Origin of the sequence: Martelella lutilitoris, from assembly GCF_005924265.1 — a bacterium.
Classification (GTDB): domain Bacteria; phylum Pseudomonadota; class Alphaproteobacteria; order Rhizobiales; family Rhizobiaceae; genus Martelella; species Martelella lutilitoris.
In genome coordinates, this window is sequence record NZ_VCLB01000006.1 from 167551 (window position 1) to 282340 (window position 114790).

The window sequence follows — 114790 nt, forward strand, 5'->3', positions numbered from 1 at the left end:
GTCTCCGCCCCCTCTCTCGGCGTGTGCAGCGCCATGCCGCCATAGACCACTAGCGCCTTTCGCCGTGTCATGGCCGTCTCCTTCCCTTCAATCGGGGCGCTATAGCCCAAGGCCGACGGCCGCCGTGCGATGGACGCCCTTCGGCACATAGCCAAGCGCATCCTCGCTCTTCAGCAGCCTCGCCGCCAGATGGATGACCGATAGCCACATCTCCGTGCCCTGCAGGCCCGCTTCCTGCCCGTCGGCAAAGGCAAAGCCCGCATCCGGCTGCCAGCGTTGCGGCGCGCGGGCGATGATTGCGCGGGCCACCGCCTCGGCCTCGGAACGGCGATGATCCGTCTGGGCAAGACAGGTCAGCAGCGGATGGATCGTGTCGAGCAGGTTGCAGGCCGTATAGGCCGGCCCGGAGAAGCCATCGTGATTGCGGTAATTGGCAAGCACGGAATTGATCGCGGCTTCGGGATGCGGCACCGGCAGGCCGAACTGCGCATAGGTGCCCCGCGTCAGCCGGTAGAAGCCGTTGACCGGCTGAAGCAGGCCTTGCGCCGCTGTCGGGGCGCCCCAGAGACCGGTCGCGCGGTCGACGTTAAGCGCCAGCCAGCCAAACAGCGTTTCGCGCGCCCGGCCGGTTTCGAAATAACGCGCGTTGAAATATAGCGCCGTGCCGATCGCATCGACGGCAGCGCCCGCACCCCAGGCATTCTCCCGCCAGGGCAGGCTTTCCAGCCAGGCACAGAGATCGGGCGCATCGAGCTCGACGGCTGCAATCCTGTGGTCCGGCCGGCTGCCGAGCACCTCCAGCGCATAACCGACAGAGAGCACGTTATAGAGCGCAATGCCATCCTCGCGTAAGGGAAGGCCCGGTTTTTGCGGCTGGCCGGGATCGGGAAAAAGGCCGGACTGCGGGTCCTGCACGGCTTTCAGCCTGGCAATCGCGGCATCGAGGTCCAGCCCCTCCGGCCTTTCGTCAAGCCCGGCGGCGATCTCGATCGCATCGCAGAGATGCCGCATGCCTGGACGCGCGGTTCCATCGGCCTCGCGCGAAACGTAGACGCCGTCGCGCAGGTTTGCCGAGAGGATCGCGCGCCATTCCGTCCTGATTTTCCCGCTAATGTCCCGGAGCGCGCCATCGACGTCGACGCCCACCTTCGCGCGTTTCTCGCCGCGCTTTCGGATCGGCTTTGCCGGCACGCCGCCGGCGATCATGTAGGGCGGAATATCGCGGGTCACGGTCGCGCCGGCGGCGATCACCGCGCCGCGCCCGATGCGCACCCCGTCAAGCACCACCACATTCGCCCCGATCCAGACATCGTCCTCGATGACGATGCCCCGGCTTTCATGCGGCTGGCGCGAGATCGGAATATCGGGATCCTCATAGCCATGATTGAAGCCCATGATCTGCGCATGCGAGGCAATGCGCACATGATCGCCGCAGGTGACTTTTCCGGCGAGGCAGGCATAGGCATTGACCGTGCAATCCGCGCCAATCTCGATATCGCCGCGCACAACGGCATAACCGGCAATGTAGGAGCTCGCTCCCAGACGAAGCTTGTCGGTAAAAACCGCCGCCTTTTCCGCGACATAGGCCGTCCCGTCGATCACCGCGCCGGCATTTTTGGCAAGCGCCGCGCAGCGCGCCCGGTGGGCCGGGGCATCGATATCCTCGGGCTGGCGCTCCCAGGTCAGGAATTGCAGCCGCGCCTCGTGCAGGCGTGCATCATCTTCGTTCTCAGGATCAGGGTTCATCCCGCCGCTCCGCACGTTCTTCTCAAGGGCCGCCGACCGGGCCGGTTAGGCCGGACCGACGCAGTATCGTGACTCCATAACGCGCGACAGGCCGGAGCGATACCCCGGCCTGTCATCGAAAAGGCGGACCGCGCCCGAAAGGGGACGGCTAATGATGATATTGCCGGACCAATCGCCGGCCATATGACGCGGCGCTCAGCGCTTCCTCTTGCCGTCGAGACTGAAGGCCCCGGGACCGGCAAAAACCATGTAGAGGAAAACGAAGCAGAACAGGATGGCCGCGTCGCCGCCGTTGAGCGCCGGGAAAAAGCTGTTGGGCGCGTGGAACATGAAATAGGCGACCGCCATCATGCCCGACAGCACGAAGGCCGAGATCCGGGTGTATAGCCCGACGATGATCAGCGCGCCGCCGACGATTTCGAGAATGCCGCCGAACCACAGCAGCGAGAACATTGGCGGATGCATGTCGGACACAGGAAAATGCAGGATTTTCTGGGTGCCGTGTTCAAGGAAGAGCAGGCCGGAAACGACCCTGAGGAGCGCCAGGAAATAGGGCGCCATCGGCTGCAGCATTTTATTCATTCTCTGTCTCCATACGGTCTTTTCAAGTGAACGGCGTCTACACAAGACCGCCTCGTCTGCCCGGCACAATAGCTGAAAATTCAGGGAGTGAAACATCTTCCGTAGTGAACAGTCAGTCGCCTGAACGCGCGGCATGGCAGGAGACGCGCCGTTTTCGACGCGCCGGCCAAAACCGTGGGCCGTGCGACATCGACGGATTGAAGTTCGCCATTTCCGCCCATATAGTCGCCCGACATTGAGGAGACCGGACACCGGCGCCGGACAAGGAGATCAAGACGATGAGCGAACCCAAAGAAACCAAGGGCGCCGGAGAAGACCTGCAGCAGCAGGCGCTTTTCTATCACCGCTATCCGCGGGCCGGTAAACTCGAAATCCAGGCGATCAAGCCGCTCGGCAACCAGCGCGACCTGGCGCTTGCCTATTCGCCCGGCGTCGGCGCACCCTGTATCGCCATCCATGACAATCCGTCCGATGCAGCCAAATACACATCGCGCAGCAATCTCGTCGCCGTCATCTCCAATGGCACCGCCGTGCTCGGCCTCGGCAATATCGGCCCGCTCGCCTCCAAGCCGGTGATGGAAGGCAAGGCCGTCCTGTTCAAGAAGTTTGCCGGCGTCGACGTCTTCGATATCGAGATCGACGCGCCGACCATTGACGCGATGGTCTCGACGATTTCCGCGCTGGAGCCCACATTCGGCGGCGTCAACCTTGAGGATATCAAGGCGCCGGAATGTTTCGAGGTCGAGCGCATCCTGCGCGAGAAGATGCAGATCCCGGTCTTCCACGACGACCAGCACGGCACCGCCATCATCGTCGCCGCCGCCATCCTGAACGGGCTTGAGCTTGCCGGCAAGTCGATCGAGAACGTCAAGATCGTCGCTTCCGGCGCGGGCGCCGCAGCGCTCGCCTGCCTTAACCTTCTGGTCTCGCTCGGTGCCAAACGGGAGAATATCTGGGTCTTCGATATCGACGGTCTCGTCTATCCGGGCCGCACCACCAATATGGATCAGTGGAAGGCCGTCTATGCGCAGGAAAGCGATGCCCATGCGCTTGCCGATCATATCGAGGGCACCGACGTTTTCCTCGGCCTTTCGGTCGCGGGCGCGCTGAAGCCGGCGCTTTTGAAGCAGATGGCCGAAAAGCCGATGATCATGGCGCTGGCCAATCCCGTGCCGGAGATCATGCCGGATCTCGCGCGCGCCGAGCGCGAAGACGCGATGATCTGCACCGGACGGTCGGATTTCCCCAACCAGGTCAACAACGTCCTCTGCTTCCCCTACATATTCCGCGGCGCACTGGACTGCGGCGCGCGGACCATCAACGAAGAGATGAAGATGGCCGCCGTCCGCGCAATCGCCGGGCTTGCCAAGGAGGAAGTCTGGGAGGTGCCGCATTCCTCCAGCGGCGAACCGCTGGTCTTCGGCCCGGACTACCTGATCCCCTCCCCCTTCGATCCGCGCCTTATCCTGCGCATCGCGCCGGCCGTGGCGAAGGCAGCCGCCGAAAGCGGCGTCGCCGAACGGCCGATCGAGGATTACGAAGCCTATTACGATCACCTCAACCGCTTCGCCTTCCGCTCCGGCCTTGTCATGAAGCCGGTCTTCGCCGCCGCCAAGGCAGCCGAGCCGAAACGCGTGATCTTCTCCGACGGCGAGGACGAGCGGGTGATGCGCGCCGCCCAGGTGCTGGTCGAGGAAGGCATTTCCCGCCCCATCCTGATCGGACGGCCGAACGTGCTCGAGACCCGCATGAAGCGCTACGGGCTCAGAATGCGGCCTCAGGAGGATTATGACATCATCAACCCGGAAAGCGATTCGCGCTTTCGGGAGTATGTCGAGGAGTATCTTGGCTTCGTAGCGCGCAAGGGCGTGACGCCGGACCGAGCCCGCACCATCGTGCGCACCAATACCACGGTTATCGGTGCGCTCGCCGTCAAGCGCGGCGATGCGGATGCGCTCCTTTGCGGCGTGGAAGGCCGTTTCGACCGCCATCTGCGCGATATCGGCAATATCATCGGCAAGCACGAGAACGTTCGTGACTTCTCCAGCCTGGGCCTGCTGATCTCCAACCGCGGCGCGACCTTCTTCGCCGACACCCATGTGACCTACTGCCCGACGCCCGAGGAGATCGCGGAAACGACGATCCAGTCGGCGCGCGCGGTCTCGCGTTTCGGGATGGCGGCCAAGGCAGCGCTTGTTTCCCACTCCAACTTCGGTTCGCGCGATTCGGAGAGTGCTGCGCGCATGCGCGAGGCGCTCGCCATCATCCGCGAACGCATGCCGGATCTGGAAGTCGACGGCGAAATGCACGGCGATACCGCCATTTCCGATGTACTGCGCAAGCGCGTGATGCCCAACAGCACACTCTCCGGCGAGGCAAACCTGTTGGTTTTCCCCTCGCTCGATGCCGCCCACATCACCATGACGGTGGTTCAGGGCATGCTGGATGCGTTGCATGTGGGCCCGATCCTGCTCGGCAGCGCCCTTCCCGCCCACATTCTTTCGCCATCGGTCACCTCGCGCGGGATCGTCAACATGGCGACGCTGGCCGTGGTCGAGGCCGATCTCGCGCAGGAAGAACGCCGCAACGCGGGCTGAATTCGTCTCGCGTTCGGCTGCACTTCAACCGACATGGTCGGGCGAAACATCGCCGTCGGCAAACCACCCTGCATCTTCCGGAGATGCTTGGTTTGAACAGGTTAGAGAGTCCTTTGTGCGCCCGAATGGACGCACGGCTCTCTAGCCGACCCCTGCTTCGACGGTCGCGTGAACTGGTTTGAATAGCGCCGCCTCGGCCGTGCCGGGCGGCGCTTCCATTCACGACGTTCCGCCATTGTCATGCGGGCTGTGGAGCCGGTGCGGCCTTTCCGCATGAACCGGAAACTGCGTCAAACGGCATCGCGCCCAGAATTACCCGTAAAAAGTGAGTCTTTCGCATTGACGCAACTCGACATCACCAGCGGTGTATGTATATTGCTATATAAGGTTGCAGAAAAACAGGGCAACTTCCTTTTCTTGTCTGATGGGTGCGCGGCAAGCCGCGATTCACTTATTAGATAAAAGAAAACAATAATAAAAACGAGTGGGATGAGGGTATGCGGCCACCTGCGGAAGATAAAATTGTTCAATTTATACGCGAACTTGACGCGGCCGCCGAAACTGAAACCCTTGCCAGACTTCTCGCAGAGATTGCATCCCACTTCGGCCTGATCCATTTCACCCTGATGGATGTGCCGAGACCGAAAGCGGCAATCATTCCGGCCCTTGTGCACTGTACCACGCTTCCGCGCCCGTTTATCGAATCCCATGATCACGTCGGTCTGTTGCGCTTCATTCCCGGTTCACCCACGCACCGGCGCGCCGGTGCGCCAATGCAATGGTCGCTTGCCGACATTGACAACCCCGATGACCTGAGCCGGACGGATTTCGCCCAGCGCATGCGCGCCTTGAGGATCACCATGGGGATCGTGTTCACCCTGGCTGCCGATGCCAACCACCAGACCGGGCTCCTGTTCTTTGGCGATCGCGAGCCGCTGGGCAGCAAGGAGGAATTCGCCCTTACCCGCATCGCCCGGCGCGCGCTCAGGCGTCACGGTGAACTGCGCGATCATCACGGCCAGCAGATCGGAAGCCTGTCGGCGCGCGAAAAGGAGGGGATCCGCTGGACGGCGGAGGGCAAGACCTCGCACGAAATAGGCGGCATTCTGGGTCTTTCGGACCATACGGTGAACGCCTATCTCGCCAACGCCATCCGCAAGATGGATTGCGTCAACCGGGCGCAACTCGTCGCCAAGGCGATCCGCTTCAACATCATCGACTGATGAAGTCGCGCGGCCAGATTCAAATCGCCGCCGCGGCCTCGCCTCTGGGACGCAGGCCCACTACCTGCGACCGGTCTTTTCCTTCCAGTGCTTGCGGCAATAGGAGACATAGCGGTCGTTGCCGCCGACCTCGATCTGCGGCCCGTCGAGCGCGACATTGCCCGCGTCGTCAAGCCGGACCACCATGGTCGCCTTGCGGCCGCAATGGCAGATCGTACGCACCTCGCGCGTTTCGTCCGCCAGTACAAACAACTCTCGTGAAGCTGGAAACAGCTCGCCGCGAAAATCGGATCGAAGGCCATAGGCCATGACCGGCAGGCCCAGTTCGTCCACGATCCGCGCAAGCTGCCAGACATGATCGGCGGTGGCGAAATGCGCCTCGTCGACAAACAGGCAGTCGATGACTTTCTCGCCATTCAGCTTCCCGGCCAGTTCGAAGAGATCGGTTTCCGGCCCGAAGGTTACGGCATCGGACTTCAGCCCGATACGGGACGAGACGACGCCCTTGCCGGCCCTGTCGTCGAGCTCTGCCAGCAGGATCACCGCATGCATGCCCCGTTCGCGGTAATTATAGGCCGCCTGCAGCAGCAGCGTTGATTTCCCCGCATTCATCGTCGCGAAATAATAGTGAAGCTTGGCCATGTTCCCGATCCTTCCGGCTTCCTTTTGCCGAAAACGACCGGCATCGATAAAGCGCAAAATTCCGCAAGTCACAGGAAAGAGGCAAGGCCGGACGTCGATGGCTGCGGCACGCGCGCCCTTGTCGCAACGCCCGGTTTGTGGAAGAGATCGCGCAGGCGCGTCGTCGCCCTTCTCACCATCCTCTGCTTCGAAAGTCCTTTTCATGAACAAGGCCCTCGAACTGCGAAATATAGACATTGTGTACGGCAAACGCCCGGGACGCGCGCTGCCGCTGATCGATGCCGGCCTTTCGCGCGACGAGATCCTGAAGAAAACCGGAAATCTCGTCGGCGTCAGCGATGCATCGCTTGTGGTCGGCGAGGGCGAGATCGTCGTCCTGATGGGGCTTTCGGGATCCGGCAAATCAACGCTTCTGCGCGCCGTCAACGGCCTGGCGCCGGTAACGCGCGGCGATGTGGAGGTCTATACGGAGCAAGGGCCGGTCAACCCCTATAAGGACGGCGGCCGCGCGCTTCGGGCCCTGCGAAACCGTTCGGTGGCCATGGTTTTCCAGCAATTCGCCCTGTTGCCATGGCGCAGCGTGGCCGAGAATGTCGGCTTCGGGCTGGAACTTGCCGGCATTGCGAAGAAGGAGAAACGCGAGCGGATCGAGGAGCAGCTGGCGCTTGTCGGCCTTGCGGAATGGGCCGACCAGCCCGTTGACGCGCTTTCCGGCGGTATGCAGCAGCGTGTGGGGCTGGCGCGCGCCCTTGCCACCGGCGCCCCGATATTGCTGATGGACGAACCGTTCTCCGCGCTTGACCCGCTCATCCGCGCTCATCTGCAGGATGAGTTGCTCTCGCTTCAGGAGCGGTTGAAGAAAACCATCCTGTTCGTCAGTCATGATCTCGATGAGGCCATCAAGCTCGGCAACCGGATCGCGATCATGCATGCAGGCAGGATCATCCAGACCGGAACGGCGCGCGAAATCGTCAGAAGGCCGGCAAGCAGCTATGTTGCCGACTTCGTTGCCCATGCCAACCGCTTCGCCTTCCTCACGGCCGAAGACATCATGCAGCCGGTGACCGATCGGGCCAGTCTTGATGTGCGGATTTCGGCAACCGTGAAGCCCGGTACATCCGCAGCCGTGCTGCTGCGTGCGCTTTGCGAGCGCCCCGGCACGATTGGCGTCATCGATCGCGGCCGGATTGCCGGAACCATCACCGAGCAGGACATGATGATCCATCTTGCCGCCGCCCGTCCGAACGAGACTGAAAAAGAAACGAACCGATGAAGAAAACCGTCCTGCGCGAAACGGATGAAACCGCGATAGCGCTTGCCCGCCGGCTCGTCCGCGAGGCTCCCTATGCCGCAATCGCCGTCAATGAACCGAAGACCGGATTTCCGCTCGCAAGCCGCGTTCTGCTGGCAACCGACATTGACGGCGCGCCGGCAATCCTGGTTTCCGGACTTTCGGTCCACACGCGGGCGATCGAAGCGGACAACCGCGTTTCTATCCTGACCGGAGAGCCGGCCAAGGGCGATCCGCTGGCCCATCCGCGCCTGACCACGCGCTGCCACGCGCGCCTTATCGAGCGGGGAAGCGAGAACCACTTTCGGTTGCGCCAGCGTTTTCTCAACCGTCATAAGAAAGCAAAAACTTACATTGACTTTCCCGATTTCAACCTGTTCCGGCTGGAGCCGGTCTCGGCCAACCTCAATGGCGGATTCGGAAAGGCCTATGCGATCGACGGCACGGATATCGTCCGACCCGACGCCTTGTCGGCGTACGGATGGTTCAAATCCGGCGACATAGAAAAGTATGCGGAAATCATGCTTCGAGAAGTCGAAAATCGAGACTTCACCTTTGTAGATATCGATCCTGAAGGTATATATTTCAGAAAGCTCCGAAATATAGCTTGGCATGAGTTTGATAAAGTCGTGACTAATCACGATGAAATGCTTGAAATTGTCCACGATCTTGCCGGCAAAATACCCAAAATTTAAGATTACTTTTTTATAAAAGCTTGTGTAAGTTTCTTTGTGAATACAAAACTTGTCTAGCGTCGATGTCCAGAAAAGGAAGCACGACCGTGAGAACAAACACACAAACGGACAAAACCGCTGTCGCAGCCTGTCTTCTCGCCGCCATGGCCAACCCGAAGCGCCTCCAGATATTATGCGTTCTGATCGAGAACGAGATGCCGGTCGGCGCGCTTGCCAACAGGGTAGGGTTGAGTCAGTCTGCGCTCTCGCAACACCTCTCGAAGTTGCGAGCGCAGAACCTGGTGGAGACCCGACGCGAGGCACAGACGATCTATTACAGCACCCATGCGGAGCCGGTGAAGAAGCTGCTCGATACGCTCGATGACATTTATGACCGGTCGGGCTGGCGCGATACGCTCGTCGGCTGAGATTGGGAACTCCGTCCGGATCGACGGCGGACACCGTTCCGGGCGCATTCTTTCGGGGATTGACCGTTCAGGCCGTTCGGCGACCGCGCCTCAATCCCTTTTCAAAGAAACGATCCGGCGCAGGCAAACGGCATTTCCGGCGCCCACGCCTTCCAGCTTGACGGCGCTCCATCCGCTGATAACGTGCTCCTCCGTATAATTCCAAAAAAGTATGACCCGGCAAACGGGTCGCTTTCTTCTGTGGAGCAGCTCATGTCCGACCGCGTCGCCCCCAACAACCTCGAAGCCTTCTGGATGCCGTTTACCGCGAACCGGCAATTCAAGAAGGCGCCACGCATGTTCGCCTCGGCCAAGGACATGTATTACAAGACGGTCGACGGTCGCACCGTACTCGACGGCACGGCCGGGCTCTGGTGCGTCAATGCCGGCCATTGCCGCCCGAAGATCACCGAGGCAATCCGCGCCCAGGCCGGCGAACTGGATTATGCCCCCGCCTTCCAGCTTGGCCACCCGAAAGCCTTCGAACTGGCCAACCGCCTGGTGGACCTCGCGCCTCAGGGCATGGGCCACGTTTTCTACACCAATTCCGGTTCAGAATCCGTCGACACCGCGCTGAAGATCGCGCTGGCCTACCACCGCGTGAAAGGCCAGGGCGAGCGCTTCCGCCTGATTGGCCGCGAGCGCGCCTATCACGGCATCAATTTCGGCGGCACCTCCGTCGGCGGCATCGTCTCGAACCGCAAGATGTTCGGCACGCTTTTGACCGGCGTCGACCACATTCCCCACACCCATCTGCCGGAGAAGAACGCTTTCACCAGGGGCCAACCCGAACACGGCGCCGACCTTGCCGACACGCTGGAGCGGATTGTCGCGCTGCATGATCCCTCCACCGTCGCCGCCGTGATCGTCGAACCCGTTGCCGGCTCCACCGGCGTCCTCATCCCGCCGAAGGGCTATCTCCAGCGGCTGCGCGAAATCTGCGACAAGCACGGCATCCTGCTGATTTTTGACGAGGTAATCACCGGCTTCGGGCGCATTGGCGCGCCGTTTGCCGCCGAATATTTCGGTGTCACGCCGGATATCATGACCACGGCCAAGGGACTGACCAACGGCGTCATCCCGATGGGCGCGGTTTTTGTCAGGGACGAAATCCATGACGCCTTCATGCATGGTCCGGAGCACATGATCGAGTTCATGCACGGCTATACCTATTCGGGCAACCCGATCGCGTCCGCCGCCGGCCTCGCGACGCTCGAGACCTATCAGGACGAGGGCCTGCTGACCCGGGCAAAGGAGCTTTCGCCCTATTGGGAAGAGCAGCTTCACAGCCTGAAGGACTGCCCGCATGTGATCGATATCCGCAATCTCGGTCTGATCGGCGCAATCGAACTGGAGCCGATCGCCGGCGAACCGACCAAGCGCGCCTTCTCCGCCTTCCTGAAGGCCTATGACGACGGTCTCCTGATCCGCACCACCGGAGACATCATCGCGCTGTCGCCGCCGCTGATCATCTCCAAGGCGGAGATCGACGAGTTGTTCGACAAGCTGCGCAAGGTGCTGATGAACAATATCTGAGCGGCTGATACCCGGCGGCCGCGTCGCTTCCGCCGGGTTCGACCTCCCGCCCCGAGCAACAGAACCATGGGACCCTGATCATGACCGACGCCGTCCGCATCGCAAACGAAGACCTTGCCGTCACCGTCTCGCCGCTGGGCGCCGAAACGCAATCGCTGAAAACCGCCGACGGGAGAGACTGGCTGTGGGACGGCGACCCGGAATTCTGGACCGGACGCGCGCCGATCCTGTTTCCGATCGTCGGCAAGGCGCCCGAGGACCGGGTGGAGATCGATGGCAAAACCTTTGCCATGAAACAGCACGGCTTTGCCCGAAAGAGCCTCTTCACGCTCGAAGAGCAGACGGCGACGCTCTGCCGCTTCGTCCTGACCGACACGCATGAAACACGCCAATCCTACCCTTTCGCCTTCCGCCTCGCGATCGAACATGTGCTGGAAGGAAAAACGCTCACCGTTTCGGCAACGGTCGAGAACAGGAATGAGCGACCGATGCCCTTCGGCTTCGGCTTCCACCCCGCCTTCTGCTGGCCGATGCCCGGCATGGACAAGGGCCACGTCCACCACATCTCCCTGGCGAACCGGAACGAACCGGCAATGATCCGGCTGCGCGACGGCCTTCTGGACCTGGCCCCTCTTCCCTCGCCCTTTTCGGAAGGAATCCTCGCGCTCGACCATGATTATTTCGAGGACGACGCTATGATCTTTCCGGAAGGCGCCGGCGACCGCCTCACCTTTAGCGCCGAAGACGGGCCCGCGCTCCATTTCGCCTTTGAGGGCCTTCCCAATCTGGCGCTCTGGACCAAGCCCGGCGCGCCCTATATCTGCGTCGAGCCCTGGCACGGAATGGCCGCGGCCAACGGCAAGGGGGGAGCCCTTGAGGCACGACCCTTTACCAAGATCCTGCCGCCGGGCGAAAGCACCTGCTTCTCGTGGTCGGTTGAAATAGACGCGTAGGGAAAACGGGCACGGATACTATCCACAGCCCACTCCAGGAACTATCGACGACACAAGATTCCCATTGCCGAAATCCTGACAATGCCTCATCGGTAGAGAAAATCGGATCGCTCAACCATGTGTAGCGATATTCTGTCGGCCCGCCGGACACCTGAGCGCGCCGCCGTTTTCGGGGATCTCCAGATGAAAAAATAGTAGCGGAATTTGTCGGCACGGCAGTTCTTGTTCTTTTCGGCTGCGGCGCGGCAGTGCTCGGCGGCGATTCGATCGGCCAGACGGGAATTGCGTTTGCCTTCGGCCTCGCAATCGTCGCCATGGCCTAGCGCATCGGCCCGAAAATCGGAATCGATTTTCGGAAAGCACGATGCGTAGATTCAATAGGTTAGAGCGTCCTTTGTGCGTCCAAATGGACGCACGTCGCTCTAGGGCATCGGCCCGGTCTCCGGCTGTCATGTCAATCCGGCCGTCGGTTTCGGCGTCTACATCAGCGGCCGCATGCCGGCGGGCGACGTGCTTCGCTACTGGGTCGCCCAGTTTGCAGGCGCGCTCGCAGGCGCAGCCATCCTCGCCGTCATCGCCGGCTCGACCGAAAACCGGGGACAGAATGGCTGTGGACCGGGCTATCTCGGCGAATATGCTTTGCCTGCCGCCCTCATCTTCGAAGTGGTTTTCACTGCGATATTCGTCGTCGTCATTCTCGGCTCGACGGGCAAGGCGGCAGCCGCCGGCTTTGCCGGTCTCGCCATCGGCCTGACCCTGACGGCGATCCACCTCGTCGGCATTCAGGTCACCGGCGTTTCGTCCAATCCCGCCCGAAGCTTTGGTCCCGCGCCGCTCGCCGGAGACCAGGCCCTCTCCCAGCTCTGGCTGTTCATCGTCGCCTCGCTGGCGGGCGGCCTGCTCGGCGCCCTCTTCTTCCGTTTCAAGCTGCTTGAAGACTGATCGGACGGACGCCGCCACATGCGGCGTCCGGCCCGGCTCTCTCAGAGGCGGGCACAAAATCCGTCAAACGCGCCGAGGTCGACATGGGCGCCGTTCAGGACGCCGGTCATGCCCGGAAGGTCGATGCTGTCGACATGCTCGAGCGCGATCTGCAACGGCACGGATTGCGGCGTGTCGGCGAAATTGTAGACGAAGAGCAGCGTCTTTCCGTTCTTCTGACGGGTAAATATCAGCACGTCGTCATTGTCGCTGTCCATGAAGGCGATATCGCCGTCAAACAACACGTCGTGTTCGGCGCGGAAGGACAGAACGGCGCGATAGTGATTGTAGACCGTGTCCGGCTCCGGCGCCTGTTCGAACACCGAAAGCGGCAGGTGCTCCGCCGGTACCGGCAGCCAGGGCTTGTCAGCCGTGGTGAAACCGGCATGCGGGGCGACATTGCTCCAGGGCATCGGGGTGCGGCAGCCGTCGCGCCCCTTGAAGGAGGGCCAGAAGCGGATGCCATAGGGGTCCTGCAGATCCTCGAAGGCGATTTCGGCCTGCGGCAGCCCCAGTTCCTCGCCCTGATAGAGGCAGATCGAACCGCGCAATGTCGCAAGCACGGAAATCGCGAGTCTCGCCACCGGCTCCCGCTCCGCTTCCGTTTTGGCAAAGCGCGAGACATGGCGATCGACATCGTGATTGGAGAATGCCCAGCACACCCAGCCATCCTTCACCGTCGCGAAGAAGTTCTCCACGCAATCGCGGATGTGGGCGGGCGAGAAATTCGGTCCGAGGAAATCGAACGTGTAGCACATATGCAGTTTGTCATTGCCGGAGGTATAGGCGGCAACAGTCTTCAAGGAACGCGCGCCGTCCCCCACTTCCCCCACCGATGAGCGACCGTCATACTCATCGAGCAGAGCCCGGAAGCGCTGCAGAAAGCCGATGTTCTCCGGCCGCGTCTTGTCGTAGATATGCTGCTGAAAGCCATACGGGTTGACATCGGGCGCGTCGAGACCGGCTGGACCAAGCTCGCCGTCGACCGCCGGATTGTCGCGCAGTTTCGCGTCACAGAAATAGTAGTTCACCGTGTCGAGACGGAAGCCATCGACGCCGAGATCGAGCCAGAAGCGCACCGTCTCGAGCAGGGCGTCCTGTACGGCTTCGCAATGGAAATTGAGGTCCGGCTGGCTGGCCAGGAAATTATGCATGTAATACTGCTTGCGCGTGCCGTCCCATTCCCAGGCCGGACCGCCGAAGATCGACAGCCAGTTGTTGGGCGCGGTCCCGTCGGGCTTTGCATCGGCCCAGACGAACCAGTCGGCCTTGTCATTCACCTTGCTCTTGCGGCTTTCCCTGAACCAGTCATGCTTGTCGGAGGTGTGTGAAAGCACCTGGTCGATGATGACCTTGAGGCCCAGCCGATGGGCCTCGGCCACAAGCGCCCGGAAATCATCGAGCGTGCCGAACATCGGATCGACATCGAGATAGTCGGAAACATCATAGCCCATGTCGGCCATCGGCGACTTGAAGAAGGGCGACAGCCAGATCGCGTCAACGCCGAGTTCGGCGACATAGGCCAGCCGGCGGGTGATGCCCGGCAGGTCACCGATCCCGTCGCCGGTCGTATCCTGGAACGAGCGCGGATAGATCTGATAGATGACGCCGCCGCGCCACCACGCGCCGTTTTCGCTTTTCCCGCCGGTCATTTGAAATCCCTTGTCTGAAATCGACTGAATACCGTTTTCCCAAGCCTATCGCTGCGTCTTCCTCAGGTAAATGGAGATCGCTGTTTATCCGCAGTTGGCGTCCGCGCGGAAATTGCAGTGTAATAAGACTGTAACATCGCTTGGATAACAGGGCCGAACTGGCGAGCATGCGCCCGCAGGAGAATCCGAAGTGGACAAAGACGCGCCCAAGAGACTGACCCTCGTGTCCGATGCCTGGCATCCGCAGGTCAACGGCGTGGTTCGCTCGATCGAGAACACCAACCACGAACTGGAGAAGATGGGCCTCACGGTGACGATGATCACGCCCGATCTTTTTCGCAGCATGCCGATGCCGACCTATCCGGAAATCCGGCTGGCGCTCGCGACATACGGGCAGGTTGCCCGAAGGATAGAGGAAAGCGCGCCGGAGTTCGTCCATATCGCCACCGAGGGGCCGCTCGGCTTCAAGGCGCGCCGCTATTGCCTGAAGAACGGCATGCGGTTTACCACCAGCTATCACACCCGCTTTCCCGAATATGTCGCCGCACGCCTGCCGATCCCGAAGGATATGCTCTACGGCATCGTCCGCCGGTTTCACAATTCCGGCAATGGCTGCATGGTGGCGACCGACAGTCTGGCGCTTGAACTGGAGACACGCGGCATCCACAACCTGATGCGCTGGAGCCGCGGCATCGACAATGCGCTGTTTCACCCCCGGCGGAAATCGGAAGCGCCATTCGGCGGCCTCAAGCGGCCGATCTTCCTCACCGTCGCCCGCGTCGCCGTGGAAAAGAACCTTCCCGCGCTGCTCGCGCTCGACCTGCCCGGCAGCATCGTCGTTGTCGGCGACGGGCCGGCGCGCAGGGCGCTTGAGGAAAAATACCCCAATGTGCACTTTGCCGGCATGTTGCAGGACGAGGCGCTGGCGAAAGCCTATGCGGAAGCGGATGTTTTCGTCTTCACGTCGAAGACCGACACCTTCGGCAACACGATCATCGAGGCGCTTTCGAGCGGCGTGCCCGTCGCGGCCTTCCCCGTGACCGGCCCGAGCGACATCCTCGGCGGCCATGAGCAGGCCGGCGCGCTCGACGACGATCTCAAGACGGCATGCCTGAGGGCGCTGGAATGCTCGCCGGAAAAGGCCCGCGATCTGGCGCTGACCTATACCTGGGAAGCGGCGGCCAGGCAGTTCTACGACAATATGGTCGCCGCCCACGAAAGCTGATCAGCGCTTCTTCTTGCGTTTGTGCTCGAAGGGGTTGTCGCCGGCGCGGAAGTGGATGCGGATCGGCACGCCCGGCATGTCGAAATCGGCGCGGAGCCCGTTGGTCAGGTAGCGGATATAGCTCTCCGGCACGGCATCCGGCCTGGTACAGGAAATCATGAAGCCCGGCGGGCGGGTCTTCACCTGCGTCATGTATTTCATCCTGAGGCGACGACCGGAAACGGCGGGCGGCGGATGGCTGACGGTCTGGCCGTCGAGCCAGCGGTTGAGCCGGGCCGTGGAAATCCTGCGGTTCCACACCTTGTCGGTATCGGCGACCGCCTGCATCAGCTTGTCGAGGCCGGTGCCCCGCTCGCCGGAAATCGGCACGGCGCGAATGCCGCGCGCCTGCGGCAAAAGCCGCTCGGTTTTTTCGCGCAGATCCGCCAGAACCTGCTGGCGGTCCTCGATCATGTCCCACTTATTGAAGGCGATCACCGCCGCCCTACCCTCGCGCAGCACGAGATCGACGATCTGCAGATCCTGCTTTTCAAACGGGATCGTCGCATCGAAGACGATCACCACGCATTCGGCAAAGCGTATGGCGCGCAGCGCATCGGATACGGACAGCTTTTCCAGCTTCTCCACCACCCTTGCCTTGCGGCGCATGCCGGCCGTGTCAAAAAGCTTGATGGCGCGGCCGCGCCATTCCCATTCCACCGAAATGGAATCGCGCGTGATGCCGGCTTCCGGGCCGGTCAGCAAGCGCTCCTCGCCGAGATAGCGGTTGATCAGCGTTGACTTGCCGGCATTCGGGCGACCGACGATTGCCACCCTGAGCGGTTTGCTGTCGTCATAGGGCGCCGCCTCTTCCGGGTTCTCGGCTTCCTCACGCGTCAGCATCACGTCGGTTTCGGCTTCCGTGCCGTCATCGGCCTTGCCGAAGGCGCGGTCCTCGCCGATCGCCTCGATGATCGCCTCGCGCAGATCGTTCATGCCCTGGCCGTGTTCGGCCGAAATCGGGCAAGGCTCGCCGAGCCCAAGCGTGAAGGCGTCATAAAAGCCGGCATCCGAGCCGCGCGCCTCTGCCTTGTTGGCAACCAGCACGACGGGCTTGCCGCGACGGCGCAGCAGTTCGGCAAGGGTCGTATCGGCGGGCGTCAGCCCGGCCTTTGCGTCAATCAGAAAGAGCGAAAGATCGGCCTCGTCGATCGCCGCTTCCGTCTGCGCGCGCATGCGCCCCGGAAGCGTGTCGGCGGCGGCCTCTTCCAGGCCAGCCGTGTCGATGATGGTGAAGCGGAGATCAAACAGCCGCGCATCGCCCGGCCGGCGGTCGCGGGTCACCCCCGGCGTGTCGTCGACGAGCGCCAGCTTCTGCCCGACCAGACGGTTGAACAGCGTGGACTTGCCGACATTCGGCCTTCCGACGATTGCGACCTTGAAACTCATCTATTCCTCTCGGGCCGGCTTAGCCGGCATCCTGGATTTCGCCGTTGGCGGTCATCACCTCGAGCAGAATCTGCGCGCGGTTCAGCACGTTGCGCGGCGCTTCCGGATCATTGGCGACGTCCTCGAACCATTCCTGGGCGCGGGCATAATCCTGATGGGCATAGGCGGAAAGACCGAGGATCTCGCGCGCGGAAAAACGGAACGGGTTGCCGTCATTGGCAAGTTCCTCCACTTCCGCCGACACCTGTTCATAGGTTCCGGTATCGACCAGCAGCCAGCCGGCGCGCAGCTTGGCAGCGTCGCGGATGGCTTCCGGCACGCTGCGGTCCTTGCCGATCGTGGAGAAGGCGGAGACGGCGGCGGCCGTATCGCCCGCTTCCGACAGAAGCGTCGCAGAGCGCAGTTCGGCGAGCACCGGATAGGACCCGTGGCCTTCGGACTCGAGTTCCGCCAGCGTCTTCTCGGCGGCATCAAGATCGCCGGCCTCGATCTGGTTCAGCGCGGTCAGGAAAACGTCGCCCGACTGGGCCGCCTCACGCGCCTGCCAGTACTCGTAACCACGCCAGCCGGCGGTTCCGACGACGAGCAGCACGGCAGCCGCAATGAGATAACGCCCGAAGCGCCGCCATGCGTCCTTCATCCTGTCGGAACGCAGCTCCTCATTGACCTCGCGGATAAAACTGTCGTCCTGATTTGCCATTCCGTCACTCCGGCACGAATTTCTTTCTCCAGTGCCGGGCCTTCTAGCCGTTTTTTCATCCCGTTGTAAGGGAAAAAGCCGCTCCCGGCGGGGGATATTGCGTCGGAGCGACTATTTTCACATGGCAAAGGAAACCGGAACCCCGATCAGCCAGACGTGGAGCTTCCAGATGAACAGCCCCCAGAGCGCGATCCCGACGACAAAGGCATAGGCATCATAGCGCGCGGAGACGAAGGGCTTGCGGCTGTAATTACCGGCTCGCTCGCGCTTCGCCAGCGAAATCCTCAGAATGACCGCCCAGACGAGCAGGCCGGCAAACAGGATGACGGAAGCCGCCTCGCCATTGGCCAGAAGGTGGGCAAAGGCCCAGATCTTCACCGACAGCACCATCGGATGCTTGGCCATGGTCGTGATCCGCCCCGGCGGGAAGAAGCTCGCGGCAAGACAGATCATCGCGATCAGCATCAGCAGAATGGTGATATGCGCCATCCAGAAGGGCGGCGTGTAAAGGATGATGCCCTGCTGGCGGGCCTGGCCGAAGGCCCAGATCATGAAAACGAGCGCGGCAAGGGCCGCGATCGAGAACACGCCCCTCCAGGCATTATCCCCCAGCCGATCGATCATCGCCTGGCGAAAGCCCGGAGCGAAGGTGTGAATGAGATGAATGCCGGTGAAAATCAGTACGGCAATGATGAGCATGACCATGGCGCTATTCCCCTTGAAGGCGCGAAGACATGCGCACAATAATCCCGAACCGCAAGGTTTTGAAGCCGCTCAATCGGGGTGCGTATCGGCCACGGTTCCGCCCGGCTCCTGATAGTCCTCGCGGTCGATTTCCGGCAGTTCCATGCCGAAGATCGCGGCTTCGAAGGCTTTCAGACGCTTGTAGATCGAGATCAGCTCGATAATCGTCGACCAGGACATCACGAGATACTGGAACGAGGAGGCAACCTGGCCGAAAGCCGTCACGATCTGCTGTACGAGACCGTAGGTCACCGCGCCGGCGACAATTGCCGGGACCAGAATGAAATAGCCGAAGATATTGTCGGCCTGGAGGTAGAGACTGCGGGCGAGATTGAAATAGGTGTAGTGCAGATAGAGCCGGAAATAGTTGCGGCGCACATTGGTGAAGAGCTCCTGCAGCGTCACCGGATCGGCCCGGTCCTCATGGTCCTCGCCATAGACGAGTTCCTTACGGTAGGCGGCCTCGACGCGCTGATTGCGGAACTCCAGCCCCGGCAGCTTGATGCCCACAACAACCAGCAAGATCGTGCCGAACAGCGACCAGAAGATCGCCGCGGTGAAAAGCGGAGCGGGAATCGCGCCGACGATCGGCAGTTCGGTGACATATTGCGACAGCGAGAACAGCACCGGCAGAAAGGCGATCAGGGTCATCACCGAATCGATCATCGAAACGCCGAGCCCCTCCATGATCGAGGCGAAGCGCATCGTGTCTTCCTGAACGCGCTGGGATGCGCCTTCGATATGACGGACGCGTTCCCACATGCCGGTGTAGTAGTCATTCATCGCCGTGCGCCAGCGGAAGATATAGTGGCTGATGAAGAAGCGCGAAACGATGAAAAGGGTGACGCTCAGAAAGGCGATCTGCAGGAAGATCAGCATCAGCGTATAAAAGTCGCCGACCGTTATGCCGCCTTCGCCCTGAAGTGCCGCCTGCAACGTATCCCCGAAAGGACGGCGCCAGTTGTTGATGGCAACCGAGATCTGCACCGAAAAATAGGTGACGAAGATGATCAGCTGCGACCCCCACACCGACCAGGGCTGCCATTTGCGATTATCGCCGACGATCCACCAGAAAACGCCGAAGATCACCGAGAACACGGCATAATAGAGGTAGAACCACAGGAAGTCGGGCGTTACGAAATGGGCAAGCCCGATCGGCTGCTCGCCTTCCGGATAGGGCGCGAAGCCTACGGCGACGCCAAGCTCGCGCACCACGCCGTACCAGCCGGCGATCGCGACCAGCGCCCATATCAGGGCGGAGGCGAAAAACAGTTTCGGTTTCGGAAAAAACGACTTAAACAAGGGGCTGGCCTTCCGGAAAGAACACAAACGAAGGAGACTCTGCCCATCTATGGCAAAAAACCGCCGAAAGAGAAATTAAACATTGTTCAGGTGGGCGTATCGGTTGTGCGCCTACAATCTGGATCGCGTCCTATTCGCCCTCGGGAAGCGTCAGGATCACCGGCCCGTTGCGGGTTGCCACCAGCGTGTGCTCGAACTGGACCGTCAGCGCCTTGGGGATCGAATAGAGCACCCACTCCCGGTCCTCCTCCTCCTCGGCAAACTCGCCGCCGAGCGAAAGAAACGGCTCGACCGTGAAGACATGCCCCTCGGCGATGCGGCGGCGCTCGCTCGGGTCCGGCCATGTGGAGAGCTCTGCGGGCTCCTCGTGCAGCGAGCGGCCGATGCCGTGGCTTGCGAGATTGCGGATCAGCGAATAGCGGTTCTTGCGGGCGAAATCGCCGATGGCATTGCCGATATCAGCGAAATCGCCGCCGGGCTTCACCTGGTTGATCCCGGTCCACATCGCCCGCTTGCCGTCGCGGCAGAGGCGCTTGATCTTCGACGTCACCGGCGGCACGGCGAAGGAGGCGCCGGTATCGGAGAAAAAGCCGTTCTTCTCGGCCGAAACATCGATATTGACGAGGTCGCCGGCGGCAATCACCCGGTCGCCCGGAATGCCGTGGGCGACCTCCTCATTGACGGAAATGCAGGTCGCTCCGGGAAACCGATAGGTCACTTCCGGCGCCGACTGCGCGCCATTGTCATCGAGAAACTTGCGGCCGATCTTGTCAAGTTCAAGCGTGGTAATGCCGGGCTCCAGCGCCTTCGACATGATATCGATTGCGCCCGCGCAGATGCGACCGATCTCCTTCAGGGCCTGAAGCTCTTCTTCTGTCGTGACAATCATCCAGGCCCTCTTTTCAAACTTCGAATTCTAAACCGGCTCGCCGTCGGCCAGCATTTCGCGCACCATCGGCGCGACCCTTTTGCCGAACAGCTCGATGGCATGCAAGACCTCGGCCTGCGGCACAAGCCCGACGGCAAACTGAATCATGAACCGGTCGAGACCGAAAATGCGCTGGTGGGCGACGATCTTCTTCGCCAGGTCCTCCGGTCCGCCGACGAACAACGCGCCTTCCGGTCCCACCGAGGCATCGAACTGCGCCCGGCTTTGCGGCCCCCAGCCGCGCTCGCGTCCGAGCCTGTCCATCACCGCCTTTTGCGGTTCGAAGAAGATGTCGGCGGCTTCCTCGGCCGTATCGGCGAGAAAACCGTGGACGGAAATGCCGCGCTTCAGCTTCGCCGGATCGTGGCCGGCCTGAAGCCCCGCCTGGCGGTGGATATCGAAGAGCGGCGCAAACCGGCGCGGCTGACCGCCGAGGATGGCGATGATCAGCGGCAGGCCGAGAAAGCCGGCACGCGCCATCGACTGCGGCGTGCCGCCGGCGGCGATCCAGACCGGCAGCGGATTCTGCACCGGACGCGGATAGACAGACTGATCGGCGAGCGGCGCGCGCGTATTGCCCGACCAGGTGACCTTCTCGTTTTCGCGGATATTCAACAGGAGATCGAGTTTTTCCGAAAACAGCTCGTCATAGGCTTCCAGCGGATAGCCGAAAAGCGGAAAGCTTTCGATGAAGGATCCACGCCCTGCCATGATTTCCGCCCGGCCCGAAGACAGCAAGTCGACGGAGGAAAACTGCTGGAACACGCGCACGGGATCATCCGACGACAGGATCGAGACCGCGCTCGTCAGCCGGATATTCTTGGTGACCGTGGCGGCGCCCGCCAGAACCGTTGCCGGCGAGGAAACAAGATAGTCGACGCGGTGATGCTCGCCGACGCCGAAGACATCGAGCCCGACATCGTCGGCCAGCCTGATCTCCTCCATCAGGTCCTTCATTCGGCGTTCGGCCTCGCGCCCGCGATCAATGCCGTCAGACGGATCGACATCGGCAAATGTGAAGACACCCAGTTCCATCGGTTTGTCCTTTCAAGTCAGAACCTGAATTGCGTTGGCCCTGATATGGAGCATTGCCTGCCGCAAGTCACGGGATCGAGCGTCGCCGCGCCTGAAACGCTGTGTTCACACCCTGCTCCGCGCTCCGGCGCCGGACGCCCATTTCTTGGCCCCGCCCGGCATGCAAGCAATTGCATGGCCTCTGGTTTGCGCATAACCTTTCAGGCGAATAGCGAACAACAACAAGAATCGGGAATGGCAGACATATCATGGCGCGTACAGTAGTGGTGACCGGCTCGACCAGCGGCATAGGCCTCGGCATCGCCGAAGGCTTCGCGAAGGCCGGAGACAATCTCGTCATCAACGGTTTCGGATCGGAAGAGGCGATCAATCAGGCCGTCGATCGCATCGGCAGTCTCGGCGAGGGATCGGTGATCTACCACCCCGCCGACATGACCAAGCCAGACGAGATCGCGGATCTGATCGCGACTGCCGACAAGACCTTCGGCGGGCTCGACGTGCTGGTCAACAATGCCGGCGTGCAGCATGTCAGCCCGATCGAGGATTTTCCGCCGGAAAAATGGGACCAGATCATCGCCATCAATCTGACAAGTTCCTTTCACACCATCCATCATGCGGTTCCGCTGATGAAGAAGGCGGGCCACGGCCGGATCATCAATCTGGTCTCCGCCCACGGGCTGGTCGCCTCGCCTTTCAAGTCCGCCTATGTGGCGGCGAAACACGGCATGATGGGGCTGACGAAGACGGTCGCGCTGGAACTGGCCCGTCACAGCATCACCGTCAACGCCATCTGCCCCGGTTATGTGCTGACGCCGCTCGTGGAAAAGCAGATCCCGGATACGGCGAAGGCGCGCGGGATGACGGAGGAACAGGTGAAAACCGACGTTCTTCTGGCCGCCCAGCCGACCAAGCAGTTCGTGACCGTCGAGCAGATCGCCGCCGCGGCGCTTTATCTAGCGAGCGACGCCGCCTGCCAGGTCACCGGTACGCATATTTCGATTGACGGCGGCTGGACCGCGCAATAACGCCGGCCTCCGGATCTTTCTGAAGGAATTTTGATGACGATACGGTTCATCCTCAACGACAGGGACGTGACGCGCGACAGGTTCTCGCCGTCGGAAACCCTGCTGGACTATCTGCGCATCGAACGACACCTGACCGGCTCCAAGGAAGGCTGTGCGGAGGGCGACTGCGGCGCCTGCACGGTGCTGGTGGGCAGGCTGACGCGCGGAAAGCTCGTCTATGAGACGGTCAATGCCTGCATCCGCTTTACCGCATCGCTGAATGCCACCCATGTCGTCACCGTCGAGCATCTGGCGGCGAAAGACGGCGCGCTCCATCCCGTCCAGCAGGCCATGGTCGACATGAACGGCTCGCAATGCGGTTTCTGCACGCCGGGTTTCGTCATGTCGCTTTACGCGCTGTGGATGGAAAACGAAAAACCGTCCCGACAGGCGATCGAGAAGGCATTGCAGGGCAATCTCTGTCGCTGCACCGGCTACGAGCCGATCATCAAGGCGGCGGAGAAGGCCTCCGCCATTCGACCGGATGCGGCCTTCGATGCGCTGGCGCGCGAGCGCGAGAGCGTGATGGCAACGCTTGCGGCCATGAAGACCGGCGAGACCATCACCATCGGCACCGAAAGCAAGCGCGGGATTATTCCCGGCTCCGCCGACGCCCTTGCCGGGGTGCTCGCCGAATATCGCGACGCGACCATCGTGGCGGGCTCGACCGATGTGGGTCTCTGGGTCACCAAGCAGATGCGCGATCTGAACCCGATGGTGTTCATCAACCATCTGGAAGAGCTGCAGACGATCACCGAGACGGAAAAGAGCTTCATCATCGGCGCAGGCGTCACCTATTCGGAAGCGTTCCCGGCACTGGCAGGCAAAATCCCGGCGCTTTCCCGGCTGATCGACCGCATCGGCGGCGAGCAGGTGCGCAATATGGGCACGATCGGCGGCAATGTCGCCAATGGGTCGCCGATCGGCGACACCCCGCCTGCCCTGATCGCTCTGGGCGCGACGCTGACGCTGCAATCGAAGGACGGCACGCGGTCCATCGCGCTTGAGGATTATTTCCGCGATTACGGCAAGCAGGACCGGCGACCGGGTGAGTTCGTGCTGTCGCTTACCGTTCCGAAGCCGGCAGAGGGCGCGCACTACGCGGTCTACAAGGTTTCCAAACGCCGCGAAGAGGATATTTCCGCCCTTTGCGGTGCCTTTTATCTTGAGCTTGGCGGTGACGGCACGGTCGACAAAATCCGCATCGCCTATGGCGGCATGGCCGGCATTCCCAAGCGCGCGGCCCATGTTGAGGCCGCCCTTTCCGGCAAGCCGTGGACGGCCGAGACCGTGGAAGCGGCGCGGCCCGCCTTTGAGAGCGACTACCAGCCGATGACCGATATGCGCGCCACGGCGGAATATCGTATGCTCGCGGCCAAGAACCTGCTCTCCCGCCTGCTGCTTGAAACCGGGGGCAGCCCGCAAGAACTCTCACGCTTCGAACGCGAGGAGGCTTAAGGTGGACAAGCAGACCAATGACGCGCTTTCCCTGAAGACCGAGATTTCGGGCGGCATGCACAAGCCTCGTGTTCACGATTCCGCCCACAAGCATGTGGCCGGCACCGCTGAATATATCGACGACATTCCCGAACCCGCAGGCCTTCTGCATGTCGGCCTCGGCCTTTCCGAGCGGCCGCATGCGCGCATTGCCGCGATGGACCTGTCGGCGGTGGCCGAAGCCCCCGGCGTCGTCGCCGTGCTGTCGGCGAAGGATGTGCCCGGCACCAATGACATTTCCTCGGGCGGCAATCACGACGAGCCGCTCTTTGCCAATGACGAGGTCGAGTATCACGGACAGATCATGTTCGCGGTGATCGCCGAGACCCGGCATCAGGCCCGCGCGGCGGCGCGGCTTGCGAAGATCACCTATGAGGACCTGCCCTTCTGGACCAATGTGCGCGACGCGATTGCCAATGACGCGCCCAATGTCATCACCCCGATGACGCTTCAGCGCGGCGATGCGAAGGCCGCGCTCGACAAGGCGCCCCGCAGGATCACCGGCGAGATGGAGATCGGCGGGCAGGAGCATTTCTATCTCGAAAGCCAGATCGCGCTCGCCATACCCGGCGAGGATGACGAGGTGGCCGTCTGGTCGTCCACACAGCATCCAAGCGAGATCCAGCATATCGTCGGCCATGTGCTCGATATTCCGTCCAACGCCGTCACCGTCTATCAGCGACGCATGGGCGGCGGCTTCGGCGGCAAGGAGACCCAGGGCAACGGCTTTGCCGCGATCGCGGCCCTTGCGGCCAAGAAGCTCAACCGCGCGATCAAGGTCCGCCCCGACCGCGACGAGGACATGGTGATCACCGGCAAGCGCCACGATTTCGTCGCCTATTACGATATCGGCTTTGACGATGACGGCGTGATCGAGGGCGTGGACACGACCTTTGCCGGGCGTTGCGGCTTTTCCTCCGACCTTTCAGGGCCGGTGACCGACCGCACGCTGTTTCACGCCGACAGTTCCTATTATTATCCGAACGTGCACATGGTCTCCCGACCCTTGAAGACGCATACCTGCTCGAACACCGCCTATCGCGGTTTCGGCGGGCCGCAGGGCATGCTGGCGGGCGAGCGCTTCATCGAGGAAATCGCCTATGCGCTGCAGAAAGACCCGCTCGATATCCGCAAAGCGAATTTCTACGGCCCCAACGGCTCCGGCCGGGATGTGACGCCCTATCACCAGACGGTGGAGGACAACATCATCCTGCGCGTGGTCGAGGAACTGGAGGCAAGCGCCGACTACCGCACCCGCCGCCAGGCGATCATCGATTTCAACGAGACGAGCCCGGTGATCAAGAAGGGCATTGCGCTGACGCCGGTGAAATTCGGCATCTCCTTCACCATGACCGCCTTCAACCAGGCCGGCGCGCTCGTCCATGTCTATCAGGACGGCTCGGTTCAGCTCAATCACGGCGGCACGGAGATGGGCCAGGGGCTTTACATCAAAGTCGCCCAGGTGGTCGCCGACGTCTTCCAGATCGACCTCGAACGGGTGAAGATCACCGCGACGACGACCGGCAAGGTGCCGAACACGTCTGCCACCGCCGCGTCCTCGGGCTCCGACCTCAACGGCATGGCTGCCTGGAACGGCGCGATGCAGATCCGCGACCGGCTGGTCGCCTTTGCCGCCGAACACTGGAATGTCGCGCCGGAGGAAATCGAATTCCTGCCGAACCGGGTGCGTATCGGAAAGGAAGAAATTCCTTTCCCCGACCTGATCAAGGCCGCCTATTTCGCCCGTATCCAGCTTTCGGCGGCGGGCTTCTACAAGACGCCGAAGATCCATTGGGACCGCGCGGCGGGCAAGGGCCGGCCTTTTTACTATTTCGCCTATGGCGCTGCCTGCACCGAGGTCTCGATCGATACGCTCACCGGCGAATATCTGTTCGACCGCACCGACATTCTCCACGATGCCGGGCGGTCGCTGAACCCGACCATCGATATCGGCCAGATCGAGGGCGGTTTCGTGCAGGGGCTCGGCTGGCTGACGACGGAGGAATTGTGGTGGGACGACAAGGGACGCCTTCGCACCCATGCGCCGTCCACCTACAAGATCCCGCTTGCCTCCGACCGGCCGAAGATCTTCAACGTCAAGCTCACCGATTTCTCCGAAAACCGCGAACCGACCATCGGCCGTTCCAAGGCCGTCGGCGAACCGCCCTTCATGCTGGCGATTTCGGCGCTGGAGGCAATCTCCATGGCCGTTGCCAGCGTCGCCGACTACCGCGTCTGCCCCAGGCTCGACGCACCGGCAACGCCCGAACGCGTGCTGATGGCGGTGGAGCGGATGAAGAAGGCGTGAGGCATGAGCGAGGTCGCGACATTCCGGCGTTTTTTCGAGGATCATCCGGCCGCCGTCATTGTCACGGTGGCCGAGATCAGGGGCTCGACGCCGCGCGAGGCAGGCGCGGTGATGGCCGTTTCAATTGACGCAACCTGCGGAACGATCGGCGGCGGCCAGCTCGAATATCTCGCGATCGATCATGCCCGGCGTCTGCTGAAGGGTCATGACGCGCCGCTGCGGCTCGACATTCCCCTCGGCCCCGAGATCGGCCAATGCTGCGGCGGGCGTACCATCCTCGCCTTTGAGGTCGCGGATGCCGGCACAGTCGATCGCCTGCTGAACGCGCTTGCGGAGGACGCGGCGTCAAACCCCTCGGTCTATATTTTCGGCGGCGGTCATGTCGGCATGGCGCTCGCGCAGGCGCTTGCTCCCCTGCCCTTCAACACGACTGTGATCGAAACCCGTCCGGAATTGGACGACCCGCTGCCGGGGACCGTCGAGCTCCGCCTGTCGCCAATGCCCGAGGCCGAGGTCGCGCGCATGCCTTCAGGCAGCGCCGCCGTCATCCTCACCCATGACCATGCGCTCGATTTTCTGATCGCGACGGAAGCGCTGAAACGCGACGATCTTTCCTATTGCGGCATGATCGGTTCGAAGACCAAGCGGGCGACGTTCCTGAATTTTGCGCGGAAGGAAGGCTTAAGCGAAACAGAGCTCTCGCGGCTGACCATGCCGATCGGCGCCGGGGTTGCCGACAAGCGCCCGGCCGTGATTGCCGCCTTGGTTGCAAGTGAACTTATCCACGTCATTTCTGCCGCAAAAGCAGGCAGGCTGCCCGCAGAACGAGCAAAGAACTGAAAAGGCTCAACTAATTTGTCTTCTTTGCGCTCCGGCACTTTTTTTTCGCGGCAAAATTTCGCATCATTCCCGCATCTGACGTTTGGGGGCACAATTTATGTTTGAACTGGCCATTTTCTGGGAATGGGCGCAATTTGCCGTGCGCTGGCTGCATGTCGTCACGGCCATCGCCTGGATCGGCTCATCCTTCTATTTCATCGCGCTGGACCTGGGGCTGATCGCGCGTCCCGGCATGCCGGAAGGGGTGAGCGGCGAGGAGTGGCAGGTCCACGGCGGCGGCTTCTACAACATCCAGAAATACATGGTCGCGCCCGAGCGCATGCCGGAGCATCTGGTGTGGTTCAAATGGGAATCCTACATGACATGGGTTTCCGGCTTCCTGATGCTGGTGCTGGTCTATTACGGCGGCGCCGACCTGTTCCTCGTCAATCGCTCCGTACTCGACGTCTCTGCCTGGGTCGCCATCCTGATCTCGCTGGCCTCGCTGTCGATCGGCTGGCTGTTCTACCACTATCTGTGCAAATCACCGCTCGGCAAACACACCGTCGGGCTGATGCTGCTGCTCTATGTGCTGCTGATCCTGATGGCCTGGGGCTATACCCATGTCTTCACCGGTCGCGCCGCCTTCCTGCATATGGGCGCCTTCACCGCGACGATCATGACGGCGAACGTCTTCTTCGTCATCATCCCGAACCAGAAGATCGTGGTCGCCGATCTGAAGGCCGGCAGGGTGCCGGACCCGAAGCTCGGCAAGGAAGCCAAGCAGCGCTCGACGCATAACAACTACCTGACGCTGCCCGTCATCTTCTTCATGCTGTCGAACCACTATCCACTGACCTTTGCCACCACCTTCAACTGGGTGATCGCCGCCCTTGTCTTCCTCATGGGCGTCACGATCCGGCACTATTTCAACACGATGCATGCCCGCAAAGGCCAGCCCAACTGGACATGGCTGCTGACGGCGATCATCTTCATCCTGATGATGTGGCTTTCGACATCGCCGAGAATGTTTACGGCAGAGGACCCGAACATGGCCGTCGCGCCCGCCTTCGAGAAGTTCGCGCAGGACCCGCATTTCGCATCGGCGAAGGAAATCGTCTCATCGCGCTGTTCCATGTGCCATGCGGCTGAGCCCGTCTGGGAGGGCATTCACCGCCCGCCGCTCAATGTCCGCTTCGAAACCGATGCGGAGATTGCATCGCGCGCCGGACAGATTTACCTGCAGGCAGCCCGCAGCCATGCCATGCCGCCCGGCAACGTCACCAGCATGACGGATGACGAACGGGCGAAACTGGTGGCCTGGTACAAATCCAGCACCAGCGGAAAGAAGGCTGAATGACCCCGCCACGCATCCTGAGAGGCCGGCTCCTGAGCTTCAATCGCCGGCCTCTGTCCATCTCGGACACCGAAAGCTATGTATACGAGGACGATGGCGGCCTGCTGATTTCAGAGGGCCGCATTTTGGCGTTTGGGCCTTTTGAGACCGTGCTGCTGGATGCGCCGGAAGACTGTGAAGTCGTCGACCACCGGCCGAACCTGATCCTGCCGGGCCTCATCGACACGCATCTTCACTTTCCGCAGATGCAGGTGATCGGCTCCTATGCCGCCAATCTTCTGGAATGGCTCAACACCTACACCTTCGTCGAGGAGCAGCGCTTCGCCGATCCCGCCCATGGCGCACGCATTGCCGTTTCCTTCTTCGACGAGATGATCCGCCAGGGCACGACCACGGCGGTCGCCTATTGCTCGGTGCACAAGGCCTCCGCCGACGCCTATTTCGCCGAAGCGTCGAAACGCAACATGCTGATGCTCGGCGGCAAGGTGCTGATGGACTGCAACGCGCCGGAAGCGCTGACCGATACGCCGCAATCGGCCTATGACGACACCAAGGCGGTGATTGCCGACTGGCATGGCAAGGCGCGCAACCACGTCGTCATCTCGCCGCGTTTCGCGCTGACTTCCTCGCACGAACAGATGGAAGTGACCGGCGCGCTGGCGCGAGAGTTTCCCGACCTACATATCCAGACCCATCTGTCCGAAAACACCGCAGAGATTGCGCGCGCGCTGGAACTCTATCCCGAAGCGCAGGACTATACGGACATCTATGCCCGCTATGACCTTTTGGGCGCAAAAACCCTTCTCGGCCATGCGATCCACCTTTCCGAACGGGAACGCGACGTGCTCAACGAGACCGGCGCGGTCGCCGTCCACTGCCCCACATCCAACCTCTTCCTCGGCTCGGGCCTGTTCCCCTTCAAGGATTACGAGACCCGAGACAAGCCCGTGCGCATTGCCGTTGCCACCGATATCGGCGGCGGCACCAACTATTCCATGCTGAAGACTATGGACGAGGCCTACAAGATCCAGCAATTGCGCGGCGAACGCCTCAACCCTCTCGAAAGCTTCTTCGCGATGACGCTGGGCAATGCCGAGGCGCTTTCGCTTTCCGAGCGGATCGGCACGCTTGCCCCTGACAGCGATGCCGATCTCGTGGTGCTCGACGCCCGCGCCACGCCCGCCATGGCGCTGAAGATGGACGCCATCACCACCCTTGTGGAAGAACTCTTCCTGTTGCAGACAATGGGGGACGACAGGGCGATAGCCGAAACCTATGTCGCGGGAAGTCCGGCGAAGTCCGCTTTGTAAGCGCGGCGTTCCAAAGATAGTTGGCAGAGATCAACGCGTATGTAAAAAGAACACTCCGATTTGACGCGGGAGGAGCTCATGTTTTCAGAGCCGTTAACCATTGCCGACCTGAAGAAGCGCGCGAAATGGCGCGTGCCGAAGATGTTTTACGACTATGCCGACAGCGGCGCATGGACGGAAAGCACCTACCGCGCCAATGAGACGGATTTCGCCAGGATCAACCTGCGCCAGCGCGTGCTGGTCGACATGACCGACCGCTCGCTGGAAACGACGATGATCGGCCGCAAGGTATCGATGCCGGTCGCGCTGGCCCCGACCGGGCTTTGCGGCATGCAGCATGCCGATGGCGAGATCCTGGCGGCACAGGCCGCGGAAGAGGCAGGCGTTCCCTTCACGCTGTCGACCATGAGCGTCTGCTCGATCGAGGATGTGGCAGAACACACGAATGAGCCTTTCTGGTTCCAGCTTTACGTGATGAAGGACCGCGGCTTCGTCGGCGATCTGATCGACCGGGCAAAGGCGGCCAAATGCGGCGCACTGGTGCTCACACTTGACCTGCAGATCCTCGGCCAGCGTCACAAGGACCTCGTCAACGGGCTTTCGACCCCGCCGAAATTCACGCCGAAACATGTCTGGCAGGTCGGCACGCGGCCCTTTTGGGCGCTGGAGATGCTTCAGACCAAGCGACGCACCTTCCGCAATATCGTCGGCCACGCGCCGGCCTCCTCCGACCTCTCCTCGCTTGCGGTCTGGACCGCCGAACAGTTCGACCCCAAGCTCTCCTGGGCCGATGTCGACTGGATCAAGGAACGCTGGGGCGGACCGCTGATCCTGAAGGGCGTGCTCGATGCCGAGGACGCGAAGATGGCGGCAAAGACCGGCGCGGATGCGATCATCGTTTCCAACCATGGCGGCCGCCAGCTTGACGGCGCGCGCTCCTCGATCTCGGTCCTGCCGGAAATCGTCGATGCGGTTCAGGGCGATATCGAAATCCACATGGATGGCGGCATCCGCTCCGGCCAGGACGTGCTGAAGGCCCGCGCGCTCGGCGCGAAGGGCACTTATATCGGCCGTCCCTATCTCTACGGCCTCGGCGCCATGGGCAAGAAAGGCGTCACCCGCGCCCTCGACATCATCCGCAAGGAGCTCGACGTGACCATGGCCCTTTGCGGCAAGCGCGATATCGAGGAGATTGATCGGGAGATTATCGCGAAGGTGGGGTTTTGAGACGAAAATGTTTCGGCGCGCAAAGAGATGCAACGCTTTTTCTGCGTCATCCTCGTGCTTGACACGAGGATCCAGGCGGACGCGCAAAACCTTAGCAACAATGCTCAGTGCTGAATAAACTGAGCAGAATGGATGCTCGGATCAAGTCCAAGCATGACACAAGAGGATGCGGCGAAACCTCCTTCTTCTCATCAACAAACGGCCGCGCAACAGCGCCTATTCGACCCGCCCCGTCGCGATCACACGCGCCCAGTCCTCATACCCTGCGTTTCGCGCCAGCGCGGCCATGCGGGATGTATCGTAACGGACCTGATGGAAAGTTGGCTGCCAGCCGGCGTTGGTCTTCTCGATGATGGCATAGCAGGCGAACGGGTGTGCCGTTTCCAGCTTGTGGTCGACAGGAATGTGATAGGTAAAACCGGGGCAGCCGACGGAGCCGGGATTGACGAGGATCCGGTCGCCGGAAAGCAACACCGAGCGGGCAATGTGGGAGTGGCCACACAGGATCAGCGGATAGGAAATGCCTTCCGCCAGCGCTTCGATTTCAGCCTGCTCCTTCAGCGCAAAATGGCCGGACGGCAGCAGTTCCTCGGTCCACATCACGTCGTCCTTTTGCGGCGTGGCGTGGCATAGATAGACCTCGCCTTCGACCACCAGCGCGCTCGGCATGTCGCGGATCCACTGCAGGTGTGCGGCGGAAAGCTGACGAAAGGCCGGGGCCTCCCAGTCGCCCATCTCGCTTTCCGGCCGATCGACCAGACAACGGTCATGATTGCCGCGCACCGTGGGCAATGACATCGGCAGAAGCCGGTCAGCCGTCTCGCCGGCAGCAAGCGGCGAGGACAGGCTGTCGCCAAGATTGACGATCGTATCGGGCCTATGGCGCTCGAGATCGGCCAGCACCGCCTCCAGCGCATCGATATTGCCATGGATGTCGGCGAGTGCTGCAATCTTCATGGGATCAACTTCCGCGATAGGTCGAAAAGGCGTGGGCGGACAGCAGCAGCGGCACGTGATAATGCGCCGTCACGTCGGCGATGGCGAAACGCAGCGGAATATCTTCCAGAAAGGCCGGTTCCGTCAGCGTCGCGCCGCTGCGCCTGAGATATTCGCCGGCGTGGAAGACCAGTTCATACTGCCCGACCTCCAGGTCATTCCCGGCAATGATCGGCCCGCCGTCAACGCGGCCGTCATCATTGGTATAGACCGTCTTGATGAAATCCCGCTTCTCGCCGTGCAGACGATAGAGATCGATCTTCATATCGGAAGCGGGCTGGCCGAGCGCGGTGTCGAGAACATGGGTGGTGAGGCCGGTCAAAGGTCAATCTCCTCGATGGTGAACAAGGCGGGATAGATATATTCCTCCAGATTGTCGCCGGGACCGCCCCGGTCGACAACCAGAAAATCGCTCGTTTCGCCAAGCGCCATCAGCGGGTGGTGCCAGACATTGGCGCGGTAATTGATCCCCTCACCATTCTCGGCGAGAAACACGCGCGGCTTGGCCGGCGTGCCGCCATGATCCTCGGCAACGACGACGAGGAAGGGCCGCGGCGAAAGCGGCGAAAAGCTCTGGCTGCCGAGCGGGTGCCGCTCCATCATGTCGACCTGATAGGGAAAGCGGCGCGGGCTTCCCCGGAAGATATTGATGATCACCTCGGCATCCGTGCCGAGCGCCTCACAGGTCGCCAGCGCATGGAAGCGCGTGGTCGTCCCGCCATTGATCGACTTCGCCCTCGCCGGATCGGGCGCGATCACCGTGCCAAAGGGCGCGAAGGCTTCCGGGGTCAGTTTCTCGACGGGCAGCCTGATGCTCATCTTATGCCTTCACTCCGTAAAGTCGCAGGCGGCTGATCCCGCCATCGGGGAAGATTGCCAGCCGGACATGCGTTATCGGACCGATATTGTTCACCGAAGCGCCGGAGAACTCATGGATATTGTCGGCCTGAAGCTTGGTCTGGTCCAGGATCGGCGCCCAGTTTTCCGAGGCCGCAAGCTCTTCCGGCGAGAACACGTCATTCTGCTCCGGCAGGTTGGCGCCGAGCAACATGCAGGTGTCGGGGAAATTGCCCTTGAAATGCGCGGTATCGACGACGATCCGGCGGATGATGCCCGGATGACCGAGCTTCAGGATCATCCAGTCATGGCCGGGACCGCGCCGGCGGGCGGTTTCCCAGCCGTCGCCCATGTTGACGCCGCGTCCGGGGGCAAGCGTGCGGTCGGGATGGCCGTAATGGGCATCCGACCAGTGCAGCGCATGGGTGCCGCCGAAGATATAGGCAAGATCGACCTCCTCGCCGTCGCCGACCTTGTCCCAGTTGAAATAGGCCGAGCCATAGGCGCGGAGCCGGGCGATGCCGCCATCTGGATAGATATGGACCCTCAGATGGGTAAAGACCTTCTGGCGGGTATCCTGGTCCATCTCGAAATAATGATGGCTGTCCGGTCCGAGATCGGATTGCGCCAGAACCTCCTGCCAGTCGGCGTTCTCGTCCGGGTCGCCGCTTTCCATGTAGCAGCCCTCGATGGAACATTGCGGCGGATAATTGCCGGTGAAGTGCGAGGTATCGACATCGAAGCCGCGAATACGGCCCGGCATGGCAAGGCGGACGATCGCCCAGTCATGGCCCGGCACGCGTTTTCTGCGGCTTTCCCAGCCATCCATCCATTTGCCGTGCTCGTCATATTCGCCGGGCAGGAAGACGGGCGAATCGTCCTTCAGCATGCGCGCCAGCGGCGCGAAGAACTGGTCGGTTGCGTAAATGGCGCGTGCGCCAAGCCGCGCCGAGGCAAGGTTGATCGCGCCCACGGCGAAATCGGGCAGGGCCACACTCGTTTCTTGTTCGGACATCAATTACTCCGCGAGAAGGGATTGCAGGCGGAACCCGGCGATCTTCTCGACCTGGTGACAGGCGGTAGCCAGCTCCTCCGCGGCGGAATTGTCGATCCGGCGTTTGAAGGCGGCGAGAATATCGTCCTTATTGAGCCCGCTGACTGCAATAATGAAAGGAAATTGGAATTTCTCTATATAGGCGGAATTGAGTCTCGTAAACTCCGCATGCTCTTCAGGGCTCAGCCGATCGAGCCCGGCGCCGGCCTGCTCGCGCTTGCTTTCCTCCGTCAACTCTCCCGAAACCGCGAGTTTCCCTGCAAGGTCCGGATGCTTGCGCAACACGCCGAGACGCTCCTCGTCGCTTGCCGCGCGAAACATCGTGCACAGCGCCTGATGCACGTCATCGGCCGTCAGAGGCTCTGACACAAGGCCCTGATCATAAGCGCGCTCGGCGATGAAGGGGGAATATTCGAAAACGCCGCCGAACCGGCTGACAAACTCTTCGCGTGCGATCATGGGGCGTCTTCCTTGGGCAAATGATGGTCGTACCAGTGGCGGGCAATATCGATGCGACGGGGTATCCACACCCTGTCATGGGTCTCGACATATTCGAGGAAGCGTCTCAGCGCCGCCGTCCGGCCCGGCTTGCCGACGAGACGGCAATGCAGGCCAACCGACATCATCTTCGGCGCACCCTGCCGGCCTTCCTCGTAAAGCGTGTCGAAGGCGTCCTTCAGATAGGCGTAGAACTGCTCGCCGGAATTGAAGCCCTGCGGCGTGGCAAAGCGCATGTCATTGTTGTCGAGCGTATAGGGAATGCGCAGGAAGGGCTTGCCGTCCGGCGTCTTCACCCAATAGGGCAAATCATCGGCATAGGTATCGGAGGAATAGAGAAAGCCGCCCTCTTCCATCACCAGATCGAGCGTGTTGACCGAGGGCTTGCCCTGGTAAAGCCCGTAGGGCCGCTCGCCCGTCAGTTCCGCGTGCAGCCGCACTGCCTCGCGGATATGGGCGCGCTCGGTCTCGATGTCGAAATCCTTGTATTCCAGCCAGCGCAGACCGTGGCTGGCGATCTCCCAACCCGCTTCCTTCATCGCGGCGACCGCTTCCGGATTGCGCTCCATGGCGCGCGTCACGCCGTAGACCGTGACCGGGATCTTCAACCCCGTAAACAGCCGGTAAAGCCGCCAGAAGCCGGCGCGCGCGCCGTATTCGTAAAGCGATTCCATGTTGAGATTGCGCTGGCCGGGCCAGGCGGCCGCGCCGACGATCTCCGACAAGAGGCTCTCCGACGCCGGATCGCCGTCGAGAATGCAGCTCTCGCCGCCTTCCTCGTAATTGATGACGAACTGCACCGCAATGCGGGCATCTCCGGGCCATTTCGGGTCTGGCGCATTGCGCCCATAGCCAATCAGTTCGCGCGGATACCCGCTCGTCTCAGCACTCATGCAAGCCTCATTTCCAGTATCGTCCGACGGTACTCCACCCACCCGGATACAGAAAGAGGAAAGGGATAAAAGTCACAGAAATCAAGTCTCTCAGGCGATCCGCCGGGCCGGAAGCGCGCCCATGGGATGGAGGGAGTGAACACAGAACGGCGCCCCCGGCTCCTCCTCGACGAAGAGGGCTATGTTCTCGAACTCCACGGGTTCGGCCAGGATCGGGCCGAAGAACTCCAGCGCCGCGCGTTCCATCCGTTCCATGTCGCGCGGCTGAAGCGGGCCTGTCAGCGGCATATGGAAGGCGAAGGCCGACATCACGTCCGGCTCCCCCCAGCGGTGGAGATTGGCAAACTGCACCGGCGACAAAGCGCCGGTATCGCGCCGCTCCAGCTCCGCCTCGCTCAGGGGTGCGCGGAACGGATCGAACTCGGACACCACGGCGGCGGCGAGCTCATCAAGCGCGGGCACGGCAATGGCGGGGGCAAAGGCCAGGCTGTCGCGCCGTCGCACGACCTTCAGTGGCGGCAGAAAGAATGGCTTCCAGCCCGTGGCGAACCGCATCAGCGCATTCAGCAGAAGCGCCTCGCTAGCGCCTTCGGCGAGATGAAACGGCGATTTCAGCATGCCCTGGAAGCCGTAGCGTCGCGGAAGCGCGGTGTGAAAGGCAATTTCCGACAGCGACATGCCGCCGATCATCGGCGGCTCGATCGACTGGCCGGAATAGGCATTGCGACCGATCCAGTTGGCCCCGACAATGCCGAGCGCCTCATGCGGCGCCGGGGTGAAGCTGATGGCATAACGTGGCTGGTCGGAGGGCATCGGGATCACGCGAAAATACAGATGAACATGACCTGCGATACGTGATTCCGATGACACTGATACGACGAGAATCCGGTTTTTACTGAACTAACCGTGTTTTTTATTGGCGCGCCGCAAGTAGATTTCGAGACTATAAATGTCCGGTAAGTCCTGCGCGGAAGGGGTGTTACCGCTGGCAAGGCCAATCGCATGGTCGGCGAGCCGGTTTGCGATGCCGAAACTCGTCTTGAAGCCGCCGCCAAGCGCAATCACGTCGGGCGCGCATTGCAGCGCCCCGATCATCGGTTCGCGATGGACGCCGCGCGGGCGTAGCCCCGCCCAGCGCTCGATGACCGGCGCATCGCGGAGCGCCGGGATGGCGGCGCGGGCGGCAGCGATCAACGCCTCGAGTTTGTCGTCTGTCGAACAAGGATCTCCGAAATCATCCTCCGACGTGGAGCCGATCGCGACCCGGCCGCCTGCATGGGCGATGACGTAAAGGCCGTTGTCGAAGAAGATCGGCAGAGCCGGATCGCAATCGGCGGCAAGCAGCGCCGCCTGTCCCTTGACCGGACGACCAAGCGGCTGACCTTGCGGCGCCCATAAAGGCTGCAGAAGCGAAAAGGCCCCGACGCCGGCCGAGACGATGGCCTTGCCGAAACCCATACATTCCCCGTCCGAAAGCACGATGCGATGCGCTTCGGCATCGATTGCGGCAACGTCTTCGCGGATGATCCGAACATGGCGGGCGGTCGCAAAAAAGGCCTTGAGGGCGGCAACGACGCCGCGCGGCGCGACATGGGCGGCGAGCGTTTCATGGACATAGGCGAGCGCTGCTTCGCGCCTTGACGGCCAGCCCGCATCCGGCGGCTCCTCGACCACGTTCCATTCGAAAGATTGATCACCGAACCGCCAGTTCCGCGCCGCTTCGTCCGCGCGAAGGCGCGCGGTCCGGACCTGCTGCTCCTGATAGAGCGGCATGACCCGGCCCGAGCGGCGATACCCTGTTTCCAGCCCCGTCTCCACCTCCAGCAGCCGGAGCTGATCCTCAAGCGCTGCCAGCGCCTCGAACTGGAACTGCTTCTTCTCGTCCCACTGGTCCGGCATATAGGCCATCAGGGCGCCGAGAAGCCCGTTGCTGGCGCCGCGGCCCGGTGCCTCACGGTCGACCAAGAGCGTATCCATGCCTGCTTTCTCGGCATGATAGGCCGCCCACAGCCCCATGATCCCGCCGCCGATGATCACGAGATCTGCGGATGTCTTTTGACGCACGGTCATATTCGTATTATCGCCATTCATCATGGGCGATGCGGACCACAAACACGACGCTGATGCAAGCAAAACCGGCGCGGAGACGCTGGCCTGGCACGAAAACGACATGCCGTTTTCGAATGCCTTCCAGGACCATTTCTATTCGAAGGCCGACGGACGGGCCGAGTGCAATCACGTCTTCATCGCCGCGAACCGCTTGACGGAACGATGGCAGGCGGGCGGAAACTTCGCCATAGGCGAACTCGGCTTCGGCACGGGGCTCAATTTCTGCGAAACCCTGCGCCAGTGGAAGCGCCTCCGCCCGGCGGCGGCGCGGCTTTGCTTCACCTCGTTCGAACGCTATCCGCTCAAGTCAGCCGCGATTGACCGCGCGCTTTCGCACTGGCCGGAGCTCGCGGAAGAACGGCGTGCGCTTGTCTCGCGCTGGCCGGACGAGCCCTCGGATAGGATCGAGATCGACTTCGATCCGCAGACGCGGCTTGTCGTCCATTGCAGCGACGCGCTCGCATCGCTCACCGCATCTGCCGAGCGCTTCGACGCCTGGTATCTCGACGGCTTTGCGCCATCGCGCAATCCCGACATGTGGTCTGCCGCGCTGATGCAGACCGTTTTCGGCCATACCACACCGGGCGGCACATTCGGCACCTACACGGCGGCGGGTTTCGTGCGCCGCAACCTCCAGGCAGCGGGTTTTTCGGTCACCCGCGCGCGCGGTTTTGCGAACAAACGGGAGATGCTTTGCGGCAGGCGGCCGGACGCGCCCTGATTTCCGCCAAACCAACTTGCCGCTTGACTTTTGCCAGACCAGGCCTCATGTACTGCCCAGGCTTTCCACCTGTTCGCATGCCGCGTGAGCATGCCCGCCAAGATGAACCTCAGCGGTTCGGGCAAGGTCAGGTCAAGCGCTTGATGAAAGACCGGGCTCCCACCCGGCGCGCGGAAGGCATTTTCCACCCATAAGATCCCACTTCACGCGGGGTTCTTGAAACCGAAATCACCGGCTTTGGCCATGTGGGCCAGGCTCAGGTGGCGTTTCGGCATGCCTTGAAAGGCGTAACTGATTTGACAGATTTTTCCACACTCGGCCTCTCCGCCCAGATCGTCTCCCGCATCGCCAAGGAAGGCTATGAAAAGCCGACCCCGATCCAGGAAAAGGCGATCCCGCTGGTGCTTGAGGGCCGTGATGTTATGGGCCTTGCCCAGACCGGCACCGGCAAGACGGCCGCCTTCGGCCTGCCGCTGATCGACATGCTGCTGCAGAACGGCAGGAAACCCGATCCGAAGACGGTAAAGACGCTGATCCTCGCCCCGACGCGCGAACTGGTGAACCAGATCGCCGAGAACCTGCGCATTTTCGCGCGCAAGACGCCGCTGAAGGTCAACATCGTCGTCGGCGGCGCGTCCATCAACCGCCAGCAGCACCAGCTTGCCGCCGGCACCGACATCCTGGTTGCCACGCCCGGTCGCCTGCTCGATCTTCTGGATCGCCGCGCGCTCCGGCTTGACGCCGTGCGTTTCCTCGTCCTCGACGAGGCCGACCAGATGCTCGACCTCGGCTTCATCCACGACCTGAAGAAAATTGCCTCGCTGGTCCCCGACCAGCGCCAGACCATGCTGTTTTCGGCCACCATGCCGAAATCGATCGCCGACCTGTCGAGCCGCTTTCTCAACAACCCGGAACGCGTCGAGGTTTCACCGCCCGGCAAGACCGCCGACAAGGTCGATCAGGCCGTGCATTTCGTTGCCGGCAAGGCCGACAAGGTCGAGCTTCTTCGGCAGGAACTGAGCAACAATCCGGAAGGCCGCGCCATTGTTTTCCTGCGCACCAAACACGGCGCGGAAAAGCTCATGAAGCACCTCGACAGCCGCGGCTTTGCCACGGCCTCGATCCACGGCAACAAGAGCCAAGGCCAGCGCGAGCGCGCGCTGAAGGCCTTCAAGACCGGCGAGATCAACGTGCTGGTGGCAACGGACGTGGCTGCGCGCGGCATCGACGTGCCCGGCGTGACCCATGTCTACAATTACGACCTGCCGGAAGTGGCGGACGCCTATGTCCACCGCATCGGCCGCACCGCGCGCGCCGGCAATGACGGCAAGGCGATCGCCTTCTGCACGCCCGAGGAATCGGGTCTCCTGCGTGATATCCAGCGCCTGACGGGCATCGAGATCGCGATTGCTTCCGGCGAACCGCATGCCCATGCCGACCGTCCGGCAAAGGGTCGCGGCGGCCGCGGTCGCGGCGGCAATGCCTCCGGCAAGCCGGCGCGTCGCGCCCGCCCCTCCGGCGGCAATGGCGGCCAGCGCCACGCGGGTGATGCCCGCGACGGCGGTCATCGCGACAGCGCCAACCGCCACGGCCCCGGCCGCGATGGTCAGTCGAAACCGCGTCCGCGCCGCCAGCGCAACCGCCAGAATGATCGCCGCCAGAGCGCCTGATCACATGGTCGGGAACTGATGCGAAAGCCCCGCCGGCAAGACCGGCGGGGCTTTTTATTTGTTTGGCCCGTCTTTTGGGCCAGAGGCAGCGTGAACCCGCCAACCCGTTCATGAACCTCAGCGATAAGCGCATCCCGTCTGCCGGCAGAAGAGACGGGAGAATGCCCACCCCATTGACTTTAAAATCCGCAGACGCTCCCTGAAGGTCGGCACGGCTGCATCCGCCCTTTGCGCAGTCCTGGCGCCGGAAGCGGCGGGGCTTCCAGTGTCGGCTTTACCTTGGCGCGGCGCTCTCTAGAGCGACGTGCGTCCATTTGGACGCACAAAGGACGCTCTAACCTATTGAATCTACGCATCGTGCTTTCCGAAAATCGATTCCGATTTTCGGAAAGCACGATGCGCCAAGGGGATGGTGCTCGACAGGGTGCGCGGCTTCCTCGCCAATCACGACATGGCGGAATACGAGGTCGCCGTCCATGCCGACATCTTGGAGCAGACGGTGAGTTTCCTGGACACCACCGATGCCGTGGCGACGCCGCCGAAGACCAATGGCGCTGGAGAACTCGGGCTTTGCGCCGAAGCGGCGGCGATCTGAAGCTTCGCGGACAGCGTATGAATGACATGCTGAGCAATCACCGGAGCGCGACCACATTGGCCTCAACGCTGACATCGGTGCAGGTGTCGGAAACGGATTTTCCGCTTGACGCCGCCCTTGACCGGGAAGGCTGCTCCATCGCCGTCATAACGGCGGTGGAGGGCGCATCCGATCGCCCGCTCGGCGCGGCGATGGTCATCGGCGCTGATGGGCAAACGGCGGGGACGCTTTCCTCCGGCTGTATCGAGCGCGACGTGGTGACCCGCGCCCGCAATGCGGCACGGACCGACCGCCCGAAGAAACTGCGCTACGGCAAGGGCTCGCCCTTCCTGGACCTTCAACTGCCCTGCGGCGACGGCCTGGAGATCACGCTGATCCCCAATCCTTCGCAAACGGTGCTGAAGCGCGCTTCCGCCGCACTTCGCGATCGCCGCAATGCCGGGATCGCGATCGGCGAGGACGGGCGGCTGACCGACATGCTGAAGGACGGCGATCTCATGATCCAGGTCGTGCCGCGCCTGCGCGTCCTTGTCTTCGGCAAGGGTCCGGAACCGAAAATCTTTGCAAGGCTTGCAAGGGCGGCCGGACAATCCGTAGAGCTTCACTCCCCCGATGCGCAAACACGCGAAGGCATCGATTATGCCCGGCCGATGACCGCGCCCGAATGGCCGGAAGACGTCGCGCTCGACCACCGCACGGCGGTCGTCCTGTTCTTCCTGGATCATGACTGGGAACTGCCGCTGATCTGGCACGCACTTTCAAGTCCGGCCTTTTATGTCGGTGCGCAAGGCAGCGCGGGCGCGCATGAAAAACGCATAGCGGCACTTGAAGCCATCGGCGTGCGCCGCAGCGCTATTGATCGCATGGCCCGCCCCTTCGATCCCGTAACCCATGCAGGCGACCCGCATTCGCTGGCTTCGGGCGTGCTCGCGCAGATCCTCGATCATGCCCGCCTGACGTAAGCACCGCGCCGTCATCGTCCCGGACACCGGAACGGCTGACCGGAATCAGCGCCGCCGATGATTTCCGCACCGCGCCAATTATGTAAGACGCGAAGGCCCGAGGCGCGCCGACCTTCGTCTGCTCCGTGGCCGCTGACGGCCTTCACTCAAAGCCGGCCGCAGCAATGCTTGTATTTGAGGCCGCTGCCGCAGGGACAGCGGTCGTTGCGACCGGGTTTGGCCGATGCCGCCGACTGGCCGGCCAGCCTGCCGGTGCGCCGCAATTCCATGATGTCCGATGCCGGTCGTCCCGCCCGGACGAGATCGGCCATGACCTTCATGGCGGGACCTGCATGTTTGACGAAACGGGAGGTCGAGCGGCAGTAATAGTTCAGCCCCGGTTCCCCATCCTTCGTCCTGGCGAAGCGGTGTTTCGGACAGCCGCCATTGCAGGCGAAACGGATATCGCAGTTCTTGCACTGGCCGGGAAGCGCATCGCGCTTGTCCAGCCCGAACTGCCGCTGCCCATCGGACCCCATCATCTCCGCAATCGGCGTTTCCAAGATGTTGCCGAGCCGGTATTCGGGATAGACATAGTGGTCGCAGGCATAGAGGTCACCATTATGCTCCAGCGCCGGCCCCTGGCCGCAGGTCTGGGCAAACCAGCACATCGTCGCCGGAGCCCCCATCCACAGGCCAAGCTGCAGGTCGAAGAACTGGACGAAGACGCGGCCGACATCCTCTCTGATCCATTCATCGAAGACGCCGCAAAGGAAATCCCCATAGGCGCGCGGCAGCACGCTCCAGGGCGTCACGTCATAGGATACGCCGTCATCGTCGATCTGCGGCGCAGGCGCCAGCGAATGGCCGTCAGCCGTGCGCTCGACGATCGGGATGAACTGAAGATAGGTGGAGCCGATGTCCTTGAGGAAGCGATAGACTTCCTTCGGATGGGCCGCATTCTCGCGGTTGACGACGGAGAGCGTGTTGAATTCCACGCCATGCGCCTTTATCCGCTCGATCCCGGCCATCACGGCATCATGGCTCGGCCGGCCGTTGCGGTAAGTGCGGAAACGGTCGTGAAGCGCGCTCGGGCCGTCAATGCTGACGCCGACGAGAAAATCATTTTCCTTCAGGAAAGCGCACCATGCGTCGTCAAGCAGTGTGCCGTTGGTCTGGATGGTGTTGGCGACCGTCTTGCCGCGCGGCAGATATTTTTGCTGCATTTCAACGATGCGGCGGAAATAGTCGAGGCCGAGCATGGTCGGCTCACCGCCCTGCCAGTTGAAGCGGATTTCCCGGGCGGGGAAGCCGGCCTGCGAGGCGAGGTAGTCACGGATATAAGTCTCAAGCACCGCATCGGACATAGTGAAGCGCTTGGTCTCTGGATAAAGGTTTTCCTTCTCCAGATAATAGCAATAGGTGCAGTCCAGATTGCAGCGCGGACCGATCGGCTTGCCCATGACCTGAAATGGCAAATGTTCGGTCATCCGCTTTCCACTCCCTCAAGTTGCCGGCGCGGCCGGAAACCGGAAAGATGAGCCGCTCACAGACCCGAATAGAATGTCGCCGAAGACCTTTCCTTGATCGAAATCATTTTCTGCGGCGAGGCCGCGCGCCTTGGTTGAGGGATAGGGCGGCGACCCAGTATTCCTTAGCGGAAGCTGTCGGGATAGCGGCGACGGGCTTCGCGCTGGATATCCTGGTAGGTTTCGAAAAAGTCTTGAATGCCGTGGGCCAGACGAACAAGGGGATTGTGTGCGCGGGGGGCCTTGTTGTGGCTACGTCCGAAAGTCATGACGTCTGCTCCTTGATTGGGTTGCATTTGCACGCAACATAGTCCCGGCCGGCTTGTACGAACATGGACAAGACCTCATCGCAGCCATGCGCTGAGAAGCTGCCTGTCCGCCCAAACGTTTGCACAACGCGCAACAGTAGTACCATTATTTGCATTATCCTCATCCGTTATCCTGATCTATCATCCCCGTGGTACTGAGGAGAGGTGCCGAAAGGGAGGAACAGATGACATTTTTCAGGAAAAGCGCGTTCTTTGCAGCGGGGCTGATGGCCAGCATCGCCTTCACCGCGCCCGCTTTCGCCGGCAAGGCTGACGACACGCTGAACGTCGCCATGGCCGAGGAAATCCTCAATCTCGACTACAACTACACGACCAAGCGCGAATACATCATTCTCGCGCAGCTGACCGACTCCACGCTGTTCGATCTCGATCCGGCGACCCAGGCGTTCAAGCCGGCGGTCGCGACCGGCTATGACTTCATCGACGACACCACAGTCGACATCACCCTGCGCGATGACGTCAGATTCCACGACGGTTCGACCCTGACGGCCGAAGACGTCGCCTACACCTATAACTGGATCATCAATCCCGAAAGCGAATCCAATGCCAGCGGCACGATCGGGCGCTGGCTCGACAATGCCGAGGTGACGGGGCCGAATACGGTGCGCTTTCACCTGAAGTCGGTTTATCCGCTTGTCCTGCGCGATATGGCCCAGCGGATCATGCTGCGCAAGGCCGGCACTTATGACGAGGGCGGCGTGATCGACCGCGACGCCATGGCAAGCGACCTGATCGGCACCGGACCCTACAAGGTCGTTTCCTTCGAGCCGGGCCAGGAACTCGTTCTGGAACGCTTCGATGACTATTTCGGCGAGAAACCCGCAATCGAGAAGATCGTCGTGCGCAGCCTGCCGGACATGGGCACGCAACAGGCCGAACTGATGTCCGGCGGCGTCGACTGGATGTTCAAGGTGCCGCTCGAGCTTGCCGAAAACCTCGGCTCCACGCCAATGGCGGAGCATTTGAGCGGACCGGATCTGCGGATCGGCTTCCTTGTGCTGGACGCCGGCGGCCTGACCGATCCCGACGGACCGCTGACCAAGCCGAAGGTGCGCCAGGCCATCAACCATGCGCTGAACAAGAGCGACATGGCCAAATATCTGATCGGTGGCTCGGCCGAGGCGATTCACACCGCCTGCCATCCGGCGCAGTTCGGCTGCGACCAGAACGTGACGGACTACCCTTACGACCCGGAGAAGGCCAAGGAACTTCTGGCCGAGGCCGGCTATCCGGACGGGTTTCCGCTCGAGATCTGGGCCTATCGCGACAAGCCCGCGGCGGAAGCGATCGCAGCCGATCTTGAAGCCATAGGCATCGACGTCGACCTGCGCTATGTGAAGCTTGCAAGCCTCAACCAGGCGCGCGCCGACCAGAATATCCCCGCCTATTTCGGCACCTGGGGCTCCGGCGGCACGGCGGATACGGCGGCCATCGCCCGCATCCATTTCTCCATGGACACCGACCGCAACCTTTCCGGCGACGAGGCGCTGGCCGAAACGGTTCTGGCCGCCGAGCAGACCGTGGACCAGGAAAAGCGCAAGGAACTCTACAGCGAGGCGCTGGGGAAAATCGCCGACGAGGCGTACTGGGCGCCGCTCTTCACCTATTCGGCCAACTACCTCGTTTCGCCGGATCTTGAATTCCCGCTCGATCCGGACGGCTTGCCGCGCCTCCAGAATTCAAGCTGGAAGTGATAATTTCTACCGGCGGCCGCAGGAAGCAGCCGCCGGGGATGGAGGATCTTCAACATGCTGCGTTATATCGGGCTGAGGGCCGTCATGGCCCTGGCGGTCGCCTTTGCCGTATCGCTCGCCGCCTTTTTCCTGCTCAACCTCGCCACCGATCCGGCGCATGCGATTGCCGGCGAGGACGCCACGCAGGAGGTCGTCGAGGCGATCCGCGCCCGCTACGGCCTCGATCAGCCCCTGCCGGTCCGCTACTTCGAATGGCTCGCCGGCGTGTTGCGCGGGGATTTCGGCGAGAGCTATTACTGGCACAAGCCGGTTGCCGAACTGGTCGCAAGCCGCGCCGGCGTGACGCTGGCGCTGGCCTTTTCGGCGCTTGCCGTCACAATCGCCATCGCCATCCCGCTCGGCGCGCTGGCAGCGCTCAATCCCAACAGCTGGATCGACCGGTTCGCGCTTGGCGTCGCCGTTTCCGCGCAGGCGGTGCCGAATTTCTGGCTGGGGCTGATCATGATCATCATCTTCGCGGTGACGATCCCGCTGTTCCCGGTCTCCGGCGATGATAGCTGGCGGCATTTCGTCCTGCCCGCGATCGTCCTCGGCGCATCGTCGGTACCGGCGGTCATGCGGCTGACGCGCACCGGACTTCTGGACGTGATGAGCGCGGACTATATCCGCACCGCCCGCTCCAAGGGCTATCGCGGCTGGAGCCTGCTCTACCGCCATGCGCTGCGCAACGCGCTTCTGCCGGTGATCTCCGTGCTCGCCGTCCAGCTCGGCCAGAAATTCGGCGGCTCGGTGATCACCGAAAGCATCTTCGCCATCAACGGCCTCGGCCGTCTCGCGCTGGAATCGATCCTCGGCGCCGATATCCCGACGGTGCAGATGCTGATCTTCATCTTCGCCATCGTCTTCGTTGCCATGAACCTTCTCGCCGACATTCTCAATGCGGCGCTCGACCCGAGGATCAGAATCGGATGAGTGATACGGATATTGCCTATTCGGCCGCGGAAACCGGTCCCGAAACGGAGGGCCTGACGCCCGGCCAGATCATGCGCCAGCGCGCCTTCGGTCACACCGGATTCCTGATCGGCGCGGGCCTGATCGTGGTGCTCGCGCTGATTGCCATCGCCGCGCCGCTGATCGCCCCGCACGATCCTTACGTCCAGTCGCTCAGCCAACGCATGCTGCCGCCGGTGTGGAACGAGGGCGGGACCTGGGACCACATCTTCGGCACAGACCAGAACGGCCGTGACTATCTGAGCCGTCTCATCTACGGCACGCGGATCTCGATCACGATCGGCATCGGCGCCGCCAGCATCGGCCTTCTGATCGGCGTCACGCTTGGCGTGCTGGCGGGTTATTTCGGCGGATGGGTCGACCACGCGATCAGCTTCGTGCTCACCGCCCAGCTCGCGCTGCCGTCGCTGCTTCTCGCCATGGCGCTGGTGTTCATCATCGGCCCGTCGATCTGGGTGGTTATCGGCATTATCGGCGTGCTGCACTGGACCTATTATCTTGTGGTTACCCGCGCGGCGACGCAGCGGATCAAGAACCTGGATTTCGTCGCGGCCGCCGCATCCGCAGGCGCCAGTCCCCGGCAGGTCATCTGGCACGAAATCCTGCCCAATCTCGTCTCGCAGATCATCGTCATCTTCACCTTCGAGCTTGGCATCGCCATTCTGGCGGAATCGAGCCTCTCCTTCCTCGGCGTCGGCATCCAGCCGCCGACGCCCTCCTGGGGGCTGATGATCGCCGAGGGCAAGCAGGCGATCTTCTACCGGCCCTGGCTGGTGGTGCTGCCGGGCATCTGCCTGTTCCTGCTGGTGATCGGCGCCAACCTGATGGGCGACGGCATGCGCGACATCACATCGCCGGAGGGCCGCAACTGATGACCGCGCTTCTCGATATCCAGAATCTCGAAGTCACTCTCGGCGTTCCCGGCGGCAATCTCTTTGCCCTGCGCGACGTGTCGCTGACGCTCGAGCGCGGCCAGTCGCTCGGCATTGTCGGCGAAAGCGGATCCGGCAAATCGATGACCGCGCTCGCCCTGATGCGGCTTCTGCCGCGCGTCGCCAATGCCACGGCGGACCGCATGGATTTCGACGGGCGGGAGCTTCGCGAGCTGAGCGATGCCGCCTTCGCCACCGGTATTCTCGGCACCCGCATCGCGATGATCTTCCAGGAGCCGATGACGTCGCTGAACCCGGTCTACACGATCGGCCGGCAGATGACCGAGGCAGCCGTGATGCGCGGCGCGCTGTCCGCGCGCAAGGCCCGCGAGCGCGCCATCGCGCTTCTCGAGCGCGTCGGCATTCCCGATCCCTCCGGCCGCATGGGCCAGTTCCCGCACCAGCTTTCCGGCGGCCAGCGCCAGCGGGTGATGATCGCCATGGCGCTGATGCTGGAGCCGGAACTCTTGATCGCAGACGAGCCGACAACGGCGCTCGACGTCACGGTCCAGGCGCAGATCCTCGACCTGCTTGATGATCTCAGGCGCGAGTTCAACATGGGCCTGATCCTGATCTCGCACGATCTCGCCGTTGTCGCCGAGCGCACCGACAAGGTCGCCGTCATGTATGGCGGCGAGGTGATCGAACAGGGCAAGGCGGCGGATGTGCTGAGAACGCCCGCCCACCCCTATACGCAGTCGCTGCTGCTGGCGATCCCGCGGCTTGACCAGCCGCCGCGCAGGCTTGGCGCCATCCCCGGCATTGTTCCCTCGATCATGGAACGGCCGGAGGCCTGCATCTTCGCGCCGCGCTGCGCCCACCGGCGCGAAACGTGCGTCGAGAAGAGGCCGCCGGAAAAGAGCTCGATGGCGGATCATGTCTATCGCTGCATCCTGGAGACGCCGCCGGAACCGCGCATCGAGGCGCTTCCCGCCCATCTTGCCAGGGGACCACAGGCCGAGACCGATATTGTCATCGAGGCGAAGGAGATTACCCAGATCTACACGTCGCGCCGGGGGCTATTCGGTCCCAAACGGGAGCTGAAAGCGCTCGACAACGTATCGTTGACGGTCCGGCGCGGCGAAACGCTGGCGCTGATCGGCGAAAGCGGATCGGGCAAGTCGACGCTGGCGCGCATCCTGCTCGGCCTCAACGAGCCGACGGACGGCCGCGTGACCATGCTCGGACGCCCCATTTCCGAGCTGTCCCACATCGAAAGGGCCTCTTTCGTCCAGCCGATCTTTCAGGACCCGTATTCCTCGCTCAATCCGCGCCGACGCCTGTCGGAGATCATCGCACGGCCGCTGGAGCTTTCCGGCAACGGCGATGCGGCGGCGCGCCTTGCCGCCGTGCGCGACGTGATGGACCTCGTGCGCCTGCCGAAGCGTCTCTTACATGCCTATCCCTCGCAACTTTCCGGCGGACAGCGCCAGCGCGTCGCCATCGCCCGCGCGCTGGTGACGAGACCCGAGGCGCTGATCTGCGATGAACCGACCTCGGCGCTCGACGTTTCGGTCCAGGCGCAGATCCTCAACCTGTTCGACGATCTGCGCGCCGAGATGAACCTGACGACGCTTCTGATCACCCACGACATGGCGGTCGTTCATCAGGCGGCCGATCGGGTCGCGGTCATGCTCGACGGAAAAATCGTCGAGGAAGGCCGGGCCGCCGACGTGCTGCACGCGCCGAAGAACGACTATACGGCACGGCTTCTTTCCGCCGCGCCGCAATTTCATGAGGCAGACCCCGAAGCGGAGATGGCCCGATGACCAAGACCGGGACGGCACTGACGCCGGAAACGCTGTTTGCCCGCGAGACCCTCTGGCAATCCTGGCTCGATGTCGAGGCGGCGCTGGCGGAAGTGCAGGCCGACATGGGCACAATTCCGCAATGGGCTGCGCGCGATATCCGGACAGCGGCAAAGCTCGAGACCATCGGGGCCGCAGCGTTGGAGGCGGATATACGCAAGACGCTGGCGCCGGTCATGTCGCTGACGCGGCTTCTTGGCGAGGCTGCGGGCAAGGCGGGCGATTACGTGCATTGGGGGGCGACCACCCAGAACGTGATGCAGACCGGCCGCATCCTCCTGATCCGCGAAGCGGATCGGGCCATTCGCGGAGAGATTGCACGCGCGATGAGAAGGCTTGCGGCCCTTGCGGAAGAGCATGCCGGCACGGTCATGGCCGGACGCACCAACCGCCAGCACGCCCTGCCGATCACCTTCGGCTTCAAGGTTGCCGGGTGGATCGAGGAGATGGGCCGGGCGGTGGAACGGCTGGATGACGGCGGCAAGCGGCTGTTCTCCCTGCCCTTCGGCGGCGCTGTCGGCGCCATGCACGCCTTCGGGCCGGACGGGCGCGCGCTCAACCGTCGTCTTGCGGAAAAACTCGGCCTTCGCGAACTGCTGGTGCCGGGGCGAACCATCAACGACATCTTCGCCGACTATATCGTGCAGCACTGCCTGATGGCGATGACCGTGGAGCGCATCATGGCGGAGGCCTATCTGCTGATGACCGAGGAGATCGGCGAGCTTTCTGAAACGCTCGATGCCGGCACGGTCGGCTCATCCACCATGCCGCACAAGGTCAATCCGAAATTCGTCGTCAGGGTCCTGGCCGAGGCTGCGGAACTGCGCGGCCTTGCGGCAAGCGCGATGGAAACCGGGCGCTCCAGTCACGAGGGAGATGCCGCGACCAACCAATTGCTCTCATCCGTGCTCGACCGCGCCGTGCCGCTTTCCTGGCGGATGACGCGCGGCTTTGCCGATACGCTTCACCGCATTCGCGTCAACCCGGATGCGATGATGCGCAATGCAGAACTCTCCGGCGGCGTGATCGCGACCGAGAACCTGATGATGCGGCTGGCGCCGAAGACCGGACGGGCATCCGCCCATGATCTCGTCCATCATGTTCTGGCCGAAGCATCCGCCGGCGGCGCAACGCGGGCGGAGGAACTGCTGAACAACGACACGATCTCGAAATACCTCCCCGCCGAGGAAATCCGCGCGGCGCTGATGCCGGCGGCCTATTGCGGCGACAGCCGCGACATCGCGCTGAAGGCGGCCGTCATGGCCCGCGATCTTGCGGGAAAACTGGACGGGGAGACGAATTGAGCGGCGGCTGTCAGATCAGGTAGAAAAGATCGGCAATCTCCGGACGTTCGGCGCGCTGGACCTCCACATGCTGGCTCAACGCGTCGAGAAAGACCTCCGACAATTGCGAGCGCGGCCCCTTTGCGTGCAGGCTCGCATAGGTAATCCAGTGATCGCCGGCAAGCGGGCGCAGTACCAGGCCCTTCGTGGTCAGCGCCGGGGCGCAGACGGGGTCGATCAGCGTCACGCCAAGGCCCATCCGCACCATTTCCACCGTCACGATGGTCGAGCCGGTCTCGACCGCCGTGTCGACCCGGAGACCGGAGCCGCCCATCACCTCGTCGAGCCGACTGCGCCAGCGCTGGCCGGGCGCCAGCGTGACGAAGGGCGCACCCTCCAGCATGGCCGGCGTGATTTCCCGATGGCGGGCAAGCGCGTGGTTCTCCGGCATGAGAACGCAGAGCCTCGCCTTCAGGATCGGCATGATGTCGAGCGGGATGATCGCGTTTTCGACCGGCAGCGAGATGACGCCGAGATTATAGCCGCGCGCGGCGACCTTGCTCTCGATGGCAAAGCGGCTTTCGACGTGAACCGTGCACTGGAACTCATGGCCCGCTTCGCGCATGGCGGCAATGGCCGGCACCACCAGCGCATTGGCAAGCGGCGGCGCGGTGACCACCGACAGCCAGTTGCGCTTGCGGGTCTTGATGTCGCGGGCGACGGTGGCGATCTCGTCAATACCGGTCAGCGTGTTGGCGATCTGCTGGTAGAATTCGGCGCCATCCTCCGTCAGTTCGAGATTGCGGCGCGAGCGCGAAAACAGCGTCAGCGAAAGCTGGTCCTCGAGCTGCGACAACAGCCGGCTGGCCGCCGATGGTGACAGATTGAGCCGTGCCGCGGCTTCCGAAAGCGAGCCGGTGAGAACGATCAGGTGCAAGAGCCTGAGGCCGCGCAGGTTCATTAAATACTCCCCCGAGAAAATTGCGGAATGCGCAACGATCGGCAGGGTAGGTCGACTTTCGTCAATTGTCGATGCGGCGCTGCCCCTCGTCCGGCGGGCCGTTGAGGAACCAGGCGATCAGCTCGGCGGTGTTGGCAAGGCCCAGCGCCCGCGTCATGCGCAGGCGGTGCATCTCGATGGTCCGGCGCGAAAGTCCAAGCTCCTCGGCGATCGCGGCATTGGTCTTGCCCTGGGCCACAAGCGTCAGGATTTGCCGCTGCCTTCCGGTCAGCCCCGTATTGGCCGCCGAAACCGGCCGCGCGATCGGTTCGAAACAATAGACGGCAGCGGCAAAGGGATCGCGGGTATTGTGCGAACGCCCCCGCACCCGGCACCAGAAGCGCCGTCCGTCGGTCGCGGCCATGATCCGTTCGTCGTAATAGACCGCGCCGCCCGGCAGGTTGTCCCGCCACATCTCGCCGGTGCGTACGAAATCATCGATCGCCGGGTAGAGCCGCGCGAAGCTCTTGTTGATCAAGGCATCGCGCTGATAGCCGAACAGCGCCGCGAATTCGCCATTGCAGTCGCGGATCACGCGATGCGTGGCAAAGACCAGCGGCACCGGAAGCTCGGACAGGGTGAAAGCGGCGTGGGCAGTGTTCATGTCGTATAAATACGACTCGGTCACGACCGGTCGCAAGCCTTATTCTGCTTCTGACAAATTGCAATTTCTCTGGGAGGAGGCAATGCGGAAAGTCTATCAATCGGCGGCCGAGGCGCTTGCCGGACAGTTGCGGGATGGCATGGTGATCATGTCGGGCGGCTTCGGCCTCTGCGGCATTCCCGAAGCGCTGATCGACGCGGTGCTGGAATCGGGCGCCCGCGACCTGACGGTCATCTCCAACAATGCCGGCGTCGACGGGATCGGCCTCGGCCGACTTCTGGAAACGCGACAGATCAGGAAGATGATCTCGTCCTATGTGGGCGAGAACAAGCTGTTTGCCGAACAATATCTCGGCGGCGAGCTGGAACTCGAATTCAACCCGCAGGGCACGCTCGCCGAACGCATCCGCGCCGGCGGCGCCGGCATTCCGGCCTTCTTCACCAAGACCGGCGTCGGCACGATGATCGCCGAGGGCAAGGAAGTGCGCAGCTTTGGCGGCGAGGATTATGTGATGGAGACCGGCCTTTTCGCCGATATCGCCCTCGTCCACGCCTATAAGGGCGATCATGAGGGCAATCTCGTCTATCGCAAGACCGCGCGCAACTTCAATCCGGACATGGCGACGGCCGCCCGGTTGACGGTCGCCGAAGTCGAACACCTGGTTGCCCCCGGCGAGATCGATCCCGATCATATCCACACGCCCGGCATCTTCGTCTCGCGCATCGTCCATGTGCCGGATCCGGTGAAGCACATCGAGAAGCGAACCGTGCGCGAACGCAAGTCGGAGGAGGCGTGACATGGCCTGGACACGTGACCAGATGGCGGCCCGCGCCGCCCGCGAACTTGAAGACGGCTTCTATGTCAATCTCGGCATCGGCATTCCCACGCTTGTCGCCAATTTCATTCCTGACGACATGGACGTCCGCCTGCAGAGCGAAAACGGCATGATGGGCATGGGTCCTTTTCCCTATGAAGGCGAAGAGGATGCCGACCTGATCAATGCCGGCAAGCAGACGGTGACGGCCCTGCCCCAGACAAGCTTCTTCTCCTCGTCGGAGAGCTTCGCCATGATCCGCGGCGGCCACATCGACCTGTCGATCCTCGGCGCCATGCAGGTTGCCGAAAACGGCGATCTCGCCAACTGGATGATCCCGGGCAAGATGGTCAAGGGCATGGGCGGGGCGATGGACCTCGTCGCCGGCGTCAAACGCGTCGTCGTGGTGATGGAGCATGAGGCGAAGGGTTCACCGAAGCTCCTGCGCGAATGCACCCTGCCGCTGACCGGCACGCGTGTGGCCGACATGGTGATCACCGATCTCGGCGTCTTCACCATTGCGCGGCAGGGACCGGTGAAGATGGTTCTGACCGAACTGGCCGATGGCGTCACGGTCGACGAGATCACCGCCAAGACAGAAGCGCGCTTCGAGGTCGGCCTTGATCGGGAGAGCGGCAAATGAGCGACGTCGTCATTGTTTCCGCCGCGCGCACGGCCGTCGGCGCCTTCATGAAGTCCTTCGCCGCTGTGCCCGCCCATCAGCTCGGCAGCACGGCGATCGCCGCAGCGATTGAGCGCGCTGCCGTGAGCCCTGACGAAGTGGATGAAGTCATCCTCGGCCAGGTGTTGACGGCGGGCGCCGGGCAGAACCCGGCCCGCCAGGCAGCCATTTCCGCCGGCATTCCCGACAGCGCCACGGCCTTTCTGATCAATCAGGTCTGCGGGTCGGGCCTGCGCAGCGTGGCGCTCGGGATGCAGCAGATCGCCATGGGCGATGCCCGCATCGTGGTGGCCGGCGGACAGGAATCCATGTCGCTCTCGCCCCACTGCGCGCATCTGCGCTCCGGCCACAAGATGGGCACGGCGAGCCTCGTCGACACCATGGTCGGCGACGGCCTGACCGATGCCTTCGGCGGCATGCATATGGGCATTACCGCTGAAAACATTGCCCGGCAATGCGGCATCGACCGCGCCCGCCAGGATGAATTCGCGCTTTCCAGCCATCGCAAGGCGACCGCCGCGCGCGAGGCCGGGCGGTTTGCCGAGGAGATCGTGCCCTTTGCCGTGAAATCGCGCAGAAGCGAAACCATCGTCGATACCGACGAGCAGATCCGCCCCGATGCCAGCGCCGAGACGCTGGCCGCCCTTCGACCGGCCTTCGACAAGGACGGCACTGTGACGGCGGGCAACGCCTCGGGCCTCAATGACGGGGCAGCCGCGCTTGTCCTGATGCATGCGGATGAAGCCGCCCGGCGAGGACTGACGCCGCTTGCCCGGATCGCCTCCTGGGCAACCGCCGGCGTCGACCCTTCCATCATGGGCACCGGCCCGATCCCGGCCTCGCGCAAGGCGCTGGAAAAGGCCGGCTGGTCCGTCGGCGACCTCGATCTTGTCGAAGCCAACGAAGCCTTCGCCGCCCAGGCCTGCGCCGTCAATGACGGGCTCGGCTTCGACCCGGAAAAGGTCAACGTCAATGGCGGGGCGATTGCCATCGGCCACCCGATCGGCGCCTCCGGCGCGCGTATCCTCGTAACATTGCTGCACGAAATGAAGCGCCGCGATGCCCGCAAAGGCCTTGCGACGCTCTGCATCGGCGGCGGCATGGGCGTCGCGCTCTGCGTCGAGCGGGGCTAGAGCGCCGTGCGTCCTTTAGGACGCACAAAGGACGCTCTAACTTATTGAATCTACGCATCGTTCTTTTCGAAAATCGATTCCGATTTTCGAGCCGATGCGCTAGGCGTTCACGCCTGAAATCCGGGCGTCGCGCTGAACAGGCGCTTGCGGATCGGCAGGAGCGCGGCGCCCAGAACGTTCGGATCGGTCTCGATCTCGCTGATCAGCAGTTCTGGCCCCGGAAACGGCAGGTTGATCTCGTCGACCGTGCGCGGGCTTGCCGCGCGCGCCAGACGCACCCTCAGATCACGCGGCGCCTCGCCGCCAAAGACGATGGCGGCCGGATCGAGAATGCCGGTCATCGCTCTGAGCATCTGGTCAAGCGCGGGCGTCACCCGCTCGATCCACCGGTCTATTTCCGGCCAGGACGGGTCGTATCGCTGTTTCAGCGCTGTAACCGATCCGATGTCGCGCCCCTCTTCGCGCAACATGGCAATCAGCGTGCGGAGCGCCGGGCGGCGCTCCTGCTCCTCCGGCGTATAGATCGAGGAGATTTCCGCCGCATTCATATGGTGGCCGAGATAGGGCGCGCCGTTGATGACCACGCCGCCGCCAAAACCGAGATTGATTGACAGATAGGCGAAATTGTCAAAACGCCGCCCCGCGCCGACCCAGTTCTCGGCCTCCGCGCCAAGCGTTGCGTTGTTTTCCGCCATCATGGGAAACGCGAAAGCGCCGTCGAATATCTCGGCGACATCGCGATCGCGCCAGGCGGCAATCTTAGGCGGCGGCACGAAGGCAAGACCGGGTTTGCGCCGGTAGCCCTGCATCGAGATGCCGACGCCCGCGATCCTGCGCAGGTCGAGCCCCAGCCCCGCGATGATCTCCGACACGCAATCCGCGGTCTCCTCGCGCACGCGTTCAGGATCGTTCGGATCGACATTGAGGGTCGCAAGATGGAGGATATCGCCGGTGATATTTGTAACGGCGACGCGGACCTCTTCCGTATCGATGGCAATACCAATCCCGCAGGCCCCTTGAGGCTCAAGCGCAAGCCGCGGGCTCGGCTTGCCGCGCCCGGCAATCTTCGGCGCTTCCAGCCTGAGAAAACCCTTTTCCAGAAGATCTTCGGCAAGACGGTGCACGCTTTGCTGGGACAGCGGCGTGCGTTCGGTGAGATCCGAGCGGGCAACCGAGCCGCCGCGACGAACGGCATCCAGCACCAGCGCGCCGCTGCGCCCGATGTCGAACACCGACCCTTCTCCCAAACCGTCGCTGAAATGCTCACCGGCCGTCATTGCCGCGCGTCACCCCCTTGCCTGCCGCCTGATGCCTTTGAGCATGTTTGTGCGCCGGAATCCAGATTTTCGCCGCCGGCGTCGCTCAGCCTGTCAAGAAAATGCAAGATCACTGTCATATTAATTTTACTTACTATGAGTAATAAACTATCACCTCAACAGGGGGAGACTAAAATGACAGGCATTTCAGCGGACCATCTGGTCATGCGTTTCGACCGTTTCACGGCCGTCAACGATATCAGCTTCGACGTCGCGCCGGGCGAGTTCGTGACGCTTCTCGGACCGTCAGGCTGCGGCAAGACCACTCTGTTGAAGATGATTTCCGGCTTCCTGAAGCCGTCGTCCGGCCGGATTTTCCTCGGCGAGGAGGATGTCACCGACAGGCCGCCGGAAGCGCGCGATACCGCGCTCTGCTTCCAGTCCTACGCGCTGTTTCCGCATCTGAGCGTGAAGGAAAATCTCGAATTCGGCCTCAAGCAGAAGAAAATTCCGCGCAAGGACCGCAGCCTCCGCGTCGGCGAGGTGGCGGAAAAGCTCGGCCTGGAGCCGCAGCTTGAGAAACTGCCCAACCAACTTTCCGGCGGCCAGCAGCAGCGCGTCTCGCTCGGTCGCGCGCTCGTCATGCGCCCCGGCGTCATCCTGTTCGACGAACCGCTGTCGAACCTTGATGCCAAGCTGCGCGATCAAGTGCGCATCGAGATCCGCCGCATCCAGCAGGATTTCGCTCTCACCGCCATTTACGTGACCCATGACCAGGCCGAGGCGCTGGCGCTTTCCGACCGGATTTTCGTGATGAATGCCGGCAGGGTGGAACAGGCCGACACGCCGGAGGTGCTCTACCGCAAGCCCGCCACCCGTTTCGTCGCCGATTTCATCGGCGGCGCCAACATCCTGCCGGCGAAACTGAAGCCGCGCGACGGCGGCAAGGACCGGCTCATCGATACGCCAGCCGGCATCTTTTCGGTCTCACGCGAGGCCGCCCTTCCCGAGGGCAAAATCTGTCTCTGCTTCCGGCCGGAAACCGCGCGGCTCCTGAGCGGCCCTGCAGATGACGCACTTTCGGGCACGGTCGTGACCCGCGCCTTCCAGGGCCACTTCACCGATCTGATCGCCGAGACCAACGGCATCTCCTACCGCATACAGGCCCGCGAAACGGCGCTGCGGGAGGGCGACACCGTCTATTTCACGGTAGCGCCCGAAGATGTCATCATACTCGGAGCTGACGCATGACCGCCCGTCGCTGGCTTGTGGTCGCAGCCCTTCTGACGCCCGGCCTGGGACTGATCCTGGCGCTGATCGGCACGGTCATCTATATGGCGATCGCCCAGTCGCTCGGCTATTTCAGCTTCGGCGGCGAAAGCCAGTTGTCGTTCTCCTATTGGGGCGAAGTGTTCGGCCGCAGGCTGTTTTCCCGCTCGGTGCGCTATTCGCTTTATATCGGCACGGTCAGCGCCATCCTCTCGGTCGCCCTTGCCTATCCGCTGGCGATCTGGCTGAGAAAACCCTTCCCCGGCTCGATGACCATCGGCTCCATGCTGAAGGCGCCGATGCTGGTGCATGGCCTGGTCGCGGCCTTCCTGTTCCTGAACATCATTGCCTATCACGGGCCGCTGAACCAGTTGATGCAGGCGCTCGGCATATGGGATCACCCTCATCGACTTCAGAACGACCGTCACGGCATCGCCGTCCTCATCCTTCAGGTGTGGAAGAACCTGCCCTTTGCGCTGCTGCTGCTGACGGGCGCGGTGCAGGGCATTTCCGACGATGTGCTGGATGCGGCCCGCGACATGGGCGCCGGCGCATGGTCGCGCTTTCGCAAGGTGATCGCACCGCTCTCGGTCTCGGCCATGCAGGCGGCCCTTGTCATCATCTTCATCGGCGCGCTGGCCGACTTCTCCTTCCAGACGGTTGTCGGCCCCACCAACGTTCAGTCGCTCGCCCAGCTGATGGTGTTCTTCAAGGGCCGCGGCGACTGGCATTCGGCCGCCGTCGTCGGCGTGTCGCTGATGGTGCTGGCCCTGGTGGGCTCCACGCTTCTGGCGATTGCGGCAAGGTTCATCATGAAGGGACGGCTGAAATGACCCGCAGGAAGCTTGATTTCGCCCTTCTGATCATGCTCTCGGTGGTCTTCGTCGTCTGGCTGATCATCCCCTTTGCCATTGCGGTTCTGTGGTCGCTGACCGACCCGGCAGAGCCCTGGACGGCCTCGACGCTTCTGCCCCCCGTCATGTCGTTCGCCCGCTGGTCCGACATGTGGCAGCATTCGGGCCTCAAGCAGGCGCTCGTGACGTCCTATACGCTCGCCCCGACGGCAGCAGTCACCTGCCTGCTTCTGTCGCTGCCGACGGCGCTGGCGCTCGGGCGCTTTGCCTTTCCGGGCCGAGAGGTCGCCAAGATCCTCTGCCTTCTGCCGCTCGTCGTGTCGCCCTTCGTCACCTCGATCTTCTTTACCGCGCTTCTGTTCACGCTGGGACTGCAGGGCTTCCGTTTCGGCGCGATCGTCTTTGCCCATTCGGTGCTGTTCCTGCCCTATGCGATCCGTATCATGACGGTGAGCTTCGAGCAGGTGCGCCAGGATCATATCGATGCCGCGCGCGATCTCGGGGCAAGCCCGTGGGCGCGGTTTACCGCCGCCTACCTGCCGGCGCTGCGGCCCGGCATCTTCGCCACGCTCCTCATCGTCTTCATCCAGTCGATCGAGGAGTTCGCCATCGCCTATATCGTCGGTTCGCCGGAAATCGTCACGGTCCCGACCCTTCTTTACGCAGCGCTCGGCCAGGACTTCGTCCGTCCCAATGCCGCCGTGCTGTCACTCATCCTCGTCGTCCCCAATGTTTTGCTGATGCTGATCCTCGAGAAGCTTCTGAAGTCGGCCAATCCGACGCTTGCATCAGGCAAGGGATAACGCGGTCGCATGCCCAGGAAGAAACCCAACGGAGAGACTGTCAAAATGCTGAAAACGCTTATTTTTTCGACCACCGCACTGGCGTTTGGCGCAAGCGCCGCATTCGCTGCCGACATCACCGCGATGAGCTGGGACGATATCGTCGCCAAGGCCAAGCATGAAGGCGAGGTCAACTGGTATGTCTGGTATTTCCAGGACGATTTCCGCAAGGTCGTCGCCCCCTTTGAAGAGAAATACGGGATCAAGGTGAACATCCCGGCCGGCGGCACCGCATCCGGCAATGCTGACAAGCTTCTCGCCGCAAGCGGCAGCGACACCGGCGACATCGACGTCTTCGCCTGGGGCTATGGCGACATGTCGACGCTCGATTTCGCCAAGCTCTTCACCCCGCTTTCCATGCTGCCCGAAGACGCCGGCCGCATCAACACGGTCAACAATATCGACGGCGGCGACTATGTTTACGCCTATTGGGGCAACCAGACCGGCATCGCCTACGACCCGGCCAAGGTCGACGAGAACGCCCTGCCGCAGACGCCGGAAGACTTCTCGGCCTTCTGGGAAGACAATCCCGGCAAGTTCGGCTTCAACTATGAGAACGGCGGCTCCGGCCCGTCCTTCTATTCCAACATCCTGCGCGTCCTGTCCGGCCTCGACTTCAACGACGGCGATGATTCCGCCGCCCGCATCGAGGCACTTCAGCCCGGCTTCACCTTCTTCAACGACTATGCCGGCGACTATGTGATCACCACGTCCAACGCCGACAGCATCATCCGCATGTCCGATGGCGAGCTGTTCATGGCCCCGGTCTGGGAAGACCATCTGGCAAGCCTGCAGAAGAGCGGCGAAGCGCGCAAGGACCTCAAGCTCTACATCCCGGAAATGGGCATGAACGGCGGCGGCAACGGCGTTGCCATTCCGCAGAACGCCCCGCATCCGGCCGCAGCCGCCCTTCTGATCGACTGGCTGACCTCGCCGGAAACCCAGACCACGTTCAACGCCACCTTCGGCACGGCGCCGATGAATGCCAATGCCGATGACAGCAACGCGCTGATCTCCAACGACCAGCGTCAGTACTCGGTCCCGAGCGCCGCCCAACCGTTCAAGAAGGCGATGGAAGAAGCCTTCGTCGACAACGTCATCCTCGAGCGCTGATTTCAGCGAAACACTCAGCCCGGCAGTCGAACCGATTGCCGGGCCTTTCTACCTCCCCCAAAGAAAAACAAGAAAAGGCATGCTCTCATGAGCCCCCGACACCTCCATCCCGCCCGCACCGAGGCGGAACACGACAACTGGCTCAACCGCGTCGACGAAACAGGCAAGGTGGGCAAGCCCCTGCCGGGCATCACGCCCGAAGATGGCGGCGGAAAATTCGCGACGGATGGACGCGTCCTGCCCTATCCCGGCAATACCTTCATCTGCCATATCGACAAGTCGTCGCGCGAATATGCCGTGCTGTGCGGGCTGCAGGAAAAGCTGAAGATGCTGCCGACGGCGCGCTATTTCACCTTCCTCCCGCATGAGAGCTTCCACATGACCGTGTTCTGCGGCATTTCCGGCAATCCGCTGGACACGGACGGCTGGCCGGAGGGCGTGGAACGCGGATTGTCGCTAGCAGAAATGAATCGCCGGTTTCTGGAGGCATCGGCGGAGATAGACGGGTTTTCCGGCGTCACCGTGCGCGCTGACCACCTGAAGGCCGGCTATTCGATCCATGCCGAACCCGCAACCCAGGAAAGCTTCGACGAACTCTGGCGGATGCGCGACCGGCTTGCCGAAGCGACGGGCCTCGTGCGCGAGGATCACAATCACTACCAGTTCCACATCTCATTCGCCTATCGCATCAGGCGCATGCCGCTTGAGATCGCGAAGGCCCATATCGAACAGACGACGGCGTTGTTCGAAGCGGTTCATCCGCAGCTTCAGGAAATCAGGCTTGGCCCGGTCGAATTCTGCTCCTTTGAAACCATGCACCATTTCCAGACGGAAAAGCTTCTGATGCCGCAGGGCTGAGGCAGAGAGGCCTGGTTCCTCCGGTGAAGCCGGAGGATGACGCCGAGGATCATGCCGGGCCATCGGGAAAACGCGCCCCGGCACCCGGCCTCCTACCGTATCCCGGCGCGCAAAAACGCCTGGATGAATTGGCGCTGGAAGATCAGGAAGGCGACGACGAGAGGCGCGACCACCATCAGCGTTGCCGCCGAGATCACCGAGATATCGACGCCGTTTTCCGGCGCGCCGAAGAGCGACAGGCCCACCGTCAGCGGCCGCGTCGTCTGGGAATTGGTGACCACCAGCGGCCAGAGGAAATTGTTCCAATGGGTGGCAACCGAGACCAGCGCGTAGGCCAGATAGGTTGACCGCGCCGCCGGCACGTAGACCTTCAGCAACACGCCCCACCAGCTGCACCCCTCGATCCTTGCCGCCTCTTCCAGCTCGCGCGGCACCTGCTTGAAAGCCTGGCGGATGAGGAAGATGCCGAAGGCCGAGGCCATATAGGGCATGCCGACGCCGAGGATCGTATCGAACAGGCCGAGACGCGAGACCATGGCGTAATTCTCGACGATCAGCACTTCCGGCAGGATGAAGAGCTGCAACAGGATAAGCGTGAAGACGATATCGCGTCCGGGAAAGGAAAAACGGGCAAAGGCAAAGCCCGCCAACGTGCAGAGCACGAACTGGCCGATCAGCACCGAACCGGTGAGCAGAACCGTGTTGAAGGCGTAACGCAACCAGGGCGCGCCGTTCCAGGCGGTCCGGAAATTATCAAGCGTCAGCGGCGCGGTCAGATCGAAGCCGACGGCAGCGGTCGGCGTGTGGAACGCCGCCCACACGGCAAACACCAGCGGCGAGATCCAGACGGTTGCCAGAAGCAACGCGCCGACAAGATCGAAAGAACGGAAGACATCAAAATCGCGCGGGCTCATCGGTAATGCGCCCTCCGGTCGACAACGAAAAACTGGAAGGCGGCGGCAAGGCCAAGGGCGGCCAGCACCAGCACCGTCATGGCGGCGGCATGAACGCCATCGAAATAGGCAAAGGCCATTTCCCAGATCCAGTAAAGGATCAGCTTGGAGGCGTCATTCGGCCCGCCCCTGGTCAGGATGAAGAGATGATCGATCAGCTTGACCGAATTGATCAGCGCGTTGATCAGCACGAAGAGCGTGGTCGGCATCAACAGCGGCAGGACAACACGGCGGGTGTAATACCACCGCCCCGCACCCTCGATACGGGCCGCCTCCTTCAGGTCCGGCGGGATGGTCTGAAGCGCTGCCAGATAGAAGATCATGTAGAAGCCGGCTTCCTTCCAGATGGTCACGACGATGACCGCGCCAAGCGCCGTCTGCGGCTGGCCGAGCCAGTTGGTCGGACCGATGCCGAAGAGCCCTGTGATCTGGTCGATCAGGCCGAAGCCAGGCGTATAGAAGAACAGCCAGAGATTGGCGGCCGCGATCATCGGCAGCATGGTCGGGGTGAAATAGGCGATGCGCACCAGACCGCGCGCGGGAATTTTCGCGTTCGCCCACAGCGCCATCGAAAGCGCGATGATGATCGAGGCGGGAATGGTGATACCGGAATAGATCAGATTGTTGATAACAACCTTGGTGAAGGTCGGATCGGCAAAGAGATCGGCATAATTGTCGAGACCGGTGAAGACCGACGGCCGCCGCCTTGTGCCGCGCGAAAACAGGCTTTCCCAGAAGGTCATCACCGCCGGCGCGAAGGCGAAGACAGTCATCAGGGCCAGCGCTGGCGCAATCAACATCCAGCCGTAAAGGGAAAGCCGTCGTCTCTGAAGGTCTGCTTCGCTTGCCATCATCTTCGTCCGAAGGAATACCGCCGCAGCCGGACTGGCCGCGGCGGATCAGATTTCAGCGTCTTACTGGTAAGGCTTCAGCAGGCGATCTGCTTCCGCCTGCGCATCGGCGAGCGCCTCTTCCGGCGTCTTGGAACCGGTCAGTGCGGCCTGAACCGCATTGTTCAGCGCCTCGCGCACCCGTGCGGTCTCGAAGGTCGAGAATTCGGGAATGGCGACTTCGAGCTGGTCGCGGGCAACAAGCGCCTGCGGGAAGCCTTGCGTGTAGGCCTTCAGTTCCTCGGTCTCGTATGCGGCCGGCGAAATGCCGACATAGCCGGTTGCCATCGACCATTCGGCAGCGTTTTCGGGCTGCGTCATGTATTTGATCAGCTTCAGGGCGGCCGCGCGCTCTTCCTCGGAGGCATCCTTGAACAGGTAGAAATTGCCGCCGCCGGTCGGCGAGCCGGAACGCTGATGGCCCGGCATCATGGCAACGCCGAAATCGAACGCGGCATTGTTCTTCACTGCCGTGAGGTTACCGGTCGAATGCCACATCATCGCGGTCTGGCCCTGCAGGAAGGCCTGGCGCAGCGTGCCCCACTCGATCGTGCCTTCCGGCATGACGCCATGATCGGCGGAAAGCGAACGCCAGAATTCCAGCGCCTCGACCACCTTCGGATCGTCGAAATAGACTTCCGTGCCGTCGGCATTCATCAGCTCCACGCCGTTGGCAATCGCAAACACCTGGAACATCCAATAGGGATAGCCGGTCGAGGGGATCATGATGCCGTAATGATCGTCATTGGTGAGCGCCTTGCCCATCTCGACCATCTCGTCCCAATTCTCCGGCGCGTGATCGGGATCAAGACCGGCGTCCTCGAACATGTCCTTGTTGTAGTACATGACGATGGTGGAGCGCTGGAACGGCACGCCCCAGATGTGGCCTTCCACTTCGCCATTCTTCATCAGCGCCGGGTAGAAGCTATCGAGCCAGGCCTTGTCCTCGTCGGAGGTGGCAACCTCATCGAAGGGCACGATCAGATCGCGCTCGAGCAGGTCATAGGCATCAATGGAAAACATCACGGCGAGCTGCGCCGGGTCGCCGGAATTGAGCGCGGAGAGCGCGCGGACGCGGGTATCGTCATAATTGCCGGCATAGATGGCATTGACGTTGATGCCCGGGTTCTGGGCCTCGAAGCCCTCGATCAGGCCATCGACAACCTCGGTGAGCGGACCGCCGACGGCGATCGGATAATACATGGTGAGCTCGACATCGTCGGCAAGAGCAGGCGCCGCGGCAAGGCAGGTTGCGGCAAAAAGAGCGGTTTTGAAAAATCTGGTCATTTCGTTCAGTCCCCTGAATCGGAAATTCTCAATGGGTCGAAACCTCGTTCGAGGTCATCTGGCCGGCGAGATCAAAAGGAGAAGAGGAACCGGCAAGATCTGCGGGACAGGCAAGGCGTCTGCCGCTTTGCCTGTCAAAGAGGTGAAGGGCGTTGTCGGGCCAGGTGAGAAAAACCCGCCGGCCCGGCTCGGGGACGAACTCCCCCGCAATCTTGAGGAAGAGCCTGGCGTCGTCATCGCCCGACAGATGAACGGTGGCGAAGGTCTCGCCGCCGAGATATTCGCAATCGCCGATGACGGCCTCGGCGCGGGCGGCCGTGCCCGGCGCGGCGAGCGCAACCTGCTCCGGCCGCAGACCCGCGAGCCGCTCATGGGCTTTCGGATGCGCCGGAAAGAGCATTTCGGCCGGGATCAGCGCCATCGGCGGTTGGCCGATGAAGCCGGCGGCAAAGGTGCTGGCCGGCTTGTTGTAAAGCGATGCCGGACTGCCCTGCTGCTCGATCAGCCCGTCCTTCATCAGCACCACGCTGTCGGCCATCGACATCGCCTCTGTCTGGTCGTGGGTCACGTAGATGACGGTCATGCCGAGGCGTTTTTGCAGCGCGCGGATTTCGCGGCGCACCGAATGGCGCAGCTTGGCATCGAGATTGGAAAGCGGCTCGTCCATCAGGCAGAGCGGATGATCGGCAACGATGGCGCGGGCAAGCGCCACGCGCTGCCGCTGGCCGCCGGACAATTGCCCCGGTCGGCGCTGTTCCAGCCCTTCAAGCCCCGTCAGCGCAAGCGCGCGGGAAAGCCGCTCGGCCCGCTCCGGGCGCGGTACCCTGCGGACCTTGAGGCCGAAGAGAATGTTTTCGGCAACGTCAAGATGGGGAAACAGCGCATAGGACTGGAACACCATCGACAAATGCCGACGGTCCGGCGAAATGCCGGTCACATCCTCGCCATTGATGAACAGCCTGCCGCTGTCGGGCGCCTCCAGGCCTGCAATCAACCGCAGCGTCGTCGACTTGCCGCAGCCTGACGGCCCGAGCAGGGTGACAAAGGAACCGGCCGGGATATCGAGCGACATGGCATGCACGCCCGCCCCGCCCGGCCAGCGTCGGGTCATGGCTTCAAGACGGACGGATGCACCATGCCCATGGCCGCTCATACCAGATCTGCCTCCGGAAAGAGCAGTTCGACGCCTTCGGCCTCGATCAACGCCGCCATTTCCGGCGTCGGTGGCCCGTCGAGCACGAGAAGATCGGCATCACCCAGCCGTCCGCGCTTGGCGGGTGCGGGGCGCGAGAACTTGGAACGGTCGGCAACCAGGATCGAGGTGCGGCAGCTCATGCGGATCGCCTCGCGGGCGGCCGCCTCCTGCTGGTCGAAATCGACAAGCGCGCCATCGGGTTCGACGCCGGCGACGCCGTAGATGCCGAAATCGGCGCGGTATCCGCTGAACATGGTCTCCACCTCCTGACCGATCAGATCGCGGTCGGGGAGACGGATCATGCCGCCGGGAATGAAGATGCGGTTGGAACTGTTCGGGCTGAGCGCCATGGCGACGTTGAGATTATTGGTCACCACGGTGAGATCGTCATGATCGACCATGGCGGCCGCCACCATCTCCGGCGTCGTGCCGATCGAAAACATCACCGAGGCCCGGCTCGGGATCATCCGGGCGACAAGCTGGCCGATGCGCCGCTTGGCCTCAGGGTGCGAAAGCCGCCGGCTGTCGTAAGAAAGATTGACGCCGGCGCTCATCCGTTCCACACCGCCATGGCTGCGGCGCAGCTGGTCGGCGCGGCAGAGCATGTTGACGTCGCGGCGGATCGTCTGCGGCGAAACGCCGAACTCTTCCGCCAGCGTCTCGATGGTCATCGCGCCATGCGTTTCGACCAAGGCCAGGATTTTCGTTTGACGATCACTTATGTTCATTAGCGCCACTGAATTGCGATTTCGATGCGCGAACGAACATCCGTCCTGTTGGTGACAGGGTTTTGAACCTATGATGACGATTGAATGAAAGTAGCGGCGAACTCAGATATCGTTGCCGCCGTCTGGCGCCTCGGTCAGCCGAGCTGCATCAGAAGCGCCATTGACGGTTCGCCCGTGACGGCAAGCCCGTTGGCGCGCTGGTAGGCAGAGATCGCCGCGCGTGTCTGCGTTCCGAAAACGCCGTCCACCGTGCCGGCGTCGTAGCCCCTGGCCTTCAATCCCGCCTGCAGCGCCTTTCGCTGATCGGCGGTGAAGCCGTAGCGATCCGGCGGAAATGTGCCGGCGATCGGGCCTGCACCCGCAATGCGGTCGGCCAGATGTCCGACGCCGATCGCGTAGTTCGTTGAATTGTTGTAGCGCTTGATGACATTGAAATTGGGGCCAACGACAAAGGCCGGGCCGCCCGCATGGGGCTCGATCCGGCGACCGCCCGCGACGGAAGCACCCGGAGAACCTGCCTCCCCGCCCCAGGGCTCGCCCTTTCGCCAGCCCGCGCGCTTCAGATAGGAGGCCGTGCTCGCCAGTGCATCGGTCGGATCGTCGCTCCAGATATCGCGCCGCCCGTCGCCGTTGAAATCGACGGCATAGCCGAGATAGGAGGTCGGAATGAACTGGGTGTGCCCCATGGCGCCGGCCCAGCTTCCCGTCATCTGCTGCGGACTGATATCGCCGTTCTGGAGGATCTTCAGCGCGGCCAACAACTGGCTCTCGAAGAAACTGCCGCGCCGTCCCTCATAGGCGAGCGTCGACAGCGCCGAGACGACGGACACATCGCCGCGCCGCTCGCCATACATGCTCTCCAGTCCCCACACGGCGACGACGACATGGCCGTCGACGCCATAGGTTGCCTCGATCTGTTCGAGCGCCGACCTGTAGCGGGCATAGTTGGCCCGGCCCTTGGCCACCCGTTCATCGGAAGCGGCAATGGCGAGATATTCCTCGAGCGTGCGGTTGAATTCGGTCTGGTTGCGGTCCTGCACGATGACCTCGGGCGTATAACCCGCATTGGCAAAGGCCGCGTCGAGCGTCTGCCTTGAAATGCCTTTCGCCTCGGCCCGCTTCCTGAAGCCTTCGACCCAGGCATCATAGCCGGCATTGGCTACCGTGCCGGGCGGCCTCGATGCCGAAGGAGTTCCGCCCAGCAGATTGCTCGAGCAGGCCGACAACACGGCCGCAACCGTCAGAAGAGAAAATGCGCGTCGTGTCGCATGCATTCCGCTGATCCAATCCGAAGCATGTTCAGCTACGGATTCTAGCGCAGAAAATAGCGGCGGCAAGATGGACGGCAGTCTCCCCGGAGACCGGACATCAGCGAATACGCCGCTCATCCTCTCCAAAAACATAAATCCTGTCGGTATCGACAGTGAGAAGAAGCGTCGTGCCGGGCCGGGCAATGGCGCTGCGTTCGACCTCCACGGTAGCAACCGTTTCGCCGATCGTGCCGTAGAGATAGCTTGCCCCGCCGAGGAACTCCGAGAAATCGACCTTAAACGGCACGCCCGACTCTCCTTCGCCCGCAGGCCGCCAGTGTTCCGGGCGAATGCCGACCGCAACGGGCGTACCGTCACCGGGTCGCGCCTGAAGCTGCACCAGCGGCAGGCGGGCGCCGGCAATCTCGACTTCATCGCCCCGGATCACGCCCTGAAGAAAGTTCATCTTCGGCGAGCCGATGAAACCGCCGACGAACATGTTGTCCGGATCATCGTAAAGCGCTGCCGGAGAGCCCACCTGCTCGATATATCCGCCGCGCAGCACGACGATCTTGTCGGCAAGCGTCATCGCCTCGGTCTGGTCGTGGGTGACGTAGATCATCGTATTGCCAAGCTCGCGGTGCAGCCGGGCGATCTCGATGCGCATGCCGACCCTGAGTTCGGCGTCGAGATTGGAGAGCGGTTCGTCGAAAAGGAAGATCTCCGGATCGCGCACGATCGCCCGACCGATCGCAACGCGCTGGCGCTGGCCGCCGGAGAGCTGGCCGGGGCGGCGGTCAAGATAATCCGTCAGTTTCAGGATGTCGGCGGCCTGCCGAACCTTGGCCTCGACCTCCGCTTTCGGCCGTCCGGCAACCTTGAGGCCGAAGCCCATGTTCTGCTCCACGCTCATATGCGGGTAGAGCGCATAGGTCTGGAACACCATGGCGATGCCGCGATCGGACGGATCCTCATCGGTCACGTCCGTGCCGGCAATCAAAACATCGCCGCTTGTCACCTCTTCGAGGCCGGCGATCAGCCTCAATAGGGTGGATTTGCCGCAGCCCGACGGACCGACGAAGACGACGAATTCGCCGCCCTCGATCTCCAGGTCGACTTCGTGGATGACCTGCACCGCGCCGAAGGCCTTGGAGACCCGCCGAAGCGACAGGCCCGATGGGTTGCGATCCGGGGTGAGTAGCTCTGCCTGGCTCATTGTCATGCCTCCCTTCGCAGCCAGACCAGCATTTCGCCCGGCGCGCGGTTGTCCCAGAGATAATAGGGTATGGCTTTCAAACTGGCGGATGTCCGTTCCGGCGGTGTGGTGGCGTAAAGCGCATCGGTCGGCTGGCTTTCGACAAGAGCCTCGATGCTGAGTGCGACCGTATCACCAAGCCCTTCAGCCTGATCAAGGGTCACGGGCGCACCATCCTTCACCACATAGGCATTGAGCGGCGCCTTGTTGTCGGTTTCCTCGACACAGTAGATGAGCGGCCCGCGCAAAAGGGCAGCCCGGCCCTGGTCGGGCGCGACTTTCGGATGGGCGTAGAGCATTTCCGGCTGCATCTCGAGATCAAGTTCGATCGTATCGCCCGCCTGCCATTGGCGACGGATGCGAAGATAGCCCTTCTCCGGCGTTGCATCCGAGGCTTCACCATTGATCGCCAGCGAAAAGCCCCTGGCCCAGCCCGGAACGCGCAGCGACAGCGTGAATTCGACGGGCGCCTCCGGCGTCAGCGTGACGGCGATCCGGCCGTCCTTCGGATAGGCCGTTTCCTGCTTCACGCCGACCTTTGTTCCCGCGACTTCGATCTCGGCGGCATTCTCGCAATAAAGATGCAGCGCCAGCTCATCCTCGGCGACGCCGTAAAAATAGGTGCCGATCGAAGCGACCAGGCGGGAAATGTTCGGCGGGCAGCAGGGGCAACGGTGCCAGCGCCAGCGGTGGTGATTGCCATAGCTTTCCAGCGGATTGTCGTAGAAGAAATGCGTGCCGTCCTCAGACAGGCCGGACAATGCGCCGTTGTAAAGCGCCCGCTCCATGACATCGGCAAAGCGCGCATCGGGCGCGCGGCCCAGCATGCGGCTGGCCCAGAACACCAGCGCGACAGCCGCGCAGGTCTCCGCATAGGCCGTCTCGTTGGGCAGGTCGTAATCGAAGGTCAGTCCCTCGTTGTCCTTCGATGGCCCGAAGCCGCCGGTTACATAGAGGTTGCGGTCGGTCAGGTGCGACCACAGCGCTTCCAGTGCCGGATCGAGGCTCTCATCGGAAAACTCGGTGGCGACATCGGCCATGCCGGCATAGAGATAGGCCGCCCTCACCGCATGACCGACGACTTCGCGCTGCTCGCGCACCGGCTTGTGGGCCTGGCAGTATTCGAGCGTTGTGAAATGGAAGTCTTCCGGCTTCTCGCCGCGCGCAATGGCCTCCTGGTCGAAATATTTAGGCTCCCTGCCGCGTTCGTCGACAAAGAACTTCGCCAGATCGAGATAGCGCTGCTCACCGGTGACGCGGCCGAGCTTGACCAGCGCCAGCTCAAGTTCGGGATGACCCGGATAACCGCGCTTTTTGTTCGCGTCGGCCCCGAAAGTCGCGTCGATGCAGTCGGCGTAGCGGCACATGATGTCGAGGAATTTGCGTTTGCCCGTGGCGTGGTAATAGGCGACCGCGCCCTCGATCAGGTGACCGGCATTGTAGAGCTCATGACGGTCGCGCAGATTGGTCCAGCGCTGGCCGGGCTGGATGCGCTGGTACCAGGAATTGAGGTAACCGTCCTCGGCCTGCAGCCGGCCGTAGGCATCGATGACCGCGTCGACACGGGCTTCCAGCTCTTCGTCGCGTTTGCGGTTCAGCGCATAGGCCGCCGTCTCGATGCTCTTGCCGAAATCGGAATCCCAGAACATCTGCGTGGTGACGGTGTTTCCGTGATCGAAGGGGATGACGATGCCGGGATTGGGCAGGTCGGGATCGACCTGTTCCAGCATGCGCGCCTCGATGCAGCGATCGAAGAGAAGCTTGGCCGTCGTCGTCGCAACGACATCGACGCGCGGGCCGAAGAAGCCGCCGACCTCGACCTGATTGACGGATAGCGGGCGGAATTTCGATTTCGGCTGCAGGGCATCGCCGGCGTTGAAGGGCTTGTTCATTATGTGGTCCTTTCGGAAATGCTACTTCACAGCACCGGCCGTCAGGCCGCGGATGTAGGAGCGCTGTAGAATGAGGAAGAGGATCATGCAGGGGATCATCATCAGCGTGACGCCCGCCTGCACCGCCCCCCAGTCGACTGAGCCGTAACGGCCATAGCGCACGGCGGTCATCAAAACGGGGAGCGTGAATTTCGATTGGTCCGTGAGCAACACGAGGGCGGCCAGGAACTCGTTCCAGGCATTGAGGAAGGCAAACAGACCGACAGTCACCACGCCGGGGAGCACCAGCGGGCCCATCACCTGCACCAGCATGCGCACGCCCTTGACGCCGTCCATGCGAGCCGCCTCCTCGATCTCCTTCGGCACGGCATCAAAGGCGTTGCGCATCATGAAGACCGAAAAGGGAAGCTGCAGCGTCGAATAGATGAGGACGAGGCCGATCAGCGTGTTCTGAAGCCCCATCTTCGCCAGCAGCAGAAACAGCGGCGTCAGAATCGACTGGAACGGAACCATCATCGTCGACAGGATCAGGACAAAGGCGAAGCCCTTCAACGGAAAGCGGTAGCGCGAGAAACCGTAACCGGCGAGGATCGCCACGACGATGGTGAGCGCGGACGTGCCGACAGCGACAAACAGCGAATTGCCCGAATAATGCAGAACCGACTGGCCGAAATTCTCAAGCCGCTCATAGCTTGAGATGCTGAAGCCCTCCATCGGCCACGGCGGTATCGGAGGCTGGGTCGATTCCGCAGGCGTGCGGAAGCTTGCCAGCACCACCCAGACCAGCGGGGCCAGGAAAAGAGCGGCAACCAGCGTCGCCGTCACATGAAACAGGAGACGGTGATAGCGGAAGCGGCCGCGGCGGGTGGCCGGCGCTGCCGCGCTCTGTGCAAGGGATGAAACGGCGGTCGACATCATTTGTCCTTTCGATCGCTGAGCAGCGTCAACTGCAGCACGCTGAGGACGAGCAGGATGACGAGAAGCACCATGGACAAGGCCGCGCCATAGCCCAGGCGGAAGGAGACGAAGCTCTCGTTGAAGATCTTGTAGACGGCGGTGACCGTCTTGTTCTGCGGTCCGCCGCTCAGGATGATGTAAAACTGGTCGAAGGCGAGCATGGAGCCTGAAACGCAGAGGATCAGCGCCAGCGCGAAGGGTTTGCGGATCAGCGGCATGGTGATGTAGCGGAAACGCTGCAGCCATTTGGCGCCGTCAATGCGCGCGGCCTCCTGGTAATCCGCCGGGATCGACTGCAGGCCGCTCATCAGGATCACCATGAAGAACCCGGCCATCTTCCAGACCACCATGACGATCACCGACCAGAAGGCCGGCGTGAAATTGGCAAGTATATTGACCCGCCCCTCCGTCAGGCCGAGGTCCTGCGCCAGAGGCGCGAAAAGCCCGGTATCGACATTGGAAAGCCAGACCCAAAGCAAAGCGGCCGAGGCAAAGCCGGTCACGACCGGGAGAAAATAGATCGTTCGGTAGGCGGACACGGCGCGTCCCTGCCCCTGCACGATCAGCGCCAGCGCCATGGCGAAGCCCAAAAGCGCTATGGTGACGACGATCGTGTACTGGACGGTGAACCAGAGCGACGACCAGAAACTCTTGTCGAACAGCAGACGTTCGTAATTGTCGAGGCCGATGAAGCGCGGCAGTCCCATCAACGGCCATTTGTGCAGCGACATCCACACCGTCATGCAGAGCGGAACGATGAAGAACACGGCAACAAGCGCCAGCGCGGGCAGCACATAGATCAGGCCTGTCCACTGTGAATGCCGTCGCCTTCGGCGCTTTTTCGGCGGGGACGCATCCGCGCCTGCCACCATCTGATCAGACATGGCGAAAGTCCTTTCGCATCAAAGAGATGGCCGCCGACTCGCACGGGCCGGCGGTCTGCTTTGCAAAGCGCTGTTTAGCGGGACGAGTCGATAATCGACTGCATCTCGTCCTGGGCCTCTTCCATAGCCTCATCCACCTCTTCACCGCTGTCGGCGTAGAAGGCGCGGTTCAGCATGGTGACCCAGGGGCCGTTCAGCGAGTTGATCAGGTCGTTGAAGACCGGGCTGTAGGGCGTCTTGCCCTTGGCCATGGCTCGAGCGGCGATCAGGTAGCGAGAGTCAAGCCCTTCCAGCGCCTGCTCGGCCACATCGTCGCGCACCGGCAGCGAGCCGTTCTGGGCAAGGATTTTCTGGCCATCAGGTGAGTAGGCGAATTCGATGAAGGCCTGGATTGCGGGCATCTTGGCATCTTCGGTCTTGGCCGAGACGACGATATTGTCGCCGCCGGCGAAAGACGACCAGCCGCCGTCCTTGCCCGGCAGGTAGGTCACGCCGTATTCAAGGTCCGGATACTGGTTGTTGAGCGCGCCGATGGCAAAGGAACCGGACGGCGTGATGCCGATATTGCCGCCGGCAAAGGCTGCAAAGAAGTTCGATCCGGCATCGGTCTGGGAGCCGGCCGGCACCAGCCCGTCCTCGACCATGCCGCGATAGAACTCGATCGCATCCTTCATCTGCGGCGTGGTGACGGTTGCCTTGGCGCCTTCATCCTCGAACAGCGCACCGCCGGATGCCCAGACAAGCGGCATGAAGGTAAAGATATTGCAGCCGCCGCAATTGCCGGAGAAGTAGAAGCCGTAAGTGTCATCGCCAAGGGCGGCGACGGCTGCCGCATCGTCTCGGATTTCCGCCCAGTTGGTCGGTGCGTTGTCGGGATCAAGGCCTGCTTCCTCAAACAGGTTCTTGTTCCAGACGAGCACGGAGGCATCGGCCGAGAACGGCATGCCATAGATCTTGCCGTCATAGGTGCCGACGGTCAAATGCGCCTTGGAGAGATTGTCGTAATAGGGCAGCGACTTGGCAAATTCGGTCAGATCCTTGAGCTGGCCGGCTTGCGCAAAGGACGGCGTGTAGATCAGGTCGAGCGAGAGCGCGTCCGGCTCCGAACCGCCGGCGGCCGCAATCGCATATTTCTGCACCAGTTCGTTGACCGGCACGATCTGCAGTTCGGCCTTGTCCCCGCCCTTGGCGTTGAACGCATCGACCAGTTTCGGCATGAATTCAGACCCGTCGGAACGGACCCAGAGCGAGAAAGTTTCTGCCTGGGCAAGGCCGGGCAGAGCAAGCGCGGCAATCGCCGCGCCGCTGAGAAAAGTCTTGAGTTTCATGTCAATTACCTCCCGTTTTGGTGTCATGCTGAAGTTCGCTCAAGGTTGAGCCAACGTTTGCGCAAATTGCGCGATCTCCTCCCCTTCAAACCGGCGTCTCACACTGGCGGGGGCGGTGTCCCGGCGCAAACCTCAGTCGGTTTTTGCGCCGCAGGACTGTCTCACGACCAGCCTGCAGGGCGTTTCCCGTGCGCCCGGCTCCACCGGCTTGCCGTCAATCATGTCAAGAAGCGCAAGGCCTGCGCTTCTCCCGAGGCCCGGAAGGCCCATATCCACTGTCGTCAGCGGCGGTCGCGTGGCCTTGGCGAAGACTTCCCAATTGTCGAAGCCGACAATCGCGATGTCGTCCGGCACGCGGATGCCCATCAGCGCGAAGGCATCGATGACACCGCGCGCGATCTGGTCATTGCCGCAGAAAATGGCGTCCGGCCGTTCGCCGGCCTCGATCAGTGCGTGCGCCGTGTCGTAACCGTGAGCCTCCGTCCAGGCCGAAAAGATCGCCTCGCCGAAAGGCTCGAGACCGGCCTCGGCAAGGGCCGCGCGCCACCCGGCCTCGCGCAGATGCGCCGCCTTGAAATCGAGCGGCCCGGTGATATGCGCGATCTTCCGCCGCCCGAGGCCGGCAAGGTGCCGGACCGCGTCTTTCGCCGCATTGATATCGTCGGGCACGAAGCTGACCGCGCCTTCGGGCGCGGAGGCATAGACATAAACCACCGGCATGCCGAGCGGCGGCAGGTCGATCGGAAGGCCGCGATCAATGCGCTTGCCGGTGATCACCAGACCGTCGACCCGCTTCTCCTCCATGGCGCCGAGATTGAGTTTCAGGCTCTCCGGTTCGTATTTGCCGGCGCTCAGGAAAACCGAAACGCCGCGATCGGCCATGGCGGCGGAGAGCCCGGCGGCCACCGGCAGCGTGAACCGGCCATAGGTGTCATTGGTCAGAAGACCAAGGGTGAAGGAGCGCTGCTGAACCAGTCCGCGCGCGATCGAGTTCGGACGATAGTCGAGTTCCGCGGCAGCGGCGCGCACACGCTCCCGGGTCTCCTCCGACATCCGCCCCGTTCCGTTCAGCGCCCGCGAAGCGGTCGTCACGCTGACGCCGGCTTTCGTCGCGACATCACGGATCGTGCTGCGCTGATAAGCGCTCGCCGACTGCAGCTTTGCGTTACGGTCCGCCAAATTCATCCTCCCGGCACAAACGCTCCAAACTTCATGAGCAATCGTTTGCTCTACATTGGTTTATCGTTTGCGCAATCAGATTTTCACAGTCTCGCAGCGCTGTCAAGCGGAGCTTGCGAGCTCTGTCAGTCAAAATTGAGATCAACGCGCGCCGCATTTACGCACGATGCCGACCAAGCAGGACCAATTCGCTTTCGCCCGGTGCGGGCAGCGTTTCGCCAGACGGCGTAAGCGCGATCGATCTCGATGCGCCGGAGCCGGGTGCGCTCGAACATTTCCTGTCGGGCTTCGAGACGATCGACATTCCGGTCAACAGCGGCGGCGTCAGCCTTGACCGCTGCGAATGGCAAATGGCGTGCTTCGCTCATGCATGATCCATCCCCACCCGACGGCATTGCCGACAGGGCCGACGACCTGGTGCGCGTTAAAGGCGACAACGACTGGCTCAACGACTGGCTCAACGGCTTGCGGAAAAACTTTGCGCGAGAGCCAGCCGCCTGCTCATTTATTCAGCTAATTTTAAGGGGAACTGCGCGAATTTCAGCGCGTTGGTTGTATTAGGCCATGCAAATGCCGCCATCTGCAGGAAGGCATGGTCCTTGCATTGCTGCAGATGTTGTATTGATATGCAATAATAACAATCGGGGGATGAACGCTTTGGCATTCGATGAAATGATGATCGCGGACAACCAGCCGCGCGACCCTTACAAGGACTACTATGACTGGTACAGTCAGCAGAACCCTGCATCCCTGATCGCGAAATCGCGCGATGCGGAAAACATTTTCCGCAAGACCGGCATTACCTTCGCCGTTTACGGCCATGCCGACAGTTCGGAAAAGCTGATCCCCTTCGATATCGTGCCACGCATCATTTCCGGTCGGGAATGGCGCAAGCTTGCGGCCGGCATCGAACAGCGCGTCATTGCGCTGAATGCTTTTCTGAAGGACATTTACCACAAGCAGGAGATCATCAAGGCGGGCCGCCTGCCGCGCCGGCTGATCGAGGAGAACGACGCCTTTCTGCCGCAGATGATCGGCTTCGAACCACCCGGCGGCGTCTATACCCACATTGTCGGCACCGACATCGTGCGCACGGGCGAGGACCAGTTCTACGTGCTGGAAGACAACGCCCGCACGCCGTCGGGCGTTTCCTACATGCTGGAAAACCGGGAAACCATGATGCAGATGTTTCCCGAACTGTTCTACAAGAACCGGGTGCGCCGCGTTGAGGACTATCCCCAGCTTCTGCGCCAGAGCCTTGCGACCTTGGCCCCTCCCGGCTTCTCCGGCACCCGTCCGCGCGTCGGCGTGCTGACGCCCGGCATCTACAATTCCGCCTATTACGAGCATTCCTTCCTCGCCGACATGATGGGCGTGGAACTGGTCGAGGGTCAGGACCTGCGCGTCATCGACGGCAAGGTGAAGATGCGCACCACGCGCGGCTATGAGGCGATCGACGTCATCTATCGCCGCGTCGACGACGACTTCCTCGATCCCCTCACCTTCCGTCCGGATTCCGCCCTTGGCGTGCCCGGCATCATGGATGTCTATCGCGCCGGCCATGTCACCATCGCCAATGCGCCGGGCACCGGTATTGCCGACGACAAGGCGATCTATTCCTACATGCCGGAAATCGTCGAGTTCTACACCGGCCAGAAGCCGCTTCTCGAAAACGTGCCGACCTGGCGCTGTTCGGAGCCGGAGAGCCTCGCCTATGTGCTCGACAATATTGCCGATCTGGTGGTCAAGGAAGTACACGGCTCAGGCGGCTACGGCATGCTGGTCGGCCCAACGGCCAGCAGGAAGGAGCTCGAGGACTTCACCGCCAAGCTTCGCGCCCGGCCGGCGAACTACATCGCCCAGCCGACGCTTTCGCTCTCCACCGTCCCGATCCTCGTCAAGAAGGGCATCGCGCCGCGCCATGTCGACCTCAGGCCCTATGTGCTGGTGTCCGACCGCGTGCGGATCATGCCCGGCGGACTGACACGCGTTGCATTGAAGGAAGGCTCCCTGGTGGTGAATTCCAGCCAGGGCGGCGGAACCAAGGATACATGGGTGCTGGAGGACTGATGATGCTTGGAAAAACCGCAAACGGCCTTTTCTGGATGTTCCGCTATTTCGAGCGCGCCGAGAACATCGCCCGCCTGATCGACGCCGGCCAGCGCGTGGCGCTGACGCGTTCCAACGGCGCGGATGACTGGGACGGCATCCTGCAGAGCGCGGGCGTGCAGGAAGCCTATTTCGAAGTGCACAGCAAGCTGACGGCCGACAACGCCATCGACTTCCTGCTGCGCGACCGCCGCAATCCGTCCAGCGTCGTCTCCTGCATCGATGCCGGCCGCAACAATGCCCGCCTGGTGCGCACCGCGCTGACGCGCGAGACGTGGGAGGCGACCAATGAGTGCTGGATCGAAAGCCGGAGTCTCCTTTCGGCCAAGCTGAGGCCGGCCGACCTGCCGAAGGCGATCGACCTGATCAAGCACAAGACGGCGCTGATCCGCGGCACGTTCCACGGTTCGATGCTCCGCAACGAGATCTACAACTTCGCCCATATCGGCACATTCATCGAGCGCGCGGACAATACAAGCCGTATTCTCGACGTGAAATATTACGTGCTGCTGCCCTCCGTGCACCATGTCGGCACCTCGCTCGACAATCTGCAGTGGGAATCGATCCTGCGCTCGGTCTCGGCCCACCGGGCCTATGGCTGGGTGCATAACGGCGAGTACCGCCCGAGCCAGATCGCCGATTTCCTGATCCTCGACGTGCAGCTGCCGCGCTCGCTTGCCTATTCCTACGAGAAGATCGTGCTCAATCTCGATTATCTCGCCGCCGATTACGGCGAGCGGCTGGAGGCGCACGAGACGGCGCATGCCATTCGCAGCACGCTTCGCAGCCAGAAGATCAAGACGATCATGGATAACGGCCTGCATCAGTTCCTCGAGGACTTCGTCAGCCGAAACAACAAGCTCAGCCAGCAAATCAGCGAGGGGTATCGCTTCTACGCATAAGGGTGCGGAAAGGCGTGAAGGGACAAACGCGATGCTTTTGAACATCAACCATGTGACTGAATACAGTTACGAAACGCCGGTTCAGTTCTCGCTGCAGCGGCTGAGACTGACGCCGCTTGATTCGGCCGGCCAGACCATCCGCGACTGGGCGGTGACCATCGAGGGCGCCAAGAGCGAGGTCGCCTATACCGACCAGTACGAAAACCACGTCCGGCTCGTCTCCGTCGAGGGGGAACATCCGAGCGTTCGCCTGATCGCCTCGGGCACGGTGGAAACCCGCGACACGGACGGCATTTTCGGCCCGGCCTCGCCGAACATCCCGCTCTGGCTGTTCCTGCGGCAGACGCCGCTGACAACCACCGACAAGCCGATCGAGAAGCTCGTCGAAAAGCTCGAGGGCGACTCGGAACTCGCCAAGCTTCATAACCTGATGGAGCGGCTGCACAAGACCATGACCTTCAAGCCGGGCACGACCAGCGTCGCGACTACGGCCGGCGAGGCGCTGGAGGCCCAAACCGGCGTCTGCCAGGACTATGCCCATATCGTGATTGCCTCAGCCCGCAAGATGAAGGTGCCGGCGCGCTATGTCTCCGGCTATCTCTATATGCCCGATCTGGAAAACCAGACGGCAAGCCACGCCTGGGCGGAGTGCTATCTTGAAGGCCTCGGCTGGGTCGGCTTCGACGCCGCAAACAAGGTCTGTCCGGACGAGCGTTATGTGCGCGTCGCATGCGGCCTCGACTACAAGGATGCAGCGCCCGTTTCCGGCATGACGATCGGCGGCGGCAAGGAAAGCCTGGCCGTCAAACTCTCCGTTGCCAGCCAGAGCCAGTCGCAAAGCCAGAGCTGAGCGGAAAAGCCGCCGGTTGATATCGGCGGCTCTCCAACTTGCTGGCAAACCATGCTCCCCCGATCCGTCATGCCGGCCTTGAGCCGGCATCCAGGGCTAAATGGCAAGGATTTTCGCGCTTAAGGCACTGTGGAAAAGGTTTTTGTGGCCCTGGACCCCGGCTCAAGGCCGGGGTGACGGAGAATGAGAGCAAGCTCCTTGCATCTGCAACCGGTTTGGCCACCAAACTGAGCAGCCGGCTCAAATCGCCAGCTTTCCAACTTGCTGGCGAAGGCCCTCACCGCGCTACGCCCACACACCATCGGCTACGGCAAACCTACGCGCTGCGAGCACTCGCCAAGACCGGCAGCCCCATGCCTTCTCGCCAGCGATCGATCACCCTCGCATTCAGAACACTCTCCTCGCCGCTCAGCGCCGGCCAGGGAGCCGTCTTCATACCGGCGAGAATGGCGTTCGTCGCGGCTTCGGCCTCGAAGGCGAAGAGTTGGCGCGGATCGCGCAACCATTCCTCGCGGGTCCCGTCCTCCGTCTCGATCACGATTTTCGCGTCGGAAGGACCGGCATTGCGGCCGGGACGCCAGGGAACGGGAAGCCTGATGGTGCCCTTCGTGCCGGTGAGCACCAGCGTGTCATCCATCTCCCGACGCAGCGCGCAGGCAATGCTTGCCGTCAGCCCGTCGCCGAAATCAAGCTCGGCATCGGCGATCTCGTCAACGCCGGTCGGCCCGACCTCGCCGCGCGCCTCAAGCGTCACCGGCTCGGCATAGGGCAGCCCTTTCGCGGCGCCGGCGATCAACCGAACTGTTGTTACCGGGTAGCAGCCGATATCGAGAATGCCGCCGCCGCCGAGCGCCGGATCGAAGAGCCGCGAGGCCGGATCACGCTCCTTGAACCCGCCATTCTTCGCCTCGATATGGGTGAGCTTTCCGATCACGCCGTCGCGCACCAGTTCGATGAGCCGGGCGGTCTGCGGATGGTTGCGGCACTTGTAGGCCTCCATGAAGAAGACATCGGCCTTGCGGGCGGCTTCGACCAGCGTTTCGACATCGCTTGCGCCGAGACCCGCAGGCTTCTCCACCATCAGCCCCTTGCCGGCCGCGATTGCCAGAAGGCCATGTGCCAGATGGAAGGAATGCGGGGTGGCGACATAGATGACGTCGAGATCGGGATCGGCGACGAGTTCCTCGTATGAGTGGTAAAGCCGCTCCACGCCATGGCGTTCGCCGAAGGCGGCAAGCCTTTCCGGCGTCCGTCCGCCGGCGGCCAGGAGTTTCGCCGAGGGCGTCTGCGACAGCCCCACGGCGAAGTTGTTGGCGATGGTGCCGGGGCCGAGAATGCCCCAGGCAACCTGTCTTTCCGGCGCGCTCACGCCCCGCCGCCCGGATAGTTCGGGCTTTCGCGGGTAATGGTGACGTCATGGGCGTGGCTTTCGCGCAGCCCCGCATTTGAGATTTGCACGAAAGTCGCCTTTTTCTGGAAGTCGACGATATCCTTGCCGCCGACATAGCCCATGGCCGCGCGCAGACCGCCGGCAAGCTGATGCAGGACGCCGCCGGTCGGGCCCTTATAGGGCACCTGGCCTTCAATGCCCTCCGGCACCAGCTTCAGCGTGTCGCGCACTTCCGCCTGGAAGTAGCGATCCGCCGAGCCGCGCGCCATGGCCCCGACAGAGCCCATGCCGCGATAGGCCTTGAAGGAGCGGCCCTGGTAGAGGAACACCTCGCCCGGGCTTTCATCGGTCCCGGCCAGAAGCGAGCCGACCATGACGGCGGAGGCGCCTGCGGCGATCGCTTTGGCCATGTCGCCGGAAAACTTGATGCCGCCATCGGCGATCACCGGAATGCCGGCTTCGCGCGCGGCCTCGGCAGCGGCCATCACGGCTGCAAGCTGCGGCACGCCGACGCCCGCGACAATGCGCGTGGTGCAGATCGAGCCCGGGCCGATGCCGACCTTGACCGCGTCCGCACCCGCATCGATCAACGCCTTGGTGCCATCGGTGGTGGCGACATTGCCGGCCATGATGCGTACCGAGTTCGACAGCGTCTTCACCCGGCCGACGGCATCCAGAACCTTCTGGGAATGGCCGTGGGCGGTGTCGATGACGATCAGGTCGACGCCGGCATCGACAAGCATTTCGGCGCGCTGGAAGCCGTCATCGCCGACGGAAATGGCGGCGGCGGCGCGAAGCCGGCCCTGTGCGTCCTTGGAAGCGTTGGGATTGAGCTGCGATTTCTCGATGTCCTTGACGGTGATGAGGCCGACGCAATGGCCGCGGTCATCGATGACGAGCAGCTTTTCGATGCGATGGTGATGGAGAAGCCGCTTGGCTTCCTGCTGGTCGACCGTTTCACGAACCGTGATCAGGTTTTCCCGCGTCATCAGCTCGTAGATGCGCTGCTCGGGGTTGGAGGCGAAGCGGACGTCGCGGTTCGTCAGAATGCCGACGAGGCGGCCGGAGGTGTGGCCGTCGCTGGTGCCCTGCTCGACCACCGGAATGCCGGAAATGTGATGTGCCTTCATCAGCGCCAGCGCTTCGGCCAGCGTCGCGTCCGGGCCTATGGTGACCGGGTTGACCACCATGCCGCTTTCGAACTTCTTCACCTGGCGAACCTGTTCGGCCTGCTCGTGGGGGGTGAGGTTGCGGTGGATGACGCCGATGCCGCCGGCCTGTGCCATGGCGATCGCAAGCCGGGCCTCGGTCACCGTATCCATCGCGGAGGAGAGGATCGGAAGGTTGAGGTTGATGTCGCGGGCGATCGTGGTCGAGACGTCGACCTGTCCCGGCATCACCTCTGAATGTCCCGGCTGCAGCAGCACATCATCGAAGGTGAGCGCCTGCATTCCGGTAGCGGCCTGAATAATCTGAGCCATGGCCAATTTCCTTTTTCAAATACGAAATGGCCGGGCGGTGCGTTCCGTCCGGTCCCTTGCAGATAAGTCTGGAAGTTGGCGAGTGCTCGTAACACGAAGATGACGTGTTGGAAATACCCAATCCGAAATGCGCATTCCGGATCGGGCAGATTGTGAAGGCGGCGCAATTGCGCCGCGTGTTTTCAGACCTTGAACTGGTACGTCTTCGGCATGAATCTGTAGCCGTCTCCGACCTTTTCCACATAGCCGACGGCGGGAAACGGCATGTGATAGCCGAGGAAAGGAATCCGCTCGGCGGCCACCATGTCGAAGACCTTCTTTCGCGTCGCAGCAGCCATCTCCTTGTCCATGTCGAAACGGACATGCCAGTCCGGGCGCTGTAACGAGAGCACGTACTGATTCGCGGTGTCCGCAGTCAACAGCAGCCTCTCGTCGCCCGAATTGAGCATGAAGATCAGATGGCCGGGCGTGTGGCCGAAGGCGTCCATTGCCGTGATGCCGGGCACGACTTCATCACCACCGCCGATGAAGGTCGCCTGATCGACAAGCGGCGTCACCAGCTTCTTCACGCTCTGATGCCCGCCTTCTGCCGGCGTGCCCATACGGGCGTCATCGCTCCAGAAGGCATACTCCTTCTCGCCGAAGACATAGCGGGCATTGGGAAAAGCCGGGCCGTCCTCTTCCATCAGACCGTTGATGTGGTCGCCATGCATGTGGGTGATGACGACGATGTCGATATCTTCCGGCTGGTAGCCATTGGCAATCAGCCCTTCACGCAGACGCCCAGCGCCCCAGGATCGGCCCGCAGGACCCATGCCGGTGTCGAACAGGACCGTCTCGTTGCCGGTGTCGACGAGAACCGGCGCGAAGCCGTTGATCAGCTTGTCCGGCGGCAGGAAGTTTTCCTCAAGCAGGGCGGCAACGGTTTCTGGAGCCTGTCCGGTCCCGAAGGTCTCGCCCGGATTTTCCATCAGTCTTGTGCCGTCCTCGACGACGAGCAGCTTGAAGTCGCCGAGATCAAAACTGTCGCTCGGCGGCGCATCGGCCATCTTCATGCTGTCGCCTTCCGTGTTCTGCGCCATGGCGCTTGCCACGCCGGACACGAAGGGCGTGGCGATGGCGGCCAGCCCCGCGCCGGCCATGAGACGGCGGCGGTTGATACCAGTATTCTCAGTCATCAATCGTCCTCCTGGAATAAAATCCGACACCCCTGACCTTGGGGAGGATGCGTCGGTTTCAAGTCGGACGCGTGTATTTGCCCTGACTGAAGCGTCACATTTGCGTGAGCGGGAAAACGGCGCCTGCCATTGGCTTTTGCGCAACCGCCCGCTAAGACATCTGCTCTTGTCACATTTTTCGAGATGCCGAGAGATGAACCCGATCGTTCCGCTAATCATGGCCGTTGCGCTCTTCATGGAGCAGATGGATTCGACCGTCATCTCGACCGCGCTGCCGGCCATCGCCGCTGATCTCAATGTCGGCCCGATCACGCTGAAGCTGGCGCTGACCACCTATATGGTGGCGCTTGCGATCTTCATTCCCGTTTCCGGCTGGACGGCCGACCGTTTCGGGGCCAAGCGCGTGTTTCGCGCAGCGATTATCGTCTTTCTGATCGGCTCCGTGTTCTGCGCGATTTCAAGCAACCTCATCGAATTCGTCGCCTCGCGCTTCCTGCAGGGCATGGGCGGGGCGATGATGACGCCGGTCGGGCGCCTGGTGATCCTGAGGACCACAAACCGCTCCGAACTGGTCCGCGCCATGGCGCTGCTGACCATCCCGGCGCTTCTGGGCCCGATGGCGGGACCGCCGCTTGGCGGCTTCCTCACCACCTATTTCTCATGGCACTGGATATTTCTCATCAACGTTCCGATCGGCATTGTCGGCCTGATCATGGCCGGCATCTTCCTGCCGCTGATCGAGGATGAACCGCCGTCGGACCTTGACTGGAAGGGCTTCTTCCTGGTGGCGCTCGCCGCCTCCGGCATCGTCTTCGGCCTGTCGGTGATCAGCCTGCCGGCCCTGCCGCCGGCGACCGGCTTCGTCACTACCGCGATCGGCTTCCTGTCGGGCATCTGGTACATCCGCCACGCGCGTCGGGTCGAAAAGCCGCTTCTCAATCTGTCGCTGTTTTCCAATCCAAGCTTTGCCGTCGCCACATCGTCGGCGACGTTCTTCCGCATGGCGACGGGCGCCTTCCCCTTCCTGATGCCGCTGATGCTGCAGCTCGGTTTCGGCCTTAACCCTTTCGAATCCGGCATGATCACCTTTATCGGCGCGGCCGGCGCGCTTCTGACCAAATTCGTCGCGCCGAAGGTGTTTTCCGCTTTCGGTTTCCGCACCGTGCTGATCACGGCGTCGCTGGGAGCAGCGATCCTCACCGTCACCTTTTCCTTCTTCGAGGCCACCACGCCGCATGTCGTCATTCTGGCGATCCTGTTCTGCTCGGGTCTGTTCCGCTCCTTCTTCTTCACCGGCGTCAACGCACTCGCCTATGCCGATATCGAAAACAACCAGGCGAGCCAGGCAACCGCGATGAGCTCGATGTTCCAGCAGGCAAGCTTTGCGCTCGGCGTCGCTTTCGCCGCCGTCATTCTGGAACTTGCCGGCCATTTCACCGGCGGCGAGCTGACGGTCGCCCACTTCCACATCGCCTTCGCCGTCGTCGCGCTTCTTTCGCTGGTGTCCGTCTTCCCGCTCCTGGGCCTGAGACGCGATGCGGGCGCGGCGGTCTCCGGCCACAAGACACCGCAGGCGGCCGAGTGACATCGCGTCGAAACGAACATTTACGATCATAAAAATTGACATTACGAAGATTTTCACGCATCTTCCGATTGCCAATCATCAAGAGCAAACGGGAGTTATCGCGATGTCACGCGCTGAAAATGCAGCCGAGCCGGTCGACATCTTCGTCATCGGCGGCGGCGTGAACGGCGTCGGCATTGCCCGCGATGCGGCGGGGCGCGGCCTTTCCGTGGCGCTGGCGGAGATGCACGATCTCGCCTCGGCAACCTCTTCTGCCTCGACCAAGCTGTTTCACGGCGGGTTGCGTTATCTCGAATATTACGAGTTCCGGCTGGTGCGAGAGGCGCTGATCGAGCGCGAGGTGCTTTTGAAGGCGATGCCGCACATCTCCTGGCCGATGCGTTTCGTGCTGCCGCACCACAAGGGCCTGCGCCCCTGGTGGCTGATCCGGCTCGGTCTGTTCCTCTATGACCATCTCGGCGGACGCAAGATCCTGCCGGCGACGAAGGGCGTCGACCTGACGAAGGACCCTGCCGGCGAAGCGCTCAAAAGCGAATATCGGCGCGCATTCGAATATTCGGATTGCTGGGTGCAGGACGCACGTCTCGTCAGCCTGATGGCGCGCGATGCGGCGGAACGCGGCGTCAACGTCATGGTCCGCACCAAGGTGACCCGCGCCGAACAGGTGGACAGCCCCTCCGGCCAGGGCCGGCTGTGGAAAATCGAACTTGAGGACGAGAACGGCCCGTTGCCGCCGGTTCATGCCCGTGCGCTGGTCAATGCCGGCGGGCCCTGGGTTGCCGATATCATCACCGGCGCGCTTGGCATCAACACGTCGGAAAAGGTCCGTCTGGTGCGCGGCAGCCATATCGTGACGAAGAAGCTCTACGACCATGACCGCTGCTATTTCTTCCAGGGCAGCGACGGCCGCATCATCTTCGCCATTCCCTACGAGCAGGATTTCACCCTGATCGGCACCACCGACAAGGACCATCAGGGACCGGCATCTTCGGCGAAATGCACCGATGAGGAAGCGGATTATCTCTGCCGTTTCGCATCCGAATATTTCGCAAAGCCGGTTACACGCGAAGATGTCGTCTGGACCTATTCAGGGGTGCGCCCGCTTTATGACGACGGCGCCTCCTCGGCAACGGCCGCCACCCGCGACTACGTGCTCTCGCTGCGCAAGGAAGGCGCGCCGCTTCTCAGCGTCTTCGGCGGCAAGATCACCACGCACCGCAAGCTCGCCGAGGCCGCACTCCACAAGTTGTCCCCATTCTTTCCACAGGCAGGCGGCGACTGGACGGCAGACGCCACTTTGCCCGGCGGGGATTTTCCGGTGAGCGACGCCGCCGGCCTTCCCGCCCGCCTTCGCGAGAATTATGCGTTTCTGAGCGAGGCACAGACGTTGCGCATGATCCGCACCTATGGCACCGATTGCTGGAAGATCCTCGGAAATGCGAAAGGCCCTGAAGACCTGGGACAGGCTTTCGGCGCCGGGCTTTACGAAGCCGAGGTGCGCTGGCTTGTGGAAAAGGAATTTGCACGCAGCGCCGAGGATATCGTCTTCAGGCGCACGAAATTCGGTTTGCGCATGAGCGGCGGGGAAATCGCCGCGCTTGATGACTGGCTGGTCGCGCATCTGACGGTATAGTCTTCACCGGGGAGGAGAAACGCATGAACCACATTCTGGCAATCGACCAGGGCACGACGTCGAGCCGCGCAATCATTTTCGACGCGAACATGAAGCTGGTGGCTTCCGCCCAGGAGGAATTCCGCCAGTATTATCCGGCCTCGGGCCTTGTCGAACACGCGCCTGCCGACATCTGGTCGACGGTTGCCGCCACCTGCCGCGAGGCGATCGAGCGCGCAGATATCCATGCCGCAGATATCGCGGCGATCGGCATCGCCAACCAGCGCGAGACCGCGCTGATCTGGGATCGCAAGACCGGCCGTCCGATCCACAAGGCCATCGTCTGGCAGGACCGCCGCACGGCAGACACCTGCGCCAGGCTGCGCGACGAGGGCCACGAAGGCTTTATCTCCTCCGCCACCGGCCTCATCCTCGACCCTTATTTCTCGGCGACGAAGATCGCCTGGATGCTCGACAATGTGGACGGTGCGCGGACACTGGCGGAAAAGGGCCGGCTGGCCTTCGGCACGGTCGACACCTATCTCATCTGGCGCCTGACCGACGGCAAGTCCCATGTCACCGACGCCACCAATGCGGCGCGCACCATGCTCTACAACATCCGCGAGGGAAAATGGGACGAGGATATCTGCGCGCTGCTCGATATCCCGATGTCGCTTCTGCCAGAAGTGAAGGACTGCGCCGCCGATTTCGGCATGACGCGCCACGACCTGTTCGGCCGCGAGATCCCGATTTTCGGCGTTGCCGGCGATCAGCAGGCGGCGACCGTCGGCCAGGCCTGTTTTGAACCGGGCATGATCAAGTCGACCTATGGCACCGGATGTTTTGCGCTTCTCAACACCGGCGACAAATTCGTGAAAAGCGAAAGCCGGATGCTCTCGACCATCGCCTACCAGATGGACGGCAAGCCGACCTACGCGCTGGAGGGCTCGATCTTCATTGCCGGCGCCGTGGTGCAATGGCTGCGCGACGGACTGAAGGTGATCCGCCACGCGCGCGAGACCGACGCCCTGGCAAACGCCGCCGATCGCGAGCAGACGCTTTACATGGTGCCGGCCTTCACCGGCCTCGGCGCGCCCTACTGGGATGCCGAATGCCGCGGCGCGATCTACGGTCTCACCCGCAATTCCGGCCCGGCGGAATTTGCCCGCGCCGCGCTGCAAAGCGTCGGCTACCAGACCCGAGACCTGCTGGAGGCCATGCACGACGACTGGGGCAGCCATGATTCGGCGAATATTCTGAGGGTCGACGGCGGCATGAGCGCCAATGACTGGACGATGCAGTTCCTCGCCGACATTCTGGGCGTGCCGGTCGACCGGCCGCAGGTTGTCGAAACCACGGCACTGGGCGCTGCCTGGCTTGCCGGCAGCCGCGCCGGGCTCTATCCCGGCCTCGAGGAATTCGCGTCGGCCTGGGCCGTCGACCGACAGTTTAAGCCGGCGATGGAAGAACAGACGCGCGAAAAGCTTTACAAGGGCTGGAAGAACGCAGTGCAGCGGACCCTTGGTCCGATCTGATCAGGTGTCGAAACTGTACTGCATCGTCACCAGATCGAGCCAGCGGTCGAATTTGGTGCCAACTTCCGGATAGCGCCCGACATGAAAAAAGCCGAGGCGTTCATGCAGCGCGATCGAGGTGATGTTCTCGCCCTCGATCGCCGCGATCATGGCATGCACGCCGTTTTCACGCGCGCGGTCGAGCAGCGCCTCCATGAGCTTGCGCCCTGCCCCGCCGCCGCGGCAGTCCCTGTGCACATAGACCGAATGCTCGACCGTGTGGCGATAGCCATCAAAAGGACGCCAGTCGCCATAACTTGCGTAACCGATCACCGCGCCGTCGCGTTCTGCGACCAGCACCGGAAAGCCGCGCGCGCGACGGGCGGCGAGCCAGCCCTTCCGGTTGTCCAGATCGACGAGGATCTCGTTCCAGATCGCCGTGGAATTGAGGACGGCGTCATTGTAGATTTCGAGGATAGCCGGCAGATCGGCCTCCCGCGCATCGCGTATCAGCATGGTTCAGAGGGTCCCGGGAAGAGGCGTTTTCCGATTGAAACACCGATATCAGAGACCCCCGAGGCCCGAAAGCGCTATTCGGCGATCATCGCATATTTGAGAAAGAGCGCCTGATCGGCGGTGGTCTGCTGCCGGCAGCCGGCGGCAAGCGTCTTGCCCATCGTCCCGCCCTGGGTCTGGCTCTCGACGAAAGCGCATCGCGCATCGCGATATTTTATCCAGTCGCGTTCCATTACGAGCAGCGCTTCGGCGATCGACGAACCGGAGACCCCCTCGTCGAGTTTCTTCGCCTTTTTCATGACGTTCTCGTAGATCGCGTTCAGTTGCTTGTCCCAGAAGGCCGTCTCGTGCGCCGTGCAGCTCACCATGCCGGCGGAGGTCTGGCCGAAATCATTGGCGTTGATGCATTTTGCCGTCGAAAGGCCGATGCATTTTTCTCCCGCATCCACCGAACTGGCCTTGGCGAGGCATTGTGCGGTCGCCGCATCGGAATAGACGATGTCATCCGCCTGGGCGCCGGGTGCAAGGAGCAGCACCAAAAAGGCAAGCAAGGCCGACAAACGCATGAAATCCTCCTGATCCATCTTTTTCGATCAAATCAGGATCATAAAACAATTATACGTTGAACGGCAAAACCTGCGATCCCGTGGGCGGGAAAGCGCCATTGCCGGCGCTCCCGCGCTTGGACGACAAAGATTGCAGCCTTGCTCAGTAAGTCGGCCAGGAATTATCCAGGTAGATCGCCTGATCGGCCGTCATCCGCAAGAGGCAGCCGGCATAGACCGGGCCGGCGATGGTGCCGCCCTGATATTGGTTGGCCTCGTATTCGCAGGTCGCATCGCGGAAATTGATCCAGATCCGCTGCATGTCGCGCAAGCTCTCGGCGAGTTCGCCATTGGCGCGCGGATCGTTCTCGGCCTCCGCATCGGCCGCCTTGGCCCGGGCCAGCAATTCCCGATAGCTCCGGTTCAGCCATTCATCCCAGAATTTGGTCTCGAGCGCCGCGCATTCCTGCAGGCCGATCGTGGTCGATCCGTAGTCCGAGGCATTCTGGCAGGCCTCGGCGGAAACGCCCGCGCAGGCCCGCATGTCCGCCTCGGTCTCGGCAAGGTTCACGCATTCGGCCACCAGATCGTCCGAATAGACCGGATCCTCATCCGCCAATGCGGGTGACGCGACCAGAAGGGCCGCCGCCGCCAAAGCCTTCACGATATGCATGTCTCTCTCCCTGATGTTTTTTGCTTGTCTCATAGCCAAAGCCGCGCGTGGCGGCTTGTGTTCCGCCGCCGGCCGGCCTCAGCCCGCAAGGCTGAAACAGGTCAGCACCGCCGCATAATGCACGGCAGCGGCGGCCACGACAAATCCATGCCAGATCGCGTTCTGGAACCTCAGTTTTTCCCACACGTGAAACAGCACGCCGGCGGAATAGATCACGCCGCCGATGACGATCAGGATGCTGGTTGCAAGCGGCAGCAGCGGGAAAAGCGGCCGCGCGACGAGGACTCCGCTCCAGCCCATGGCAAGGTAGAGGATGATCGACAGCCGGTCATAGCGGCCCGGGAAGAACACTTTCAGCGCGATGCCGAGCGCGGCAATGACCCAGACGCCGACGAACAGCGCCATGATCAGCGGATCGCCCATGCCGCGCTGAAGAAAGGGCGTATAGGTCGCTGCGATCAGGATAAAGATCGAACTGTGATCGAGCCGTTTCCAGATCGCCTTGCTGCGACCGGCCCTGGGCGGCCAGAGATTGTAGGAGAACGAGATCGACAGCGTCAGCACCAGTCCGGCCGAATAGATGGCGGCGGCGGCGATCTGTGCGGCGCTCGTCCAAACCGCGGCATAGAAGATCAGCACCGTCGCGCCGACAAGCGCCATCACGACGCCGACGCCGTGGACGATGCCGTCAGCGATCAGTTCGGAGAGGTCATAAGGGCTGCCGCGGCGCGCGAACTGCTTCATTCGGGGGCAAGGCTCCGGCATTCCGACGTGGAAAGACAAGGGCGATCGTCAGGTCCGAACGGCCCCGACACGCGCCAAGCCTAACGCCAAAATGCGGCCGGCGAAAGGCCGCATTGCAACGCAACCTTCCGCCAGTCGTCATTCGGTGTGGCAACACGCCTCAGTGCAGGTCTGCCGCGCAGGTCTTGCAGAAAGGCGTGTAGGGCACGGCCTCAAGTCTTTCTTCGGCAATCTCATCGCCGCATTTCACGCAGACTCCGAATGTGCCGTCCTCGACGCGCTGCAATGCAGCATCGATCGCCTTGATCTCGTCCGAGCCGACATGGCCGAACTCCTCAAGCACCTCGTCATTTTCAGCCTCCATCGCCCGGTCCTGACTGTCCGGGTTGCGGCTCCGTCCGAGGTCGGTGTCGATCTTCTGAAGCCGGGTCAGTATCTCGGCCTTGCGCCCCTCCAAAAGGGCCTTGTAGCGCATCGTGTCCATGTTTTCCTCCCTTGTTGCCCTCGGGCGTCCTCGTTCGTCAACGGCGAACGAGGACGGAGCAGGCGGCGTGGCGAACCACGCGGTCGGCTGTCGAGCCGATCAGATAGTTCGAAAAATCCGGCCGGTGCGAGGCCACGAGGATGAGATCGGCCTTGTGGGCCTTGGCAGAGGCGAGGATTTCACGCGCCGGCGGGCCCGTGCGCAACTCGATCTCGGCATCCACCTTGGCGCGCGCCCTCAACTCCTGCAGCTTGTCGCGCGCGTCATTGACGGCGCTGTCCATCAGGTCCACCGGCACATCGATCGCCAGATAGGACGGGATTTCCTCGACCACGTGCAGCAGCACGATCTCACCTGCCGGATCCAGCAATTCGCTGGCCTTGGTCAGAATGTCGAGCCCCTTGTCGAGCACGGAAATGTCGACCGGTACGATAATTTTCTTGAACATTGCTTCCTCCTTTCCCGGTTGCCGCCTCATGATTGAAGGGGCACTCGCCTTTTAAGAGCATGTCTGGCGACCCGGGTCTACTGGCTTGTTGACCCGACAGTCGCGCCGCGCCCCTCCTCGCGCATTGATCAAGGTCAATTTCAGATTTGATGATTGTTAACTTGGTCGCGTCGAACGGAATGAGCCGATAGTTGGACGGCGCACTTAATATACGCTATTGCGTATCTTCAAAGAAATACATATCTATGTATCAATTGGCACTGCTTCGGAGCGGCAGTGTCCGAAGGTTCCGGCATGGCGCTCATGTCGCATCGCCGGGCCTGATCCTTAAGGGAGGAAAACATGGCAAATATCGTAGTATTGGGCGCAGGCCTTGGCGGCACGATCGTCGCTTATGAATTGCGCGAGAAACTCGGCCGCGAGCACACGGTCACGGTCATCAACAAGGGGTCCGTCTATTCATTCGTCCCCTCAAACCCCTGGGTTGCAGTCGGCTGGCGCAGCGAGGAAGATGTCCAGGTCGACCTGGCGCCGGTTTTCGCCAAGCGCAACATCACGCTGCGGCCCGAGGGCGCGGCGAAACTTCATGCAGCCGAAAACCGGGTCGAACTGACCGATGGCAGCATGGTCGATTACGACTATCTGGTCATCGCCACCGGCCCTGAACTCGCCTTTGACGAGATCGAGGGTTTCGGGCCTGGCGCCGGTTTTTCGCAATCGGTCTGCGAAACCGGCCATGCCGGGCAGGCGAAATCGGCCTTCGACCGGCTTGTCGAAAACCCGGGACCGGTCGTCATCGGCGCGGTACAGGGCGCCTCATGCTTCGGCCCGGCCTATGAATTCGCCTTCATCCTCGACAAGGCGCTGCGTGACGCCAAGGTGCGCGATCGGGTGCCGATGACCTTCGTCACGCCCGAACCCTATATCGGCCATCTCGGCCTCGACGGCGTCGGCGACACCAAGGGACTGATGGAAAGCGAGTTGCGCGACCGTCACATCAAGTGGATCACCAATGCCCGCGTCGACCACATGACGGAGGAAAGCGTCGTGGCCGAGGAGATCGGCGAGGACGGCGCGGTCAAGGAACGCCACGAACTGCCGGCCAGGTTCAAGATGATGCTGCCGGCCTTCCGCGGCGTGTCGGCGATCCGCGGCATCGAGGGGCTGACCAATCCGCGCGGCTTCGTCATCATCGACAAGCACCAGCAGAACCCGGAATTCCAAAACATCTTCGCCATCGGCGTCTGCGTCGCGATCGCGCCGACCGGCAAGACCGCCGTTCCCGTCGGCGTGCCGAAGACCGGGTTCATGATCGAATCGATGGCGACGGCGACGGTTGGCAATATCGCCCGCCTGATCGCCGGCGAGAAACCCAATGTCCAGGCCACCTGGAACGCCGTCTGCCTTGCCGATTTCGGCGATGGGGGCGTCGCCTTCGTGGCACAGCCGCAAATTCCGCCGCGCAACGTCAACTGGGCCTCGGAAGGCCGCTGGGTGCACGCCGCCAAGGTCGGCTTCGAGAAGTACTTCCTGCGCAAGGTGAGAACCGGCGTCAGCGAGCCCTTCTACGAAAAGCTTGCGCTGCAGGCGCTGAAGATCGACAAGCTGAAGGCCGTCACCTTCGACTGAGCCTTGAATGCGGCCGCGCGGACGCACCCGCCGGCCGCTTCGCTTACGGATAGAGGTAGTTCCGGTCCCATTCGGAGCGCGGGACTTCCTTGCCGATGCTGAAGCTGAAATCGGTGACGGCGAGCTCGCTCGCATCGGTCACGCAGTGATAGCTCAGATGATACCAGTGCTCGTGAGAACGGAAGACGGCACCTCTGGCATCGATCGTGTTTCCACTCACCTCGGGCGGCGCGAATGTATAGGCAATCACCTTGTCCGGGGTCAGGTCCCTGCGGGCCGCATCGATGCGTGTAAGCGCCTCGACATCGCAGCGTTGCTCCAGTTCCTCCTCGGGATCGAGGCGCTCCAGTTCAGCGGCGATGCGCTTGTTGAGCGCGAAGGCCTGCGAGCCGGCCAGAACCACGCATGCGGCCACGAGAACAGTCCTCAACACATTCACTCTCCCGACTGACATGTAACACTATTACCCTCCATATGCACAATCCGGTCGCCGGAGGCAAGTCTTCGACCCGCTGCTTGATGTCGCTCGGCGGCAGCCTTATCTTCCGGCGACCTGAAAACAACAAGGCCCGCCATCGTGACTGTGTTCAAGAACCTCCCCGCGCCCCCGAAAGCCAAAGCCAAGCCCGTGACCGACACCCGCCACGGCAAGACCCGCACCGACGAGTACGCCTGGCTGCGCGCTTCAAACTGGCAGGCGATGTTCAAGGATCCGTCCATTCTCGAAGCCGATATCCGCGCCCATCTGGAAGCCGAAAACGCCTATATGAAGGCAGCCATGGCGGATACGGAAGCGTTTCAGAAGACGCTGTTTGCCGAGATGCGCGGTCGCATCAAGGAAGACGACAGCTCCGTGCCGATGAAGGACGGCGCCTATGCCTATGGCACGGCCTATCGCACCGGCGGCGAGCAGCCTTATTTCTTCCGCGTCCCCCGCGACGGCGACCTCAATGATCCCGACCTGCGCGCCGTCCTGCTGGACGGCGACAAGGAAGGCGAAGGCAAGGCCTATTTCGATCTCGGCGGCTTCTTCCACACCACGGATCATTCCCGCGCGCTGTGGAGCTATGACGACAAGGGCTCGGAATTCTACACCATCAAGGTGCGCGATCTTGCAAGCGGCAACGACCTTGACGACGTGATCAAGAACTCCGGCGGCAGCGGCGTCTGGGCGCCGGACGGCAAGAGCTTCTTCTACACCGAAGTGGATGAAAACCACCGCCCTTCCAAGGTTTACCACCATATCGTCGGCACACCACAAAGCGCCGACCGGCTGGTCTATGAGGAAGCCGATCCGGGCTTCTTCGTCGGCATTGGCGGGTCGCTGCTCGATGATTTCATCTTCATCGACGTCCACGACCACCAGACCTCGGAAGTTTACATCATCCCGACGGAGACGCTGGATGCCGCGCCGAAGATGGTCGCGAAGCGCGAGACCATGGTGGAATATGACGTCACCGAGGGCGGCGACGTGTTCTTCATCCTGACCAATGACGGCGGCGCCAAGGATTTCAAGATTGTCGCGGCGCCCGTTTCCGCGCCGGGCAAGGCGAACTGGACGGAGGTCGTGCCGCATCAGCAAGGCCGACTGATCCTCTCTCACATGGCGTTTGAAAACCATCTGGTGCGGCTGGAACGCCTCGGCGGCCTGCCGCGCATCGTCATCCGCGATCGGAAGAGCGGCGAGGAACACGCGATCGCCTTTGACGAGGAAGCCTATGCGCTGGGCCTTCAGGGCGCGCAGGAATATGACACGGATACGATCCGCTTTTCCTATTCCTCGATGACCACGCCGAGCCAGCTCTTCGACTACAATATGGCGACGCGCGAACGCACGCTCTTGAAAACCCAGGAAGTGCCCTCCGGCCACAATCCGGACGACTATGTGACGCGGCGCATCCAGGCGAAGGCGGAGGACGGCGAGCTGGTGCCCGTCAGCCTCGTCTGCCGCAAGGATACGCCGCTCGACGGTTCCGCCCCCTGCCTGCTCTACGGCTACGGCGCCTACGGCATTTCCATCCCCGCATCCTTTTCCACCAATTGCCTGTCGCTGGTCGATCGCGGCTTTGTCTATGCCATTGCCCATATTCGTGGCGGCAAGGACAAGGGCTTCGCCTGGTACGAAAACGGCAAGATGTTTTCGAAGAAGAACACCTTCTCCGATTTCGTCGCGGCCGCCGATGCGCTGGTGACGGAGAAATTCACGTCATACGGCAAGATCGTCGCCGAGGGCGGTTCGGCCGGCGGCATGCTGATGGGCGCGGTCGCAAACATGGCGCCGGAGAAATTTTCCGGCATCATCGCCGCCGTCCCCTTTGTCGACGTGCTGACCACAATGCTGGACGACACGCTGCCGCTGACCCCGCCTGAATGGCCGGAATGGGGCAATCCGATGGCGTCCGAAGCCTGCTACGACTATATCGCCAGCTACAGCCCCTATGACAACGTGGCCGAAAAGCCCTACCCCGCCATTCTGGCGCTCGCAGGGCTCACCGACCCGCGCGTGACCTATTGGGAACCGGCGAAATGGGTAGCGCGGCTGCGAGACAAGACCACGGGCGAGGCCCCCATCCTGCTCAGGACCAATATGGATGCCGGCCATGGCGGCGCGTCCGGCCGTTTCCAGAGGCTGGAAGAGATTGCGCTTGAATATGCTTTCGCGCTGAAGGTCTCGGGCAAGGCGGAAGGGTGAGAAAACGGCCTATGACCGTCTTCATCGGATTGTTGAGGGCGGTCAATGTCGGCGGCACCGCAAGACGCGCCATGGCCGATCTCAAGGCGTCGTGTCACGAGATCGGCTTTGGCGACAAGGCAACCTATGTCCAGATCGGCAATATTGTGCTTTCTCTTTCGAAAAGTCCTTTGATCCGGTAGCGTTCGGCACAATGATCGCACCAGCCGGCGAGCAAGCCGCCATCATCGGGCGCGAGGACCCTGTCTTCTGTCCGGACGGCATGGGCCGCTCGAAACTGAAGTTGTACGGGCTTATGAAGGGAACAGCCCGCAACCTCAACACGTTGCGTAAGCTTGAGGGAATGGCAGGCGCTCTGCTTGTCGGCGAACCGGCGTAAGGTAGCCAAAAAAAGCCTGAGACGATGCAATGCGGGCGGCGATCCCGCCCGACGGAAAGAGAGCCATGAAACTTCAGCTATCCCGGCGGTTATGGGTCATCTCCCAGGTGATGCGGCAACTGTGGTTCGTCGCCGCGATCTACTGCGTCGCCGGCATCGCCACGGCGCTGATCGGCATACTCCTCGACCCTTTCATTCCGGAAGGTCTCGGCGAGACGATCGGGGCTGATTCGGTCGGCTCGCTGCTGTCGATCATCGCCTCTAGCATGCTGACCGTGCTGATCTTCTCGCTCAACACCGTGGTCCAGGCATCATCGGCCGCTGCCAGCAGCGCCACGCCGCGCGCCGTCGGCACGCTTCTGGAAGACCGCACGGCCCAGGCCGCGCTCTCGACCTTTCTCGGCTCCTTCATCTTCAGCCTTGTCGGCCTGATCGCGCTTAACACCAGTCTCTACGGCACCGGCGGACGGCTGGTGCTCTTTATCGCAACCCTTGCCGTGATCGTGCTGATCATCGGCATATTGCTGCGCTGGATCAACTATCTCGGCCGCCTCGGCAAGGTCAGCCGCACCATCGAGCAGGTCGAGGACCAGGCGGTCACCGCGATGCGCAACTATCGCGCCGAACCCTTTCTGGGCGGTAGGGAGTTTGATGGGCGCATGCCGGGAGGCCTTCAACTGATTGACCCGCCTGAGACCGGCTATCTGCGCTTTGTTGACATGGCGGCCCTCGATGCAGTCTCGCGCAAGCTCGATGCAGACATCTACGTGCTGGAACGGCCCGGCGCCTTTGTAGCGCCTGGCCGCCATATCGCCGGTATCCGATTGCCGCAAGATAGCAAGGTGGCGGGCGAGGAGGTGATCGCGGAGGCCGCCGGCGCCTTCACCATCGGCCATGAGCGCTCCTACACGCAGGATCCGCTTTACGGCGTCACCGTTATGTCGCAGATCGCGCTGCGCGCCCTGTCACCGGCCGTCAACGATCCCGGAACCGCCATCGACGTCGTGACGCATCTTGTGCGCATTCTGGAGGCGGGCGAAACGCCGGACGCGGACCGGGAACCCCGCTATCCGCGCATCCACATGCCGGCAATCGCGGCGGAGGAGTTCTTCGACGCCGCCTTCACCGCCATAGCGCGCGACGGTGCGGGTATGGCCGAGGTGGTCATCCATCTTCTGCATGCCTGCCGCGCGCTCGGCCACACCGACATACCGAACTTTTCAGAGATGTCGGACAGGTTCATGACGCTAAGCGTGGCGCGAGCGAAAGAAACGTTGCGTTTTCAGTCAGATATCGAGCGCATCGAACGCGCGGCCGGGCGCGTCAATGCAGCCTCTCCGGTTACTTTCCGCAAAAACAACCCGGAACAATAGCGCTCCCGACCCGTTATCGCGAAGGCAGGAGCGGCTGATCACCGAAGCCTGCGCTTGAATTGCCGGGAGGTCGGCGGGGCCCGCGTCTTCGCGAGTTTATGTTTTTTATTTCGGCCATATCACCCGGAAGCGAGCTCCAATTTCGGGAGAAATTTCATTATGATAGTGCTGACAACACTGATTTTTGCAGCCATCGGCCTGTTTCTGGGCGGCGGCGGCATCTGGCTGATCGTCCTTGGCGGCAGCTGGTTTTACCTCATTGCAGGCGTTGCCTTCCTGGCCACCGCTTTTTTCATTTTCATGCGCAATCCCCTCGCATACTGGGTCTATGGCGCAACCATACTGGTAACCCTCGCCTGGGCGCTGCTGGAAGTCGGTTTCGACTGGTGGCAGCTCGGCGCGCGCGGCGGGCTGGTCGTGCTGCTCGGCCTTTGGATGTTCCTCCCATGGGTACGCCGACCGATCCTGCGCGATGATTACGGCTTTCCAAAAGAAAGATCCGCGGCCCGCGCGGGCGCCTGGCCGCTCGCCGGCGCCGTGGCACTCTCGATTATTGTGGCTGCGGTTTCGCTCTTTTCCGATCCGCATGCGATCCGCGGCGAACTGCCCGGCGTGCGCAATGCCGAAGCCTCGGTAACCGAGCGCATACCCGCCGATGAATGGCATGCCTATGGCCGCACCGAAAAAGGCCAGCGCTATTCCCCGCTTGACCAGATCACGCCGGAAAATGTCGGCGCTCTCGAGCTTGCCTGGCAGATCCAGACCGGCGACATGAAGGGTCCGAACGACGTGGTCGAGACGACCTATGAAAACACGCCGCTGATGGTGGGCGATACGCTCTATGTCTGCACCCCGCACAGCTGGGCGATGGCCTTTGATGCCAAGACCGGCGAACAGAAGTGGAAGTTCGACCCGCAAGTGCCGGTTGACGGCAACCGCCAGCACCAGACCTGCCGTGGCGTGACCTATTATGCCGACCCGGACATTGCCGAGGGCGAACGCTGCAAGACGCGCGTCTACCTACCGACCTCGGATGCCCGCCTGATCGCGCTCAACGCCGAAGACGGCACGGTCTGCGAGGATTTCGCCGACAACGGCACGCTGCATCTTGAAACCAACATGCCCTACAAGACTCAAGGGTATTACTACTCAACCTCCGCGCCCCTTGCCATTGCCGGCAAGATCATCGTCGGCGGCGCGGTCAACGACAACTACTCCACCCAGAGCCCGTCCGGCGTGATCCGCGCCTATGACATCGACACCGGTGAGCTGGTCTGGAATTTCGACACCGGCAATCCAGAACAAACAGAGCCGATTGGCCCGGATGAGACCTATACCAAGAATTCGCCGAACAGCTGGACGGTGATGTCCGGCGACAGCGATCTGGGACTGGTCTATGTGCCCTTCGGCAATCGCGTCCCCGACCAGATCGGCCTCAACCGTTCGCCTTCGGAGGAAAAATACTCCTCCTCGGTAACCGCGCTTGATGTCGAAACCGGCGAACCGGCCTGGGTCTTCCAGGGCGTGCACCACGATCTGTGGGACATGGATGCGCCAGCCCAGCCGCCGCTTCTCGATCTTACCATTGACGGCGAGAGCGTACCCGCGCTGGTGATGCCGACAAAGCAGGGCGAGGTTTTCGTGCTGAACCGGGAAACCGGCGAGCCGATCCTGCCGGTGACAGAAGTCGCAGCACCCCAGGAGGGCGGACTTGAAGGCGAAAACCTGTCGCCGACCCAGCCCGTTTCCGCGCTGTCCTTCAACCCGCCGAAACTGACGGGCAAGGACATGTGGGGCGCCTCGCTGCTCGACCAGCTCGCCTGCCGGATCAAGCTGAAGCAGTATAATTACGAGGGTCGCTACACGCCGCCGTCAACCAACGGCACGATCGTCTATCCCGGCAATTTCGGCACGCTGAACTGGGGTTCGGTCGCGGTTGATCCGGAGCGCCAGGTGATGTTCGCCATGCCGGTCTACATGGCCTACACCTCAACGCTTGTGCCGAAGACCGAGCCGGGCGCCCCGACGCATGGCATCAACTCCAATAATGGCGCGCCCTATGCCGTTTCCTTCTCCACGCTGCTCGGCCCGCTCGGCGTGCCCTGCCAGGCGCCGCCATGGGGCTATGTCGCAGGCGCCGACCTGACGACGGGTGAGATCGTATGGAAGCACAAGAACGGCACGATCCAGGACATGAATCCGCTCGGTCTGAAGATCAAGATGGGCGTGCCCGGCATCGGCGGTCCGATCATCACCAAGGGCGGCGTCGCCTTCCTCGGTGCTGCGATGGACAACTACCTCCGCGGCTACGATCTGACGACTGGCGAACAGCTGTGGGAAGCCCGTCTTCCCGCCGGTGGCCAGGCCACGCCCATGACCTACGAGACCTCCGACGGCACGCAATATGTGCTGATCGTGGCCGGCGGTCACGGCTCGGTCGGAACCGAAACAGGCGACTACATCCTCGCCTACAAGCTGCCGGATGGCTGATCATTCGGTTCCATGACAAGACTATGAGAAGGCGCCTTTCGGGGCGCCTTTTTTCAGTTCCCACGACAGCGGTATGCAAACCAAAAGTGACGATCATTGACTTTCGTCACGAAGAGCGTATTAGGCCTGACTGAACCCGCCAGCCCGCCACGGCGCCCTCCCGCCGTGTCACTTTGAAAATGCGGATGACTGGTCCCGTAGTTCGTCAAAAGACCTTTTCAATGAAACACGTGAATACGCTGACCATGGCGGTCGGGCTGGGCTCAATCACCGCGCTTGCCCCGCTCGCGACCGACATGTATCTCCCCGCCCTCCCCTTGATCGCCAAAGACCTTGCCGCAAGCGACGGCGCGATCTCCTATTCCGTCATGACCTTCTTTGCCGGCTTCACAATCGGCCAACTCTTTTACGGTCCGATCTCGGACAGGACCGGCCGCAAACCGATGGTTTATGTGGCGGTCGCCCTTTTTATCCTCGGCTCGCTCGGCACCATGTTGTCGCAATCGGTCGAGGCCATGCTGGTCTGGCGCCTCATCCAGGGGCTCGGCGGCTCTGTCGGCATGGTGACCTCGATGGCCATGGTGCGTGATCTCTACACCGGGCAAACCGCGGCGAAGCTGCTGGCGATCATCATGATGATCACAGGCCTCGCGCCAATTATCGCACCGATCGTCGGAAGCATGATCCTGCTCATTTCGGGATGGCGGGCAATCTTCGCCTTCTTTGCGGTCTTCGGTCTGTTCAGCCTCGCCTATATCCGTTTTGCGGTGCCTGAAACGCGCATGGCTGAGCTCAGGCAGCACAGCCGGCCCGGTCATGCCGTCATTCATTACGCACGGCTTCTGACCAGCTCGCACTTCATCCCCTTTGCTGGAACGCTGGCGCTCGCCCAGGGCGGCTTCTTTGCCTATGTCGGAGGGTCGTCGGCGGTCTTCATCAACCTCAAGGGCCTGTCGCCGCAGATGTTTTCGCTCGCCTTCGGTGTGAATGCCATCGGCATGGCGATCGGCGCACAGGGCGGCGCACGGCTGATCGGGCCGCTCGGCGCGCGCAATGTGGCGCGGATCGCCGCTTCTGCCTACGCACTCTCTCTGATTGCGCTGCTTGGCATCGAGCTTACGATCGGCGCAAGCCTCTGGGTGATGATGGTGCTGTTCTTCATCTCCATGACGGCCATGGGCGCGATACTGACCAATTGCAACATGCTGGCCATGGAAGCGCACGGTCAGATCGCCGGCGTCGCGGCGGCACTTGCCGGCGCGCTCGGCTTCGGGCTTGGCGCGGTCGGCTCCGGCCTCGTCAGCGCCTTTGCCGATGGCACGGCGGTCCCGCTTCTCGCAATCATGGCCGCATTTGCGACGCTGGCTGCGCTTGTCGCGCTGACATCGTTCGGACGGGAGGTGATGCACCCCATGGCGCATGCCCATCACGAATAAGAACCGAAACGCGTCGGCGCGCGGATTGGTTCCCCGCCGGCGCGCCTTTATTTTGAGGAATTTTCAGGTTGTCGGCGGGGCTCTTCGTCCCTATGTATTTGGCAATCGCCAATTACCTATTCGGCTGCAAAAAGGAGTATTGAAGATGGCTTTTGAACTTCCGGAACTGCCTTACGCCTACGACGCGCTCGCCCCCTACATGTCGGCTGAGACGCTCGAATTCCACCACGACAAGCACCACAACACTTATGTGACCACCGGCAACAAGCTGGCGGAAGAGGCCGGCCTCGGCAATCTTCCGGTCGAGGAAGTCATGGTCAAGGCATACGGCTCCAACCAGCCGCTCTTCAACAATGCCGCACAGCACTTCAACCACCTGCACTTCTGGAAGTGGATGAAGAAGGACGGCGGCGGCACCAAGCTGCCGGGCGCGCTCGAGAGCGCGATTTCTTCCGATCTCGGCGGCTACGACAAGTTCAAGGCCGATTTCATCGCCGCAGGCGTCGGCCAGTTCGGCTCGGGCTGGGCATGGCTCGCCGTCAAGGACGGCAAGCTGGAGATCATGAAGACCCCGAACGGCGAAAACCCGGTCGTCCATGGCGCGAAGCCGATCCTCGGCGTCGATGTGTGGGAACACTCCTATTATATCGACTACCGCAACGCGCGTCCGAAATATCTCGAAGCCTTCGTCGACAGCCTCGTCAACTGGGACTATGTCCTGGAACTCTACGAAGGCGCCACGAAGTAAGTCTTCGTCTTCGACGGAACGCGAAAGCCCGGTCCTTGCGCCGGGCTTTTTGCTTTTGGCGCCGGCAAAGTCACCCGATCGTGGTCGAGACCCGTTTCATCATCGATCCCGACGATACGCAGGAATTCCTGCGGCTGATGATCGAGCGCTTCCTCGAACTGCATCGCGGCGAAGGCAAGCCGGAAGCCCGACGCATGATCGAGCGGCGCTCAACAGGAGCCGCTTGACCGGGATCAAGGTGCACATGATCTCTTTTGGCGTCAATAGGCCATGCCAGCCGCCACGAACAAATCTGAATTGCTGACGGTCTTCGACAAGGAGTTGGCGAAGCTGCGGAAAACGCTCGATCCGGTCGACGAGGAGCGCGCGCGCCTGTCATCGCCTGACGACCCGACCACGATCAAGGGCGTTATTGCGCACAGAACCCATTGGATGGGCATGTTCCACCGATGGTACGAAGACGGCATTGCCGGCCGGCAGGTGTTTGTGCCGGCCGAAGGCTACAAATGGAACCAGCTCAAAGCTTATAACGCTCCAATTTACGCGAAGGGCGACAACACCCCTTGGGACGCGTTGCGGCCGGATTTTGATGCCGCCTGCGAGCGGTTGCGGTCCTTTATCCTATCCCGGGACGATCACGAACTCTACGCCAACGGTCTTTATGGCTGGACCGGGAAATGGACGCTTGGCCGATATGCCGAAGCCTCGGGACCATCGCATTTCCGCTCGGCGCACACCTACATTCGCAAGACGTTGAATTCCGCCCAATAAACGTCGGCTTTTGCGCCGTGTCCTGAGCCTGCCGGGATCAACGCAGCAGTTCGTTCTTCAGCTCAGGCGTTGGCCAGCAGGTCTGGCTTACCCGGTTGCGCATCTGCCAGTCGCCGATGGAGCGGCGGGTCTTGTAGCCGACGAGGCCGTCGGCGCCGCCGGTGTCATAGCCCATGCCCATCAGCTTCCGCTGCATGGCGGCGACATCGGAACGCAGAAGCGTGCCGGTCCTCTGCCAGGGTTGCACGAAAGCGCCCATGCCATACTGGATACGGTCGGCAAGATTGCCGACAAAAAGGGCATAGAGGTCGGAATTGTTGTATTCCTTGAGCACATAGAAATTCGGCGTGACGATGAATTCGGGGCCGTAGCGGCCCTGCGGCACCAGCATCATGCCGGGCTTGCGCAATTCGTCCGCCGGAAAGCTCTTGCCCTGAACGCGGGCAATGCCCTGCTTCACCCATGCGGAAATCGCCCGTGCATTGTCCGGGCCCTCCTGCGCGCAAGACACATTGTCCGGAATGACGGCTTCATAGCCCCAGTCACGGCCGCGCTCCCAGCCGTCGCTTGCCAGATGCTTGGCGATGGTCGCAAGCGAATCCGGCACCGAATCCCAAACGTCGATGACGCCGTCGCCGTCAAAATCGACGGCATAGTTCTGGAAGTTCGACGGCATCAGCTGCGGCTGGCCGAAGGCGCCGGCCCACGAAGCCTTGCGCTTGTCGAGAGGCGCCGCGCCGCTCTGGATGATCTGGAGTGCGGCGATGAATTCGCGCTGGAACATCTGCTGGCGCGAGCCGGTCATGAAGGCCTTGGTGCCGAGCACTTGCAGGATGTCGTATTTTTCCTCCGCCGCGCCGTAGCCCATTTCCCGGCCCCAGATGGCGAGCACGATGCGTCCCGGCACGCCGTAGCGCGCCTCGATCCGATCCAGAACCGGTTTGTACTGCCGGTAGAGCTGACGTCCCTTGACGGCAAGATAGTTCAGGTTGTTCTCGGAGAAATAGGGGCCCGGCTCGGAAAATTCCGGCTGGGTCTGCGCCCGTTTTTGCGGCGGGGTCGTACCCGGCGGCACGAGATCGGGCAGCGACCAGTTGATCGAAAGCCCCTTTGTGACCCGGTCATAGGTGCTTGCCGAAACGCCGGAGCGCAGGGCGGCACTGCGCATATCCGTCGCCAGCCAGTTCTGGAACTGGCGGTCGACCTGGCCGCGGTCATAGGCATTGGCAACGTTTGAGACCCCCGCGCCGGCCGCAAAGGCGAGCATGAAGGCGGCAAGCGCGCAGACGACACGCACGGCATTGAGCAGTCGGAACCTGAACATCGGACGTCTCCTTCTCGCGCGCGATCTTGGAGAAAGATGGTTACCGAATGGTAAACGGTAAGGCCCCCACGCCAAGGAGATGAACCGCCTGCGATCACAGTCTGGTGAACGGCAGGAAGCCCCGTTTGAAGGCATAGGCCTTCAAACGCGCCTCACATACGAATGCGCTGTGGTTCAGCCCTTTCCGGCTTCGACATCGGGGCCGAAATCATTGGTCTGCGCCTGCCCCGGCTGGACGTACCAGAAAAGCAAAAGCAGGATACCGATGCCGGTGAGGACAAGAAGCAGCCACCAGCCGCTGTGGTTGACGTCATGCAGACGGCGCGCGGCAACAGCAATATTCGGCACCAGAATGGCAAGGCTCCAGATACCGCCGAGAAAGCCCGGCTGCGAACTGCCGAACAGGGCATAGTCGATCCCGGACAAAATCACGCTGACGATCGCGGTCCCGAGTACCCAGAACCAGAAAGCGCCGCGCGACGACCGTCCGCGAAACAATGCGTAATTGCTGAAACCAAGCCGGAGAGCCTCACCGAACCCCACATTGCGGTGCTCTCTGCCGATGTAACCTGTCTCTGTCATGTTGATCCCCTGCTTCTCAGATTAACCCCTGGGCGGACAGGATACGCGCTCTTTCCATATTGGCAAGCAGCACGCCATGCCCGCAAAGCAAGAGGAAGCCTTCCTGGATTGGCAACCGAAGCGCAGCTTTCCAATAGCACCCCGTTCGGCTACTAATGGCAGGTGATTGCATGACCCTCGGGGCGACCACGGTTGCGGCACAGGACCGTGTGTTTTTCATAAGCGCTTTTTCAGTTACAGTTTTCCTTATGAGCAGGGATATTTAAAAGCATGGATATCGGTTGGATCGAAGCCGCCTTTCTCGGCCTCTTGCAGGGCCTCACGGAATTTCTTCCCATTTCCTCAAGTGCACATCTGCGCATTGCCGGCGAGTTCCTGCCTTCGGGCGCTGATCCCGGCGCGGCGTTTACGGCGATTACCCAAATCGGCACGGAGACGGCGGTTCTCGTCTATTTCTGGTCCGACATCATGCGCATCGCCAGCGCCTGGCTCGCCAAGAACCTAAAATTCGGCGCCTATCCGGGCCGCCATTCCGCCGACGATGTGCGCATGGGCTGGCTGATCATCATCGGCTCCGTGCCGATCGTCGTTCTCGGGCTCCTGTTCAAGGACCAGATCGAGCATTCGCTGCGCAATCTCTATATCACCGCCACCATGCTGATCGTCTTCGGCCTGATCATGGGCTATGCCGACAAGGTGGGCGCCAAGAAGGTCACGCTCGACAGGCTTTCCTGGCGCGACGGCATTCTTTACGGCTTCGCCCAGGCGATGGCGCTGATCCCTGGCGTCTCGCGTTCCGGCGGCACCATCAGCGCCGGTCTTCTGCTCGGCTACACCCGCGAGGCGGCGGCCCGCTATTCCTTCCTGCTCGCTGTGCCGGCCGTGTTCGGTTCCGGCTTCTATCAGCTTTTCAAGAGCATCGGCGAGGACAATCCGGTCGGCTGGGGCGCGACAGCGCTTGCGACCCTGATTGCCTTCGTCGTCGGCTATGCGGTGATCGTGTTCTTCCTCAAGCTCGTTTCCACCCGCAACTACATGCCCTTCGTCTACTATCGCGTGATCCTCGGCGGCGCGCTTCTCGTGCTTCTGGCGATGGGCGTGATCAGTCCCGGCGGTTAGGCCGGTCACCCATCGTTAATCCTTCGGCGATAGGATGGCCTCACTCGAACCCGAAAGGCCCGCTCCGGCCCTTGTCCGCGCCTGAAAACCGGATCGGGGTCATGGCCGCGCCCCGTTCCATGCGACGAAAGCCAGATGTCTACGCTCTACCATCACCCCATGTCCGCCGCATCGCGTTTCATTCGCCTGGTCATCGGCGAATATGCCTTCGAGGTCGACCTGATCGAGGAACGGCCCTGGGAAAAGCGCAAGGCCTTTCTCACCGCCAATCCGGCCGGAACATTGCCGGTCTATGTCGATGACAATATGCGCGCGCTCTGCGGCCCCTTCGTCATCGCCGAATTCATGGACGAGACCCATGGCGTGCTCCAGCGCGAGCGACGGCTGCTTGCAGAGGAACCCTTCCAGCGCGCCGAGATCCGCCGGCTGACCGAATGGTTCCTGTTGAAACTGGAACAGGACGTCACCTACCCGCTCTGCCGCGAACGGGTCTACAAGCTGCAGATGGGAAGCGAGCACGGCGGCGGCGCCCCGGATTCGCGCGTCCTGCGCGCCGCCCGCGCGAATATCCGCCAGCACATGAAATATCTGGCCTGGCTTGCGGGCAACCGTGGCTGGCTTGCGGGCAAGCGCATGAGCTATGCCGACCTTTCGGCCGGCGGCGCCATCTCCGCCCTCGACTATCTGGGCGAGATCAACTGGGACGAGGTGCCGGCTGCCAAGGAATGGTACCAGCGCCTCAAGTCACGTCCCGCCTTCCGCGCCCTGCTTGCCGACCGCGTGCGCGGCGTCGTGCCGGTTTCCCACTACGCCGATCTGGATTTTTGAGCCGCGAGACGCCACGTTTATCAGAACGGCGGAATATGAGCGGTGGATCAATGGCTGAACGCCAGGACAGACTGAAACGCTTTTTGAAGGACGAGGCGCGAGCCATCGGCTTCGATGCCTGTCGCATCGCGCGCGCCGATGACATGCCGGACTCTGCCGCGGCGCTGAGGGACTTCGTCGAAAACGGCTATCACGGCCAGATGGCATGGATGAACGAGACGCTTGAACGACGCTCCTCCCCTCTCAGCCTCTGGCCCGAAGCCCGCTCCGTCATCATGCTGGCCATGAACTACGGCCCGGATGAAGACCCGCGCCCGCTGCTGGAGCGGCGCGACCGCGCCAATATCTCCGTCTATGCGCGCAACCGCGACTATCACGATGTCATCAAGGGCAAGCTGAAGCAGATGGCGGGCCGGTTCGCCGCGCGTTCCGGAGCGGATGTGAAGGTCTTCGTCGACACCGCCCCGGTGATGGAGAAGCCGCTCGCCGAAAAGGCCGGCATTGGCTGGCAGGGCAAGCACACCAATCTGGTGAGCCGTGACTATGGCTCCTGGCTGTTTCTCGGTTCGATCTTCACCACCGAAGCGCTGGACCCCGACAGCGCGGAGAAGGATCACTGCGGCTCCTGCCGTGCCTGTCTCGACGTCTGTCCGACCGATGCCTTTCCCGCGCCCTACAGGCTGGATGCCCGTCGCTGCATCTCCTACCTCACCATCGAGCATCACGGCGTCATCCCCGAGGAATTCAGAAGCGCCATGGGCAACCGCATCTATGGCTGCGACGACTGCCTGGCCGCCTGCCCCTGGAACAAGTTCGCCGAGACCGCCTCGGAAATGAAGCTTTCCGCGCGCGCGGACCTGAAAGCCCCGGAACTCTCCATGTTCCTTGGTTTTGACGATGCCGCCTTCCGAAAATTCTTCACCGGCTCGCCGGTCAAACGGATCGGGCGCGACCGTTTCGTCCGCAATTGCCTTATCGCCGCCGGCAACAGCGGTCATCCTCATCTGGCCGCGCACTGCCGGTCGCTGCTGGAGGACGACAGCGCGGCCGTGCGCGCCATGGCAGTGTGGGCGCTCGCCCGCCTGCTTTCGAAAACGGAATTTGCCGCATTGGCAAAGTCGCGCTTACGTGACACTGATGAAGACGTTCGCCGTGAATGGAAACGCGAGGAGGAAGTGCCATGCATCTAGTTGTTTTCGGCGCCGGCTATTCCGGTCGCGCGATTGCCTCGGCCCTGGCGCCGGCATGCCATCACGTTGCCGGCACGACACGATCGGCGGAGAATGCCGCGATGCTCGGCGCCGGCGGCATCGAAACCTTCATCTTCGACGGCGAAACCATCGACCGGTCGCTCGCCCGCAAGCTGCGCCAGGCGACGCACATCGTCCAGACCATTCCCCCCGGCGAGGAAGGCGACCCCCTCCTGAACATCGCCCGCCGCGTGGTGCATTTCGAACTGCCGTCGCTGCAATGGATCTGCTACCTCTCCACGGTCGGGGTGTATGGCGACCATGACGGCGCCTGGGTCGACGAGACGTCGGAATGCCGGCCGACATCGGAGCGTTCCAGGCGACGGCTCGAGGTCGAGCGGCAATGGCTGGAAACAGGCGAGGAGCACGGCATTCCGGTGGCGATCCTGAGGCTTTCCGGCATCTATGGTCCGGGCCGCAATGCCTTCCGCCGGCTGATGGAGGGCACCCAGAAGCGGGTCATCAAGGAGAACCAGGTTTTCAACCGCATCCGGGTCGAGGATATCGGCTATGCCACCGCCTTCCTTGCCGAACACGGCTTCGGCGGGATCTTCAACGTCACCGACAGCGAACCTTCGCCGCCGCAGGACGTGATCGTGGAGGCCGCCCGGCTGATGGGAATCGAGCCACCGCCGGAGATCCCCTTCGAGGACGCCGACCTCTCGCCGATGGCGCGCTCCTTCTGGGGCGAGAACAAGCGGGTCAGCAATGCCAAGCTGAAGAAGCTCGGCTATGAGTTCGAGTTTCCCAACTACCGGCAATCGCTCAGGCAGATGTGGGACATGAAGGCTTACTGAGGGATGGAGAGTTTCGTCGATCTCTACTGCGAACGGACGGCAGCCGGCTTCTGGAACGAGCCGGTCAACGCGCTCACCAATCTTGCCTTCATCATCGCGGCGCTGATTGCCTGGCCGAAAGCCTGGCGCAGGCCGGAGCGCTCGCTGATCGAACTCACCGTGATCACGCTGGTCTTTGCCATCGGCGTCGGCTCGTTCCTGTTCCACACGCTGGCAACGCCGCTTTCCGGCGCGCTCGATGTGATCCCGATCTGGCTGTTCTTCTTTGCCTATATCCTGCTGATCTTCATCCGGGTGACCGGCGGCAAGACCTTCGACATTATCGGCTACATGGTGGCCACGCTGTTCGGCTTCGTGGCGGTGGTCTATCTCGTCGGGCTGTTGGGGCGCAACGGCGCACCGCTGAACGGCTCGCTGCAATATGCGCCGGCGTTGATCGCCATGGCGCTCGCCAGCGCAATCGCCGCCTTTCGCGGCCATCCGGCCTGGCGCTATTTCGCGAGCGCCACGGCAATCTTCATCATGTCGCTGACCTTCCGCAGCCTCGACCAGGCCTCTTGCGCGATCACCGGCGGGCTCGGCACCCACTTCCTCTGGCATATCCTGAATGCAACGGTGCTCGGCATTCTGCTGATGGGGGCCGTGAAAGCGATGCCGCCCGGCCCTTCGATCGATCAGAGCGAGAAGTAACCCGTCACCGGCACATGGTCGGAGGGTTTTTCCCATCCGCGGGCATCGGCGAGAATCTCGAAGCGGCTGAAGGCGGGCACGAGATCGGCGGAAGACCAGATATGATCGAGCCTGCGGCCGCGATTGGCGGCGCGCCAGTCCTTGGCGCGATAGCTCCACCAGGTGTAGAGCTTTTCGTCCTCCGGGGTGACGTAACGCATCAGATCCGTCCAGCCGCCCGCGGCGATCAGTTCCTGCATGGTCTCGGTTTCCACCGGCGTGTGGCTGACGACCTTCAGGAGTTGCTTGTGCGACCAGACGTCGTGCTCCATCGGCGCGATGTTGAGATCGCCGACCAGGATTGAGCTGACGCCATCGCCGGCATCGGCCCTGAGCGCCTTCATTTCCTCGAGAAAATCGAGTTTGTGGCGGAATTTCGGGTTGATGTCCGGGTCCGGCTCATCACCGCCGGCGGGCACATAGAAATTGTGCAGACGGATTTTCCGTCCCCCGACATCGATCACCGCCGCAATGTGACGGGTATCGCCCATGGCGCAGTAGTCGGTCGAGAAGCCTTCGCCCAGCGGCAGGCGCGAAACGATGGCGACGCCGTGATAGCCCTTCTGGCCGTGAACGGCGATGTGTTCATAGCCGAGTTCGCGCAAGGGCTTGAACGGAAACTGGTCGTTCAGGCATTTGATTTCCTGAAGGCAGAGAACATCCGGCGCATGCTCCTGAAGAAACGCACTGACGATCGGCAGGCGCAGGCGCACCGAATTGATGTTCCATGTGGTAAGCTTCAGTTCCAAGTCAATGCCTTTCCTGCCTTTGCCGAAGGGGCATCAGCAATAGGCGATTCTCAAGGCGACCGGAAGGCCGTCAGTTGCTGGAGCTGGGGCTTGCCATGATCTGGTCGTAGGGAATGCGGAAGACGGAGCGGCCGAATTCGACGCCGGTGCGGACATTGGAGAGGATCACGGTCGTGTCCTTGCCCTGGGCATCTGTAATGGTCCACTGACGCAACTCATAGGTCTTGCTGTCGAACATCAGCGTGATCACCTGATCGCCGAAGATCGACTTGTCGCCGAGCACGATGATCGTCAGCCCGCTTTGCTGGCGCACGTCGCGCACCATCCGGTTCTCGAGGTCGATCTTGTCCGCGAGCAACAGGCTGAGCGGCGTGCGCGACAGCGGATAGAAATCCCAGGTATCGAGCTCGCCATTGCCGACGGCAACATTGCGGCCATCGGCGATCACCTTCAGCGTCGACGGCGCATCATAGTCGAAGCGCAGCTTGCCGGGTCGTTCGAGATAGAACTTGCCGCCGGCCTGGTCGCCGCGCGGACCGAACTGCATGAACTCGCCGGTCATCGTCTTGACCGAGGAGAAATGGTTGGCGATCTTCTGCGCGGCATCGGCCGGAGCCGCCGTGGCGACCTGCGCAACCTGCTGCGCCCCGTCGCGTTTCGTCGGCAACGGCACGGCCGATGTCTGCGCGAAGACCGGGGCGGCGGCACAGAACAACATCGCCGCGCCGCCTGCAATCCCGCCCATGAACTGCCGGCGCGACCGTGTGGCGTTTCGGGGCGTGGTCACGTTGCGGTCACTCATCTGTCAATATCCTGAAACTCTGTTTAAGCGCTTCCTGCCCGGTCAAGACGGCGATTTCTGGGCAGGCGCCGGATTGGTCGTGCACTCAAAGATGGGGCGTCAATTGGACCCTTCAATGATATCGCGCTCCGTCGGCACCAGAATTTCGCGTTTCCCCGCGTGGTTTGCCGGGCCGATCACGCCTTCGTCCTCCATCCGCTCGATCAGGCTTGCCGCACGATTGTAGCCGATGCCGAGCCGGCGCTGGACGTAGGACGTCGAGGCCTTGCCGTCGCGCAGAACGATGGCAACCGCCTGGTCGTAGGGATCATCCGACTTCGAAAGGTTAGCGGTGCTGCCGCCGTCGGAATCGACCATGTCGTCGTCATCATCCGCCGTGATCGCGTCGAGGTAGTCGGGCGTTCCCTGCGTCTTCAGATAGGCGACGATCTCTTCCACTTCCGGGTCGGACACAAAGGGGCCGTGGACGCGCTGGATGCGCCCGCCGCCGGCCATGTGCAGCATGTCGCCCTGGCCGAGAAGCTGTTCGGCGCCCTGCTCGCCCAGAATGGTGCGGCTGTCGATCTTCGACGTCACCTGGAAGGAGATGCGCGTCGGGAAGTTAGCCTTGATTGTGCCGGTGATGACATCGACCGACGGCCTCTGCGTGGCCATGATCACGTGGATGCCGGCAGCACGCGCCATCTGCGCCAGTCGCTGGACGGCGCCTTCGATATCCTTGCCGGCGACCATCATCAGGTCGGCCATCTCGTCGATGATGACAACGATATAGGGCATCGGCTCGAGATCGAACGCCTCCGTCTCATAGATCGCCTCGCCGGTTTCGCGGTCGAAACCGGTCTGCACCGTGCGCGACAGCGTCTCGCCCTTCTCGGCGGCCTGGCGCACGCGGCTGTTGAAGCCGTCGATATTGCGCACGCCGAGCTTGGCCATGTTCTTGTAGCGCTCCTCCATCTCGCGCACGGTCCATTTGAGCGCGACGACGGCCTTCTTCGGATCGGTCACGACCGGCGAAAGCAGATGCGGAATGCCGTCATAGACCGAAAGCTCGAGCATTTTCGGATCGATCATGATCAGCCGGCACTCATCCGGCGTCAGCCGGTAGAGCAGCGACAGGATCATGGTGTTGACAGCGACCGACTTGCCCGAGCCGGTGGTGCCGGCGATCAGGAGATGCGGCATCTTGGCAAGATCGACGGTGACGCTTTCGCCGCCGATGGTCTTGCCGAGCGCCATGGCCAGTTTGGCCTTCGAACTCTCGAAATCCCGGCTGGCGATGATCTCGCGCAGGAACACGGTCTCGCGATGGGGGTTCGGCAGTTCGATGCCGATGGCGTTGCGTCCGGGAATGACGGCGACGCGGGCCGAGATCGCCGCCATCGAGCGGGCGATATCATCGGCAAGGCCGATAACGCGCGACGACTTGATGCCAGGCGCGGGCTCGAGTTCATAAAGGGTGACGACAGGCCCCGGCCGGACATGGATGATCTCGCCCTTGACGCCGAAATCCTCCAGCACCTTCTCCAGCGTGCGGGCATTGTCCTCCAGCACCTCCTTCGACAGCGCCTTGTCGCGGGCAAGCCCCTTGGGTTCGGCAAGCAGGCTGTGGGAGGGCAGTTCGAAATGGCCGGCGTGATGATGGCTTGCGCGCGCGGGACGGCGGGCGGTCTCGGCGCTTGCCGGTCGCGGCGGCGGGGCCTGGGCGGCAACGACGGGGGATCGCGAGGCTTCGCGGGCGACGGTCGTGCTGCCTTCCGCCTGGCGATCGCGCCCCTCCGCTTCGCTCCGCCGCGCGGCGGGCATGTCGAAATCAGCGCTCAGCACGCCGTCGGGCAAAAAGTCGTCATCATCGTCGTCATAGCCCGGATCAAAACCGCTGCCGGCATCATCATAGTCGAAGGGCGGCGGATCGACCGGCGCGTAGCCGCGTTCACGCCGCGCTTGCGGATCGACCAGGCTCGGCTCGCCGCGCCGCTGATAGGACGGACGTTCCTCTTCATCGAGGCGCTCAAAACTGTCCTCGTTGAAGTCATAGGGCTCATCGAACATGTCATCGTCTTCATCGACGCGCTTGCGGGCGAAGAGACGGTTGAGGCGGGCGCGGGTGATGTACCACGAATGCGCCATGTGGCCGATGAGCGGAGCCAGCGAGAAAAAGCCGTCGCGCTCTTCGGACAGATCGGCGACGGAGGGCGCGCCCGGATCATGATCCGCTTGCCGGGCAACGGGCTTTTCAACGACAACCGGCGGATGACGCACGATCAGGCCGGCGGCGTAAAGCTGCAGGAACAGAGCCGGTACCGCGAAAATCGCGCCGACAATCATGGCGGCGACGCCTGCCGGATACTGGCCGAGGAACAGCGCCGGGAAGCGCAGGATCAGGTCGCCGGAAACGCCGCCAAGCCCGTTCGGCAGCGGCCAGGTCGGCGGCGCGGGAAAGCAGCCGAGCACGGCCGCCGTCACCATACCGGCGCCGATCCAGGCAAAAAAGCGCGAGGGCTTGCGATGGATGGGCCGACCGGCCATCAGCGCCAGCGACCAGGACAGCACAGGCAGAAGCGCAAACACGCTCGCCAGGCCGAAAGACTGCATCATCATGTCGGCGAAATCGGCGCCGGGATAACCGAGGATATTGGTCGGCAGCCGGCCCGTGGCGTGCAGCCCGCTGGGGTCGTCCACATTCCATGTCGCAAGCGCGGCGATCGCAAGGCAGAGGGCAACGAACAGCGAAAAGCCGAAAAGGGCCGCAACATAGCGACGCACAAAACCGGTAAAGGAGAACTCTCCGCTGTTCTTTTCCTCGTATCGTTCTGCTCGTGCCGCCATGTCTGTCCGTTCCTGAAACTCGGTTCTGATTCGGTCACGCCCCACTGGTCCGCGCCTTTTCCGGCAGCAGACAGAAGGGGCATCGCCGGCAGGCTAGCAGTGATGGGTTAAAGCCTCTTTAACCATCGAAAATCGACGGCCATACCCCAACAAAAAACCCGGGCCGCAAGGCCCGGGTTCGCGCGGCCCGCATGATGCGGACCGTCACTTCGAGACGGAATTACATGAATTCCGGATAGGCCTCGACGCCGACTTCCGACTTGTCGAGCCCGTCCGCTTCCTCTTCCGGCGAGACACGGATGCCCATGACGGCCTTGAGGATGAACCAGACGATCAGCGATGCTACGAAAGTGAAGACGCCGATCGAGACAATACCGATGATCTGCGTGCCGAAGGACGTGCCGTCATTGGTGAGCGGAACGATGAAGGTTCCCCAGATACCGGCGATCAGGTGGACCGGGATGGCGCCGACAACGTCGTCGACCTTCAGCTTGTCGAGCAGCGGGACGAAGACGACGACGATAACGCCACCGATACCGCCGATGAAGAGCGCGGCCGGAACGGACGGCGTCAGCGGTTCGGCGGTGATCGAGACCAGACCGGCGAGCGCGCCGTTGAGGACCATGGTCACATCGACCTTCTTGTAGACGATCTGCAGCAGGATCATCGCAACAACGGCACCGGCAGCAGCGGCCAGGTTGGTGTTGACGAAGATCTTGGAGACATCGCCGGCATCGGCAATCGAGCCGATGGCAAGCTGCGAACCGCCGTTGAAGCCGAACCAGCCGAGCCACAGGATGAAGGTACCGAGAACGGCGAGCGGGATGTTGGAGCCCGGCATCGGATGAACGGAACCGTCAGCGCCGTATTTGCCCGCACGCGCACCGAGGACGAGCGCACCGGCGAGAGCGGCCCAGCCGCCGACCGAGTGAACCAGCGTCGAACCGGCGAAGTCGGAGAAGCCCATTTCGGCAAGCCAGCCGCCGCCCCACTGCCAGGAACCGGTGATCGGGTAGAGGATACCGGTCAGGATGACGGTGAAGATCATGAACGGCCAGAACTTGATACGCTCGGCAACCGTACCCGAAACGATCGAGGCGGTCGTGGCGCAGAACACCATCTGGAAGAACCAGTCGGACGCGACCGAATAGCCGGCCGAACCATCATCCATGCCGGGACCCGGGAAGACGTAGGGGCCGAACGAGCCCATGAAGCCGCCGTCGACGCCGGAATACATCAGGTTGTAGCCGGTGAACCAGAACATGATGCCGCCGACCGAATAAAGGGCGATGTTCTTCAGGCCCTGCATGGAGGCGTTCTTCTTGCGCACCAGGCCCATTTCGAGCATGGCGAAGCCGGCTGCCATCCACATGACGAGGAAGCCGCCGATGAGGAACAGCATGGTGTTGAGGATTTCAGCGGTCGCCGGCGAAACGCCGGTTGCCGTCGTCAGGTCGATCACGGTTTCGTCCTGAGCCAGCGCGGGAAAGGCAAAGGAAGCTGCCGCAACCGCCGTGACGCCCGCAAAGAGTTTAAGTTTGGAAGACATAGACTGATTACCCCCTGCTGTCTTACAGCGCTTCGGAATCGGTTTCGCCGGTGCGGATGCGCACGGCCTGTTCGATGGAATAGACAAAGATCTTGCCGTCACCGATCTGGCCGGTCTTCGCGGAGGAGGCGATCGCCTCGACAGCCTTCTCAACCACATCGGCGGCAACCGCGACTTCGATCTTCAGCTTGGGAAGAAAGCTGACGGCATATTCCGTGCCGCGATAAATCTCGGTGTGCCCCTTCTGCCGACCGTACCCCTTGACCTCGGTAACG

General features: G+C 62.3%; 106 protein-coding genes and 2 pseudogenes (2 of these 108 running past the window's edge). 54 read left to right on the forward strand and 54 right to left on the reverse strand.

Annotated features, from left to right (window positions below):
- The 3 genes from FF124_RS11925 to FF124_RS11935 all read right to left on the reverse strand — a co-directional run.
- Positions 1–71: the beginning of a ThuA domain-containing protein gene (locus FF124_RS11925; RefSeq protein WP_138748719.1), read on the reverse strand. The gene continues 583 nt to the left of window position 1, outside the view; only the first 71 of its 654 coding nucleotides appear in the window; it begins with the start codon at positions 69–71; the stop codon falls past the left edge of the window.
- 28 nt (positions 72–99) lie between these two features.
- Entirely contained in the window at positions 100–1746 is a 1647-nt protein-coding gene (locus FF124_RS11930) for an acyltransferase (RefSeq protein ID WP_138748720.1), read from the reverse strand.
- A 195-nt stretch (positions 1747–1941) separates the two neighbouring features.
- Complete coding sequence (locus FF124_RS11935) at positions 1942–2328, reverse strand: DoxX family protein (protein WP_138748721.1); 387 nt, start codon at positions 2326–2328, stop codon at positions 1942–1944.
- Between the two features lie 278 nt (positions 2329–2606).
- On the opposite strand from FF124_RS11935, the gene FF124_RS11940 reads away from it, so the two are divergent.
- Together FF124_RS11940 and FF124_RS20780 are read left to right on the forward strand one after the other, a co-directional pair.
- Complete coding sequence (locus FF124_RS11940) at positions 2607–4925, forward strand: NADP-dependent malic enzyme (protein WP_138748722.1); 2319 nt, start codon at positions 2607–2609, stop codon at positions 4923–4925.
- Positions 4926–5422: 497 nt separating this feature from the next.
- Entirely contained in the window at positions 5423–6148 is a 726-nt protein-coding gene (locus tag FF124_RS20780; RefSeq protein ID WP_138748723.1) for a helix-turn-helix transcriptional regulator, read from the forward strand.
- 60 nt (positions 6149–6208) lie between these two features.
- On the opposite strand, the gene FF124_RS11950 is transcribed toward FF124_RS20780, so the two are convergent.
- Positions 6209–6790: a thymidine kinase gene (locus tag FF124_RS11950; protein ID WP_138748724.1), complete on the reverse strand. Its 582-nt coding sequence runs from the start codon at positions 6788–6790 to the stop codon at positions 6209–6211.
- A 202-nt stretch (positions 6791–6992) separates the two neighbouring features.
- Here FF124_RS11950 and FF124_RS11955 point away from each other — a divergent pair, with 202 nt between their 5' ends.
- The 7 genes from FF124_RS11955 to FF124_RS11985 all read left to right on the forward strand — a co-directional run bounded on the left by FF124_RS11955 (position 6993) and on the right by FF124_RS11985 (position 12653).
- Complete coding sequence (locus FF124_RS11955; RefSeq protein ID WP_138748725.1) at positions 6993–8063, forward strand: quaternary amine ABC transporter ATP-binding protein; 1071 nt, start codon at positions 6993–6995, stop codon at positions 8061–8063.
- Positions 8060–8776 (forward strand): HugZ family pyridoxamine 5'-phosphate oxidase, encoded by a 717-nt coding sequence (locus FF124_RS11960; protein WP_138748726.1) that lies wholly within the window; start codon positions 8060–8062, stop codon positions 8774–8776. Before FF124_RS11955 ends, FF124_RS11960 begins: the two co-directional genes overlap by 4 nt.
- Positions 8777–8862: 86 nt before the next feature.
- Positions 8863–9183, forward strand: a complete 321-nt coding sequence (locus FF124_RS11965; protein WP_281285276.1) for an ArsR/SmtB family transcription factor — start codon at positions 8863–8865, stop codon at positions 9181–9183.
- 252 nt (positions 9184–9435) lie between these two features.
- Entirely contained in the window at positions 9436–10758 is a 1323-nt protein-coding gene (gene aptA, locus FF124_RS11970) for an omega-aminotransferase AptA (RefSeq protein WP_138748728.1), read from the forward strand.
- 80 nt (positions 10759–10838) lie between these two features.
- Positions 10839–11711, forward strand: coding sequence for an aldose 1-epimerase family protein (locus FF124_RS11975; protein WP_138748729.1), 873 nt, complete (start codon positions 10839–10841; stop codon positions 11709–11711).
- 248 nt (positions 11712–11959) lie between these two features.
- Positions 11960–12034 carry a hypothetical protein gene (locus FF124_RS21030; protein ID WP_425462532.1) on the forward strand — a complete coding sequence of 25 codons (75 nt, stop codon included), beginning with the start codon at positions 11960–11962 and terminating at the stop codon, positions 12032–12034.
- 106 nt (positions 12035–12140) lie between these two features.
- Positions 12141–12653, forward strand: a complete 513-nt coding sequence (locus tag FF124_RS11985) for an aquaporin (protein WP_138748730.1) — start codon at positions 12141–12143, stop codon at positions 12651–12653.
- A 41-nt stretch (positions 12654–12694) separates the two neighbouring features.
- On the opposite strand, the gene bglA is transcribed toward FF124_RS11985, so the two are convergent.
- The gene (gene bglA / locus FF124_RS11990) at positions 12695–14344 is read right to left on the reverse strand and encodes a beta-galactosidase BglA (protein WP_138748731.1); all 1650 of its coding nucleotides are present in this window, start codon (positions 14342–14344) and stop codon (positions 12695–12697) included.
- A gap of 190 nt (positions 14345–14534) precedes the next feature.
- Between bglA and FF124_RS11995 the strand changes: the two genes are divergently transcribed.
- Positions 14535–15569, forward strand: coding sequence for a glycosyltransferase family 4 protein (locus FF124_RS11995; RefSeq protein WP_138748732.1), 1035 nt, complete (start codon positions 14535–14537; stop codon positions 15567–15569).
- On the opposite strand, the gene der is transcribed toward FF124_RS11995, so the two are convergent.
- The 6 genes from der to FF124_RS12025 form a co-directional block, all read right to left on the reverse strand.
- Positions 15570–16997: a ribosome biogenesis GTPase Der gene (gene der / locus FF124_RS12000; protein WP_138748733.1), complete on the reverse strand. Its 1428-nt coding sequence runs from the start codon at positions 16995–16997 to the stop codon at positions 15570–15572.
- Positions 16998–17016: 19 nt separating this feature from the next.
- Positions 17017–17697 (reverse strand): tetratricopeptide repeat protein, encoded by a 681-nt coding sequence (locus FF124_RS12005; RefSeq protein ID WP_138748734.1) that lies wholly within the window; start codon positions 17695–17697, stop codon positions 17017–17019.
- Positions 17698–17814: 117 nt separating this feature from the next.
- A complete protein-coding gene (locus FF124_RS12010; RefSeq protein ID WP_138748735.1) occupies positions 17815–18402 on the reverse strand; it encodes an NnrU family protein in 588 nt (195 codons plus the stop codon).
- 69 nt (positions 18403–18471) lie between these two features.
- On the reverse strand, positions 18472–19743 hold the full coding sequence (gene sbmA / locus FF124_RS12015) for a peptide antibiotic transporter SbmA (RefSeq protein ID WP_138748736.1): 1272 nt from the start codon (positions 19741–19743) through the stop codon (positions 18472–18474).
- A 130-nt stretch (positions 19744–19873) separates the two neighbouring features.
- On the reverse strand, positions 19874–20632 hold the full coding sequence (gene map / locus FF124_RS12020) for a type I methionyl aminopeptidase (RefSeq protein WP_138748737.1): 759 nt from the start codon (positions 20630–20632) through the stop codon (positions 19874–19876).
- Positions 20633–20659: 27 nt separating this feature from the next.
- Entirely contained in the window at positions 20660–21706 is a 1047-nt protein-coding gene (locus tag FF124_RS12025; RefSeq protein ID WP_138748738.1) for an LLM class flavin-dependent oxidoreductase, read from the reverse strand.
- A gap of 248 nt (positions 21707–21954) precedes the next feature.
- On the opposite strand from FF124_RS12025, the gene FF124_RS12030 reads away from it, so the two are divergent.
- The 7 genes from FF124_RS12030 (at position 21955) to FF124_RS12060 (ending at position 31288) form a co-directional block, all read left to right on the forward strand.
- Positions 21955–22731, forward strand: coding sequence for a 3-hydroxybutyrate dehydrogenase (locus FF124_RS12030; RefSeq protein WP_138748739.1), 777 nt, complete (start codon positions 21955–21957; stop codon positions 22729–22731).
- Between the two features lie 33 nt (positions 22732–22764).
- Complete coding sequence (gene xdhA, locus FF124_RS12035) at positions 22765–24228, forward strand: xanthine dehydrogenase small subunit (RefSeq protein ID WP_425462527.1); 1464 nt, start codon at positions 22765–22767, stop codon at positions 24226–24228.
- 55 nt (positions 24229–24283) lie between these two features.
- A complete protein-coding gene (gene xdhB / locus FF124_RS12040) occupies positions 24284–26575 on the forward strand; it encodes a xanthine dehydrogenase molybdopterin binding subunit (RefSeq protein WP_138748911.1) in 2292 nt (763 codons plus the stop codon).
- A gap of 3 nt (positions 26576–26578) precedes the next feature.
- Positions 26579–27415: a xanthine dehydrogenase accessory protein XdhC gene (xdhC, locus tag FF124_RS12045; RefSeq protein ID WP_138748741.1), complete on the forward strand. Its 837-nt coding sequence runs from the start codon at positions 26579–26581 to the stop codon at positions 27413–27415.
- 97 nt (positions 27416–27512) lie between these two features.
- Positions 27513–28754: a urate hydroxylase PuuD gene (locus FF124_RS12050; RefSeq protein WP_138748742.1), complete on the forward strand. Its 1242-nt coding sequence runs from the start codon at positions 27513–27515 to the stop codon at positions 28752–28754.
- On the forward strand, positions 28751–30061 hold the full coding sequence (gene guaD, locus FF124_RS12055) for a guanine deaminase (protein WP_138748743.1): 1311 nt from the start codon (positions 28751–28753) through the stop codon (positions 30059–30061). The genes FF124_RS12050 and guaD overlap by 4 nt, the downstream gene beginning before the upstream one ends.
- Positions 30062–30139: 78 nt before the next feature.
- Entirely contained in the window at positions 30140–31288 is a 1149-nt protein-coding gene (locus tag FF124_RS12060) for an alpha-hydroxy acid oxidase (RefSeq protein ID WP_138748744.1), read from the forward strand.
- Positions 31289–31504: 216 nt separating this feature from the next.
- Here the strand turns inward: FF124_RS12060 and FF124_RS12065 are convergent, their stop codons facing one another.
- The 8 genes from FF124_RS12065 to FF124_RS12100 all read right to left on the reverse strand — a co-directional run bounded on the left by FF124_RS12065 (position 31505) and on the right by FF124_RS12100 (position 37636).
- Positions 31505–32245, reverse strand: a complete 741-nt coding sequence (locus tag FF124_RS12065) for a metallophosphoesterase family protein (RefSeq protein ID WP_138748745.1) — start codon at positions 32243–32245, stop codon at positions 31505–31507.
- Between the two features lie 4 nt (positions 32246–32249).
- Positions 32250–32606, reverse strand: coding sequence for a hydroxyisourate hydrolase (gene uraH, locus FF124_RS12070; RefSeq protein ID WP_138748746.1), 357 nt, complete (start codon positions 32604–32606; stop codon positions 32250–32252).
- A complete protein-coding gene (locus FF124_RS12075; protein WP_138748747.1) occupies positions 32603–33103 on the reverse strand; it encodes an ureidoglycolate lyase in 501 nt (166 codons plus the stop codon). The genes uraH and FF124_RS12075 overlap by 4 nt, the downstream gene beginning before the upstream one ends.
- A 1-nt stretch (position 33104) precedes the next feature.
- Positions 33105–34136, reverse strand: coding sequence for an allantoicase (gene alc / locus FF124_RS12080; RefSeq protein WP_138748748.1), 1032 nt, complete (start codon positions 34134–34136; stop codon positions 33105–33107).
- A 3-nt stretch (positions 34137–34139) separates the two neighbouring features.
- Positions 34140–34634, reverse strand: a complete 495-nt coding sequence (gene uraD, locus FF124_RS12085; protein ID WP_138748749.1) for a 2-oxo-4-hydroxy-4-carboxy-5-ureidoimidazoline decarboxylase — start codon at positions 34632–34634, stop codon at positions 34140–34142.
- Positions 34631–35566: an allantoinase PuuE gene (gene puuE, locus FF124_RS12090; protein WP_138748750.1), complete on the reverse strand. Its 936-nt coding sequence runs from the start codon at positions 35564–35566 to the stop codon at positions 34631–34633. Before puuE ends, uraD begins: the two co-directional genes overlap by 4 nt.
- A 90-nt stretch (positions 35567–35656) precedes the next feature.
- On the reverse strand, positions 35657–36379 hold the full coding sequence (locus FF124_RS12095) for a DUF1045 domain-containing protein (RefSeq protein WP_138748751.1): 723 nt from the start codon (positions 36377–36379) through the stop codon (positions 35657–35659).
- Positions 36380–36466: 87 nt separating this feature from the next.
- Positions 36467–37636: an NAD(P)/FAD-dependent oxidoreductase gene (locus tag FF124_RS12100; RefSeq protein WP_425462528.1), complete on the reverse strand. Its 1170-nt coding sequence runs from the start codon at positions 37634–37636 to the stop codon at positions 36467–36469.
- Positions 37637–37658: 22 nt separating this feature from the next.
- On the opposite strand from FF124_RS12100, the gene mnmC2 reads away from it, so the two are divergent.
- From mnmC2 to FF124_RS12120, 4 genes and pseudogenes are all read left to right on the forward strand, one after another.
- On the forward strand, positions 37659–38396 hold the full coding sequence (gene mnmC2 / locus FF124_RS12105) for a tRNA (5-methylaminomethyl-2-thiouridine)(34)-methyltransferase MnmC2 (RefSeq protein WP_138748752.1): 738 nt from the start codon (positions 37659–37661) through the stop codon (positions 38394–38396).
- Positions 38397–38641: 245 nt separating this feature from the next.
- Positions 38642–40054 (forward strand): annotated as a pseudogene (locus tag FF124_RS12110) (DEAD/DEAH box helicase); the annotation flags it as partial.
- A gap of 421 nt (positions 40055–40475) precedes the next feature.
- On the forward strand, positions 40476–40661 hold the full coding sequence (locus tag FF124_RS12115) for a hypothetical protein (RefSeq protein ID WP_187326909.1): 186 nt from the start codon (positions 40476–40478) through the stop codon (positions 40659–40661).
- Between the two features lie 17 nt (positions 40662–40678).
- Positions 40679–41623 carry an XdhC family protein gene (locus FF124_RS12120; RefSeq protein ID WP_138748754.1) on the forward strand — a complete coding sequence of 315 codons (945 nt, stop codon included), beginning with the start codon at positions 40679–40681 and terminating at the stop codon, positions 41621–41623.
- A 146-nt stretch (positions 41624–41769) separates the two neighbouring features.
- On the opposite strand, the gene FF124_RS12125 is transcribed toward FF124_RS12120, so the two are convergent.
- Entirely contained in the window at positions 41770–43092 is a 1323-nt protein-coding gene (locus tag FF124_RS12125) for an anaerobic sulfatase maturase (protein WP_138748755.1), read from the reverse strand.
- A 164-nt stretch (positions 43093–43256) separates the two neighbouring features.
- Positions 43257–43400 (reverse strand): hypothetical protein, encoded by a 144-nt coding sequence (locus FF124_RS20565; RefSeq protein ID WP_187326910.1) that lies wholly within the window; start codon positions 43398–43400, stop codon positions 43257–43259.
- A gap of 224 nt (positions 43401–43624) precedes the next feature.
- On the opposite strand from FF124_RS20565, the gene FF124_RS12130 reads away from it, so the two are divergent.
- The 5 genes from FF124_RS12130 to FF124_RS12150 are packed head-to-tail and all read left to right on the forward strand — an operon-like array spanning position 43625 to position 50209.
- Positions 43625–45154, forward strand: a complete 1530-nt coding sequence (locus tag FF124_RS12130; protein ID WP_138748756.1) for an ABC transporter substrate-binding protein — start codon at positions 43625–43627, stop codon at positions 45152–45154.
- Positions 45155–45208: 54 nt separating this feature from the next.
- Positions 45209–46126, forward strand: a complete 918-nt coding sequence (locus tag FF124_RS12135) for an ABC transporter permease (RefSeq protein WP_138748757.1) — start codon at positions 45209–45211, stop codon at positions 46124–46126.
- The gene (locus FF124_RS12140) at positions 46123–47037 is read left to right on the forward strand and encodes an ABC transporter permease (RefSeq protein ID WP_138748758.1); all 915 of its coding nucleotides are present in this window, start codon (positions 46123–46125) and stop codon (positions 47035–47037) included. The genes FF124_RS12135 and FF124_RS12140 overlap by 4 nt, the downstream gene beginning before the upstream one ends.
- A complete protein-coding gene (locus tag FF124_RS12145) occupies positions 47037–48866 on the forward strand; it encodes a dipeptide ABC transporter ATP-binding protein (protein ID WP_138748759.1) in 1830 nt (609 codons plus the stop codon). Before FF124_RS12140 ends, FF124_RS12145 begins: the two co-directional genes overlap by 1 nt.
- Entirely contained in the window at positions 48863–50209 is a 1347-nt protein-coding gene (locus FF124_RS12150) for a lyase family protein (protein ID WP_138748760.1), read from the forward strand. The genes FF124_RS12145 and FF124_RS12150 overlap by 4 nt, the downstream gene beginning before the upstream one ends.
- Positions 50210–50219: 10 nt before the next feature.
- Here FF124_RS12150 and FF124_RS12155 read toward each other — a convergent pair whose 3' ends face one another.
- Together FF124_RS12155 and FF124_RS12160 are read right to left on the reverse strand one after the other, a co-directional pair.
- Positions 50220–51149: a LysR family transcriptional regulator gene (locus tag FF124_RS12155; RefSeq protein ID WP_138748761.1), complete on the reverse strand. Its 930-nt coding sequence runs from the start codon at positions 51147–51149 to the stop codon at positions 50220–50222.
- A 61-nt stretch (positions 51150–51210) separates the two neighbouring features.
- Positions 51211–51792, reverse strand: coding sequence for a helix-turn-helix transcriptional regulator (locus FF124_RS12160; protein WP_138748762.1), 582 nt, complete (start codon positions 51790–51792; stop codon positions 51211–51213).
- Positions 51793–51874: 82 nt separating this feature from the next.
- On the opposite strand from FF124_RS12160, the gene FF124_RS12165 reads away from it, so the two are divergent.
- Genes FF124_RS12165 through FF124_RS12175 form a run of 3 tightly spaced genes read left to right on the forward strand, consistent with a single transcriptional unit; the run spans position 51875 to position 54421 of the window.
- A complete protein-coding gene (locus FF124_RS12165; RefSeq protein WP_138748763.1) occupies positions 51875–52588 on the forward strand; it encodes a CoA transferase subunit A in 714 nt (237 codons plus the stop codon).
- 1 nt (position 52589) lies between these two features.
- Complete coding sequence (locus FF124_RS12170) at positions 52590–53249, forward strand: 3-oxoacid CoA-transferase subunit B (RefSeq protein ID WP_138748764.1); 660 nt, start codon at positions 52590–52592, stop codon at positions 53247–53249.
- Positions 53246–54421 (forward strand): acetyl-CoA C-acetyltransferase, encoded by a 1176-nt coding sequence (locus tag FF124_RS12175; RefSeq protein WP_138748765.1) that lies wholly within the window; start codon positions 53246–53248, stop codon positions 54419–54421. The genes FF124_RS12170 and FF124_RS12175 overlap by 4 nt, the downstream gene beginning before the upstream one ends.
- A gap of 107 nt (positions 54422–54528) precedes the next feature.
- Here FF124_RS12175 and FF124_RS12180 read toward each other — a convergent pair whose 3' ends face one another.
- Complete coding sequence (locus tag FF124_RS12180) at positions 54529–55653, reverse strand: ROK family transcriptional regulator (RefSeq protein WP_187326911.1); 1125 nt, start codon at positions 55651–55653, stop codon at positions 54529–54531.
- A gap of 219 nt (positions 55654–55872) precedes the next feature.
- Here FF124_RS12180 and FF124_RS12185 point away from each other — a divergent pair, with 219 nt between their 5' ends.
- The 5 genes from FF124_RS12185 to FF124_RS12205 all read left to right on the forward strand — a co-directional run bounded on the left by FF124_RS12185 (position 55873) and on the right by FF124_RS12205 (position 60613).
- Positions 55873–56928, forward strand: coding sequence for an ABC transporter ATP-binding protein (locus FF124_RS12185; RefSeq protein ID WP_138748767.1), 1056 nt, complete (start codon positions 55873–55875; stop codon positions 56926–56928).
- Complete coding sequence (locus FF124_RS12190; RefSeq protein WP_138748768.1) at positions 56925–57779, forward strand: ABC transporter permease; 855 nt, start codon at positions 56925–56927, stop codon at positions 57777–57779. The genes FF124_RS12185 and FF124_RS12190 overlap by 4 nt, the downstream gene beginning before the upstream one ends.
- A complete protein-coding gene (locus tag FF124_RS12195) occupies positions 57776–58603 on the forward strand; it encodes an ABC transporter permease (RefSeq protein ID WP_138748769.1) in 828 nt (275 codons plus the stop codon). Before FF124_RS12190 ends, FF124_RS12195 begins: the two co-directional genes overlap by 4 nt.
- A gap of 45 nt (positions 58604–58648) precedes the next feature.
- A complete protein-coding gene (locus FF124_RS12200; protein WP_138748770.1) occupies positions 58649–59755 on the forward strand; it encodes an extracellular solute-binding protein in 1107 nt (368 codons plus the stop codon).
- Between the two features lie 87 nt (positions 59756–59842).
- Positions 59843–60613: a DUF1868 domain-containing protein gene (locus FF124_RS12205; protein ID WP_138748771.1), complete on the forward strand. Its 771-nt coding sequence runs from the start codon at positions 59843–59845 to the stop codon at positions 60611–60613.
- Positions 60614–60705: 92 nt separating this feature from the next.
- Here the strand turns inward: FF124_RS12205 and FF124_RS12210 are convergent, their stop codons facing one another.
- From FF124_RS12210 to FF124_RS12270, 13 genes are all read right to left on the reverse strand, one after another.
- Positions 60706–61527, reverse strand: a complete 822-nt coding sequence (locus FF124_RS12210) for a carbohydrate ABC transporter permease (RefSeq protein WP_138748772.1) — start codon at positions 61525–61527, stop codon at positions 60706–60708.
- Positions 61524–62417, reverse strand: coding sequence for a carbohydrate ABC transporter permease (locus FF124_RS12215; protein ID WP_138748773.1), 894 nt, complete (start codon positions 62415–62417; stop codon positions 61524–61526). Before FF124_RS12215 ends, FF124_RS12210 begins: the two co-directional genes overlap by 4 nt.
- 63 nt (positions 62418–62480) lie before the next feature.
- Positions 62481–63743: an ABC transporter substrate-binding protein gene (locus FF124_RS12220; RefSeq protein ID WP_138748774.1), complete on the reverse strand. Its 1263-nt coding sequence runs from the start codon at positions 63741–63743 to the stop codon at positions 62481–62483.
- Positions 63744–63771: 28 nt separating this feature from the next.
- On the reverse strand, positions 63772–64896 hold the full coding sequence (locus FF124_RS12225) for an ABC transporter ATP-binding protein (RefSeq protein ID WP_425462529.1): 1125 nt from the start codon (positions 64894–64896) through the stop codon (positions 63772–63774).
- A complete protein-coding gene (locus FF124_RS12230; protein WP_138748775.1) occupies positions 64893–65666 on the reverse strand; it encodes a DeoR/GlpR family DNA-binding transcription regulator in 774 nt (257 codons plus the stop codon). Before FF124_RS12230 ends, FF124_RS12225 begins: the two co-directional genes overlap by 4 nt.
- A 134-nt stretch (positions 65667–65800) precedes the next feature.
- Positions 65801–66940: a lytic murein transglycosylase gene (locus FF124_RS12235; protein WP_138748776.1), complete on the reverse strand. Its 1140-nt coding sequence runs from the start codon at positions 66938–66940 to the stop codon at positions 65801–65803.
- Positions 66941–67034: 94 nt separating this feature from the next.
- On the reverse strand, positions 67035–68132 hold the full coding sequence (locus FF124_RS12240) for an ABC transporter ATP-binding protein (RefSeq protein ID WP_138748777.1): 1098 nt from the start codon (positions 68130–68132) through the stop codon (positions 67035–67037).
- Between the two features lie 2 nt (positions 68133–68134).
- The gene (locus FF124_RS12245) at positions 68135–70063 is read right to left on the reverse strand and encodes a glycoside hydrolase family 127 protein (protein WP_138748778.1); all 1929 of its coding nucleotides are present in this window, start codon (positions 70061–70063) and stop codon (positions 68135–68137) included.
- A gap of 21 nt (positions 70064–70084) precedes the next feature.
- Positions 70085–70978 (reverse strand): carbohydrate ABC transporter permease, encoded by an 894-nt coding sequence (locus FF124_RS12250; protein ID WP_138748779.1) that lies wholly within the window; start codon positions 70976–70978, stop codon positions 70085–70087.
- Positions 70978–71904, reverse strand: coding sequence for a carbohydrate ABC transporter permease (locus FF124_RS12255; protein ID WP_138748780.1), 927 nt, complete (start codon positions 71902–71904; stop codon positions 70978–70980). The genes FF124_RS12250 and FF124_RS12255 overlap by 1 nt, the downstream gene beginning before the upstream one ends.
- Before the next feature lie 74 nt (positions 71905–71978).
- Positions 71979–73232 (reverse strand): ABC transporter substrate-binding protein, encoded by a 1254-nt coding sequence (locus FF124_RS12260; protein ID WP_138748781.1) that lies wholly within the window; start codon positions 73230–73232, stop codon positions 71979–71981.
- Between the two features lie 132 nt (positions 73233–73364).
- Positions 73365–74411, reverse strand: coding sequence for a LacI family DNA-binding transcriptional regulator (locus tag FF124_RS12265; protein ID WP_138748782.1), 1047 nt, complete (start codon positions 74409–74411; stop codon positions 73365–73367).
- A 125-nt stretch (positions 74412–74536) separates the two neighbouring features.
- The gene (locus tag FF124_RS12270; RefSeq protein WP_138748783.1) at positions 74537–74779 is read right to left on the reverse strand and encodes a hypothetical protein; all 243 of its coding nucleotides are present in this window, start codon (positions 74777–74779) and stop codon (positions 74537–74539) included.
- A 280-nt stretch (positions 74780–75059) separates the two neighbouring features.
- Here FF124_RS12270 and FF124_RS12275 point away from each other — a divergent pair, with 280 nt between their 5' ends.
- Genes FF124_RS12275 through FF124_RS12285 form a run of 3 tightly spaced genes read left to right on the forward strand, consistent with a single transcriptional unit; the run spans position 75060 to position 78272 of the window.
- Positions 75060–76481 carry a circularly permuted type 2 ATP-grasp protein gene (locus tag FF124_RS12275; RefSeq protein ID WP_138748784.1) on the forward strand — a complete coding sequence of 474 codons (1422 nt, stop codon included), beginning with the start codon at positions 75060–75062 and terminating at the stop codon, positions 76479–76481.
- Between the two features lie 2 nt (positions 76482–76483).
- On the forward strand, positions 76484–77422 hold the full coding sequence (locus FF124_RS12280; protein WP_138748914.1) for an alpha-E domain-containing protein: 939 nt from the start codon (positions 76484–76486) through the stop codon (positions 77420–77422).
- A gap of 31 nt (positions 77423–77453) precedes the next feature.
- Complete coding sequence (locus FF124_RS12285; protein WP_138748785.1) at positions 77454–78272, forward strand: transglutaminase family protein; 819 nt, start codon at positions 77454–77456, stop codon at positions 78270–78272.
- 316 nt (positions 78273–78588) lie between these two features.
- Here the strand turns inward: FF124_RS12285 and FF124_RS12290 are convergent, their stop codons facing one another.
- The 3 genes from FF124_RS12290 to FF124_RS12300 form a co-directional block, all read right to left on the reverse strand.
- Complete coding sequence (locus FF124_RS12290) at positions 78589–79641, reverse strand: Gfo/Idh/MocA family protein (RefSeq protein ID WP_138748786.1); 1053 nt, start codon at positions 79639–79641, stop codon at positions 78589–78591.
- Positions 79638–81143 carry an IMP dehydrogenase gene (guaB, locus tag FF124_RS12295; RefSeq protein ID WP_138748787.1) on the reverse strand — a complete coding sequence of 502 codons (1506 nt, stop codon included), beginning with the start codon at positions 81141–81143 and terminating at the stop codon, positions 79638–79640. Before guaB ends, FF124_RS12290 begins: the two co-directional genes overlap by 4 nt.
- Positions 81144–81325: 182 nt before the next feature.
- The gene (locus tag FF124_RS12300; RefSeq protein ID WP_138748788.1) at positions 81326–82321 is read right to left on the reverse strand and encodes an MBL fold metallo-hydrolase; all 996 of its coding nucleotides are present in this window, start codon (positions 82319–82321) and stop codon (positions 81326–81328) included.
- A gap of 193 nt (positions 82322–82514) precedes the next feature.
- Here FF124_RS12300 and FF124_RS12305 point away from each other — a divergent pair, with 193 nt between their 5' ends.
- The 3 genes from FF124_RS12305 to glpK all read left to right on the forward strand — a co-directional run bounded on the left by FF124_RS12305 (position 82515) and on the right by glpK (position 87053).
- Positions 82515–83906 (forward strand): MFS transporter, encoded by a 1392-nt coding sequence (locus FF124_RS12305; RefSeq protein WP_138748789.1) that lies wholly within the window; start codon positions 82515–82517, stop codon positions 83904–83906.
- A 103-nt stretch (positions 83907–84009) separates the two neighbouring features.
- Entirely contained in the window at positions 84010–85539 is a 1530-nt protein-coding gene (gene glpD / locus FF124_RS12310) for a glycerol-3-phosphate dehydrogenase (protein WP_138748790.1), read from the forward strand.
- A 23-nt stretch (positions 85540–85562) separates the two neighbouring features.
- Positions 85563–87053: a glycerol kinase GlpK gene (glpK, locus tag FF124_RS12315; RefSeq protein ID WP_138748791.1), complete on the forward strand. Its 1491-nt coding sequence runs from the start codon at positions 85563–85565 to the stop codon at positions 87051–87053.
- Here the strand turns inward: glpK and FF124_RS12320 are convergent, their stop codons facing one another.
- The 6 genes from FF124_RS12320 to FF124_RS12345 form a co-directional block, all read right to left on the reverse strand.
- Positions 87054–87548, reverse strand: coding sequence for a GNAT family N-acetyltransferase (locus FF124_RS12320; RefSeq protein WP_138748792.1), 495 nt, complete (start codon positions 87546–87548; stop codon positions 87054–87056).
- 74 nt (positions 87549–87622) lie between these two features.
- Complete coding sequence (locus FF124_RS12325; protein WP_187326913.1) at positions 87623–88114, reverse strand: lysozyme inhibitor LprI family protein; 492 nt, start codon at positions 88112–88114, stop codon at positions 87623–87625.
- A 142-nt stretch (positions 88115–88256) separates the two neighbouring features.
- A complete protein-coding gene (locus FF124_RS12330; RefSeq protein WP_187326914.1) occupies positions 88257–88766 on the reverse strand; it encodes a lysozyme inhibitor LprI family protein in 510 nt (169 codons plus the stop codon).
- Between the two features lie 78 nt (positions 88767–88844).
- On the reverse strand, positions 88845–89510 hold the full coding sequence (trhA, locus tag FF124_RS12335) for a PAQR family membrane homeostasis protein TrhA (RefSeq protein WP_138748795.1): 666 nt from the start codon (positions 89508–89510) through the stop codon (positions 88845–88847).
- 160 nt (positions 89511–89670) lie between these two features.
- The gene (locus FF124_RS12340) at positions 89671–89994 is read right to left on the reverse strand and encodes a TraR/DksA family transcriptional regulator (RefSeq protein WP_138748796.1); all 324 of its coding nucleotides are present in this window, start codon (positions 89992–89994) and stop codon (positions 89671–89673) included.
- A 37-nt stretch (positions 89995–90031) separates the two neighbouring features.
- Complete coding sequence (locus FF124_RS12345) at positions 90032–90442, reverse strand: universal stress protein (RefSeq protein ID WP_138748797.1); 411 nt, start codon at positions 90440–90442, stop codon at positions 90032–90034.
- A gap of 342 nt (positions 90443–90784) precedes the next feature.
- Between FF124_RS12345 and FF124_RS12350 the strand changes: the two genes are divergently transcribed.
- Positions 90785–92071: an NAD(P)/FAD-dependent oxidoreductase gene (locus tag FF124_RS12350; protein ID WP_138748798.1), complete on the forward strand. Its 1287-nt coding sequence runs from the start codon at positions 90785–90787 to the stop codon at positions 92069–92071.
- 43 nt (positions 92072–92114) lie between these two features.
- On the opposite strand, the gene FF124_RS12355 is transcribed toward FF124_RS12350, so the two are convergent.
- Complete coding sequence (locus FF124_RS12355; RefSeq protein ID WP_425462530.1) at positions 92115–92504, reverse strand: DUF930 domain-containing protein; 390 nt, start codon at positions 92502–92504, stop codon at positions 92115–92117.
- A 144-nt stretch (positions 92505–92648) separates the two neighbouring features.
- On the opposite strand from FF124_RS12355, the gene FF124_RS12360 reads away from it, so the two are divergent.
- From FF124_RS12360 to FF124_RS12390, 8 genes and pseudogenes are all read left to right on the forward strand, one after another.
- Positions 92649–94763 carry a S9 family peptidase gene (locus FF124_RS12360; protein WP_138748800.1) on the forward strand — a complete coding sequence of 705 codons (2115 nt, stop codon included), beginning with the start codon at positions 92649–92651 and terminating at the stop codon, positions 94761–94763.
- Between the two features lie 11 nt (positions 94764–94774).
- Positions 94775–95142 (forward strand): annotated as a pseudogene (locus tag FF124_RS12365) (DUF1697 domain-containing protein).
- Between the two features lie 65 nt (positions 95143–95207).
- Positions 95208–96515, forward strand: a complete 1308-nt coding sequence (locus FF124_RS12370; RefSeq protein WP_187326915.1) for a DUF2254 domain-containing protein — start codon at positions 95208–95210, stop codon at positions 96513–96515.
- Positions 96516–96671: 156 nt separating this feature from the next.
- Positions 96672–99005, forward strand: coding sequence for a glucose/quinate/shikimate family membrane-bound PQQ-dependent dehydrogenase (locus FF124_RS12375; RefSeq protein WP_138748915.1), 2334 nt, complete (start codon positions 96672–96674; stop codon positions 99003–99005).
- A gap of 221 nt (positions 99006–99226) precedes the next feature.
- Positions 99227–100441, forward strand: a complete 1215-nt coding sequence (locus FF124_RS12380; protein WP_138748802.1) for a multidrug effflux MFS transporter — start codon at positions 99227–99229, stop codon at positions 100439–100441.
- A gap of 145 nt (positions 100442–100586) precedes the next feature.
- The gene (locus FF124_RS12385) at positions 100587–101189 is read left to right on the forward strand and encodes a superoxide dismutase (RefSeq protein WP_138748803.1); all 603 of its coding nucleotides are present in this window, start codon (positions 100587–100589) and stop codon (positions 101187–101189) included.
- An 80-nt stretch (positions 101190–101269) separates the two neighbouring features.
- Positions 101270–101416 (forward strand): hypothetical protein, encoded by a 147-nt coding sequence (locus tag FF124_RS20570; RefSeq protein WP_187326916.1) that lies wholly within the window; start codon positions 101270–101272, stop codon positions 101414–101416.
- A gap of 43 nt (positions 101417–101459) precedes the next feature.
- Positions 101460–101960, forward strand: coding sequence for a ClbS/DfsB family four-helix bundle protein (locus FF124_RS12390; RefSeq protein WP_138748804.1), 501 nt, complete (start codon positions 101460–101462; stop codon positions 101958–101960).
- Positions 101961–101997: 37 nt separating this feature from the next.
- On the opposite strand, the gene FF124_RS12395 is transcribed toward FF124_RS12390, so the two are convergent.
- Positions 101998–103284, reverse strand: a complete 1287-nt coding sequence (locus FF124_RS12395; protein WP_138748805.1) for a lytic murein transglycosylase — start codon at positions 103282–103284, stop codon at positions 101998–102000.
- Positions 103285–103458: 174 nt separating this feature from the next.
- Positions 103459–103866 carry a DUF805 domain-containing protein gene (locus FF124_RS12400; RefSeq protein ID WP_138748806.1) on the reverse strand — a complete coding sequence of 136 codons (408 nt, stop codon included), beginning with the start codon at positions 103864–103866 and terminating at the stop codon, positions 103459–103461.
- Between the two features lie 270 nt (positions 103867–104136).
- Here FF124_RS12400 and FF124_RS12405 point away from each other — a divergent pair, with 270 nt between their 5' ends.
- The 5 genes from FF124_RS12405 (at position 104137) to FF124_RS12425 (ending at position 108550) form a co-directional block, all read left to right on the forward strand.
- The gene (locus FF124_RS12405) at positions 104137–104985 is read left to right on the forward strand and encodes an undecaprenyl-diphosphate phosphatase (RefSeq protein WP_138748807.1); all 849 of its coding nucleotides are present in this window, start codon (positions 104137–104139) and stop codon (positions 104983–104985) included.
- 135 nt (positions 104986–105120) lie between these two features.
- Positions 105121–105813: a glutathione S-transferase family protein gene (locus tag FF124_RS12410; RefSeq protein ID WP_138748808.1), complete on the forward strand. Its 693-nt coding sequence runs from the start codon at positions 105121–105123 to the stop codon at positions 105811–105813.
- 50 nt (positions 105814–105863) lie between these two features.
- Positions 105864–107003 (forward strand): tRNA epoxyqueuosine(34) reductase QueG, encoded by a 1140-nt coding sequence (gene queG / locus FF124_RS12415; protein WP_138748809.1) that lies wholly within the window; start codon positions 105864–105866, stop codon positions 107001–107003.
- On the forward strand, positions 106994–107860 hold the full coding sequence (locus FF124_RS12420; protein ID WP_138748810.1) for an SDR family oxidoreductase: 867 nt from the start codon (positions 106994–106996) through the stop codon (positions 107858–107860). The genes queG and FF124_RS12420 overlap by 10 nt, the downstream gene beginning before the upstream one ends.
- Before the next feature lie 3 nt (positions 107861–107863).
- Positions 107864–108550 carry a ceramidase domain-containing protein gene (locus FF124_RS12425; protein WP_138748811.1) on the forward strand — a complete coding sequence of 229 codons (687 nt, stop codon included), beginning with the start codon at positions 107864–107866 and terminating at the stop codon, positions 108548–108550.
- On the opposite strand, the gene xth is transcribed toward FF124_RS12425, so the two are convergent.
- The 5 genes from xth to FF124_RS12450 all read right to left on the reverse strand — a co-directional run.
- On the reverse strand, positions 108535–109338 hold the full coding sequence (gene xth, locus FF124_RS12430; protein ID WP_138748812.1) for an exodeoxyribonuclease III: 804 nt from the start codon (positions 109336–109338) through the stop codon (positions 108535–108537). The genes FF124_RS12425 and xth overlap by 16 nt on opposite strands.
- A 70-nt stretch (positions 109339–109408) precedes the next feature.
- Complete coding sequence (locus FF124_RS12435; RefSeq protein ID WP_246072399.1) at positions 109409–110140, reverse strand: outer-membrane lipoprotein carrier protein LolA; 732 nt, start codon at positions 110138–110140, stop codon at positions 109409–109411.
- 99 nt (positions 110141–110239) lie between these two features.
- Positions 110240–112966 carry an FtsK/SpoIIIE family DNA translocase gene (locus FF124_RS12440; RefSeq protein ID WP_138748813.1) on the reverse strand — a complete coding sequence of 909 codons (2727 nt, stop codon included), beginning with the start codon at positions 112964–112966 and terminating at the stop codon, positions 110240–110242.
- Positions 112967–113186: 220 nt separating this feature from the next.
- Entirely contained in the window at positions 113187–114515 is a 1329-nt protein-coding gene (locus tag FF124_RS12445; RefSeq protein ID WP_138748814.1) for an ammonium transporter family protein, read from the reverse strand.
- Positions 114516–114537: 22 nt separating this feature from the next.
- On the reverse strand, positions 114538–114790 hold the 3' portion of the coding sequence (locus tag FF124_RS12450) for a P-II family nitrogen regulator (RefSeq protein WP_018064835.1). Its footprint extends 98 nt past the window's final position; the window shows 253 of its 351 coding nt (coding positions 99–351); its start codon lies beyond the right edge, outside the window; it ends in the stop codon at positions 114538–114540.

Coding starts and splice junctions, on each gene's coding strand:
- FF124_RS11930 (WP_138748720.1), bottom strand. CDS start 1,746: ATGAACCCTGATCCTGAGAACGAAGATGATGCACGCCTGCACGAGGCG.
- FF124_RS11935 (WP_138748721.1), bottom strand. CDS start 2,328: ATGAATAAAATGCTGCAGCCGATGGCGCCCTATTTCCTGGCGCTCCTC.
- FF124_RS11940 (WP_138748722.1), top strand. CDS start 2,607: ATGAGCGAACCCAAAGAAACCAAGGGCGCCGGAGAAGACCTGCAGCAG.
- FF124_RS20780 (WP_138748723.1), top strand. CDS start 5,423: ATGCGGCCACCTGCGGAAGATAAAATTGTTCAATTTATACGCGAACTT.
- FF124_RS11950 (WP_138748724.1), bottom strand. CDS start 6,790: ATGGCCAAGCTTCACTATTATTTCGCGACGATGAATGCGGGGAAATCA.
- FF124_RS11955 (WP_138748725.1), top strand. CDS start 6,993: ATGAACAAGGCCCTCGAACTGCGAAATATAGACATTGTGTACGGCAAA.
- FF124_RS11960 (WP_138748726.1), top strand. CDS start 8,060: ATGAAGAAAACCGTCCTGCGCGAAACGGATGAAACCGCGATAGCGCTT.
- aptA (WP_138748728.1), top strand. CDS start 9,436: ATGTCCGACCGCGTCGCCCCCAACAACCTCGAAGCCTTCTGGATGCCG.
- FF124_RS11975 (WP_138748729.1), top strand. CDS start 10,839: ATGACCGACGCCGTCCGCATCGCAAACGAAGACCTTGCCGTCACCGTC.
- bglA (WP_138748731.1), bottom strand. CDS start 14,344: ATGACCGGCGGGAAAAGCGAAAACGGCGCGTGGTGGCGCGGCGGCGTC.
- der (WP_138748733.1), bottom strand. CDS start 16,997: ATGAGTTTCAAGGTCGCAATCGTCGGAAGGCCGAATGTCGGCAAGTCC.
- FF124_RS12005 (WP_138748734.1), bottom strand. CDS start 17,697: ATGGCAAATCAGGACGACAGTTTTATCCGCGAGGTCAATGAGGAGCTG.
- FF124_RS12010 (WP_138748735.1), bottom strand. CDS start 18,402: ATGGTCATGCTCATCATTGCCGTACTGATTTTCACCGGCATTCATCTC.
- map (WP_138748737.1), bottom strand. CDS start 20,632: ATGATTGTCACGACAGAAGAAGAGCTTCAGGCCCTGAAGGAGATCGGT.
- FF124_RS12025 (WP_138748738.1), bottom strand. CDS start 21,706: ATGGAACTGGGTGTCTTCACATTTGCCGATGTCGATCCGTCTGACGGC.
- FF124_RS12030 (WP_138748739.1), top strand. CDS start 21,955: ATGGCGCGTACAGTAGTGGTGACCGGCTCGACCAGCGGCATAGGCCTC.
- xdhA (WP_425462527.1), top strand. CDS start 22,765: ATGACGATACGGTTCATCCTCAACGACAGGGACGTGACGCGCGACAGG.
- xdhB (WP_138748911.1), top strand. CDS start 24,284: ATGCACAAGCCTCGTGTTCACGATTCCGCCCACAAGCATGTGGCCGGC.
- xdhC (WP_138748741.1), top strand. CDS start 26,579: ATGAGCGAGGTCGCGACATTCCGGCGTTTTTTCGAGGATCATCCGGCC.
- FF124_RS12050 (WP_138748742.1), top strand. CDS start 27,513: ATGTTTGAACTGGCCATTTTCTGGGAATGGGCGCAATTTGCCGTGCGC.
- guaD (WP_138748743.1), top strand. CDS start 28,751: ATGACCCCGCCACGCATCCTGAGAGGCCGGCTCCTGAGCTTCAATCGC.
- FF124_RS12060 (WP_138748744.1), top strand. CDS start 30,140: ATGTTTTCAGAGCCGTTAACCATTGCCGACCTGAAGAAGCGCGCGAAA.
- FF124_RS12065 (WP_138748745.1), bottom strand. CDS start 32,245: ATGAAGATTGCAGCACTCGCCGACATCCATGGCAATATCGATGCGCTG.
- FF124_RS12075 (WP_138748747.1), bottom strand. CDS start 33,103: ATGAGCATCAGGCTGCCCGTCGAGAAACTGACCCCGGAAGCCTTCGCG.
- alc (WP_138748748.1), bottom strand. CDS start 34,136: ATGTCCGAACAAGAAACGAGTGTGGCCCTGCCCGATTTCGCCGTGGGC.
- uraD (WP_138748749.1), bottom strand. CDS start 34,634: ATGATCGCACGCGAAGAGTTTGTCAGCCGGTTCGGCGGCGTTTTCGAA.
- puuE (WP_138748750.1), bottom strand. CDS start 35,566: ATGAGTGCTGAGACGAGCGGGTATCCGCGCGAACTGATTGGCTATGGG.
- FF124_RS12095 (WP_138748751.1), bottom strand. CDS start 36,379: ATGCCCTCCGACCAGCCACGTTATGCCATCAGCTTCACCCCGGCGCCG.
- FF124_RS12100 (WP_425462528.1), bottom strand. CDS start 37,636: ATGACCGTGCGTCAAAAGACATCCGCAGATCTCGTGATCATCGGCGGC.
- mnmC2 (WP_138748752.1), top strand. CDS start 37,659: ATGGGCGATGCGGACCACAAACACGACGCTGATGCAAGCAAAACCGGC.
- FF124_RS12115 (WP_187326909.1), top strand. CDS start 40,476: ATGGTGCTCGACAGGGTGCGCGGCTTCCTCGCCAATCACGACATGGCG.
- FF124_RS12120 (WP_138748754.1), top strand. CDS start 40,679: ATGAATGACATGCTGAGCAATCACCGGAGCGCGACCACATTGGCCTCA.
- FF124_RS12125 (WP_138748755.1), bottom strand. CDS start 43,092: ATGACCGAACATTTGCCATTTCAGGTCATGGGCAAGCCGATCGGTCCG.
- FF124_RS20565 (WP_187326910.1), bottom strand. CDS start 43,400: ATGACTTTCGGACGTAGCCACAACAAGGCCCCCCGCGCACACAATCCC.
- FF124_RS12130 (WP_138748756.1), top strand. CDS start 43,625: ATGACATTTTTCAGGAAAAGCGCGTTCTTTGCAGCGGGGCTGATGGCC.
- FF124_RS12135 (WP_138748757.1), top strand. CDS start 45,209: ATGCTGCGTTATATCGGGCTGAGGGCCGTCATGGCCCTGGCGGTCGCC.
- FF124_RS12140 (WP_138748758.1), top strand. CDS start 46,123: ATGAGTGATACGGATATTGCCTATTCGGCCGCGGAAACCGGTCCCGAA.
- FF124_RS12145 (WP_138748759.1), top strand. CDS start 47,037: ATGACCGCGCTTCTCGATATCCAGAATCTCGAAGTCACTCTCGGCGTT.
- FF124_RS12150 (WP_138748760.1), top strand. CDS start 48,863: ATGACCAAGACCGGGACGGCACTGACGCCGGAAACGCTGTTTGCCCGC.
- FF124_RS12155 (WP_138748761.1), bottom strand. CDS start 51,149: ATGAACCTGCGCGGCCTCAGGCTCTTGCACCTGATCGTTCTCACCGGC.
- FF124_RS12160 (WP_138748762.1), bottom strand. CDS start 51,792: ATGAACACTGCCCACGCCGCTTTCACCCTGTCCGAGCTTCCGGTGCCG.
- FF124_RS12165 (WP_138748763.1), top strand. CDS start 51,875: ATGCGGAAAGTCTATCAATCGGCGGCCGAGGCGCTTGCCGGACAGTTG.
- FF124_RS12170 (WP_138748764.1), top strand. CDS start 52,590: ATGGCCTGGACACGTGACCAGATGGCGGCCCGCGCCGCCCGCGAACTT.
- FF124_RS12175 (WP_138748765.1), top strand. CDS start 53,246: ATGAGCGACGTCGTCATTGTTTCCGCCGCGCGCACGGCCGTCGGCGCC.
- FF124_RS12185 (WP_138748767.1), top strand. CDS start 55,873: ATGACAGGCATTTCAGCGGACCATCTGGTCATGCGTTTCGACCGTTTC.
- FF124_RS12190 (WP_138748768.1), top strand. CDS start 56,925: ATGACCGCCCGTCGCTGGCTTGTGGTCGCAGCCCTTCTGACGCCCGGC.
- FF124_RS12195 (WP_138748769.1), top strand. CDS start 57,776: ATGACCCGCAGGAAGCTTGATTTCGCCCTTCTGATCATGCTCTCGGTG.
- FF124_RS12200 (WP_138748770.1), top strand. CDS start 58,649: ATGCTGAAAACGCTTATTTTTTCGACCACCGCACTGGCGTTTGGCGCA.
- FF124_RS12205 (WP_138748771.1), top strand. CDS start 59,843: ATGAGCCCCCGACACCTCCATCCCGCCCGCACCGAGGCGGAACACGAC.
- FF124_RS12210 (WP_138748772.1), bottom strand. CDS start 61,527: ATGAGCCCGCGCGATTTTGATGTCTTCCGTTCTTTCGATCTTGTCGGC.
- FF124_RS12215 (WP_138748773.1), bottom strand. CDS start 62,417: ATGGCAAGCGAAGCAGACCTTCAGAGACGACGGCTTTCCCTTTACGGC.
- FF124_RS12220 (WP_138748774.1), bottom strand. CDS start 63,743: ATGACCAGATTTTTCAAAACCGCTCTTTTTGCCGCAACCTGCCTTGCC.
- FF124_RS12225 (WP_425462529.1), bottom strand. CDS start 64,896: ATGAGCGGCCATGGGCATGGTGCATCCGTCCGTCTTGAAGCCATGACC.
- FF124_RS12230 (WP_138748775.1), bottom strand. CDS start 65,666: ATGAACATAAGTGATCGTCAAACGAAAATCCTGGCCTTGGTCGAAACG.
- FF124_RS12235 (WP_138748776.1), bottom strand. CDS start 66,940: ATGCATGCGACACGACGCGCATTTTCTCTTCTGACGGTTGCGGCCGTG.
- FF124_RS12240 (WP_138748777.1), bottom strand. CDS start 68,132: ATGAGCCAGGCAGAGCTACTCACCCCGGATCGCAACCCATCGGGCCTG.
- FF124_RS12245 (WP_138748778.1), bottom strand. CDS start 70,063: ATGAACAAGCCCTTCAACGCCGGCGATGCCCTGCAGCCGAAATCGAAA.
- FF124_RS12250 (WP_138748779.1), bottom strand. CDS start 70,978: ATGTCGACCGCCGTTTCATCCCTTGCACAGAGCGCGGCAGCGCCGGCC.
- FF124_RS12255 (WP_138748780.1), bottom strand. CDS start 71,904: ATGTCTGATCAGATGGTGGCAGGCGCGGATGCGTCCCCGCCGAAAAAG.
- FF124_RS12260 (WP_138748781.1), bottom strand. CDS start 73,232: ATGAAACTCAAGACTTTTCTCAGCGGCGCGGCGATTGCCGCGCTTGCT.
- FF124_RS12270 (WP_138748783.1), bottom strand. CDS start 74,779: ATGAGCGAAGCACGCCATTTGCCATTCGCAGCGGTCAAGGCTGACGCC.
- FF124_RS12275 (WP_138748784.1), top strand. CDS start 75,060: ATGAACGCTTTGGCATTCGATGAAATGATGATCGCGGACAACCAGCCG.
- FF124_RS12280 (WP_138748914.1), top strand. CDS start 76,484: ATGCTTGGAAAAACCGCAAACGGCCTTTTCTGGATGTTCCGCTATTTC.
- FF124_RS12285 (WP_138748785.1), top strand. CDS start 77,454: ATGCTTTTGAACATCAACCATGTGACTGAATACAGTTACGAAACGCCG.
- guaB (WP_138748787.1), bottom strand. CDS start 81,143: ATGGCTCAGATTATTCAGGCCGCTACCGGAATGCAGGCGCTCACCTTC.
- FF124_RS12300 (WP_138748788.1), bottom strand. CDS start 82,321: ATGACTGAGAATACTGGTATCAACCGCCGCCGTCTCATGGCCGGCGCG.
- FF124_RS12305 (WP_138748789.1), top strand. CDS start 82,515: ATGAACCCGATCGTTCCGCTAATCATGGCCGTTGCGCTCTTCATGGAG.
- glpD (WP_138748790.1), top strand. CDS start 84,010: ATGTCACGCGCTGAAAATGCAGCCGAGCCGGTCGACATCTTCGTCATC.
- glpK (WP_138748791.1), top strand. CDS start 85,563: ATGAACCACATTCTGGCAATCGACCAGGGCACGACGTCGAGCCGCGCA.
- FF124_RS12320 (WP_138748792.1), bottom strand. CDS start 87,548: ATGCTGATACGCGATGCGCGGGAGGCCGATCTGCCGGCTATCCTCGAA.
- FF124_RS12325 (WP_187326913.1), bottom strand. CDS start 88,114: ATGCGTTTGTCGGCCTTGCTTGCCTTTTTGGTGCTGCTCCTTGCACCC.
- FF124_RS12330 (WP_187326914.1), bottom strand. CDS start 88,766: ATGCATATCGTGAAGGCTTTGGCGGCGGCGGCCCTTCTGGTCGCGTCA.
- trhA (WP_138748795.1), bottom strand. CDS start 89,510: ATGAAGCAGTTCGCGCGCCGCGGCAGCCCTTATGACCTCTCCGAACTG.
- FF124_RS12340 (WP_138748796.1), bottom strand. CDS start 89,994: ATGGACACGATGCGCTACAAGGCCCTTTTGGAGGGGCGCAAGGCCGAG.
- FF124_RS12345 (WP_138748797.1), bottom strand. CDS start 90,442: ATGTTCAAGAAAATTATCGTACCGGTCGACATTTCCGTGCTCGACAAG.
- FF124_RS12350 (WP_138748798.1), top strand. CDS start 90,785: ATGGCAAATATCGTAGTATTGGGCGCAGGCCTTGGCGGCACGATCGTC.
- FF124_RS12370 (WP_187326915.1), top strand. CDS start 95,208: ATGAAACTTCAGCTATCCCGGCGGTTATGGGTCATCTCCCAGGTGATG.
- FF124_RS12380 (WP_138748802.1), top strand. CDS start 99,227: ATGAAACACGTGAATACGCTGACCATGGCGGTCGGGCTGGGCTCAATC.
- FF124_RS12385 (WP_138748803.1), top strand. CDS start 100,587: ATGGCTTTTGAACTTCCGGAACTGCCTTACGCCTACGACGCGCTCGCC.
- FF124_RS12390 (WP_138748804.1), top strand. CDS start 101,460: ATGCCAGCCGCCACGAACAAATCTGAATTGCTGACGGTCTTCGACAAG.
- FF124_RS12395 (WP_138748805.1), bottom strand. CDS start 103,284: ATGTTCAGGTTCCGACTGCTCAATGCCGTGCGTGTCGTCTGCGCGCTT.
- FF124_RS12400 (WP_138748806.1), bottom strand. CDS start 103,866: ATGACAGAGACAGGTTACATCGGCAGAGAGCACCGCAATGTGGGGTTC.
- FF124_RS12405 (WP_138748807.1), top strand. CDS start 104,137: ATGGATATCGGTTGGATCGAAGCCGCCTTTCTCGGCCTCTTGCAGGGC.
- FF124_RS12410 (WP_138748808.1), top strand. CDS start 105,121: ATGTCTACGCTCTACCATCACCCCATGTCCGCCGCATCGCGTTTCATT.
- queG (WP_138748809.1), top strand. CDS start 105,864: ATGGCTGAACGCCAGGACAGACTGAAACGCTTTTTGAAGGACGAGGCG.
- FF124_RS12420 (WP_138748810.1), top strand. CDS start 106,994: ATGCATCTAGTTGTTTTCGGCGCCGGCTATTCCGGTCGCGCGATTGCC.
- FF124_RS12425 (WP_138748811.1), top strand. CDS start 107,864: ATGGAGAGTTTCGTCGATCTCTACTGCGAACGGACGGCAGCCGGCTTC.
- FF124_RS12435 (WP_246072399.1), bottom strand. CDS start 110,140: ATGAGTGACCGCAACGTGACCACGCCCCGAAACGCCACACGGTCGCGC.
- FF124_RS12440 (WP_138748813.1), bottom strand. CDS start 112,966: ATGGCGGCACGAGCAGAACGATACGAGGAAAAGAACAGCGGAGAGTTC.
- FF124_RS12445 (WP_138748814.1), bottom strand. CDS start 114,515: ATGTCTTCCAAACTTAAACTCTTTGCGGGCGTCACGGCGGTTGCGGCA.